Below are 115,343 nucleotides of genomic sequence, written 5' to 3'. Positions count from 1 at the left end.
TAAATTATCGATACTAATCGAACCTAAATTTCTAAAGATCGAAACTAAAATAGCCAATCCAACTGCAACTTCAGCTGCAGCAACTGCCATCGAAAAGAATACAAAGACTTGTCCTTGTGCATCTTGATGATAAGTCGAAAAAGCAACAAATAAAAGGTTAACAGCATTCAACATGATTTCGATAGACATGAAAACGATAATAGCATTTCGTCTGTACAATACACCAAAAATACCAATACAGAAAAGTACAACACTTAAAAAGATGTAGTTTTCAATACCTATTTGATTTAATATATTACCCATTATTTATTTAATTTTTCTTTTTTAGACAATAATACAGTTCCAATCATTGCTACTAAAAGCAAGATCGAAGCAAATTCAAACGGAACCATATATTCGTTCAATAATATTTTACCCAATACCTTGATTGATTGAAAATCTTCACCAGTTGAGTCGTATTCACCAACGATTGGTTTAGAGTTAATGAAAATGGCAATCAATACAACACAAATCAAACAGAAAGAAACAATCGCACCTAAACGTGTAATTCTAGGTCTGTGTACTTGATGGCGTTCGTTAAGATTCATCAACATAATCGTAAACAGAAACAAAATCATAATTGCTCCGGAATAAACTATAAGATGTACGATAGCTAAAAATTGAGCATTTAATAGTAAATAATGACCAGCAATCGAGAAAAAACAGATCACTAGATAAATAGCACTGTGAATTGGATTTCTGCTAAAAATGGTCAAGAAAGCGGTGATTACCGTAATAAACGCTAAGAAACAAAATATAATTTGTACAGTTGTTGCGTGTGCAAAATCAGGAATATGTATCATTTAGTTAGCATTATTAAGTTGAGCATTTTTCATAGCTACGTCAAGAGGCATAACTAATCTGTCTTTTCCAAAAATGAAATCTTCTCTTTCATAGCTGGAAGGAACCAATACTTTTGAAGTAGTCAGATAAATGGCATCTTTCGGGCAAGCTTCTTCGCATAAACCACAAAAAATACAACGTAACATATTGATTTCATATATCGAAGCATATTTTTCTTCTCTGTACAAATGTTTTTCATCTGCTTTACGTTCTGCAGCTTTCATAGTGATTGCTTCAGCAGGACATGATAAAGCACATAATCCGCAAGCTGTACAGTTTTCACGACCTTGTTCATCACGTTTCAACTGGTGTTGACCACGATAAACCGGACTCATTTCACGCACTTGCTCAGGATAGTGAATGGTCACTTTTTTTCTGAATAAGTGTTTAAGTGTGATATATAATCCTTTCACAATCGCCACAAGATACAATCGTTCCCAAAAAGTCATCTCTTTATTAGAGACCATCTTTTTTCTACCCGATAATGATATAGTTTCTATTGACATTTTTTTAATTTTTATTTTGAAGCTTAATCCTGCTATCCGCTATATCTTTTATTTTTTAAACAAAAAAATAAAAGGATACCGCTTCTATTAGGGCTATGGCATTTTTGGTATTAATCAAATTTATTTTTTATAACCAATTTTTGTTCTTTCAATCTTATTTTCTTGTTTGTCCATTAACTCATCAAGATAAGTAAAGACTAATTCAATATTTTTACTCTGATTCGATAATTTTGTTTTTATCTCTTCAATTTCCAATTTCATATTCAAGTTTTCCGAAATCTCCTGACGGATTTTTGTAAAAACACGAATAATTTGAATATTAACTCTAATAGCAGTTGCACTATTCAAAACACTTGATAACATTGCAACTCCTTGTTCAGTAAATACCATCGGAACATATCGTGTGCCTCCCCAACTTGAGGTGCCAATTTGGCTCCTCAAGATTTCGCTTTCAATTTCAGTCAATTCAAACATAAAATCATCTGGGAATCTTTCTATGTTTCTACGAACCTGTCTTTTGAGTTGCTTAGTTTCTACTCCATAAAGTATTGCTAATTCTGAATCAAGCATTACCTTTTGTCCTCGAATAAGCAATATTTTGCTAATTATGAATTCTTCCGTAATAATTAATTCTTCACTCATTCATTATTTTATGCGGTGGGTGTAATTCACATCCTCTTTTTTGTTTTGTGTCGCAAATTGCGATACCTAAGATTAGACGCAATTTTATTTTAAAATCCAAAATATGCTGCGATATCATGTCTTAAAATAACAACTCCGGTAATCATGATATTAATGATTGAAAGCGGAATTAAAATTCTCCATCCTAAATTCATTAATTGGTCATATCTAAATCTCGGAATTGTCCAACGTACCCACATATAGAAAAATATGAAGAAACATAATTTTGCAAACAATGCTGCAATTCCTAATAGATTGGCGATATTTACTCCTGCATGTTCTACCATCCAGCTCATTCCAGGGTAGTTATATCCTCCAAAGAATAAAACAGAAATAATAGTAGCCGAGATAAACATACTTGCATATTCAGCAAATAAATAAAATCCCATTTTCATGGATGAATATTCTGTATGGTAACCTCCAATTAACTCTGATTCACATTCCGCTAAATCGAAAGGAGTTCTGTTAGTTTCTGCAAACGAACAAATAAGGAAAATCAAGAATGATAAAGGCTGGTAAAATACGTTCCAGTTCATTCCTTGTTGTTGCAGTGAGATTTCTCTTAAGCTTAAAGTTCCTGTCATCATCAACAAAGCAATCATTGATAATCCCATTGCAACTTCATAAGAAACCATTTGCGAAGCTGCACGAACAGCTCCCATCAAAGAGAATTTATTATTAGAAGCCCATCCACCAATCATGATGCCATAAACTCCGATAGAAAGCACTCCAAAAATGTATAAAATACCGATATTAATATCTGTTGCCTGTAAATAAACATCGCGACCAAAAATATGTAATTTGTCTCCCCAAGGAATTACTGCACTTGTCATTAAAGCCGTACTCATTGCAATTGCCGGTCCTACAACGAATAAAAATTTGTTAGGTGTATTTGGGAAAAATTCTTCTTTTGAGAATAATTTCATACCATCTGCAAGAGGTTGCAATAATCCTCCCCATCCGGCACGGTTTGGTCCTACACGATCCTGAAGATAAGCTGCAACTTTACGTTCAGCCCAAGTAGAATACATCGCCATAATCATTGTGATAGCGAAAACTACAACAATTACAACACTCTTTTCTATAATAAATGTACTATCTACCATCATTAAGAATTTTTGTTGTTAGTGTTTAATGGAATTTCGGCCATACTAATTTTTTTACGGTCAATATCTCTACCCATAAGGATAGTTTTCTCAGTATCGATTTCTACTTTCTCTAATTTTTGAGTGTAGTTATTTTGGTTGATAACAGAATCTTTTTCAAATTCTCTCGGTCCTTCGATAACCCAGTCAGTTACATTTTTGTGTTCAAAACGACAGCTGTTGCAGATAAATTCCTCGACTTCATGATACTCATCTTTACGACCAGTCACACGTTGAATTTCACCACCAAACATCCAAACGGTAGTTTTTCCACAACATCCCGGAGTTGTACACTCTCTGTGTGCGTTGTATGGTTTGTTGAACCAAACTCTCGATTTGAAACGGAAAGTTTTATCAGTCAATGCTCCAACTGGACAAACATCGATCATGTTTCCTGAGAATTCATTGTCGATAGCTTTTGAGATTCCGGTTGAAATATTTGCGTGATCACCACGATCTAATACTCCGTGAACTCTGTTGTCTGTCAATTGATCTGCAACTTGCACACATCTTTGACATAAGATACAACGGTTCATATGTAGTTGAATATTTGGACCAATATCTTCTGGTTCAAATGTTCTTTTTTCTTCAATAAAACGTGATTTTGGATTTCCGTGCTCGAAACTTAAGTTTTGAAGATCACATTCTCCAGCCTGATCACAAATAGGGCAATCTAACGGGTGATTGATCAATAAAAATTCTGTTACAGATTTACGAGCTTCTGTTACACGATCAGAAGATTTACTGTTTACTTCCATTCCGTCCATACAGCCTGTTACACAAGATGCCATCAATTTTGGCATTGGTCTTGGGTCAGCTTCACTTCCTTTTGCAACTTCAACTAAACAACAACGACATTTTCCGCCGCTGCCTTTTAATTTTGAGTAATAGCACATGGCTGGCGGCACCAAATCTCCACCAATCATACGTGCAGCCTGCAGGATCGTTGTTCCTGGCTCTACGTCTATACTTTGACCGTCTATGGTTACTTTCATCTCTTATTTTTGTTTTTTTAGTTTCAGGTTTAAAGTTTCAGGTTGTAGGACTTGAAACTAAAAAAAACTTGAAACTTGAAACTATTTTTAACTTTTATACGATTACTTTACCGCCTACTAAATGTTTCACTTGCGAGAAAGGTTCGGCTACAAAGTGATCTCTGTTTTTTATTTTTTCCGGGAAACGAACGTGGTATTCAAACTCATCTCTAAAATGGCGAATCGCTGCTGCTACTGGCCAAGAAGCTGCGTCTCCAAGCGGGCAAATTGTGTTTCCCTCGATTTTACTTTGAATACTCCACAACAATTCGATATCCTCTTCACGGCCCTGACCGTTTTCGATTCTCCACAATATTTTTTCTAACCAACCGGTTCCTTCACGACAAGGTGTACATTGTCCGCAAGATTCGTGGTGATAGAAACGAGCAAAATTCCAAGTGTTTCTTACTACACATGCAGTATCGTTGTAAACAATAAATCCTCCTGAACCTAACATCGATCCGGTAGCAAAACCACCATCACTTAAAGATTCGTAAGTCATTAAACGATCTTCGCCATTTGCTGTTTTAAAAATTAATTCAGCAGGTAAAATTGGCACTGAAGATCCTCCCGGTACAAATGCTTTCAAAGGTCTGCTAGAAGACATTCCCCCTAAATATTCGTCAGAATTCATGAATTCATCAACGCTTAAACCTAATTCAATTTCGTAAACTCCAGGATTTTTAATGTGTCCGGAAGCAGAAATCAATTTAGTTCCTGTTGAACGACCTACACCAATTTTAGCATAATCATCACCAGAATTGTTGATGATCCAAGGCACAGTTGCGATAGTTTCAACATTGTTCACTACTGTTGGATTTGCCCAAAGACCTGAAACCGCTGGAAAAGGTGGTTTGATACGAGGATTTCCTCTTTTACCTTCCAATGATTCAATAAGTGCAGTTTCTTCTCCGCAGATATAAGCTCCGGCTCCACAGTGAACGTATAATTCTAAATCGTAACCTGTTCCTAATATATTTTTTCCTAACCAACCGGCAGCTTTAGCTTCGGCGATTGCTCTTTCTAATATTTTATAAACCCACATATATTCTCCACGAATGTAGATATATGATAGATTAGCGCCTAAGGCAAAACTAGAAGTAATCATTCCTTCGATCAATAAGTGAGGGATAAATTCCATCAAATAACGATCTTTGAAAGTTCCTGGTTCAGACTCGTCGGCGTTGCAAACTAAGTGTCTTGGTTTTCCTGATTTTTTATCAATAAAACTCCATTTCATTCCTGCAGGGAAACCTGCACCACCACGACCACGAAGTCCTGATTTTTTTACTTCTTCAACAACTTCGTCTGGCGTAAGTGTTTTCAAAGCTTTTTCTACAGAAGCATAACCACCATTTTGGCGATATACTTCGTAGGTTTTGATACCCGGAACATTTATTTTATCTAATAATATTTTCTGTGACATCTTATTTATCGTGTAATATTATTTTATCATCTCTACAATCAGCGATTAATTGATCGATTTTTTCTTCTGTCAATTTTTCTTTGTAGAAATCGCCTAACTGCAACATCGGAGCATATCCGCAAGCACCTAAACATTCTACGCCGGCAATGGTAAACATTCCGTCAGGAGTTGTTTCTCCCATTTTTATGCCTAATTTTTCAGAAGTATAATCCATTAAATTTTCGGCACCATTTAAACAACAACAAGAAGTCTGGCAGAATTCGAACATGTATTTTCCAATTGGTTTTTGGTTGTACATGGTATAAAAAGTAACCACTTCGTAAACCTCAATTGGTTTGATGTGTAAAATTTCAGCAACTTTATCCTGCAACTCACTACTTAACCAGTTGTCATGAGCATCCTGCACTTCGTGCAAAACCGGTAACAAAGCTGATTTTCTTTTGTCTTCAGGATAATGACTAATCAATTCATTGATGCGAGTCATCAATGCTTCAGTCATGTTTATTTCTTGTTTGTAATGTTTTCTTTCCATTCTTAATTTTAGATTTTAGATTTCTGATTTTAGATTTTTCAATCTGCAATCTATAATCTACATTCTGCAATCTTTATTTTTATTTTAGATTTCTGATTTTAGATCTTAGATTTTTCAATCTGCAATCTATCCCGAGGCTTCGGGACTAAAATCTGCAATTTTTTAGGCGTCTAATTCTCCGGCAATAACATTTAAACTTGATAGAATAACAATTGCATCAGATAATAAAGAACCTTTGATCATTTCAGGATATGCTTGATAATAAATGAAACAAGGTCTTCTGAAATGTAATCTATAAGGAGTTCTGCTTCCGTCTGTAACTAAATAGAATCCTAGTTCTCCATTTCCTCCTTCAACCGGGTGATAAATTTCTGCAACTGGTACAGGAACTTCTCCCATTACAATCTTAAAGTGATAAATTAAAGATTCCATCGAAGTGTAAACATCTTCTTTTGGAGGAAGGTAATAATCTGGAACTTCAGCATGATATTCGTTTCCTGCCGGCATTTTTGCCAATGCCTGACGAATAATGCTTAAACTTTCCCAAACTTCAGCATTACGAACACAGAAACGATCGTATGTATCACCTGATTTCCCAACTGGTACTATAAAATCGAAATCTTCGTAAGAAGAATATGGTTGTGCAACACGAACGTCGTAATCAACACCAGCTGCACGCAAGTTTGGACCTGTAAAACCGTAAGCCATTGCTTGCTCTGCTGTGATTGCACCAACATCTACAGTTCTGTCAAGGAAAATTCTGTTTCTTTCGAATAGGTTTACAAATTCTTGCCAAGCGGCAGGAAAATCTTGTAAAAACACATCAAGTTTGCGGAAAGCTTCTGGTGACCAATCTCTTTCGAAACCACCAATTCTTCCCATATTTGTTGTTAAACGAGCACCACAAATTTCTTCGTAGATCTCGTAAACTTTTTCTCTAAATTGAAATACATATAAGAAACCGGTATATGCACCCGTGTCAACACCAAGGATTGAATTACAAATCAAGTGATCTGTAATACGAGCCAATTCCATTACAATAACTCTTAAATATTGAGCACGTTTAGGAACTTCGATATTTAGTAATTTCTCTAAAGTCATCCACCATCCCATATTGTTAATAGGAGAGGAGCAATAGTTCATACGATCCGTAAGTGGAGTAATTTGATAAAAAGGTCGATTTTCGGCGATTTTTTCGAAAGCTCTGTGAATGTACCCAATTGTTGGTTCAGCCTCAAGAATTCTTTCTCCATCCATCAACAGGATATTTTGGAAAATACCGTGAGTTGCCGGGTGAGTAGGGCCTAAATTAAGTACTGAAAGCTCGCTTCCGTCTTCATTTAGTTTTTCCTTAATTATTTTAGCATATCGATGCTCTGGTGGTAATAATAGTTCTGACATTTTATAATGTTGAATTATTTATTTTTTCTTCAATTTCAGTTTTAAGATTTGGAAGATGTTTTATAACAATACTCCAAATGTTTTCATCAGATATGCTGTCATAAGCATGAATGATTTGGTTTCTTAGACCAATAATTCGACGTGCATTTGTAATTTCAAATTCTGTGTTTTCTTTCAAAATTCTGCTTACTGCTTCGCCTATAATTTCTAAATTTCTTTCAATCCCTCTTTTTAATAAAGTGTTTTTAGTATAAATTAGAAAATGTTTTTTCTTCGTTTAAAAGAAAACTGTCAATCTCTTCTATAGCCAACTTTATATCAAATAATGATTTTAAGATTCTTTCATCCATAGATCATTTGTTTTTCCTGATCTACAACTTTCCTGAAAACAGGATTTTTGATTGCTTGATTTTCGACTAAATCTACAGAGCGCTCGAATAACAATTCAAGCTTTTCTTTAAAATCCATATAATTATCAAAATAGTCTTCCAATTTAATAGTTGAAAATTGAATTAACATGTCAATGTCACTTTCGTCATTAAATTGATCTGTCAAAATAGAACCAAACAAATATAACTGCTGTACATGGTGATTCACGCAAAGCTGGTTGAGTTCTTGTTTATTTTGTTCTATTAATTTCATTTTGATTTAGCAATTTGTTGTTGTTCTTCCAAAGAATCTGTCGTCTTTATCTGTTCTTCCGCTGTCTTCCATTGGGAATTCTTTTCGCATTGGGAACGATACCATTTCATCCATATTCAAAATACGTTTCAATTGCGGATGTCCAATAAAGTTTATCCCGTAGAAATCGTATGTTTCTCTTTCCATCCAGTTTGAACTTAAGAAAATATTTGAAATGGTTTTTATCTCTGGTTTTTCACCGTTTAAGAATACTTTGATTCTAATACGTTTGTTTTCGTACCAGTTGTGTAAATGGTAGACGATTGCAAACTGACGCTCTGATTCGTTGTCCGGATAATGTACACCGCATAAATCGGTTAAAAAATGGAAACGTAAATCAGAATCGTTTTTCAAAAAAAGAATCAGGGCTGTAATTTTATCAGCAGAAGTTTCTAGTGAAAAAATATCTCTTTCTTGTTGAAAGTTGAAAACATTTGTGTCAAATGTTTCTGTAAGTTTATCTTGAATCAGGGTATTTTCTAAAGCCATCTTATGAAATGTTATATGAAGCTAGTAATTCTTGGTATTCTGGTGAGCTTCTGCGTCTAACAGATTCGCTTCTTACCAATTCCTGAAGTTTCATTACTCCATCTACTATTTGCTCTGGTCTTGGCGGACATCCAGGAACGTAAACGTCAACCGGAATTACTTTGTCAATTCCTTGTAAAACTGAATAAGTATCGAAGATTCCACCTGATGAAGCACAAGCTCCAACTGCAATTACCCAGCGAGGTTCAGACATTTGTTCGTAAACTTGTCTTAAAATAGGTGCCATTTTTTTAGAAATTGTTCCCATAACCATTAACATATCCGCCTGACGAGGAGAGAAACTCACACGCTCAGAACCAAATCGTGCTAAATCGTAATGTGAAGCCATTGTAGCCATGAATTCGATACCACAACATGAAGTTGCAAAAGGCAATGGCCATAATGAATTGGCTCTTGCTAAACCTACAACATCATTTAGTTTTGTAGCGAAGAAACCTTCTCCTACAACTCCTTCCGGCGGCGCAACCATATTTACATTTGAATCGCTCATTTTATTTTAGATTTCTGATTTTAGATTTTAGATTTGGGAAATCATAAAAGTTAAAATCAATTTTTTTAAATCAGTATATTAATTTGAAGAAATCAAGTTTTAAATTGTTGTTTTAGATAAATTCTTAAATCTAAAATCACCAATCTAAAGTCTAAAATCTTTTTATTCCCACTCTAATGCTTTTTTCTTGATGATGTAGAAAAAGCCAACTAAAAGAAGTGACATAAACACGATCATCTTAAGCATTCCTTCAATTCCTAGTTCTTTGAAGTTTACTGCCCATGGATAAAGGAAAATTACCTCTACATCAAACAATACAAATAAAATGGCTACTAAAAAGTATTTTACTGAAAAAGGAATACGTGCATTACCAACAGATTCGATACCACACTCAAAGTTTTTATCTTTGACTTCAGAGGTTCTTTTTGGACCTAATTTTCCAGAAATAATAATAGTTCCTACTACAAAACCAATTGCTAAAATTGCTTGCATTAAAATAGGAATGTAACTGTATTGATCAGATTGCATAAACTTAGGGTTTTTACTTAAAGAATAAGCCACAAAGATAACTTTCAACTCTGTAAATCACAAGCTAAAAAAGGATTTAAGTGTATCACTAAAGGGTCAATAATTGTAATTTTTATTCATTATAAATAATAACTTCCCTTTTTAAGTTTTTTTTAAGATTTGAGCAAAAAAAAACGTTTCGAAATTAATCGAAACGTTTTCAAAACCATTCAGAGGCAAAAAAAATAAATTGCTATATTTTTCTTAGATTACTGCTACTTTAGCAGCAACTTTCCCTTTTCTTCCTTCTTCTTCTTCGTAGCTTACACGGTCACCTTCGCGTAATTCTTCCGCGTTAATTCCTGAAGCGTGAACGAAGATATCTTTTCCTGTTTCTTCGTCTGTAATGAATCCATAACCTTTAGATTCATTGAAAAATTTTACTGTACCTGTACGCATTGTAATTGTAATAATAATTTATAATGAAGCAAATGTAATATATAAATTCATACAAAAGACAATAAGGTGTTAATTTTTTGTAAAAATTATTGATTCACAGTGTTTTCGCTATTTATATTGCATCAATTTTGATATGGAAGTATTTTATTTAAGAATTGGTAATAGTTAAAATAAATGTTAAAAAAGTAGCTTATAGTTTACAAAAATTTTGTACATTATGCAAAAACGTTTTAGGTATTTTGCATTTCTATAGGAGAATACTTGTGTTTATTAGTTTAGTAATTTTTAATTTGGATTTTTTTAACGTTAAGGCTAGAAGAAAAGGTATAAAAAAACGACAACTAAAGATTTAGCTGCCGTTTTTATATTTTAAATTCTGATGAATTTATATTGTATCAAGTTTAATATGTAATTCTTTTAATTGAGCATCGTCAATTTTTGCAGGTGCATCGATCATAACATCACGTCCTGAATTGTTTTTAGGAAATGCAATAAAATCTCTAATGGTTTCCTGACCTCCCAAAATTGCAACTAATCTGTCAAGACCAAATGCTAATCCTCCGTGAGGTGGTGCTCCAAATTGAAAAGCATCCATTAAAAAGCCAAATTGTGCTTTCGCTTCTTCTTCAGTAAAGCCTAGATATTTGAACATTAATTGTTGAGTCGCTTTATCGTGAATACGAATCGATCCTCCGCCAATTTCATTTCCGTTTAAGACCATATCATATGCATTAGCGCGAACCTTTCCAGGATCCGTTTCCAATAATTGCATATCTTCCGGTTTTGGAGATGTAAACGGGTGGTGCATTGCATGGTAACGGCCACTTTCTTCGTCAAGTTCCAATAATGGGAAATCAACTACCCAAAGAGGTGCAAATTCTTCCGGTTTACGCAATCCTAAACGAGTTGCCAATTCCATGCGAAGTGCCGAAAGTTGTGTACGCGTTTTATTAGCCGGTCCTGAAAGTACAAAAATCATATCGCCAGGTTTTGCTCCTGTAATTTTTGCCCATTTTCCTAAATCATCCTGATCGTAAAATTTATCTACAGATGATTTAAAAGTTCCGTCGTCATTACATTTAGCATACACCATTCCTGATGCTCCAACTTGTGGACGTTTTACCCAGTCAATTAATCCGTCAATTTCTTTACGAGTGTAGTTTCCTGCTCCCGGAACTGCAATTCCAACTACTAATTCGGCAGCATTGAATACTGGGAAATCTTTGTGTTGTGCAAATTCGTTCAATTCACCAAACTCCATTCCAAAACGAATGTCCGGTTTGTCGTTTCCGTATGTTTTCATGGCATAGTCGTAAGTAATTCTTGGGAATTTGTCTACTTCAATACCTTTTATTTCTTTTAGTAAATGTCTTGTCAAACCTTCAAAAACATTTAGAATGTCTTCTTGTTCCACAAATGCCATTTCGCAATCGATTTGTGTAAACTCAGGCTGACGGTCTGCACGCAAATCTTCGTCACGGAAACATTTCACGATTTGGAAATATTTATCCATTCCACCCACCATCAATAATTGTTTGAAAGTTTGCGGCGATTGTGGCAATGCATAAAACTGTCCTTCGTTCATACGGCTTGGTACAACGAAATCTCTCGCACCTTCCGGAGTCGATTTGATTAAATAAGGAGTTTCAACTTCGCAGAAGTCTAAATCAGATAAATATTTACGAACTTCCATCGCTACTTTGTGACGGAATAATAAACTGTTTTTTACAGGATTTCTTCTAATATCTAAATAACGATATTTCATTCTGATATCTTCTCCACCATCAGTTTCATCTTCAATAGTAAATGGAGGTGTTAAAGCAGCATTCAGAATCGTTAATTCAGTAACTAAAATTTCGATTTCACCAGTTGGGATATTTTTGTTTTTAGCTTCACGTTCAATTACAGTTCCTTTTACCTGAATAACAAATTCTCTACCAAGAGTTTTTGCCAATTCAAAAACAGTTTTATCGCTACGACTTTCGTCGAAAATTAATTGAGTAATTCCGTAACGGTCGCGTAAATCAACCCAATTCATAAATCCTTTATCGCGTGATTTTTGAACCCAACCTGCAAGTGTAACTTCAGTATTAATGTTTGAGGCATTTAACTCGCCACAATTATGACTTCTATACATGATCAAAATTTTAGACTGCAAAAGTAAACAACAAAATTCAAATTAATATAGTAAAGTGACAACTTGATGCTCATTTAATTTGAAATATTTTGTTAATTCTTAAATTTTGCCGCCGTAATTTCTTTAGATTTGAATCACTAAAAACAAACTTTAATACATATGAACAAGCTTTTTGTAACTGGTCTGTTGATTTTTAGCGCTTTGAATGTTATCGGTCAAGCCAAAAATCAAGTTAAATTTACGGCTAAAATTGAGAATAGAAATAGTGACACTCTTGTCATTAAAGGAAAAAATAACTTTAAACAAGTAATTCCTATCGATAAAAAACAGCTTTTTGTGGCTTCTTTTGATGCTCCAAAAGGTTTTTATGTGTTTTCTGATGGTACAGAATCTTCCCGTTTGTATTTGAAGCCAAGTTCAGATGTGAGTTTAACAATGAATGCGAAAGAATTTGATGAAACGATTGTTTATAAAGGTAAAGGTGTGAAWGAAAGTAATTTTCTGGCACAACAAGCTTTAAAAGATGAAAAATTTCAGAATGAGGCTTTTTCAAAAGAAGCAGTAGAATTTGCTAATTTATTGGAGCAAAAGAAAAAAACAGATTTAGAAAATCTGGAAAAAGGAGATTTTGATCCTGAATTTAAAGAAGCTTTAAAACATAATTTCGAAAGCTTTAATCAATATGCTTCTGAAGAATACGAAAGAGCTTTGAAGGCAAAGAAATTAATTGGTAAGGAATCACCTGGTTTTGATTATGAGAATTTTAAAGGAGGAAAAACAAAACTTTCTGATTTAAAAGGAAAGTATGTTTATATCGATCTTTGGGCAACCTGGTGTGCGCCATGTAGAGCTGAGATTCCATATTTGCAAAAAATCGAAGAGAAATACCACGGAAAGAATATTGAGTTCGTGAGCGTTTCTATTGATAAAGCAAAAGATAATGAAAAATGGAAAAAATTTGTAACAGATAAACAATTAGGAGGAACTCAATTATTTGCAGATAAAGATTGGGAATCTGAGTTTGTAACAAATTATGGTGTGACTGGAATTCCAAGATTTATTTTGATAGATCCAAAAGGAAATATCGTAACTCCAGATGCAGAACGACCATCGTCTCCAGAGCTTCAAACGCAGTTAGACGCATTATTGAAGTAATTTATTTATCAAATTTATAACGTTATAGTACGTTTGTATTTTTACTAAAATACCAGTAAAACCAATGCATCGGCATTGGTTTTTTTATTTTATGGAATTCCCCAATGTTAAGTTTTTATTCAATGTTACCAAATTGTTAAGTAAAAGTTTGTTTAATGTAAACATTTAACTATATTTGATAACGATTTGATAACATTAAATACCAAAGATATGAAAAAGTGTGTAATTTTAGTTGCAATATTGTTCTCTGGAATTCTAGTTGCACAAGAGGTAAAACCTGAATTAGAAGTTGTTGGGAATAAAGTAAAAGCTACTTATTATTATGAAAATGGTAATGTACAACAAGAAGGCTTCTTTAAAGATGGTAAATTAGACGGCGTTTGGGTATCGTATGATGAAAAGGGAAATAAATTGGCTGTAGGAGAGTACACAGACGGAATGAAAACTGGAAAATGGATTTTCTTCAATGAAAAAAGTCTTTGCGAAGTTGCTTACGAAAATAGTCAGGTAAGCTCAGTTAAGAATTTACAAAAAAATGCTTTGGCAAATAGAAATTAATAAGATTTCAAAAACATAAAAAAAACCGCTCATTCAGCGGTTTTTTTTTGATCAAGATATATTGTGTTGTAAAGTATTTTGTATTAGCTAGTTATTTTAACCACAGAGAATACAAAGTTTTTTTATCTCTTGTTACACATAGAAAACACAAAGTCCACAAAGCTTTGTGGACTTTGTGTTTTCTATGTGTAAAGTAAAATTAAATCTTAGCGGCCTTTGCGGTTAAAAGTTTTTATGCCTTGATTTTTTTACAAGATTTATTTTTTCTTCCATACCAAATTACAAAACCTGTAACTGGCAGAGCCGCCGCAATTAAACTAATTATAAAAGCGATAATTTTTCCGGGTAAATCTAGAATTTGACCAGTGTGAATTCCATAATTCATTTCGACAACCTGCAGACCCAAGCTTTTTTTGTGGTAAGGATCACTCTGAATTAATTTTCCATCGCCAGGATGAAAATAATAGTTGCTTTGATGATCATATCTCAAAGTATGCGGATATGCTCCTGTGCCAATAATGTCTCCTTTTTGCTGTGGAAAAGCAACAAAACACATTTCGGCTTTTGGCTGAAGTTTCATGGTTTCAATAAAAGCACGATCGATTGCAATAGTCGTATTGCTATTAAATTTGGTAGTATCGATTACGGGAGTTTTTGTTTCGGCAGCTTTGTCTCCACCAAAATTGAAAGTTTTGTAAATTCCGTCACCAACCCATTCATACGTAAAAGTTAAACCGGTTATGGCGATAATCGCAGCGATAATTGCAATATAAAATCCGGATGTGTTGTGCCAGTCATAATTTACTCTTCGCCATTTTGCAGACCATTTAACCTTAAAACTTCGTTTAAGATCGCTTCTTCGTTTTGGCCACCATTGAATTATTCCTGAAATCAGTAATAAAATAAAGAGGATTGTTGCACCACCAATAATGTGTTTACCAATATAATCGGGCAAAAGTAAATACAAGTGAATGTATTCGACAATTATAAAAAAGTCTGTTTTAGGATTTTCGGTTTTAAGATATTTCCCCGTGTATGGATTAAAATAAAGATATCGATTTTCAGTATCAGAATACGTGTAGACAATTGCAGCTCTATTTTTTCCATAATATGAAACCATTGATTGTTTATAATTCGGAAGAATTTCTTTTGCCTTTTCCTGTAAAACAGATGGTAATAAGAACGGTTTGTTTTCTGGTTCAACAAATCGCCATTCTTTTCTGGTAATGTCTTTTATTTCATCATGAAAACAAAAAATGCAACCCGTAATACTTATAATAAAAACAATAAGCCCGGAAATTAATCCGAGCCATTTATGTAGAAAACGTATTTGTTTTTTGAACCCYATTTCTTGAATAAAAACGTAAAAATAGACGCTAAATCTATAAGGGGCAAGTTATTTAGATTATTTTAAGTTATTGCTTTATAAGTAAAGGAGAGTTAGCTACTAACTTCACGAATTTCCACGAATTTAACTCGTGAGATTTGTGAAATTCGTGGTGGAAAAATTTTAGGCTCTTTTTTGTGCGACAACTTCTTTTTTCGGTTTTAAATGATAAGCAACATAAAGTGTTATCGAAGCTAAACCAATCCAGAAAACATCAATAAAGAAAACCTGAACTTTATTTTGCATGAACGAATTCCAAAACCAGTTTCCGGAAACTATTCCGTTTGTAATTGGGATTAGAAAACCTAAAATACTTCCTGAAATCAGGCAAAATTTATTTGTAAATGCATCGTTCTTTTTAAGAATAAAAAAGACGATAAGTATTAACCATATTCCAAAATAAACAAGGTACAGATTGTCCTGAGTCAAAGGATAAAATATTTTAACAGCAATAAAAGCAAGTGCTGTAACTGGGTACATGCTTAAACAAATGGCCAAATAAATACGAACAACAGTGGCGTTAAAACGTCTTTTCTTTTCGGGTAAATTATTTTTTTGTCTTGCCACCAACCAAATCATTACACCCGAAATAATCACAAAACAAGTGATAATTCCTAAAATGAAACTCACTATTTTTAAGGCATAACCTCCATAATCGCCAAAATGGATTCGGTATAAAACATTTTTTACAACATCTAAATAGTTGTTTTGTGTGATTGGATTTTTCCTGGCAATTTCTTTCCCGTCAGAGATTCGGTAAACGACTTTTCCAATTCCTGTAAATTTTTTGTCACTTAACATTTCGCCTTCAACCAAAACGTGCATGTTTGAATCTCCATAATTTTGAATAAAAACACGGGTGATTTCAAAATCTTTCCAGTTGCTTTTTGCTTTTGCAACTAATTGATCAATGTTAAAAGGTGTGGCTAATTTTTTATTGTCAAATTTATAATCGGGATCATTGTATTCTAATTCTTTGTACAATTTGTCCTGATCGCCTTTGTACAATGCCATTACAGCCGGCGCAACGATTAGAAGTTTAATCATAAAAAAAGCTCCTGTTACTGCATAAACAAACTGAAAAGGCAAACCAATCATTCCTAATGCCGTGTGAGCATCTGTCCACAATGTTTTTAATTTTTCTTTTGGACGGAAAATGTAAAAGTTAGAAACAATTTTTTTCCAATGCAGCAAAAGCCCGGTTACAATAGCAAATAGAAAAAATAACGCCGTAAAACCAGAAAGATAATATCCAACCGGATAAGGTATCTGAGCTAAGAAATGTAAACGATATAAAAATTCCCCTAATGAATAGGATTCTTCATAAGTAAAAGATTTATAGGTTTTTGTGTCCAGATAAAAAAACGAACCTTCTTTTTGTTTGGCTGGAGCCAAAGTATCTTTTGTGCCTTCTAAATAAACAGCAACTCTTCTTTCATTACCGGGTTTAGAAATAGTAATATTTCTTCCGTGTAAAACATATTCTTTGTCTAGCTTTTTTAAAGTAGTGTTGTAATCTAATTGAATTTCTTTTGTAATTGCAGTAGATTCATTTCTTTCCCAATTGATGATTTCATCTCTAAAAAAAGAAAATGATCCTGCAAAAAAGATCACAAATAGTACGACACTGATCACGATTCCGCTAACGGTATGTGTATGAAAATAGATATTATAATTACGGTTATTCATAAGTTAGCTGGCTATCGGATTGCAGGTTTGACCCAAGTAAATGAAAAGACAAAAAAGTAACGTTAGAAGGAGATAAATGCCCCAGATTCTCCATCCGCTTTTGGCTAAAAAAGCAATTATCATTAAGGCAACCCAAAGAATAAATCCGGTAAAAGCCATTGTCATTAAGATATTAGCGCGGTTAAACCAAGATGCTAAAGCCAAATGAAAAGTGACTGAAACAAAATAGCCGCCTAAAATGGCAGCAGTTATTTTGGCAAATCGTTGCCATTTTGATTGGGTTAAATATTTTGGATTTGCTGGCATACTTTGGTTAGAAATGGTTTAGTTGTAATAGAATTCTAAAAAAGCAATTAGTATAAAAAGTGCTAAGAGAACTTTAATATTGATTTTTTTTAATGGTTTTAAAATGATAATTAAGCTTCCAATAGTCATTAACTGAATAAAAAACATCAATGTGCCACAACCCAATGATTGTGTAAAAAGCCATAACGAGTATGCTAAAAGCAAAAGTGTTAATCCGGTAATTTTGGTTTGTTTAGGATTTTTTTTCATCCATTTTTCAAAACCTAAATCATAAGACAGAACTGCTCTTTTTGAGGTATAGTACAAAGTATAAAATGCTAAAAAAACGATAAGGCTAGCTATTGTTATCATAATTTAATAGAATTTAAAAAACACCTTTCTCCTAAAAGAAAGGTGTTTGGAATGTTTTTTATTAAAATCTGTATGAGAAATTCGCAGAAACAGCTCTCATGTTTTTTGGGTGAATTGTAGACCAACCATCGTAAGTATCAACATTAGCAATATTGTCTAATTTTAATGTCAATGTAAATTTCTCTGTTCCGTAGAAAATAGAAGAATTTAAAACAGTATAAGAAGGGATTGCAAACTGACCTACAACATTTCTATTCATAATTAAGTTTTTGTCAGCATAATTTCCACCAAAACCTAAACCAAAACCTTGTAAATCTCCTTGAGGAAACTTGTAGCTTGCCCAAAAGTTTGCTGTGTTTCTTGGTCCTGAACTCTCAGGTCTGTTTCCTACGAACGAAGGATCTCCAGCATTTAAGACAGCATCTACATAGCTGTAACCAGCAACAATGTTTAAACCAGCAACTGGATTTGCAACGATTTCTGCTTCAAAACCTTTGTTTCTTTGTTCTCCATCTTGAAAAGAAGTTTGAGTTGGTACTCCGCCTGTAGAACCATAAACAGTATAAACCTGATCTGTTACTTTGATGTCATAATAGCTAAATGTTGCGTAAAGTTTGTCTTTAAAAACATTTAATTTCGTTCCGATTTCAAATTGGTTAGCGTGTTCTGGTTTGAAAGTTCTTGGAATAGATGCGCCGCTTAAACCAATATCACTTGTTGGAGCTGTGTTAGTAAAACCATCCATATAGTTGGCAAAAATCGAAACTTTGTCAATAATTGGCTGATAAACTAAACCAAATTTAGGTGAAAAAGAAGTTTGATTAAAATCATCAGCATTTGTAGTTACATCACCGGCAGTCATAAAACGGTCTACACGTAAACTTGCCATTGCAGATAATGCAGGAGTAATATTGATTACATCTGATGCATAAGCACTAATAACTTCTTGTTTTGTTTTGTTATTGTTTGCAGTAGTTTCTGCTATAAGTTTATCAGAACCAGCTTTTGTTAGGTTACCACTGTCACCATTTGTAATATATTTTGCAGGATCTGTAATGCCGAATACATATTGGTTTACAGTTGCTAAATCTAAATTTCCAATATAAACCCTTCCATTAGATACGTATCCAGAACCATTATCAATTTGACCTCTGTTAAAGTAATCTAAACCAACAACAATTCTATTTCTTAAATTTCCAAGTTTGAAATCGCCAATAAAGTTTTGTTGAATATCTGTTGTTAAAGTTGTTGTATTTTGATAATTCATTGAACGCCCCAAAACAATTCCTTGATTTACCTGTGCAGGGAAAAATTGTGTGCTTTCATATAAATAAGTATAATATCCTTCAGATTGAGATGATCCTCTAGATAGAACCGTTTGAGAAGTCCATTCATCGGAGATTTTGTAATTCATTTGTCCTTGAAGAGAGTAAGAAGGAGTTTCAATCGCAAGTTCGTTACTTGTATAAGAGCGTTTGTTATCATAACCCAATTCATCCATATTATGAACTCTTAACGGTGCACCTCTGTCTAAAAATAACATAGTAGGATTCGTCTGTTTATTGTTCATGAATTCTGTATTAATAAAGAACGAAAGTCTGTCGCTAACTTGGTAAGATAAAGATGGAGCAAAGAAAAATGATTTTCTAAATCCAGCATCTTGAAAGCTGTTTTCTGTATGATATGCAGTATTAACTCTGAAATTAATTTTGTGTTCATCGTCTACTGGAGTATTAATGTCTGCAGTTACACGGTTTAATCCATAGCTTCCTGCGGTATAGCTTACCTCTCCGCCAAAGTGATCGTACGGTTTTTTAGTAGTTAAGTTGATTAAGCCTCCGTAAGAAATTAAACTACTTCCGAATAAAGTTCCAGAAGGTCCTTTAATAACTTCAATTTTATCAATATTTGCTGGATCTATACTTCCGTTATTCAACGCAGGTAATCCATTTGTCATTGTTGGCTGCACAGCAAATCCTCTTAGAGAGAAATATCCGGCACCGTCACCACCACGTCCAGTAGAAGCCCAAAGCGGAGATAATCCCGGAGCATTTTTAAGTGCATCATCAATATTGCTAACTACTTGCTCTTTTAATAATTCGCTTGTGATAGTAGTGTAAACTTGTGGATTTTCAAGATTTTTAAGTGGTAATCTTGAAACTTGTTGAGTTTCTTTACGAGCTAATGGATTTTTTCTACCACTTCCGTTAATTACAATTTCGTCTAATTGTTCAGAATTTGAACTAATTGTGAAATCTTCTATTATTTCATCGCCGGCATTTAGTGAAATACTTTTTTCTTTTGATGAATGTCCAACAGAAGAAACTTTAATTACATAGCTTCCCGGTTTAAGGTTTTTAATTTCGTAAAAACCGTTACTATCTGTATTTGTTCCTATTTTAGTTCCTTTTAGAACAACAGAAACATTGTCTGCAGCCTGATTGTTTGATAAACTAATTTGTCCTTTAACGCTCGCCTTTTCTTGTGCAGAAACAAATGTACTTGCTAATAGAAAAAAACAAAAGCTTAAGAAAGAAATTGTGAATTTATATTTCATTTTTATTTAGAATTGATTTTAATAGTGCAAATCTAAGCGTTGAACGCCAATCATACAAGCTATTCTTATTTATTCTAAATAAAATAATTTTTAAAGGGTAAAATTTACGTTTGTTTAAAAAATTAACAACTTAAGCAATATTTAAGCTAATCTTAAGAAAAAAAGCCTGCTTCAGTTAAGAAGCAGGCTTTTTGTTATTGTTGAAAATTACTACAATTACAATTCTAAAGCACGTTTAGCATCGCCATTCATTAATAATTCTACCGGATTTTCTAAAGCTTCTTTTACAGCAACCAAGAAACCAACAGACTCACGTCCGTCGATAATTCTGTGATCATAAGAAAGAGCCACATACATCATAGGGTGAATTTCAACTTTACCATTTACAGCAATTGGGCGCTCAATAATATTGTGCATTCCTAAAATTCCTGATTGAGGAGGATTGATAATTGGGGTACTTAACATACTTCCAAAAACACCACCATTAGTAATTGTAAAAGTTCCACCAGTCATATCGTCAACAGTAATTTGACCGTCACGTGCTCTAAGTGCTAATCTTTTGATTTCAGCTTCGATTCCACGGAAAGTTAATAATTCAGCATTACGAACAACAGGAACCATTAAACCTTTTGGTCCTGAAACTGCGATAGAGATATCAGCAAAATCGTAAGCAATTTTATAATCACCATCCATCATTGAGTTAACATCAGGATATAATTGTAAAGCTCTTGTAACTGCTTTTGTAAAGAATGACATAAAACCTAATCCTAAACCACCATGCTTTGCTTTGAAAGCATCTTTGTATTCATTACGGATTTGGTTAATTGGAGTCATGTTAACTTCGTTGAAAGTCGTTAACATTGCAGTTTCGTTTTTAGCAGCAACTAATCTCTCCGCTACTTTACGACGCAACATTGATAATTTTGAACGCTCAGATCCACGGCTTCCACCAGTTGGAGTTCCCATAGAAGGTACTGCATTTACAGCATCATCTTTAGTAATTCTTCCACCTTTACCAGTTCCTGAAACTGTTGCTGGTGCTATATTTTTTTCGTCTAATATTTTTCTTGCTGCAGGAGATGGAGTTCCAGAGGCGTAAGTTGTTGGCGCTGCTGCCGGAGCAGGTGTTGCCTTCGGTGCTTCAGCTTTTACTTCAGCTTTAGGTGCCTCGGCTTTTGGAGCTTCTGCCGCTGGTGCTGCCGGAGCATCTCCTGCTGGTTTTACACCGTCAGTATCAATTAAACAAACTACAGCTCCTACAGCAACTGCATCACCTTCTTCTGCTTTTAGCGTAATAATTCCGCTCATTTCAGCCGGTAATTCAAGAGTTGCTTTGTCTGAATCAACTTCAGCAATAGCTTGATCTTTTTCTACATAATCTCCGTCTTTTACTAACCAAGTTGCAATTTCAACTTCTTTTATTGATTCCCCTGGTGATGGGACTTTCATTTCTAAAATCATCTTACTTTTTGTTTAAGGTTTTTATGGTTTCAGTCCCGATAGCTATCGGGATTGAAACTTGAAACATTCTTTTTATCTAATTTGTGTATGACATATAAGGAAGTAATTTTAAAAACACTTCTCCTTTTGCTGTTAATTTATTGTATTTTTCTATCGAATTTTTAATGATGCTTTCATATTCTTGGGCACCTTCTTTCAAATCGACATCCGTAGCAATGTATTCTTTATTTTCTGAAATTGATTTAAGGATCGCAGCCTTCTTTTTTTCAAATTTCTTGGGTGTTTTATAACTCCCTGGATGAGGACTAAACGGAACTAATACTACTCCTGCTTTTATAAAGCCCATTTGACCTTCAGAATCAATTATGTAAATTTTCCCGGGATCAAGTTCTGCATTAATAAAGTCTGTGTTTTCAGAGCGCGACCAAAAAATATGCTTACCTGGTTCGCATTCGTAAACTAAATATTTACCGTAGTTGAATTTACCTAAGTATTTTTCTCCATCAAAATATTTAAAATTTATTAAAGCTCCAGCTCCTGAAGATCTTACGAAATAAACGATTGATTTCCCTTCAGCCGGTTTTCTTAATTCCTGTGAATAACCTGTAATCGATAGTATTGCAAAAAACAGAATTAGTATTTTTTTCATACTATCTGAATAAATTTTTATCGAATACCATTCTAATTGCATCTGCATGACGACGTTTTGCACGTGTGTAACTTCCTGATGCTGGTGCAGCGTAAGCTTTTAATGATGCTAATCTCCATTTTACAAGATCAAAGTTCATTAGCATAAAGCTGTAAGCTCCCATGTTTTTAGGCTCTTCTTGTGCCCAAACATAATCATCTGCATTTGGATATTGTGCAATAATTGCTTTAAGCTGCTCAACAGGTAATGGGAACAATTGCTCAATACGAACTACTGCTACATCATTTCTTCCGTTGTTTTCTCTCTCAGCAACAATGTCATAATAGAATTTACCGGTAACGAAAACTAACGTTTTTACTGCTTTTTTATCTACTGCATTATCATCAATAGTTTCCTGGAAACTTCCTTTTGCTAATTCCTCAACTGTAGATACACATCTTGGATCACGCAATAAACTTTTTGGAGAGAAAACTACCAAAGGTTTACGGAAATTCGTTTTCATTTGTCTTCTCAACAAGTGGAAGAAATTGGCTGGAGTTGTACAATCTGCTACATACATATTTTGTCTTGCACAAAGTTGTAAGTAACGCTCCATTCTTGCAGAAGAGTGTTCTGCACCTTGTCCTTCATATCCGTGAGGCAATAATAAAACGATACCATTTTGGTTGTTCCATTTATCTTCACCACATGAAATATACTGGTCAATCATAATTTGAGCTCCATTAGAGAAATCTCCAAATTGTGCTTCCCAAATCGTTAAGGCATTTGGATTTGCCAATGCATATCCGTAATCAAAACCAAGAACTCCATACTCAGATAAAAGAGAATTGAATACACCAAATTTTCCTTTTTTGTTTTCGATAGCATCCAATAGAATTACTTCTTCTTCAGAATCTTCTACTTTAACTACAGCGTGACGGTGAGAGAATGTACCACGCTCTACGTCCTGACCTGAAATACGAACATCAAATCCTTCTGTCAAAAGAGAACCGTAAGCCAGAGATTCTGCTGTTCCCCAATCGATAGTATTATTGTCGTATCCAGTTTTTCTATCCGTTACAATTTTAGATATTTTACTGATGAATTTTTTGTCAGCTGGTAAAGTCGAGATTGTGCTTATGATAGAATCCAATCCTTTTTTGTCAAAAGCAGTATCTACTTTTTGAAGCATTTGTGTATCAGTTACCTGAACAAATCCGTCCCATTCGTTTTTCATGAATGGAGTGATAATTGTCAAATCTTTTTTACGGGAAGCTTCTAAGTTCTCCTCCATATTAGATTTGTACTCTTTTTCTAAAGCGTTTACATATAAAGCATCAATTACGCCGTCAGACAATAATTTCTCTGCATAAATATCTCTTGGATTTTTATGTTTTGCGATGATTTTATATAAAACCGGTTGTGTAAAACGAGGTTCGTCACCTTCGTTATGACCGTATTTTCTGTATCCTAATAAATCGATAAATACGTCACGTCCAAATTGCATTCTGTAATCTAATGCAAAAGATACTGCATGTACCACAGCTTCAGCATCATCAGCATTTACGTGTAATACTGGTGAAAGTGTTACTTTGGCAACATCGGTACAATAAGTTGAAGAACGAGCGTCTAAATAATTGGTTGTAAATCCAACCTGATTGTTGATTACGATATGGATTGTACCTCCGGTTTTGTAACCGTCAAGCTGAGCCATTTGAATGATTTCGTACAAGATACCCTGACCTGCAATTGCAGCATCTCCGTGAACGGCGATAGGTAATACTTTAGAGAAATCGTCAGCATAATATTTATCTTGCTTAGCTCTTGTAATTCCTTCAATTACAGCTCCAACCGTTTCTAAGTGAGAAGGGTTTGGTGCTAAATTGATATTGATATTTTTTCCTGTTCTTGTTTTTTTGTCAGCCGTAAGACCTAAATGGTATTTTACGTCACCATCAAAGTATTCCTGATCGTAATCTTTACCGTCAAACTCACCAAAGATATCTTGAGTTGATTTTCCGAAGATGTTTGCCAAAACGTTCAAACGACCACGGTGAGCCATTCCCATTACGAATTGTTCAACACCTTTTTCAGCAGCTTGTTCGATCAAAGCGTCTAAAGCCGGAATGATAGATTCACCACCTTCTAGTGAGAATCTTTTTTGACCAACATATTTAGTATGTAAGAAGTTCTCGAAAGAAACGGCTTGATTTAATTTATCTAAGATAATTTTCTTTTCTTCAGAAGAGAAATTAGGCTGATTAACATTTACAGCTAATTTATCCTGAATCCATTTTACAACGCCAGGATTTCTGATGTACATGTATTCAATACCAATATGCTGGCAGTAAATAGATTTAAGACGTGTTACAATGTCTTGTAATGTCGAAGGTCCTACTCCGATAGTCTGAGCAGCATCAAAAACTGTTGAAAGATCAGCAGTTGTTAATCCAAAATTTTCGATATCCAAAGTTGGAGACGATGTTCTACGGTCACGAACCGGATTTGTTTTTGTAAACAAATGTCCTCTGGTGCGGTATCCATCGATTAATTTTAGTACATTGAATTCTTTTTGTAGTTTTTCTGAAACAAGACTACAATCTGTGTTGTCGCTAGTCACATATTCAACGATTCGTTGAACTGGATTTTCGTCATTATAAGTCGTTTGTCCAAAGTCGAAACCTTGAAAGAAACTTCTCCAGCTTGGCTCAACGCTATCTGGATTTACTAAATACTGATCATATAATTGTGCGAAAAACTCTGTATGCGCTGCATTTAAAAATGAAAACCTATCCATAATATTAGTGAATATACTTTTTGTTAAATAGAATGGCAAAAGTACAACAATCGCATTTATTTAAATCTTTTTTTTACGTACTTTTACGTAAAAATTTGTTAAAAATAGATCCAACTATGAATATAAATCAAATTTCAATCGTTTTCAAAACATTTTTTGTGATTTTGATAGTCTTCTTTTCAAGTTCGGCAATTGCACAGCAAAAGTACGTTATCGATAACAGCAATCATTTTTGGGATAAAGTTCAGTTTGGTGGTGGTCTTGGTTTAGGAATAGGTTCCGGTTATACGGATATCTCGGTTATGCCAAGCGCAATCTACAATGTAAATGAAATTTTGGCGGTTGGAGTTGGTCTTCAATTTGGTTATTTATCTTCAAAAAACTATTATGACTCCTTTGTTTACGGCGGAAGTTTGGTTACACTTGTAAATCCAATTCCTGAAATTCAATTGTCGGCAGAGTTAGAACAAGTGCGTGTAAATACAAGTTATGATTCGACGCCATATCGACCAAGTTACTCTGATAATTATTGGAATACTGCCTTATATCTTGGTGCAGGTTACAGAACCGGAAGTGTGACTATTGGTGCACGTTATGATGTTTTGTACAATGCACAAACAAGTCTTTACGGGTCTGGGTTTATGCCTTTTGTGAGAGTATATTTCTAAAAGGTTCAGAGGTTTTTGAAAGGTTCAAAGTTACAGAGTGGCAAAGGTTCAAAGGTTGAAAAAGGACTGTGCAAAAAAAAGTTTATAGAGAGTTTTTCTTTTGGAAAATACAGATTATACGAAACAGTAAACCCGACAGGTTTTTTAAAACCTGTCGGGTTTGTCGTTTATTGTTTTATCCACCCAATTTGTCATTCTGAGGAACGAAGAATCTCCACAAGTACCTCCGCAAAGATTTGAAAATAGGTGGTCGAGTTTCTTACGGAGATTTTTCGTTCCTCAGAAAGACAAGATTGCGGTTATGGTTATAAATGTGATTATGATTGCGTAGAATGGATTAAAATCCATCCCTACAATATCTTTTGTTCCTTCGGAACTGCTTTAAAAAATTCCTTCGGAATGATTTGTTTTGTAGAAATGTCCTCAAGAAAAAAGCCTCTGTCCCTTTGCAACTTTGAACCTTTGTCCCTTTTTTACTTAAAATTCTTCCTAAACCAAACCTTCTGCCATTCTCTTTTCAATACTAAAAAAGAAACTTGTTCAGCCAGAATTACCAAATCAGAACCATCTAGTTTTTTTATTTCACTTTCCGATACATCGATAATATAAAGCAGGTTTAGATATTCAGCAAATTTGTACTGAATCATTCGATAAATTTTTTCGTGAAGTTGAATTTTTAATTCATCGGGAGAAATACTTAATGGAAAATCTATGCCTTCGTTTGCCAAATTAAAGTCTTTATTAATTTGTTCAATTAAGCTTAGATATAAGTTTTCTTTTTCGGCATCAGCCAATAAAAAATCGGTATTTTCAGGAATTGGAAACATTGATGCTTTTTAAGAATTGAGGCAAAGTTAAAACTAAAAAATCATTTAACTGTCGATTCTCGTTCAATGATTCTTGTAGGAAGTTCAATAATTTGATGTGTTACCGGACGATGTTCTTTTATATCCATAATTTCATCGATCAAAAGGGAAACTGCCTGATGTCCCATTTCGAATCCGGGCTGATCAATAGTCGTTAATTTAGGTGAAATAACAGTACTCATAAACCAATTACTAAAGCCAAAAACGGCAACCTGCTCAGGAGTTTTTATTCCGGCTTCATTAAAATATTTAATAATTCCGATAGCGACTAAATCTGTAATCGCAAAAATGGCGTCTATATCCGGATTTTCGGTCATTATCTTTTGAGCATTTTCGTAGCCGTCTTCAAAATCGGTATTGTTATCACAAACGTAAACCAGTTTTGAATCATACTCAATTCCGTGTGCTTCAAGAGCTCTTTTATAGCCAAGAAAGCGATCAATCGAGTTTTGCGGAACATAAGAACCTCTAAAATGAGCGATTTTTTTATATCCTTTATTAATAAGGTAGGTAACGGCATCATAAGCCGCTTTTGCATCATTAATAACTACTTTGGAGCAATCAACTCTTTTGGCAATTTTATCAAACAAAACAACAGGAGTATTTTTTCGGATGGCTTCATTAATATGAGTAAAATCATCTGTCTCGTTTGAAAGTGACATTAAAACGCCGTCAACCCGTTTTTGAATTAATAAAGCAAGTTGTTTTTTCTCGAGTTCGTATTTTTCATTCGATTGTAATATAATGACAAGATATCCTCTTTTTTCCGCTTCTTCTAAAATTCCATTTAAGACACTGGAAAAAAAATGATGCACGGTAGCGGGAATAATGACACCAATAGTTTTGGTTTCATTAGTCCTAAGATTTACCGCGACAGAGTTTGGGATGTAGTTCATTGTTTCAGCCATTTCAATAACTCTGGCGCGCGTAGCTTTACTAATATCGGTATAACCTTTTAGTGCTTTTGAAACCGTTGTAACCGAAATTCCTAACGCGGAGGCTATATCTATTAATTTTGTGTCATTCATGAAATAAAAGTACTAAAAATAAACTGCATTGATAAAATTTTAAGTTCCGAAAACGTTTTAGGTCTTTTCGAAAACGTTTTCGATTTTAAATTGCTATATTCCTTATTATTAGTTGTTAAGTTTGACAGTGATAACCATAATTACTAACTAACCGAACAAAAAAATGAAAAAGCTACACCAGTATTTAGGTACATTACTTTTAATGTTTTGCCTATTTTTTTTACCAAATAATGGGTTTGCCCAAAATACCAATACAATTTCAGGAAAAGTACTCGACGATAGCGGAGTAACGGTTCCCGGAGCCAATGTATCTCTTAAGGAAACAGGAAAAAGTACGATTACGGATGAAAACGGAGGGTATTCATTCTCTAATATCGAAGCCGGAACTTATACCATTATTGCAACAAATGTGGGTTATAAAACCTTCGAGAAAAAAATTGCAATAAAGGAAGGAGAATCTTTAGAGGTAAATTTACTTCTGGAAGGAGAATCACAAAGTTTGAAAGAAGTTGTGGTTACAGGATCATCAGCTCCAAGATCTAAATTGGAATCCAGCGTTGCGATTACTACAATGGGAGCAAAAGCAATCGAAGACAGAGCACCATCAAGCACGGCGGCTTTATTGCAGACAATTCCCGGATTTGTAGTTGAGGCATCTGGAGGAGAAATTGGAAATAACCTTTTCGCAAGAGGAATTCCATCTGCGGGAGCTTATGAATATGTACAAATTCAGGAAGACGGATTAGCAGTTTTTGAAGATGGAGCATTGCAATTTGCTAACGCTGATACATTTTACAGACTTGATGAAACCGTGAGTAAAATGGAAGCAGTTCGTGGAGGTTCGGCATCTATTTTTGCCAACAATGCTCCTGGAGGGATCATCAATTTTATTTCAAAAACGGGTCAGAATGAATTTATGGGAAGAGCAAAATTCACGACTTCAGATTACGGAATGTTCAGAACGGATCTTAATTTATCAGGTGCTTTAATTAAGGATAAATTATTTTTTAATGTTGGAGGTTTTTACAGAGCTGATAATGGCGTAAGAAATACTGGATTTACAGCAAATAAAGGAGGTCAGATAAAAGGAAATATTACCTATAAATTTGATGATGACGATTATTTAAGAGTGAATTTTAAACACCTTGATGACAGAAATACATTCTATTTACCAATTCCTTTAAAAAGCAATAACGGAAAAATTGAAGGAATCCCAGGATTTAATCCAAATTATGGAACATTGACTTCAGTAAACTTCAGTCATTTGAATGTTCCTCAATATGGCGGCGGAACTTTTAGCGCAGATTTAGAAGATGGTTCTCATCCGGTTATCAACTCCATTGGAGCTGAATTCAAAAAGAAAATATCGGAGAAAGTAACTTTCAAAAATGCTTTCAAAAACACGAATATTGATTTGAATTATAACGCGATCTTTCCAAATGGAGGTCCGTGGACACAAGATGCTTATGCGACAAGCGTTCAAAATACAACAGCCAGCAATCTGACTTATTCTTATGTAGATAACGGACAAAAATTGGATCCAAATGCTTTAATTATGAGAGCTGACCTTTGGCATATTGACAAAAAGATGAACAATTTTGCGAATAATTTCTCTTTTAATTTTGATTTAGATCCTGTAAAATTGACTGCGGGTTACTACTATTCAAACTGGAAATCGAATCAATACTGGAACTGGAATTCTTATTTGGTAAATGTTTCGGACAATCCAAGATTATTAAATGTAAAAGACAATACAACCGGAGTTGATCATACCTGGAATGGCGTAGAAAGAATCACATGGTTAGAGAGAGACGCGCAAACCAAAGGAGTTTTGAATGATGTTTACGCTGACGCAGAAATTAAAGCGACAGATAATCTGACTTTCAACGCTGGTTTAAGATACAATAAAGACAAATACTCAGGTTACAGAGACAACGCGAGATTCTTCTCTGAAAACTTAGGAATTCTGGATAATAATACGGCTGATGATGCAGTAACAACGGTAAAAGGGAATCCATACACGTATTGGAGATATGATGTGAGCGAATGGTCCTATACGGGTGCTGCAAATTACAAATTCAATGATAACATGGCTACTTATGCTCGTTACAGTCATGGATTTAGATCTCCAATCGAAGAGTCATTTTATGACAATGCTGCAAACTTAAGCAAACTGGAGAATACAGAAGTAAATCAAATAGAATTGGGTTACAAATATTCTAATTCATTCTTTAACGTGAATGCCAATTTATTCCACATGGGATTAAAAAATGTTGCCTTTACTGATATCTTATCTGACGGAAGTTCTGAGAATAAATTTGCTGACGTAAACAATATTGGTCTTGAGGTAGAAACCAATGCAAGATATGAAATCGTAAAATTGAATTTTACGTTTACGGTTCAAAAACCGGAATACGATAATTTTACAGGTACAAATGCTGATGGTTCTACGTTTGATTTTAACGGAAATACTGCTAGAAGAATCCCTAAATTTTTCTGTAATCTAAGACCTGAAGTAGATATTACAAAAGATCTTACCGCTTATGTTCAGTTCTCTTATTTTGATAAAAAATTCACGAATCAGGATAACAAACAAGTTTTACCAGCTTATAAAGAAGTAGGAGCAGGGTTGAATTATACGTATAATAATCTTCGTTTTGCAGTTGATGCTTCGAACTTATTCAACGAAATTGGTTTAACAGAAGGAGATCCAAGACAAACAACCTCTGCGGCAAGCGATGTGTTTATGGCAAGACCTATTTTAGGACGTGCCTTTAGATTTTCGGTAGCGATTAATTTTTAATAAATTCAATATATAATATAGATACGGTATTGTAGAGGCGCACAGCAGTGCGTCTCCGCACCGTAACCACAACGAAAATCACATCCAAAAAATGAAAAACATAGGAATTAAAATCTCTCTTTACCTCAATTATTTTGTCTTCGCAATTCTATTGAATAGCGTAGGTATTGTGATTTTAAAATCGCAAAGAAATTATGGAGTAGATGAAGTTCAGGCTAGTATTCTGGAAGCTTTCAAAGACATGCCAATTGCTATTGTATCCTTTTTTATAGCCTCTTTTTTACCAAGAATAGGCTATAGAAAATCGATGCTTATAGGTTTGGGTTTGGTGACTTTGGCTTGTATTTCTATGTATTTTGGAAACTCTTTTGACAATGCTAAAATTCTTTTTGCAACTGTTGGAGTTTCATTTGCCCTGATAAAAGTTTCTGTTTATTCGTTAATAGGAACAGTGACCGAAACCAAAAAAGAACACAATGCTTTAATGAGCAGTATCGAAGGTTTTTTTATGGTTGGGATTGCGTTGGCTTACTTTTTATTTCCGGCTTTTAATAATGAAGAAGATTCTAATTCATGGTTGAATGTTTATTGGTTTTTAGCGGGATTATCGTTTCTGTCATTTTTGTTTTTATTTTTTGTAAAATTCAAAGAACCGGAAGTTTCAGCAGGAGCCAATCTCAAAGACGATTTCATGCAAATGTTCAAATTAATGGCAAAATTGCTTACCGTTATTTTTGTAATTAGCGTCTTTTTGTTTGTAATGATCGAACAGGGAATCCTTTCCTGGTTGCCTACATTCAATACAAAAGTGCTTCATTTACCCGAGAATATCAGCATTATGATGGCGAGTATTCTGGCTATTTCATTAGCGATAGGGAGAATGATTGCGGGAATTGTAACTAAAAAAGTCAATTGGATCTGGGTTTTAAGTTTCTGCATTTTTTCGGCGATGTTGATAGTCATTTTTGTACTTCCAAAAACAGTTGGATTAGAAGTTAAGAATATTAATACGCTTTCAGATATTCCCTTAATTGGTTTCGCATTTCCTTTGATCGGATTATTTATTGCACCAATTTATCCATTATTAAATTCGATTGTGTTAAGTGCTTTGCCTAAAAATCTACAAAGTTCAATGACGGGATTAATCGTGATTTTTTCTGCTCTTGGTGGAACATTAGGTTCCAGAATAACAGGTTGGCTGTTTAAAAATGAAGGACCGGAAAACGCATTTTATTTTACTTTAATTCCAATGTCTTTATTATTAATATCCTTTTTTATTCTTAAAAAAATAACTGCAAAAGATGAAATTTAAATTACATATAATCCAAACCATCGAAAAATTATTGGCTCAGGAAGATACTGATGGCGATAAAAAAATAACGATTGATGACAATGGTCCAAAGAAATTTCTGTTGTACGATCAAGATGGGAATCCGGCAGTTATTGAAGGAACTTATCAGCTTTCGAACTTATTGCAGGAACTTGCTTTGGCTAAAAAAAACAACACTGAATTTGCCGAAATCAATCTGAGTGAAATTACCGAAGATCCCGTAAAACGAATTTCAAGAAAAATAAAAAACCTGTATTGGAAAGGTTTAACAAGAACAATTGATGCAAATGGCGTAAAAAAAATTCTGGAAGACAATAAGATCGAAAATGCTATTTCGTATTTATATGTTCCTTTTGGAGACGAAATTGTTTTTGATTATTTCAAGAAATTAGAAGCTACAACTCCAAAGTTAAAAGTGGTACAAATGCCTAAAAACATTTCACCTGAGTATGTTTTGTCACTTAATAAGCAGCCGGGAATTTTAGCTTTGGCACTTCAAATTAAAAACAATGAAATTTCAGGAGTTCCGTTTGTAGTTCCGGGCGGAAGATTCAATGAAATGTACGGTTGGGACAGTTATTTTATTGCCAAAGGACTTTTGATAGATGATAAAATTGAACTTGCTTTAGGGATTGCGGAGAACTTTAAATATCAAATTGATCATTACGGAAAAATTCTAAACGCAAACAGAAGTTATTATTTAACGCGAACGCAACCACCGCTTTATACTTCGCTTATTATAGATGTTTTGGAAAAGTCAAATCCTAATATTTTCTGGATAGAACGACATTTAAAAACCGCTATAAAAGAATACAAAACCGTTTGGATGGAAGAAGGTAAACGACTTACCGCAAATGGATTAAATCGCTATAAAGCCGAAGGAATCGGACTTCCGTTTGAAGTTGAAGAAGGGCATTTTGATGATATTCTGGAGCAATACGCGCCAAAGTACAATTTGTCAACACGTGAATTCGAAAAGAAATATCTCGAAAGAGAAGTGGTTGACGAAGAACTTGATAAGTATTTTATTCACGATCGCAGCATGCGCGAAAGTGGTCATGACACGACCAATAGATTGGTCGGAATTTGTGCCAATTTAAATACGGTGGCAATTAATAGTTTACTTTATAAATACGAAACAGACATTGCTTTTTTGATTAAAAAGTACTTTAAAAATGAATTTCAGTATTTTGAAGATAAATCGTATTCAAGTGAATATTGGATTTCGAAAGCTGATTCCAGAAAAGAAAAAATCAATCAAATGTGCTGGAATCGTGAATACGGATGTTATATGGATTACAATTTTGTGACAGAAGAACAGCATTTCTTTGAAGCTGCTCCAACGTTTTATCCGCTTTGGGCAAAAATAAGTACGCAGGAACAAGCAGAAATTTTGGTAAAAAAGACATTGCCAAGATTTAAAATGAAAGGTGGAATTGCAGGATGTACCAAAGAATCAATTGCTGATGTAGATGAAAATGCACCAATAAGGCAATGGGATTACCCGTTTGGATGGGCGCCGCATCAAATGCTTTTATGGGAAGGTTTGCTCAATTATAATTTTAATGAAGAAGCTCAGGAAATGGTATATCGCTGGCTTTGGCTGATTACCAGAAATGCGGTCGATTATAACGGGACTATTCCAGAGAAGTTTGATTTGTCTATCAGTTCGCACAAAATCTTTGCAGAATATGGAAACGTAGGAACTGAGTTTGATTATATAACCGAAGAAGGTTTCGGTTGGATGAACGCCTCTTATCAATACGGATTGACAATTTTAGAAGATGATTTAAAACAAAAATTATCAGATATAGTCGATCCGGATGAATTATTTTAAAACCTGTTAGATTTACTATCCATAAAGGAAAAATCTTTTGCCACGAATTACACGAATCTCCGCGAATTCTTTTTTATAATTAAATTAGTGCAATTAGTGTAATTCGTGGCGAAAAAACTAAACTTTTCTGCCCATTAAGTTCTCACCAAATGTTCTCAGGATATTTTTCTTTTCAGCGTTAATATTCATTTTTTCTAAAGTATCAAAAGCTTTAAAAGTGTACATTTCTATTGCTTCTTGCGTGGCGCTTGAGGCACCGGATTCGTTGAAAATTGCTTTTGCAGTTTCTATTTTCGCTGTATTATTTTCTAATTGCAAATTGAATAACTCTTCTAATTCAGAAGTTTTTTCAGCAGATGAAAATTCTCGGGCTTTCAGGTATAAATAGGTTTTTTTGTTTTCGATAATGTCTCCGCCAACTTGTTTTCCGAAAGTTTCAGGATCACCAAAAGCATCTAGAAAATCATCTTGAAGTTGAAAAGCCAAACCTAAATTTAATCCAAAATCATAAATTAAATCAGCCTCTTTTTCAGTAGTTTTAGCAACAATTGCCCCCATTTTCATGGCAGCGGCAACTAATACTGCCGTTTTATATTCGATCATTTTAAGATATTCCGGAATTGTGACATCACTTCTCTTTTCAAAATCAACATCCCACTGCTGTCCTTCGCAAACTTCAAGAGCAGTTTTGCTAAATAACTTCGCCAAATCTCTAAAAACGATTGGTTCGTATTGTTCAAAATATTGATATGCCAAAATAAGCATTGCATCTCCCGAAAGAATTCCGGTATTAAGATTCCATTTTTCATGTACAGTTTCTTGCCCTCTGCGCAAAGGAGCATCATCCATAATATCATCGTGAACCAGTGAGAAATTATGAAAAACTTCGACAGCCATTGCTGCCGGAAGAGCCACTTTATAATCAGTATCAAAAACTTCTGAAGTCATTAAAGTTAGCACAGGACGCATTCTTTTTCCACCAAGGCCCAAAATATATTCAATGGGTGCGTAAAGGTTTTTAGGCTCTTTGCTGATGCTTTGTTTTTCTAAATAATTTATAAAAAAATCCTGGTATTGGCTAATATCGTGCATAAAATATAATCTGAATTGCGAGCCTCAAAGATACAATTCATTATTAATTATTTCTTTTTTAAAATTTAAATGATGAGTTTCCATTAAAATTGACCGCAAATCCCCTCATTTTAAAGGAATTGAAATTATTTTTAAAAAAACTCGGAAACTTTTTTGGTGTTTAGAGTTTCCTGTCTATATTTGCATCGTTATTTGGAAACTTTAAACACTGTAAAAGTTTCCGTAACGAGTTTTAATAATTTTTAAACTCACTTAAATCAGATATTTATGAAAACAACATGGACCTTAGATTCTAGCCAATCAGATGTTTTAATTAAAATGAGACATTCGATAATTGCTTATATGGGAGGAACGACTAATAAATTTGATGGCTACGTGAATATTGAAGACAATGAAATTGAAGATGCATCTGTAGAGTTTTCATTAGATATCAATAACAAAAAAGATAGTTTTCAGCAAATCGATACTTATTTACAGCTTCAGGATTTTTTTGATGTAAATGAACATCCGATTATTAGTTTTAAATCGACTTCATTTCAAAAGATAAACAATAACATCAATTTTTTTAAAGGTGATCTTACTATAAAAGATGTTACCAGAGTGGTTGAGCTTGATGCTGAGTTTATTGGAATCAACACATACAATGGAGAAAGAAAAGTTGCTTTTGAAATTAAAGGAGACATCAAACGTCAGGATTTTGGCTTAGATTATAACTCATTTAATCATAATGGAGGTTTAGCTTTAGGAAAAGATATTAAGCTTATCGCTAATCTTGAATTTAGTATATAAATCTTACATGAAGAATAAATTAATGTAAAATTATTACAAATATCGCAGAAACTATTTTTTTGGTTTTAGTTTCCTAAGTATATTTGTAATGCAATTTGAAAGTTAAAATGAAAGAAAAAATCATATCAAAAGCAAGTGAGTTATTTTTAAAACTTGGTTTTAAAAGCGTTACGATGGACGATATCGCAGGCGAAATGTGTATTTCTAAAAAAACGATTTACAAATATTTCTGTAACAAAGAAGTTTTAATTGAAGAAAGTACATCTACAGTTCATAAACAGGTTCATGAAGTTATCGATACCATTGTAGCAAAAGATTATAATGCAATTCACGAAAATTTTGAAATCAGAGAAACGTTTCGTGATATGTTTAAAAACGCCACAGATACCTCACCGCTTTATCAGTTAAAAAAGCATTATCCTGAAATCTATCACAACGTAATGACACATGAAATAGAGCAATGCAATCATTATTTTAAAGATAATATCCTAAAAGGAATCCGTGACGGTTTGTATCGTAAGGACTTAAATATAGATATCTATGTCAAGTTTTATTACACATTGATTTTTCATATCAACGAAACTACTGTTTCAGAGAGAGAAGCACAAAAAATAGAATTAGAAGCGCTGGAATATCACACCAGAGCAATGGCAACCGAAAAAGGAATAATTGAACTAGAAAAGCAACTTAAAAAAATTACTATTTAATCATCAATCTATGAAAAGAATAATTCTTATATTTTTGTGTACAATTGGCTTGTCTGCCAACGCACAAGTCAAAACGTTAACTCTAAAAGATGCTCTTATCTATGCGCTTGAGAATAAAGCCGATGCTAAGAAAGCAAAATTAGAGATAGAAAATAGTGAGTACCAAATTCAGGAAATACGCTCCAGAGCCTTACCACAAATTACCGGAAACGGAAATTTAACGTACAATCCAATTTTACAGACAAGTGTAATTGACGGAGCAAGTTTTGGACAACCGGGAACTTCTATTCAGGCAACTTTTGGTCAAAAATGGACATCAGGAGCCGGAATCTCTTTAACTCAGGCTTTGTTTGATCAGGCAGTATTTACCGGATTAAGAGCTGCAAAATCTACTCGTGAATTTTATCAGATAAACAGTCAATTAACGGAAGAACAAGTAATTGAAAGAGTTGCAAATAACTATTACTCGGTTTATGTACAACGCGAGAGATTAATTTTATTAGATAGTAATTATGTTAACACGAGTAAAGTTCGTGATATCGTAAAAGGACAATTTGACAATGGTCTGGCTAAAAAAATTGACTTAGACCGTATTGTTGTAAAAATGTCAAACATAGATACAGAACGTCAACAAATTAAAAATCAGATTACTTTACAGGAAAATGCTTTGAAGTTTTATATGGGTATGCCAATTGAAACTCAAATTATATTGCCAAAAGAAGAATTTGAAGTTGTTCCTGCTGCATTAACAGAAGTTCCAAATGTTGAAAACAGAACAGAATATTTGCTTTTGAAAAAACAAGAAGAATTGTTAGTGTTCAAAAAGAAATCTGTTCAGGCAGAATATTATCCTACACTTTCTTTGACTGCAGGTTACAATTATATTGGTCAGGGTCCGGAATTTCCTTGGTTCGAAAAACCATCTTCAGGTGTTTATTGGTCTGATTATTCAGGAATTGGATTGAACTTAAAAGTGCCGATTTTTACAGGTTTTGGAACTCGTTCAAGAGTAAGACAAGCTGATGTAAGTATCAGATCGCTTCAGGAAGATATCAAAGACACCAAACTTTCACTTGATTTAGATTATAGAAATGCAATGGCTGATATTGATAATAACCTTGTAACAATCAATAATCAAAGAGAAAATATGCATTTGGCTAAGGAAATCTTAAGCGATACAAAAAATAATTATCTCCAGGGATTAGCATCATTAACAGATTTATTGGATGCTGAAGACGAATCACTTTCAGCTCAAAATAATTATACAAGAGCAGTTTTAAATTATAAAATAGCGGAAGTATCATTAATCAAATCAAAAGGCGAACTAAAAACTCTTATTAAATAACTAAAATAAAATGAAGAAAACTATTATAACAATCGTAATCATAATCGCAGCTTTAGCTCTGATTGGATTTGTCTTAAATAATAATAAGAAAAAAAACAAAGCTAAAACGGATATCGTAGCAGTGAAAAATGCTGCAGTTTCAGTTAAAGTAACTCCCGTAAAAACAGAAGAAATTTCATTGGATTTCGTTGCAAATGGAAACTTTCAACCTATTCAACAATTGACTTTCTCCGCTGAAAAATCAGGAAAAGTAATTAGTGTTTTGGCTAAAGAAGGTGATTACGTAAGAGTAGGTCAGACTTTATTGACAATGAGAGGTGACATTATCAATGTAAATGCTCAACAAGCTCAGGCAGTTTATCAAAATGCAAAATCTGATTACAGCAGATATGAAAATGCATTTAAAACAGGAGGAGTTACAAAACAACAATTAGATCAGGCAAAATTAGCCTTAACAAATGCTCAGTCTAGTTTAACACAAGCTAACATTAATGTTGGTGATACTAAAGTAAAAGCACCAATTAACGGATTCATCAATAAAAAATACATTGAGCCGGGATCTATCCTAACAGGAATGCCTGCAACTGCTTTGTTTGATATTGTAAATGTTTCTAAGTTAAAATTAGTAGTTACAGTAAACGAAAATCAAGTAGCTAGTTTGAAAGTAGGAAACCATATTAATGTATCGGCAAGTGTTTATCCTGATAAAACTTTCTCTGGAAAAATTACTTTTATTGCTGCAAAAGCAGACGAATCTTTGAATTTCCCAGTTGAAATTGAAATCACAAACAATACAAACAATGACTTAAAAGCGGGTATGTATGGAACTGCAAATTTTGCATCAAACCAACAAAAACAACATTTAATGGTTGTGCCTAGAAATGCTTTCGTAGGAAGTGTGAGCAGTAACGAAATCTTTGTTGTAAAAGGCGGTGTTGCAAAATTAAGAAAAGTAACAGCTGGAAGAATTTTAGGAGATCAGGTAGAAATCATCAATGGATTGTCTGACGGAGAAACTGTAGTTATTACAGGTCAAATTAACTTACAAGACGGTAATACAGTAGAAATTATTAAATAATTTAAAGCATTAAGCTATACGCCATAAGCATTAAGCTTATTGCCTAAAGCCTACAGCCTAAAGCAAAATATATGAAATTAGCCGAAATATCCATAAAACGTCCGTCGTTAGTAATTGTACTGTTTACAATTCTAATACTTGGTGGATTGTTCAGCTACAGCCAGTTAGGTTACGAGCTGATCCCGAAATTTGAACAAAACGTTATTACAATTTCTACAGTTTATCCGGGAGCTTCTCCAAGTGAGGTAGAAAATACCGTAACCAAGAAAATTGAAGATGCGATTGCATCCTTAGAAAATGTCAAGAAAATTGACTCAAAATCGTACGAAAGTTTATCGATCGTTTCGATTACATTAACATCAAATGCAAAAGTCGATTTTTCATTGAATGATGCACAGCGTAAAATAAATGCCATAATTAGTGATTTACCGGATGATGTAAAAACCCCGGCATTGACTAAATTCTCGCTGAGTGATTTACCAATTATGACACTTGGTGCCAACGGAAAAATGGATGAAGCCGAATTTTATGACTTAATTGACAAAAAAATAGCACCTATTTTATCTCGTGTACAAGGTGTGGCCCAGGTAAATATTATTGGTGGTTCTGAGCGTGAAATTCAAGTGAATCTTGATGCTCTAAAAATGCAGGGTTACGGATTATCTGTTCCTCAGGTACAACAAAATATTTTGACTTCGAACTTAGATTTCCCAACAGGAAACATCCAGACCCGTAATCAAAAAATATTAATTCGTTTAGCGGGTAAATATAAAAGTGTTGAAGAATTAAGAAATTTAGTAGTTTCTTCTCAAAACGGAATTCAGGTTCGTTTAAGTGATATTGCCGATGTTCAGGATACTCAAAAAATTGCTGAAAAAATATCACGTGTAGATCAAAAAAGTGCAATCGTTTTGCAAATCGTAAAACAATCTGATGCGAATGCAGTTGCGGTAAGTGAGCAATTATTAAAAACGATTAAGACTCTTGAAGCTGATTATAAAATAAATCATTTAAAACTTGAAGTAGCAAAAGATAGTACAGTCTTTACATTAGAAGCTGCAGATTCTGTGGTTCACGATTTATTGATTGCGGTAGTTCTGGTAGCATTAGTAATGTTATTCTTCTTGCATAGTATTAGAAACTCATTGATTGTAATGGTGTCTATTCCGGCGTCGTTGATCGCTACGTTTATTGGTATTTATTTAATGGGATATACCTTAAACTTAATGAGTTTATTAGGATTATCTCTTGTTGTAGGTATTCTGGTCGATGATGCGATTGTGGTCCTCGAGAATATTTATCGACATATGGAGATGGGTAAAAATAAAATTCGTGCCTCTTATGACGGTACTGCCGAAATTGGTGGAACAGTAACTTCGATCACATTAGTAATTGTGGTAGTGTTCTTGCCTATTGCAATGAGTTCTGGTTTGGTTTCTAATATCATTACACAGTTTTGTGTTACCGTAATTATATCAACTTTACTATCACTTTTAGCTTCATTTACTATTATTCCTTGGTTATCATCTCGTTATGGTAAATTAGAGCACATTGAAGGAAAAAATTTCTTTGGAAGAGTTATACTTGGTTTCGAAAGTTATTTAACACGTTTTACCAACTGGATTTCTGAGTTGTTAACCTGGTGTTTGGATAATTACGGAAAAACAATTGTTCTTGTATTAATATTGTTCTTTGGATCAATTTTTGGACTTGGAGGTTTTATTGGAGGAGAGTTTTTCGCATCTTCTGATAGTGGTGAGTTCTTAGTACAAATCGAAATGCCAAAAGATGCTTCGTTAGAACAAACGAACTTCATGACTCAAAAAGCCGAAGCTTACTTAAAAGCACAAGAATATGTTCACAGTCAAATTACAACAGTAGGACAAACGAGTGAAGGTTTTGGAGCATCGCAAGCAACAGCTTACAAAGCAGAGATTGACGTAAAAATGATCGAACAAAAAGATCGTACTGATGATGCTAACGTTTACGCAGCAAAAATCAAACGTAAATTAGAAAAAGTATTAGTTGGTGCAAAAGTAAAAACCGTTCCTGTAGGTATCTTAGGAACTGCCGAAGATGCTACATTAGGATTGATCGTAACAGGTCCATCTACAGAAAGCGCTATGGCATTTGCAAAATTAGCTGAAGCTGAATTGCGCACAATTCCTGGAACAACAGAGATTAAATTAACAGTTGAAGACGGAAACCCTGAGATTAACGTTAAGGTAGATCGTGATAAAATGGCCGCTTTAGGATTAACACTTCAAACAGTTGGTTTAACCATGCAAACTGCTTTTAGTGGAAACACAGATGGTAAATACAGAGCTGGAGAATACGAGTACGATATCAACATCAGATACAATGCATTCGACAGAAAAAGTATTACTGATGTAAGTAATTTGATTTTCATAAATGCAGCAGGACAACAAATTAAGTTATCTCAATTTGCTGATATTACAGAAGGTTCAGGACCTAGCCAGTTAGAGCGTAGAGACAAATCTGCTTCTGTAACTGTAAAAGGACAAAACGTTGGAGTTCCTTCAGGAACAATTGTTACACAATGGCAGGCGAAGTTAGACAAGCTTAAAAAACCAGCAGGAGTAAACTATATTTGGGGTGGAGATCAAGAGAACCAATCGGAAGGATTTGGTACTTTAGGAATCGCTTTATTAGCCGCTATTATTTTAGTTTACCTTGTAATGGTGAGTTTGTATGACAGTTTCGTTCACCCGTTTGTTGTATTATTTGCTATTCCATTATCGTTTATTGGTGCTTTATTAGCATTAGCATTAACAAACAACTCATTAAATATCTTTACCATTTTAGGTATCATCATGTTAATTGGTCTGGTGTGTAAGAATGCGATCATGTTGGTCGATTATACGAACCAAAGAAGGGCTGCCGGAGAATCAATCAGAACAGCATTAATTCAGGCAAATCACGCTCGTTTACGTCCGATTTTGATGACTACAATTGCGATGGTATTTGGTATGTTCCCAATTGCATTAGCATCTGGAGCCGGAGCTGAATGGAAAAACGGATTGGCTTGGGTAATTATTGGAGGATTAATTTCTTCGTTATTCCTAACCTTGATTGTAGTTCCTGTGATCTACCAAATAATGGAAGGTATTATTCGAAGATTATCTAAAGGAGAAAAAATCGATTACGAAGCTGAAATGGTTGCGGATTATACGCCAGCCGAAGTAAGTGAGGACGGTTTTAATCCTAAACATACCCATTAATTGATTTAATTTTAGATTGAAAAATCCCAAAATCCTTAATTGGAATTTGGGATTTTTTTTTGACTAGTATTTAAGCCATAATTAAGGTCTAGGAACTAGAATTTAGATTAAGTGTGAACGAGCTGGAGAAGAAATTAAAATTTATAAAGTTTAGAAGCAATACAATTCGCTTTTTAAATAAACATTGTTCCTGCTTTCGGCTTTATCTTTTTTTGCGACGAATAAAAATCGCCAAAAAAGGATACCACCTTAAACGAAGTTCACTGAGCTCCTATGAAAATAAATGTTAAGTGAAGTAATCAGGGCTAGCCTCAAACATTTGGCTTCTTTTAAACAGCCAATAAAAAATCCAAACTCCTACCGATAGTTCGGCATTGGAATTTGGATTTTTATTGATTCTTCTCAATTCCGTCCCGAAGTTTCAGGACGGGAAAGATTGGAATTTGGAGTTTCTTTATTGGAATTTAATTTTCGTTATTTCTTCACAAGTTTCACAATTTTTACCTGTCCTTCTGATTTTACTTTTAAGAAATACAATCCTGCAGAAACATTTGATAAATCAATTTCAGCATGATCACTATCGATTCTTTTAGATAAAATACTTTGTCCGGAAACAGCATATATTTCGATTTCATCAATCACAGCAGTATTGTTTATTGTCAATAGATGTTTCACAGGATTTGGATAATACTTGAAATTTGGAAGTACAAAATCCGGTGTCGAAAGCGATCCGTTTGATTTAGCCGTAACAGCAAGGCGTTCTTTACTTTCAACTCCGTTGATCGTTTGAGAAGCATAATAAGTGATTCCATCCACAAGAGCTGTTGTTAAAGGCAGTGGAGTTTCATTTGCTTTGTTGTTCTTGCCACCAGAAGGATTTTGACTGCTATACCATTGAATATTTTCTCCTTCAACTATTAAATCTGCTAAAGTTTGTCCCGGCTTAAATTCAAAAGTTGTTGCATTTTTTCCTTCGGACAAAGGAGCAGGAGGTTCGATAACAAAACTGAATATCATATAACAGCCATATTTATTCTGAACAATTGCACTGTAATTACCAACTGCTAAATTGGTGAACGTATTATTTCCTGTAAATACAGCCAGATTTGGCGAAATAGCATAGTAATAAGGACCAGAACCACCGGCAACAGTAATTGTTGCAGTATGATCTTCTACATTCAAAGAAGCAACTAGAGGTTCCGGTTGTTTTAATTCAACAACTATCATCACAATACACCCACTAGTGTCTCTGGCAGATATAGTATAAAAACCTGCTGGGACATTAAAAGTGTTACTGGTTTGAAATACCCCGCCATTTAAGGAGTATTCATAAGGAGCACGACCACCAAAAACAGTACATTCTATTATTCCGTTTTGAGAACAAGTTACTGATGACACAACGTTTGCTATTATACTTAAAGGATCTAACGGCGATAAGACAGCAACAAGCGAAGTGATATTGTTTTGGGCATCACGTACTTTTATATCATAATTTCCAGGTGTGAAAGTAGAAAATATGTTCGAAGCTGAATAGGTATTTCCATTGTCAAAAGAATATGTATAAGGAGCAGTTCCTCCAGCGACAATTACCATTATCATCGCCGGATTATCACAACTTATAGGAATTACAGTATAGGTTGCCACAAGAGGTGATGGTGATGAAATATTAATTCCCGATTGTAAAATTATACATTCACGTGAATCAGTCACTTTTACGGAATACGATCCTGGTGTTAAATCGGTAAAAATATTAGAAGTTTGTGACGGCATTACAACGCTTCCATTATTGTTTTGAAGCGAATAAGTATAAGGAAGATTTCCTCCCGAAGCAGTAACTGTAATTTTTCCGCCGTTAGTAGTCGTTGCATTTACAATGCTTGTTGATATTGCTAAAAGAGTAGGTTGTGTTATTGTTACGCTGGAAATAGTTGTACATCCTGTAGCATCTTTAACAGTTACATTATATGATCCGGCAGGTAAATTACTAAAAATTTTAGAAGATGTAAATACAGCTCCTAAAGAATAAGTATAAGGAGAAGTTCCTCCCGCTACATTCGCTACTATTGTCCCATCTTGAGCTCCGTTGCAATTTACATCGCTTTTAGTCAGATCAAGCGTTAACGGAACGTATGTTTTTACTTTATAAGTAATTCTACTTGTATTACCAATAGCATCTTTTGCATAAAAAATATAATTCGAGCCTGATTGTAAATTTGCAACGCTATTAATTGTTCTATAGGTCACACCTGCATTAAACGAATAAAGATATGGTGCTGTACCTCCCGATGCGTTAAGAGTTAAACTCTCCCCAGGGTTTTGACAAGTAATAGGATTAATATTGCTTATACTTATCGAAATTGGACCAGGAAGCACAAGCGTCGCGTCGACACTTTGAGACTCGCAACCGTTAGCATCTTTAGCAGTTATAGAATAAGTTCCTTCCGGTAATCCGACATAACCTACTGAAAGCGAATTGTCAAATATTACTTTACCTGTAGCACTATCTTTAACTTTATAAGTATAAGGAGCAACACCGTTACTGGAACTCATTTTTATTACTCCATCGACATAACCGTCAGCAGTTTCATATGAAACTGTGGCAGTTGTTTTAACAGGAACATAGGGTTTTACAATAATATAAGATTGGGCTTCGTTACCAATAGCATCTTTTAATAACATAGAATAAGTGCCAGGAGTCAAATTGGTTCGTCCGGGATTATTACTTGTGTATGTGACACCGCTATCATAAGAATAAAGATATGGAGCAACGCCTCCGGAAGCATTTACAACCAAAGAAGCATTTTTTATACAGCTAATAGGGGTTTTAACAGCATTCAGTACAATTGGATTTGTTATTGCAACAATTACATTAGTCTTAGTTATTTTACATCCATTCGCATCTGTAACGCTAATGGTGTAAGAACCTTCAAACATGCCACTATATAATCTGATGTTTTGATTTAAGGATACTTGCGTGCCTTGCGTGTCGTTTCGTACAGAATAAAGATAAGGAGCTTTCCCTCCGGAAGCATTTAGTTTTATAAGTCCGCCAATTGCTCCATCATTATTTAAAGATTTAACATCAATATCGAGCGCTAAAGCATCAGGTTGAGTAATTGTTGCCGAAAATGAAGCAATACATCCTCTGTTATCTTTAACGTATAAATTATAAACTTTGGCTGCTAAATAAGTGAAAGTATTATTCTGCGAATAAACATTACCATCTATAGAATAAGTATAGGGATATGTACCACCGGAAGCATTTATTGTAATTTCTCCAGTTGTCGAATCATAACAGGTTGCATTGGTAATATCTGCTGTAATAGTAATAGCTGCAGGTTGAATAATTTTTATGGATCTCAAAAGAACACATCCTAGTTTGTCTTTTACTAAAACCACATAATTACCGGCAACTAAATTATTAAATATATTGCTGGCTTGAAATCCAGATCCAATCGAATAAGTATAAGGTGAAACCCCGCCACTTGCCGAAATCACGATAGAACCATCATTACCACCAGGACATTTGACATTTGCAATTGCTATGGTTGAAAATAAAGAAACATATGGTGCCACAGTTACAGTACTTGAAACAATACATCCGGCTGCATCTTTAATATTTACAGTATAAGTACCTGCATTTTTGTTAAAGGTCTTACTGGAACCATATGGACCATTATCTATTGAATACAAATATGGAGCAGTTCCGCCAATTTCAATAGCGCTAATTATCGCACTCGTATTACAATCTAGTGGTTTTGATACAGCAACAAATGCGGCTAACTTTGGAGGTTGATTTATTGCAATCGTATTTGTGTTTGAAATTGTATTTGCAGCATCTTTTACAATTACATTATACGTTCCCGCAACGAGATTAATAAAAATATTACCAGATTGGTAAGTTGCTCCTCCATCTACAGAATAGGTATAAGGAGATTGCCCTCCGGTTGCAGTTGCTGTTATTGTTGCATTACTAATACAATCTAACTTTTTTGTAATAACGGCTTTTGCAGTTAAAGGGCTAGGGCTTTCAACGGTTATAGTAACTGAATTAAACTCGCATCCATTTGCATCTCTTACTTTAACAATATATGATCCGGCTTTTAGTCCTGTAAAAACATTAGATACTTGAAAAGGACCAACTGGTAATCCAGTATTGTCGGCAATTGAATAAACGTATGGAGCAACGCCACCGAAAGGAGTAACCGTTATTTCTCCGTCATTAGTATTAGCAGAAGTGCCTTTCACTGTGGTTGAAGCTGATAAAGCATCTGGTTGTGATATTGTTACCATGGATGTAAACAGACATCCATTAGCATCTTTTACATTTATAGTATAATTTGAAGCCGCTAAATTACTGGTTATATTACTTGAACTATAAGGATTATTATCTAAGGAGTAAACATAAGGAGCTTTTCCGCCTGTTGCCGTTATTTCTACAGATCCATCATTAGAACCTATACATCTTACGTTTGTATAACTAAAAGTGCTTATTAGAGGAGAATATGGAGGAATTATAAAAGTGTTTATTTTTGTATTGTTAGCAGCATCTTTCACTACGATAGTGTAAGTTCCTGCAACAAGATTATTAAAAATACTATTGGTTTGGTAAGTTGTCCCGCCATCTATTGAATAGGTATAAGGTACCTGACCTCCCGCTGCAGCAATACTAATTACCGCATTACTCATACAATCTATTGATTTGGTAATAGTCATTGTAGAAGTTAATGGATTTAGATCTTCAATTATAAAACTAATTGCATACGTTGATTCACAACCTGTTGAGTCTTTTATTTTTATCAGATGTGTTCCAGGCGTTAAATTTGTAAAAACAGGATTAATTTGAAAACTTCCGTTATCTAGAGAATACATATAAGACCCGCTTCCTCCAATAACATTAGTTACAGTTACAGTTTGATTTACAATATTTATAGCACCAATGATATTTTGTGGTGGTACAACGTTATATACGAATGTGTATAAACAATTATTAGCATCTTTTACTTTAATATTATAAGTTCCGGGGCTAATGTTTGTATAAACGTTACTAGTTGTATAAGGATTATCGTTTATTGAGTATTGATATGGAAGCTGACCACCATTAGCATTGACCGTTAATGCAGCACTATCCTGAGCACATACTAGTTGAGTATTTGAAGCAGTTCCGCTTACAGGTATAAACGGATTTATTGTAACATTAAAGATTGAAGAAACACAATTTTTTTGATCTTTTACAACTACACGATAAGTGCCGGCAAGAAGATTAGAAAAAGTATTATTAGAGCTATAATTTATTCCACCATCGAGAGAATAAAAAAATGGCCCGTATGCTCCGGTCGGTATAACAGTTATAATTGCATTACTAGTACAGCTTATAGGTGAAACAATAGTATTTACACCAATTGGAAAAGGCGGATATAGTACAATTGGAGTTCCATTTGAGACTGTATTTACAGCATCTTTGACTACTATATTATAAGTTTTTCCAGGCAGATTACCAAAAACATTGTATGTCTGAAATGTTGCTCCTCCATCTATAGAATATTGATAAGGAAGTTGCCCTCCGGATGCAGTAACAGTAAGTATAGCACCGCTATTACAATCAATTTCTTTAGTAACAGCAACTGTAGCATTTAAAGGTGGCAGAACAGTTACTGGTACCATTACCATACAACCATTAGAATCTCGCACCCTGGGAGTATAATTTCCGGGAGTGATAACCTGGAAAACATCGCTAATTTGATAATTCATTCCATCCAAAGAATATTGGTACGGCACAGTTCCCCCTGTAGCGGTAACAATTACATTTTGATTAGAAACCGCAGTAGTTGCAATTAAAGCAGTTGGTTCTGTTATTTGAACAATTTGTCTCATCGATGGACACCCCAAAGCATCTTTTAATATTATATTGTGAGTACCCGCTGATAAATTAGTAAAATTGCCAATTGGATTACCGATATAAACGGTAAAAGGACCGCCGTCCAAACTATAAGCATAAGGAGTTTTACCTCCAGACGGAACTACAGTTAAAGAACCGTCATTTTGTCCATTACAATGAACCGATGATGTAAGAGTTGTAAAAGTTAACTCTTGATATACTTTTATATTAAAAAACTTTGTTGTAACAGTTCCTTGATTATCTATTCTGGCATAAATAGTTTTAGACAATGCTGAACTACTATAAGCTGTTGGCTGCACAATTGCATTTATGTTGGCAGTTGCATCTTCAGAACTTAAGTGATAACTAATTGTTGTTTCTGCAGGGTTTAAATTACCCAGTAAAAGTGACTGGTTAACGGTTAAATCAAATTGGGTATTTTGATAACAATGCTCTATATCATTGACCTGAGCATAAAAATAATTAGTAAACAGTAAAAGAAAAAAAAGTAAAGTTTTTTTCATACGTATAGGATTGTTAAAATGTTTTAACAAATATATAGAAAAAAACCAATGTCAATAAATATAAAGTTATTATTGTTAAAAATCAAAGAATTTAGTTCTATGACCCTTAATCTCTTAATTTGAAGATGGTATTTACAATTATATTTTAAGATACAAACAATGATTGTAATAATCTATAATTGCCTTTCCTTGTAGCAAAACATCTGCACCAATAATACCATGAACAGGTTTTGCCTTAAAAGATTCCAAAGCTTCATTGACATGCGAAAGATCAAAAATTACAATACCAAAGTTCGTGTTTTTCCAACTTCCAAGTTCTAACTTATTATGTGCTGAAATCTGTGTTTTCATTCCGGTTCCTCCAGCGCCCGAAGCTTTGGTTTTTGACTTTTTTGCTGTCAATTCAAAGCGTTCGATGCTTTCAAATCCAATGCAGGAATTCGACGCTCCCGTATCTAAAATAAAGTTCCCTGAAACGCCATTGATTTTGGCTTTTACTAAAAGGTGTTGCGTCTTGGTAACTTTGAATTTTATTTTTTTGTATTTCTCTTTTTTGAGAACCTCGTGAAGATTTTCCATTTTCGATAGGGATTGAAAATCAAAAATAAACCAATTACAGTCAATAAACTAATGATGTAAAAGATATAATTTGTTGATTTCTCTTCTGATGAAATTGAACCGTAATAAACGAAAGAACTCCAATAGTAAGGCGATTTTTTAGCATTTGAAATAGATTTGTCGTTTAAAAAATCAAGTTTAGCATTTGTATTAGCTTCAAAATAAGGAACATCATTTTTAATGTTTTTATAAAAATCAGCCATAAAAACCGATGTTGTATAATCGTTTACTTTCCATAAAGAAAACAATAAATTCTGAGCTCCTGCAAACTGAAAACCTCTTGCAACACTCATTGCGCCTTCGGCTTTGTAGAGTTTTCCAATTCCGGTTTCGCAGGCACTTAAAACCACTAAATCAGGATTGATATTTAAATTGTACAATTCCGAATATAAGATTTCCTGATCGTAAAATTTAATACTTGCCGGTGTTTCAATATCTCCCGAAGAAGCGTGTGTACTTAAATGTAAAATAGAATATTTATCTGCACTCTTCTTGAAATTGCTAAAAGTTGCATTTGAATTTTCTAAATATTTCCCTTTAAAATTACTTTTAATAGCTTCCAGTTCATTCTTAGAATAACCCAATTCAAACGGTGTTTTTTCGAAAATAGGAAAAACGCCCAAAACTGTTTTTTCAGATTTTGAATTAGGTTTAGAATTCAGATAAATATTCGCCGAAGTATTATATCCAATCTTGAAATCATTCAATAAATAATGCATTTTTGCAAAATTTGTTGTAGAAGATTCCTGAGTAATCAAAGCTTCGAAAGGCAGGAAATTCAAAATTCCATCAGGAACAATGATGAGGTTTTGATAAACAGAATTACCAGGCATTTTTAATAAATTATAAACGTCGTTTCCGTAATGATTATAACCTGAGATGTCATTTATAATAGCATCGGGGCTATTAAAATAATCTATAAACTGTACAATTCTAGGAATTGCAAGATGAGTGATGTTGATATGATTTAAAGCAATTTGGTTATTTTGTAAAATGAAAAAATACAGATTTTCAGATCCCATTAGGTAATAAAGCATCATGGCTTTATCTTTTTCTAGTTTTGATAATAGCATTTTAAAATCACAATTTTCAGGAATGTAATTTGGATTTTCAGATTGAATTTTCTTCAGCGAAAGCATCAATTCATTTTGCTTTTTTATGGCTTTATTGATGTTCGAAATGTTAGCAGAATTTCCTTTTTGTTGCTCTTTTAAAATGTTATTATTTAAAGTTTGAAGTTCATGTAAAAGCTTTTTCTCTTCTGCGGAAGCGTTTTTAATATTCGAGCGGTAACTTTTTAAAATCCCTGATTTTGTTCTTTCTGCTAATTGAAAAGCTTGTTCCAGATATTCGGTTTTATTTTCTTCATGATACAAACGATCATAAATAGAAATACATTTTTCAGTACGATTTCTGGCGCGGACTTGAGATATGATTTTGGAATTTTCATAAATCAATCCGTTCATCAATAAATCTTCGATATAAAAGGAAAGTTTATAAGCTTCAAGTGTTTTTTTGGGTTGATTTTGTTTAGAGAAGATTTCTGCCTGTAAATCCAGAATATCAATTAAAACAGTTTCAGCGTATAATTCATTTTGATTAGGAAGCTTATTTTTTGAATTATAATTCGGAATCAGAATTTTAAAAATAGTCAGAATCAGCTTTTCGCTTTCCTCATATTTTTGTTCATCAAAAAACAATAAAGCTTTTTCGTAATACAGTTTTGCTATTTTTCTCGGTTGTTTATTCGTTTCTAAAAATAACCTTTCTGCTTTTTCTAAATAAGAATTGGCAATTTCAAAGTTTTGCCTTTGGCGGTTAAGAACGGAGAGATTTCGATAAGAATTGGATAAAGTTTCTGTTTGATTTTTTTCGTTTTTGAGATATGAAACAGCCGATATAAATGCTTTTTGGGCATTTTGATGTGTTTCAGGTCTCATTAAATTTCCTGTAGCACTCAACAAATAACTATTTCCCAAATTATTCCATAAAATTCCTTTTTGCGCATTCGATAGTTTCTCTGTTTTCAGAGTATTTTCTAATAATTCGATTGCCAAAGAAATCTTGCCGGAACTCTGATACACATTTGACAAATTAAGAATCGCAGCAAATTTTTGCTTTGGAGCATCAGGATAATTTTTGGAAGTATTTATAATATAAAAGTATTGCTTGATCGTGTTTTCAGCGCTATCATAATCGCCCAAAACTGTATATAAATTACCTAAAGGTTTCAGGCAAAATTCGATAATATCATAATTTGCGAGTTTATTTTTCTGATAAATTTGCCATGCTTTTTCATAACTCGCAATGGCTTTTTCGGTTTGCCCGAATTGATTCTCATAATACGCTTTATTGCAGTTTAAAACCACAATGGCAAGAAGTTCGTCTTTGGTTTTAGATTTTGAATTTCTCCAAAAATCAGATTCAATATTGCTCAGGTTTTCTATGGCTTTCGCCGAAGGATTCGACACAAAAGCATCAACCGCATTATAGAGTTTATCTTCTTCCGAAGCAGATCGCTGCCCGAATGAAATTAGAGTTGAAAAGAATAAAATATAGCAATATAGTTTTATCATATTAAAGTTTTTTCGCCACGAATTTCACAAATTTTCACGAATTATTTTTTAGTTTGATTTGCGCTTTATTTAGCCGCCTGTATTTGTGAAAATTTGTGAAATTCGTGGCGAACTTTTGTCTTTGTATAATTCTTAAAACTTCCAGATTCCGTAAAGCTGGAAATAGTTGAAATTCTGTTCGAAATTAATCACATAACGAGCGCCTAAACTTGGACCAATTCGGGCAAAACCAGCGGTTAAATCAAACAAAAGACCTGTTTTTAAATTGCCAAAGGAGTTTTTAACCGAGTTTGATTTTGTCTGGGTATCCATTAAAAATTGATCCGTTCCGCCTTCAAAACTTTCGATCTTTTTAGTTTTTGTTTGTTCAGATGAAACATCAAAATTCGCCTGAATTCCCGCGCCAATTCCAATATAGGTATTAATATTATATCGCAGTAAAAGCGGAATTTCCCAGTTTACATTTTTGTTTTCGATTGTCGTTGTGGTGCGTTGAAATTGTTTTACGCCATTTGGGTTTACCACATTCTGACTAACTATAGTGGTGCCACTGTCGTATTTATTCAACGCATTTAACCATTCGGCTTGCCAGTAAAAGCGATATGATTTAAAAGGCGAAATGGTTGCACCCACAAAATAACTCGTTGATTTTTCTAAATTAGGATATAGATTATAACCCGCTTTTGCACCAATCGAAATTCCGGGTAAAAATCGGGTAGTGGCATAATTGGTAATTATAGGTTCGTTTTTATCAAAAATAATGGAGGTACGGCTTCTGGTTTTTACTTTATGAAAGTCTTCAGTAAATTTCATGGAGTATTTGACAAAACCTTTTGTGCTGTCTTTTTCGTGTACATTTTTTTGTTCGCTTCCGGGCAAATAAATGTTTTTGAACGTAAAGAAAATCTGTTTTTGTTTGATAATGGTATCAAGACAACTTACGGTTGGTTCTTCGCCTTTTGGACAAATTGGACATTTGGGATACATATCTTCTACCTGAAATGTTTTTTTGTCAAACATATCCGGAATATCTGTTTCAAGCCGGATCATTCTCGCCGGACCTTCGCCGTTGTTCTGAAAACGGGTTTTAAAATTCACTCGTTTAAAACGAACTAATCTATAATTGATAAAACTTCCGTTAGAACCCATTTTGTTGGGATCGTGAGAAGTTACAATTTCCATTTCGAGATTTTTTATTTTGTGGTTTTTATAACTTCTGTTTGGGACAAAAATTCCGCGCATGGTAACTGTTGCGCTGGTATCTTTAATCATTTCGGGAGTAGTTTTAAAAGTATAAAATACATTTCGGGTTTCGCTTGGGTTTGCATCGTCAAATTCCAGAACCGACACATTATGATATAATTTATTGGCTTCTAATAAGGAAGCGTCAAGATCTTCTTCGGTAGTTGTATTTCTGTATTTTTTGGTTTTGAAATTGTTTTCGGCTGAAGCCAAATAGGAATTTTTATCGTCTAAATCGTCTACAGAAGCGACGGTTTTTTCTTGTACTTCACGTTCATTTGCATAGGTTCGAAAATCGACTAATTCGAAGTTGTTAGTTTTGAATTGTTTTTCATTGTAAAAAAGATAAAGCTTTCCGCTTGAAACATAGTTTTCGAGATTTTGATAACTTACTACAACTATCATTTCCTGATCCGGAATTGGATCGCAGTTTTTTAGGATTGCAAATCCGTTTTGATCTTCGATCGATGCAATGTCTTTATAATTAGTATCCGTAATGTCGTTTATGGCAACTTTTTTTGGTCGCGTTGCAGGAGGTTTTCCGTTGTCGTAATTATTGGTTACGGCAAGTCTTGTGGTGTATGTTCCTTTGTTTTTATAGACATGTTTCGGTTCGGCTTCTTTGCTGTAATGTCCGTCACCAAGTTCCCATAAATAAGAATAACTTGGTTTTGGCGCGCCCGCAATTGGAATTAATGGCGGAGTTTCCGGCTTATAAGTAACAACGTTTCCGTTTTGGATAAAACCAATATTGGCTCTTCGGGTTATGGTGTCTTTTACTTTGGTTTGTCCTATTGCGAGAATAGAGAATAGAATAAAGAAAATAGACGATAGTGGTTTCATAACTAGAGGTTTTTTAGCCCTGATAGTAGTGGAAATCCTTTTGTGCCGGGGTTCGGCATAAAAGATTGCAACGAATAGCAGGATTAGCTTCTGAAAATCATCAGAATTAATTTGAAAACTGGATTAAATGTAAAAAAAAGTGATGAGCAAATCATCACTTTTTCTTAAAAGTATTTTGTAAGTTACTGAATAGCATTGATCGCTGCTACCAGTTGAGCTTCTGTGCCAACTGTTGTTTCGGCAAGAGTAAAGGTGTAAACATCGTTGGCAGCAACGGTTACAGCTTTGATTGCATAGCGCCATTGTCCATTAGATTCGGTAACGAAAATCACATGACACGCTAAACCAATTGGGATTTGACCGTAGTGTTCGCTAAATAATCCAGCAGGCGTATAAGTGTCCAGTTTAGCAAGTGCATTTGTTCCTTCGCCATCGTATGATAAGTAAATTGCGCTATTGTTGTTGTCGTAACCTTCAGGAGCGTCTGCAAGAAGAGTTGTTTTTGGTCTTGGATCACTGTAAAAACGGTCTACGTTTGTCCATCCAAAGTTTCCAAAAGTTACATAATAATTAGATCCTTCGCCTTGAACGCCTCCTTTTCCTCCAGCTCCGTCAGCGTTTGGTTTAGGCTGTTCCCAGGCCAATTCTCCTCTATCATCAACTTTACCATTCCATAAAGTCATTGTATTGTCTACACCATCTGTTAAAGCTGCCGGAACAACCATGGTCATGTAACAAGTAGTTTTAAGTTCAACTCCGCCTTGCGTGGCTTTGATAAAGAATTCTCCGCCCGAAATCAGTAAGTTTTTCTTTCCGTCAGCCGTGATTCCCATTGTTGGTTTGTTGGTGATCAACATATTTCCTTTGTCAAAAAGTTCGATGTATTCAATATCAACAGCTCCGGTTACGGCAATTCCGTTTTTAGTTAAACAGTCTCCCGGAATGTTTAGTTTTACCCCTTTTGCAGATGTTATGGTTACAACACCTGTTCCGGCTGTAATGGTAAAGTTTTGCGTGTTTTTCTTAATTCCCTTTTCGGTAATTCCTTTAAACGCCGCTCCAGATGGAGGAAGAACAAGATTGTTATCGTCGCCGTCGCTTGTACTGCAACTTGCAAAAGTGATTACTAATAAAGATAAAACTCCTAATTTTTTGAAATTTGTGTTCATGATTTCTAGTTTTTATAAATCTGTCCTGATTACTATCAGGCGGTTTTTCAGATTTGGTTGTTAATTGTATTTATGTTGTTATATCAATTTGGGTTTGATATTGTTACCCTTGTTTTTGAAATTATTTTTTGAACGTGTTTTATATTGCTATATCAACTGGTGTGTAAAATTGTTACCCCGGTTTTTTATTTTTTTTTAATTTATTCCGAAAGGCATTTGTCTTCAAACAAGTTTCCGTCTTCGTCTACAGCAACAAGAATGTTTTTTTTCTGCGAAAGCGTAACAATCAAATACAGCCAGACAATTGTCCAAAGTCCAAATGTGATGCAGGTAAGAAAGAGGTGAAAGAAATGATTAATAGTCTTTTTTTCTTTGGATAAAACCACGTAGGGTAATTTTTCGTTATGTTCAATGATTACAAAACCATTGCGTTTTTTGGCTGCAATCATTTCGTTAAATTTATTTAAGGTTTTTTCGTTTGTAAATTGATACGTTTCCATTTCTTTTAATTTTTGATTGTTTGTCAAAAGGTTTTTTTCGCCACGAATTCACGAATGAGCACGAATTATTAAATCAAGAAATCCGTGTGCCATTTCTTTTTTGCCACAAATTCCACAAATTAGCGCAAATTTTAAATTAGAAAACTAATGAAACACGGTGTGAATCTGTTCAATCTGTTTAATCTGTGTGCCATTTCTTTTGCCACAAATTGCACGAATGAGCACGAATTAATAAATAAAGAATCAGTGTAAATCGGTTCAATCCGTCTAATCCGTGTGCCATCTCTTATATTGCATTTTATTAATGCTAAAAGACTTTTGTTACGTTATATCAACTTGATTTGTTAATTGTTACCCTATTATGTAAGATTTATTTACAATTGTTTTTTAAATTAGCTAACAAAAAGTTTTTTATGGGAAAAAGTAAAATTCATCCTGACCAAATGTATATTGAAGGACTTGCCGCAAATGACTCGGCAATCATTCAGACGATTTACAAAAAGTTTGTTCCTAAGGTCGTTATGTTCATTATGAATAATTCCGGCGATAAAGAGCATGCACAGGATGTGGTTCAGGAAGTCATGATATTGCTTTTTAATCAGGCCAAAGCCAATACACTACAACTGACTTGTCCGTTTGATGCTTACTTTTTTTTATTGTGTAAAAGAAAATGGCTCAACGAATTGAAAAAAACATCAAATAAAGGGGTAACAATAAATGAAGATGCGGTATCTATGAATGAATCTGCACTGGAATTAATTGGGCAAACAGAAGAATTTGACGAAAAACAACAGCTTTTTGACACCATGTTCCAGAAACTGGGCGAAAAATGTCAGGAATTGTTGAAGTTGAGTTTTACCATTAAATCAATGGAAGAAGTTGCCGAGAAACTAAACGTAACGTACGGTTATGTCCGCAAGAAAAAATCGTTATGCGTTGGTCAATTAACACAGTGGATTCAAGAAGCCAAAAATTTTAAATCTCTAAAAAATAATTAGTCATGAACGAAGAACGCTATATATTATTCGATCAATATCTTCAAGGCGAACTAACGGTTGATGAAAGAAATGGTTTTGAAAATCAATTATCTCAAGATCCCGAAATGGCAGCTGAATTTGAGACTTTCAAAAATCTGCATGTCCAACTGGAAGATAAATTTGGATATGAAGAAGAAAGAGAAGCGTTTAAAGCCAATTTGAAAACCATTTCAGACAAACACTTCAACACCAGTAAACCAAAAGTTATAGGATTAAATGCCTGGTATTTTGCGGCAGCGGCATCTGTGCTGATTTTATTTGGATTGTTCTTCTTTAATTACAATCAGAATCCGGTTTTTGAAGATTATAACCATCCGGAACAAGCTTCTTTTACGGAGAGAGGAGAAACACAGGAAACAATGCAACAAGCACAAACTGCTTTTAATGAGCGACAATATGCAGAAGCAATTCCGCTTTTTGAGTCCATTTTAAAAGAAAAGAAAACTCCTGAAGTTCAGTATTTTTATGGTATTTCTTTATTAGAAGAAAGTCATTACAAAAAAGCCGAAACGGTTTTTAATGAATTAATTTCCGGAACTTCTGTCTATAAAGATAAAGCTAAATGGAATCTTGCCTTATCCAAATTAAAACAAAAAGATTATAAAGGATGCAAAGAAACCCTTCAGACAATTTCTCAGGATTATGAAAATTACGATGATGTTCAGAATCTTCTGGACGACTTAGATTAGATATGAATCTGCACAATGCATAAAGAATTACACAGAGATTCGCAAAGTTTTAAAAGCTTTGCGAATTTTTTTTGCGTCCAAACTTTTGTCAAGTTTTAAATTTTGACAAAAGATTGTTTAAAATAACAATAAAAAAAATCCGTTTTTAATCTGCGTTTTCACGAAGTGAATCCGTTAAATCCGTGTGCCATTTACCTGCAAAATTCTCTTTTACGTAAACCCGTAATTAAATTTGAAATTTTAGTTCTAAATTCGATTTCAATTTTATAAAAACTAACCAAAACCAATCTACAATTCTAACCATTATTGAATGAAAAAAATTACCCTCTTTTTTCTCTTAGTTCTTACACAAATTGCCTTTGGCCAAGCCAAAATTAACGAAACCGAAAAGCTTGCCGCAACCTGCAAAGTTTGGGGTTTCCTAAAATATTATCATCCAAAAGTAGCCAATGGCGATTTTAATTGGGATCAAAAGCTTCTTGATATTTTACCTAAAATTGAAAAAGAACAAACCCAAAAAGAATTCTCATTGATTCTCGAAGACTGGATAGACAGTCTTGGTACAATAAAAGAAATAGCGCCAATTGCTCAACCAAAAGACACGGAATATTTTGATAAAAACTTTGATTTAAGTTGGTTTAACAATAAGCTGTTCTCGAAAAAACTTTCTAAGAAATTGAAATTTATAGAAGACAATAGATTTCAAGGGGAACAATTTTATATTTATGCTGCAGAAAGTGTTGGGAATGTTGGTCTCAAAAACGAAAGCAATGATAATCCTGATTTTACAGATAAAAATTCAAAACTTCGAATGATATTTATGTTATGGAATTTAGTAGAATATTATTTTCCGTACAAATATCAAATGGATCAGAAATGGGATACGACCTTAGAAAAAACAATTCCTCTAGTTATTGCGTCTAAGAATTCAGCTGAATTTTCTTTGGTGATAAGAAAATTGATGTCCAAAATTGATGACAGCCACACGGAAGTTTATGTATATCCAACTTCAGCTGTAGTAGTGCCTAATAAATATTTTCCTGCCGATGGAAAGATAATCGATGATAAAATAGTTGTGACCGAAATTTTAGGCGATAGTCTGGCGCAGGCAGATGATATAAAAATTGGCGACGTAATTACGAAAGTAAATGATAAAACAATAAAAGAAATTATTGCAGAAAACAGAGAATTTTATTGTGCTTCTAATAATTCTAAATATTTAGACAAGCTGGTTGGGCAAATGTTAGTAAGCAAATCGGATACTGTTAAAGTTGAGTTTCTTAAAGAGGGTAAATACAGTACAAGAACAATGACATGGTTTGATTATCATGATTCTCATAGAAATGAATTTAAGAAAGGAGCAAAGAAAAAGAAAGAGAGATTTAAATTATTAGAGAATAACATTGGCTATGTTGATATGGGAATTATAACGGAGAAAAACATTCCTGATATGATCGAAGCATTAAAAGACACTAAAGCAATTGTTTTTGATATAAGAAATTATCCGAAAGGAACTTGTAGGGAAATATCAAATTTTTTAAATTCTCAGGAAAGAAAATTTGCCATTTATACGATTCCGGATTTGAATTATCCCGGAAGATTTACTTGGGGCAACGGAACTTCAAGCGGGTTTGATAACAAGGATAATTACAAAGGAAAAGTAATTGTTTTACTTAACGAGAAGACTCAAAGTCATGCAGAATGGACAGCGATGAGTTTTCAGGCTTCAGGTAAAACTACTGTTATTGGAAGTCAGACCTCGGGAGCAGATGGAAATGTCTCTGTATTTGATTTCAAAGGATTTCGCACATTATTCTCCGGAATTGGCGTTTTTTATCCGGACAAACGAGAAACACAAAGAATAGGAATCGTTCCGGATATTGAAGTAAAACAAACTATAAAAGGAATTCAGGAAGGAAAAGACGAGGTTATGGATCGTGCTTTACTATTTATTGAAACAGGAAAATAATATTTTAGTTTTTTTGTCTTTCCGAGGAACGAGGAATCTTCGCGAGTAGCTCGACTATTTTGGGGAATACGTTGTGTTAGTTTCTTGTGGAGATTCCTTGTTCCTCGGAATGATAAGTTTGAGTTCAAACCTTTGTCAAAGTTTTTAAACTTCGACAAAGGTTTCCGTTTTTAATAGACTTAACACGAAGAAAAAAAATCCGCATAAATCCGCGTTTTCATGAAGTGCATCCGTGTCATCCGCGAGCCATTTTACACAAATTGGGAAAGTTTTTATTATTGTCGTAATTTTGAGCCTTTAAAAATTACAAAAATTGAATTCAACACCCATAATTACCGATACGCACACCCATTTATATTCAGAAGAATTTGATCAGGATCGCGACGAAATGATGCAAAGAGCAATAAATGCCGGAGTAACACGTTTTTTTATCCCTGCAATTGATGCCGCTGCAACGCAATCTATGTATGATTTAGAAAAAAATTATCCAGATTATGTGTTTTTAATGATGGGTTTGCATCCCACTTACGTGAAAGATAATTACGAAGAAGAGTTGAAACATGTAGAAACTGAACTGGCAAAAAGAAAATTTTATGCCGTTGGCGAAATCGGAATCGATTTGTACTGGGATAAAACGCATCTTAAAGAACAGCAAATAGCTTTTAAGAGACAAATTCAGTTAGCAAAACAATACAAATTGCCAATCGTGATTCATTGTCGTGAAGCTTTTGATGAAATTTTTGAAGTCCTGGAAGAAGAGAAATCAGATGATTTGTTTGGAATTTTTCATTGTTTTTCGGGAACGCACGAACAAGCGCTTCAGGCGATATCTTACAATATGAAACTGGGAATTGGAGGAGTTGTGACGTTTAAAAACGGAAAAATCGATCAGTTTTTAAATCAAATCGATCTAAAACATATCGTTTTAGAGACAGATTCGCCATATTTAGCGCCAATTCCGTATCGTGGTAAACGTAATGAAAGCAGTTATTTGGTGAATGTTATTAGCAAATTAGCCGATATATATGACGTTTCCGAAGAAGAAATAGCAGAAAAAACAACACAAAATTCTAAAGACGTTTTTGGGATTTAATTTTTACCTTACAATAGTTTAATTTTTTTTTTGTTCTTTTGCCCACTTAAAACCAATATTAATAATGCAGAAATTTGATGCCATTCGACCGTTTTATGATTCTGAAATAAATGAAGCACTTCATGATGTTGTCAATCACCCGATGATGAAAACCATGATGAACTTTACTTTTCCGGAAGTAGAAGATGAGGTTTGGAAAGAGCAACTTAAGAAAACACATTCGATTCGTGATTTTCAATGCAACTTTATTTATAATACGATACAAAGGGTTTTGGAGAAAAGTTCTGAAGGACTTACGACTTCAGGATTTGAGAAATTGGAGAAAAACACTTCTTATTTGTTTATTTCTAATCACAGAGATATTCTTTTAGATACAACCTTATTAAATGTTTGTCTTTTTGAGCACGGATTAGTCATGACAGCATCTGCAATTGGTGATAATTTGGTTAAAAAAGCATTCTTAAGCACATTGGCAAAACTAAACAGAAACTTTTTGGTTCTTAGAGGTTTAACGCCAAGAGAAATGTTGCAAAGTTCGAAATTGCTGGCCGAATATATGGGGCAATTATTGCTTCGCGAAAATCGTTCGGTTTGGATTGCACAAAGAGAAGGACGTACCAAAGACGGAAATGACGAAACTAATCCAGGTGTTTTAAAAATGATTGGAATGGGTTCTGATGAAGCTAATTTAATGGATTATTTCAAAAAATTAAAGATTGTTCCGGTTTCGATTTCATATGAATATGATCCTACAGATGTTCTGAAAATGCCACAGTTAATGGCAGAAGCAAACAATGAGGTTTACGTTAAAGATAAAAACGAAGATTTCATGACCATTTTAAGTGGTATCATGGGAACTAAAAAAAGAATACACATTTCTGTTGGAGATGTTCTTGATACTGAAATTGATCAGATTGTGGCTGAAAATGACAACACAAACAAACAAATTCAGGCTTTGGCACAAGTTATTGACGATTCGATTTTGAGGAATTATCAATTATGGCCAACTAATTTTATCGCTTACGACATCTTAAACCAAACAGATAAATTTGCTCATTTATACAAAGAAAATGAGAAATCATTATTTGAGCGTCGTTTAGAAATGCGTATCGGAAGTGATAATCCAGTTACAAGACAAGGATTCCTTTGCATGTATGCAAATCCTGTTGTCAATAAATTAAAATACCAAGATGTCATCTAAAGCTAAAATATTGCTGATTTATACCGGCGGAACAATCGGTATGAGTAAAGATTTTGAAACTGGCGCTCTCAAAGCGTTCAATTTTGGTAAATTATTACAAAAAATTCCGGAAATCAAGCAATTGGATTGTGAAATTGAATCAGTTTCATTTGAAAACCCCATAGATTCATCGAACATGAATCCTGCAATGTGGACAAAAATTGCGGAGATAATTGAAGAAAACTACATTGCTTATGACGGATTTGTAGTGCTTCATGGTTCTGATACCATGTCGTATTCTGCATCTGCATTGAGTTTTATGTTAGAGAATTTGACAAAACCGGTTGTGTTTACAGGTTCACAATTGCCAATTGGTGATTTGCGTACCGATGCTAAAGAAAACCTGATTACGGCAATTCAGATTGCTTCACTTCAGGAAAACGGAAAGCCGGTAATCACCGAAGTTTGTTTGTATTTTGAATATAAATTATACCGAGGAAATAGAACTTCGAAAGTAAATGCAGAACATTTTAAAGCCTTTACAGCACCAAATTACCCTGAATTGGTAGAATCTGGAGTTCATCTTAAATTAAACAGACATTTATTTCTTCCTGTAAAAACAGATGCAAACTTGATTGTTCATAGAAACTTAGACAGTCATGTTGCCATAATAAAAATGTTTCCGGGAATGAGCGAAATTGTTCTATCGTCAATTCTTGCCATTAAAGATTTAAAAGGAATAGTATTAGAAACTTACGGTTCCGGAAATGCACCAACAGAAGATTGGTTTTTGAATTTAATTCAGAAAGCGATTCAGTCCGGTTTACACATCGTGAACGTTACGCAATGTTCTGGCGGAAGCGTTAATATGGGGCAATACGAAACCAGCACTGCTTTAAAATCTCTGGGAGTTATCTCAGGAAAAGATATTACAACCGAAGCCGCAATTACAAAACTAATGTATTTGTTGGGACATAATATTCCTCAAAATGAGTTTAAAAACGTCTTCGAAACGTCTTTGCGTGGAGAGATTTCACTTTAAAATTTTTTACCATATAAGTGGTTTTTCTTTATCTTATAAAGTGATATAAGTTCATATTAGTTTGAGTTTAAAAATGAATTTGAGGTAGTTTTGTTATTTCTATGATAAAAATTATTTGTTCGTTTAATGGATTAATCCTGAAGCTTCGGAACGTTGTTACAATATAAATTATTCCTCTGGATTTTTTTTAGAGTTCCGTAGGAACAATATATTGTAGGATGGATTTTAATCCATCATTCGCAATGTGAACCCAATCTTGTCATTTCGACCGAAGGGAGAAATCACACTCGTAATTCGACAAAGATTTGCTTTTAGGAACGGAGTTTCTAGTGTGATTTCTCCTCTGTCGAAATGACAAGTTTGTGCACAATGCTGAGTTTTTTAAGCTTGACTTATAATTTCTTATATCACTTATATGGTGGAAAAGATCAATCTTTATAACGAACCTGACAAGTTTCCAAATCTTCCTGAGAACTACGATTTTTATAATACACATACACAATTACCGAAATAATACAGATAATACCCTGAATTGCAACCGTATTTCTTGTTCCTATAATGTGAGAAACATAACCAATAATCAAACTTCCCACAGGAATCATTCCCTGATAGGCCATTAAATAATAACTAATACTTCTGGATCGCATATTTACAGTACTTTGCGTCTGAACATAAATGTTTATCGATGAGGTTTGTGCCATCATTCCTACGCCGCTCAAAGCCATGCAAATAAGCGCAACAGTTAAGCTATTTGAGTAAGCAAGTATGATAATGCTAAAGCCCATTAATAAGCTCGCAGAAATCATTATTTTGCCCATATTATCGGCTTTTTTAAGATTGGCAAGATAAATAGCGGAAAGTATAGAACCAATTCCGGCAGCGCTTTCGAACCAACTGAAAGTCTGCGCATTTCCGCTAAAGATATCTTTGGCAAAAACGGGCATTAAAGTATTAAAAGAAATAACGAACAAACTGCTGCACATAAGCATTAAAAGCATTTTTGCCATTTCGGTTTCTTTTTTCACATAATCCAAACCTTCAATAAAATCATCCAGCATTTTCATTTTATTTGTTGCTTTAATATGCGGTGTAATTTTCATCATAAATAAAGAAATCAAAACCGGGATATAGCTTAAGAAGTTTCCAATAAAACAAATGTCTTCACCGTAATTGTGCAAAATAATTCCCGCCAAAGCAGGACCTGCAATACGGGCAAAATTATTTAAGGTTGAGTTTAAAGCAACGGCGTTTGGTAAATCTTCTTTATCATCGACAATATCAATCATCATCGTTTGGCGACAAGTCATATCAAAAGAGTTTATGATTCCCTGAAAAAGACTTAAGGCAAGAATAAAGTTGATGTTGTAAATTTTTAAGTAAATCAATAAGGCCAAAGCACCGGCTTGAAGCATTGCCAAAGATTGTAATAAAATCATGGCTTTGTGTCGGTCATAACGTCCAATAATACTTCCGGCGAGAGGCGCCAGAAATAAAGACGGAATCATACTTAAAAAGGTGGTTAAGCCAAGTAAAAAAACAGAACCCGTAACGCTGTAAACCATCCAACTTACTGCTGTTTTTTGAAGCCAGGTTCCAATTACAGAAACAGATTGTCCATAAAAGAATAATTTGAAGTTTTTTGATTTTAACGCTTTAAACATGATGCCTGATATTTTTTTACAAAGTTCGGGATTATGATTTCATTAGAAAAATTAATAATTTTACTGATAATAAGTAGTAAAACTTATCAATATGGAAATTTATCAATTAGAATATTTCATTAAAACGGCTGAGGTTCTTCATTTTACTAAAGCTGCCGAATTGTGTTTTGTAACGCAATCCGGACTTTCGCAACAAATAAAAAAACTGGAAGAAGAACTCGGAATGCCTTTGTTTATAAGGATTGGCAAGAAAGTTCAGCTTACAGAAGCGGGATCTGTTTTCCTGATTCATGCCAAACAAGTCATCGAAAATGTTCAAAGTGGTAAACAAGCTATTGATGATTTGAACGAAATGATTGGCGGAGAATTGCGAATTGGCGTGACGTATATTTTTGGACTTTTGGTTTTGCCAATTGTCAATTTGTTCGCAAAAAAGTATCCGAATTTAAAAATCGTCGTAGAATATGGCTCAACAGAACCGTTAGAACACAAATTATTGAATAATGAATTAGACTTGGTTTTGGTAATTTCGTCTAAAGAAATAAAAGAAACCATTCAGAAGATTCCATTGTTTACTTCAAATCTGGTTATGGCAGTTGCAAAAACACATCCATTGGCGGTTTTGGATAAAATTTCGTTTAAAAAAATAGGAGATCATCCGCTTGTTTTGCCCGTAAGAGGATTTAGTTCGAGGGAATTTCTGGACGAATTGTTTTTGAAAAATAATATGAAGCCAAAAGTTTCAATAGAATTAAACGCCGTTCATGCACTTTTGCAATTGGTAGAAGAAAGTGATTGGGTTACAATTGTAACCGAGAAAGCCCTAAAAGGCTGGGATAATCTAAAAGCAATTGCGATTACGGGAGTTCCTACCCAAAGAGAATCCTTCATGTTGACGATTGAAGGAGCTTATCAAAAAAAGGCAGTAAAACTGTTTATGGAAGAATTTAGAAAAAGTATGTAAAAGACCAAAGGTTGCCACGAATTTGCTTCGCCTGTTCGCTATCGCTCGGGTCACGAATTTACTCGAATTTCTTAGCTTGAACATATAAAAATTAGTGTAAATTCGTGGAATTGCTTCGCCTGTTCGCTATCGCTCGGGTCGTGGCAAAAAAACAGAAATTCGTGGCGAAAAATAAAATCAAAAGTCTTCTAAACTAATGTTGATTTTGTTTTTCTACCTCAGTTTTTTTTATGTTATTTGCAAACCTAATTAGAGAGGTGTCCGAGTGGTTTAAGGAGCTAGCCTGGAAAGCTAGTATATGGGTAACTGTATCGAGGGTTCGAATCCCTTCCTCTCTGCCAAAACTCCGTTAACGTCAATAATATATGGCGTTAACGAGTTTTTTTTTAAAAGTACGTGTCAAATTTGTGTCAAATTGTTATAGTTTAAAAAGCGAGAGTTTTTTAAGCCATAAAAAAAAATGCCAAATTCAAAAAAAAACCTTCCCACACGTAATAAAAGCATTGCTTTTATAGATTATAAACCCGCAGAACTTCGAACTAATAAAGATTGGGTGATTGTGTATTACGCAAAGAACCCAGTAAACGGAAAATTGGAATTGCAACGCTTGCGAGTTCCGGTAATTAGTAATAAGACCGAGAGACTTAAACACGGTAAAAAAATAACTCTTGAAATAAACAATAAGTTGTCGGCCGGGTGGTCGCCATTTTTTGAACAAACTGGAAAGAATTATAAAACTTTTCAGGATGTAATCAATGCGTTTTTGAAACAATTAAAAAAGCAGCTAAAAGATAATGTGATAAGGGAAGACACTGTGAGAACCTACAGTTCTAATCTAAATTTATTTCAACAGTTTTTTATTGAAAAACATATTAAAATTACTTTTGCGATAGAGATAAATAAAAAAATATGCGTGCAGTATTTGGACTGGGGATATGTTGATAGAAATAATTCTCCACGCACAAGAAACAATCATCTGAATTTTATAAAGCTATTTTGTGAGTTTTTGGTCAGTAGAGGCGTTTTAAGTGAAAATCCAACGGCAGGTATTCAGCCTATGAAATCACCGCCTAAAAAGAGGAATATTTTACCCGTACAAATCAAAAATGCCGTTCAGGAAAAACTACAGTCTTACGACAACAGTTTTTACACTTTATGCATGACAACCTATTTTTGTCTAATAAGAAATACAGAATTAAGAAAAATTAAAGTAAGTGCCATTAATCTGGAAGATAGTTCAATTTTTTTATCGGAGGAAATCTCTAAAAATAAAAAAGACGAAACAATAACAATACCTTCTCAGTTTTTGCCTCTTTTAATAAAACACCTTGAAAAATCAAAGCCTAATGATTACCTTTTTTCTAGCGACAATTTTAAATCTGGTTCGGTGCAAATGCCAGTAAGAAAAATTGCAACGGCTTGGGAAAAATTAAGACAGGATTTGAGTCTTGAAAGTAAGTATCAATTTTATTCTTTAAAAGATACAGGAATTACAGATTTATTAAACAGCGGGATTCCGGCAATAAAAGTTCGTGACCAAGCCCGGCATTATGATATTAAAATAACTGAATTATACACGCCAAGGAATAACGGATGTGATGCAACAATCAAAGACGCAAAAGTGAAATTTTAAATTAATTAGTAACACGCCAAGGTACGGTATACAAAAAAAATGTAAACATTGTAAACAATTGAATTTATTTACACAAATGGCTGTTAGTCAATGTTTTAATCTGTTTACAAAACGTTTACAAACTAATTTTTGACTGTTTTTGTTTATAAACATTGGCTAAAAAATTTATAAACATTGGGGGATAGGGGGGTAAAAATAAGGGTCTTAAAATTAACAAAATGTAGACTTTTAATCAAGATATCAGCTCCGGATCTTTTTCCAGGTTCACAAAAAAATCTACATTTAAATAATTACCAAGCAAACGTAATGTAGATTTTTTTCGCTCAGATCCGTGCCGGCGCTTTTTCCAGAAACGAATAAAAATCTACATTTAATTAGTTACCTATTAAATGCAATGTAGACTTTTTTTAACGAGCTTCGTTTCTGCAGATCTTTTGGCCAAGCAAAAAAATCTACTTTTCACTTATTTTTTAAACAAAAAAAATCGCATTACATTTCTGTAACACGATTTTCTAACTAAAAACAAAAAACTATGAAACCTGCGAAGGAGATTCAAACATTATAGTCAAATAATATTCGGGGAGATTTATTTCTATTCCGTTCTCTGCGGGACTTGCTACATCTTGCTTTAATTTTGGCATTTCAAAATTTGGGGCTTGAAGTGGAGGTAAATTAGTATGATGATGCGCTATAAAAAACTCATTAGTCCTTACATCTAAAAAAATTTCAACTGTGATCCTTTTTCCAGTTCCTACTATTGCTAAATTATTAGGGCGTGGAGCAAACTTTATATACATATCCATGAATCTGAAAAAGGTATAAAAATCATACGTTCGTGTGGCTGGATAACTCAAATTACTGAATTGATGCATACTTCGATTGTTAAAAGAATCATTATTAATTACCTTGTAACTATCTGCATTAATTGACGTGTCAAAAATCATAGAAAGCCTAACAATAAAAGGATTGTAGGTTGGTTCATAGTAGCTTGCGTCGCATAAATAAGGATTTTTATATTTATGCAAATAAGGGTCGAAATTAATTACATTTACAGCCAGTGGAGAAGGAATTGAACTAGAAGAACCTTCAGAAGTGTAAAAGAATTTATCGGCTAATTCAATTAGAAACTCATTAAAATTCTCAGCGTAAATTTCAGGCTCACATAATGATTTGCTAATTTCTAAGTAACTTAAAACAAAAGGATTTTCCCCGTTTTCATTCTGAATTATAAAGAAATCTTTTTGGGATCGATCTTTAATAATATTTGAGGCAGGATTTAATGAAGCTAATAACGTATTATCCGCTATTTTGTAAACCCTAACGCTTCCCTGATCGTCTTTTATAAATTTTAAAATATTTACACTCATTTTTGTTTATTTTTATTAATTACCAAGTTGCTAAAGCACATCTTACCCATGTATTGGTTGCTGTACATATATAAATAAAAGTTGCTGTGATTCTGATTTCGCCCAGTACTCCTGTGGCTATTGCGCTTGCAGGAGCAGTATTCAAAGCGCTTATCTTGATTACTCCCGTAAATGTTGGATCAGCTACAGGCGCTTTAAGATTATTGGCTGTAGTAACAAATGCAGTCGTAGCCAAAGCCGTTGTGTTATTTCCTGCTGTTTGGGTAACACCAATTGTTCCCGTTGGCAATGTTGGCGCTCCTGTGAAAGCGGGAGAAGCCAAAGGAGCTTTTAAAGCATCATTACCATTTAGTTTATTTACAGCCTGCAAAATCGTATCGGTTGACGCAACAACGCCCGCACCCGAAACATAACCTGTCAATAATTTCGAGGTCACTACTGAACTGGCTAATGAAGTCGTATTACCAACACTGGTAACATCACCCGTTAAGTTAGCGTTTGTAGTTACTGTTCCCGCATTTCCTGTGATTCCGATCGCCCAAGTTCCTGACGCTCCCGAACCTGTTTTAGTTGGGGTATTATTCGCAATTTCCGTACTAACAAATGCTGTTGTCGCTAAAGCCGTTGTGTTATTTCCTGCGGTTTGGGTAGTGCCTATTGTTCCCGTTGGCAATGTTGGCGATCCTGTGAAAGCGGGAGAAGCCAAAGGAGCTTTTAAAGCATCATTACCATTTAGTTTATTTACAGCCTGCAAAATCGTATCGGTTGACGCAACAACGCCCGCACCCGAAACATAACCTGTCAATAATTTCGAGGTCACTACTGAACTGGCTAATGAAGTCGTATTACCAACACTGGTAACATCACCCGTTAAGTTAGCGTTTGTAGTTACTGTTCCCGCATTTCCAGTAATCCCAATTCCCCAAGTTCCTGACGCTCCCGAACCCGTTTTAGTTGGAGTATTATTAGCAATTTCCGTACTAACAAATGCTGTTGTCGCTAAAGCCGTTGTGTTGTTCCCTGCTGTTTGGGTAACGCCAATTGTTCCCGTTGGCAATGTTGGTGCTCCTGTAAAAACGGGAGAAGCTAAAGGCGCTTTTAACGCATCATTACCGTTTAATTTATTTACAGCCTGCAAAATCGTATCGGTTGGTGCAACAACGCCCGCACCTGAAACATAACCCGTCAATAATTTTGAGGTAACAATTGAACTGGCGAGTGAAGTCGTATTGCCAACACTGGTAACATCACCCGTTAAGTTAGCGTTTGTAGTTACCGTTCCCGAATTTCCCGTGATTCCGATCGCCCAAGTTCCTGACGCTCCCGAACCTGTTTTACTTGGTGCGTCGTTGGCTATTTCAGCATTAACAAATGCCGTTGTCGCCAAAGCCGTTGTATTATTTCCTGTTGCTTGGGTAACGCCAATTGTTCCTGTTGGCAATGTTGGCGCTCCTGTGAAAGCGGGAGAAGCTAAAGGTGCTTTTAAAGCATCATTACCGTTTAATTTATTTACAGCCTGTAAAATCGTATCGGTTGATGCAATTACGCCCGCACCCGAAACATAACCCGTCAACAATTTCGAGGTAACAACCGAACTCGCTAAAGAGGTGGTATTGCCAACACTGGTAACATCACCCGTTAAGTTAGCGTTTGTAGTTACCGTTCCCGCATTTCCTGTGATTCCGATCGCCCAAGTTCCTGACGCTCCCGCACCTGTTTTACTTGGCGTGTCATTGGCTATTTCAGCATTAACAAATGCAGTTGTCGCCAAAGCCGTTGTGTTATTTCCAGTTGCTTGGGTAACGCCTGTTGTTCCCGTTGGCAATGTTGGTGATCCTGTAAAAGCGGGAGAAGCTAAAGGCGCTTTTAAAGCATCATTGCCGTTTAACTTATTTATCGCCAGTAAAATGGTATCGTTTGGTGTTATTGTACCCGCACTTGAAAGATAACCTGTCAATAATTTTGCGGTAACATTAGTACTGGGCAATGAAACAACATTGCCAACACTGCTAACATCTCCTGTTAAGTTAGCGTTTGTAGTTACTGTTTCTGCATTTCCTGTAATGCTAATTGGCAAAGTTCCTGATAAATCATTTTGTCTCAAGAAAGGATTGACCGACAAATTAGAATAATCGCTTAAATCATTTTTTAAAATAATTTCATGGATTGCATTAGCTATTGCGTTACGATCAGAAATCCATTTTACACCATCCCAAGAGTACCAACCTTCGGGGTAATATGTACCGCCTAAAGAACTTGGCAACCAAGAAGTACCTTGCGATTGTCTAACATAGGATATGTCGCCTACATTTTCGCCTAAGATCAATTCGGAAAATGTTTCTACTTTTTGAAAGATAGGAACGCCCTGAAAGCTTTGCCCATTCTCGCTTATTTCAAAAAAAAAAGTTTCTTGATAGCTCTATCAAAAAATCATTAAAGTTTGTTGCGACAATAGGAGGCTCACACAATAAGCAATCTACCTCTTTGTATTTTAAAACAAAAGGATTCCTGCCAAAAGAAGCGTCAGACTGAATCTTAAACGTTTCTTTATTAGATGGGTCTTTTACCACATTTTGCGCAGGGTTTATTGACCACAAAAGGGAATTGTCTTGGGTTTTATACACCAAGACATTTCCCTTTTCATCCTTTATGAATTTTACTATAGCAGACATTTATCTTTTTTTAGTTTTTCTAACGGTCTTTTTCTTTGCTACTGGTTTCTTTTTCGCAACTGGTTTCGGGGTTACTTTTACAATTTTTCCTCCTGCTATGTATTTGTAACCTTTTTTGAGTGTGCCATCTGCTTTTAATCCAGTGGCTTTAACAACACCACTGCAAATTTTCTTTAAGCCTCTAACAGTTGGCTTTTTTGCAGTTGTTCTTTTAGCTGTCGTTTTTCTTTTCGTTGTTCTCATGTTTTTTGATTGATTTAGTTGATGATTATTTTTGAATTGTAGATTTTTTATTGAAATTAACATGGAGAAATGAGCATCCGGATTAAAAAAAAATCTACTTTTTACTTTATTAATTTACCGTGAACGATAATTTCTTCTTTGTTTTTGATTCTGTGCGATTCTCAGCCTGAATCGAGACAAGTTTTTTATTGAAAATATTAAACTTTAAGGTGTCAAGCGGTTTGCTTTGGTAACGGTTTTTATCCGCAAAAATGTAATTCTCTCTATAGTCTGATTTCTTTTCCGTAAATAAAACAACATCTGCATCAAATTGACTTTTAGAACCTCCACGCATTTTACCGTCTGTTGTTTGCTGAAAAATGACAATGAATAACTTCCCGTTGTATTTCTTTCTTAAATCCTTGTCAACTTCAAAACCTTTTTGCATTTCCTGCATTTTAGAGAAACTGTCAATTACAATGACATCATTATTTCTAATCAGTTTATCTAAATCTGCAACGCTTTTTATTACAGGTGCTTCGGTATCAATCAAAGCCTGATTGTTCAGGTACTCATTTGCTTTGTCATAATACAATGTACTTTCGGGATGCTCTTCGATACTGGCATGACCCACCTTGTAATTTTGAGCAAAAGTATTAATGAACTGAAAACACATTCTCGTTTTCATTGATCCCTGACCGCCTGTTAATGTGATTACAACGCTTTCTTTTTCCTGAATTTCAATTTTTCCTAAAAAGTCTGATATATCTTTATTATCAATCTTGAAATAGTTAACGTTTTTAGGTTTGTTAGCCATTTTATAGGCTAAGGAATTTTTATTAAGATTTGGCTTTGCAACAACTATTTTTTCCTTTGCAATGGGCTTTGCAATACTTTTTACAACTGTATTCTTTTTTATCATGGGCTTTGTAACAGCTTTGGTCACTGGCGCTTTTTTTATGACTTTAGTACGTTTTTTGTTTTTATTTGTATAAACCTCAAACAGATTTGTGATCGGGATTTTAAGGGGTGTTTTCTTAGTGACTTTCTTAACACCATTTAAACCGTATGGCTCAACAAGATTGTTTATTTCAATCAAAAAAGTATCATCTTTAAATGCCTGAAGTACCTTAATTACTCTTTTTGATATGATCGTGTTTTTTTCCTTTTCAGCCTTAATAAGTAAATCTTCTAAGGTTTTGCGAGAAACGATCAAACCATTTAAACTATTAAATTCTTGGGCTAGGGTCATGGAATTAAATTTTATGTTCAGTGCCTAAAATGCTTACGACGCTTTCAATTCTAATGTCTTTTAAATTAAAACTGTTTTGAATTGCTGATATAATTGTACTGGCAATCGTTTTAAGTTCTAACTGAATTGGAATATCGAAAAGCGTTGTGCTTCCATTGGCGGGAATAGTTATAGCATCCGTGTTTACCGTTGCAGTACCTAAAAGAATATTGTTTTTATCGTAAAATATAATTCTCTTGAGTTTAACAGCTACAATCTTAGCCGAGAAAACCTCCGATGTTGGATTGACTAATTTTATATCCAAATTAAACGTCACAAAAGGAGATCCTTCATTCCATTTGATATTGAATTTCTTTATCGCAGTTGGATAAATTTTTACAAATTGAAATCTTTCAATGATCTTCTGTACTTTGTATTCAATAAAAAAATAACCTGCAATTGCAACTATTCCCGCTCCGATAATTATTTTTTTAACGCTCATTTTCTAATTTTTTAAATGAAAATTCTACCAATTCTCCAACCCAAAAACAGGATTGCTAAACCTCCGATAAAAGCAAATATTTTAACCCATGCAGGGATGTACTTTTCCCTTATAATAATGGGTTCTACTTCCTTTTCTTTTTCCTTTTCTACTTTATTTACAGAGGTGATTTGCGCTTTTGTCTCAGCTTGTTTAAGAAGCACTACAATTTGTTTTAGGGCTTCATCGTACCGAACACTTGCTTCGTTGCTTCCTGATTTTTTATAACTGTTGAGTTGCCTTAAAACCTGATCGAGTGTTGCCTGAGTAATACTGTCACATTCGGGTTTTGCTGTTTTGACCTTTGCCACTTTTACAATAAGGCTGTCTAAAATTGCCCGATTTATTTCAGTAGTTTTTACACTGTCAGTTTTATGTTCTACACTGCGTTCGATGGTATGCACCGGATTAGGTTTTTTTGAACTACAGCGGGAAAATACAAACGCCAGTGACCAAGAAAGTAAGAGTATGAACAGGATTCTTAAAAATCCTTTAAATGGGTCATGATGATATAGATTTGTTTTCATTATTTTAGTTTTGTTTTGATTAAAATTTTTAGTCCGTTGAAAAAACTACTTATTAATTGCTCGACTTCACTATGGATTAAAGTACTAAGCGAACCGCCCCACGCACAAAGCACGAAAGTCAAAAATTTGCTAAGATTTAAAAACTCACTTGTGATAACATAAACTGAAATAGCAACAAAAACACTAACAATCCCCTCGGCTAAAATGTAACTAAGTGTTGCCTTTTTTCCTTTTTGTGTGGCATTGTAGATTTTGGTAAATATTCCCATTAGGATAACTATCCCCAGTAAAATGTAATCTCTCCAAATTTTCAACTCAAATAATAGTTCTCTCATGATTGTTTCGTGTTGTTAAAAGGTGATAGCCAATTAAAAGCGTAAGTGCGGATACTGTTAAAATTAGGTAAGGGTTTCGCTTTTTTTTTTAATAACTCAATGGTGATGTTTTGAGCTTTGTAAAATTTAAACTTGCTTATTCTGTCGGCTAATCCATTGGTTTTGCCGTTGATCTTCTGTGTGATCTTGGTAATTAAATTGGCATCTGCCAAAGAATTAAGGTCTTTATAAACAGAAAAAAACCAAGCTGCACAATCAATGGCAATACCGACCTGCAAAAGCAGATCAGGATTAGTAACAACATCATATCCCGAGTACTTTTTGTAGGCTTCGTAATTGGCTCTTCCTGTAAGCTGAATCAAACCACGTCCTCTAAATCTCCAACCGTCACCACTGGCAACATTTCCGTTACCGTTTGAATTGGCATACCCAATATTGGCGATCATTATTTGATTGGCGGGATGTGAAGCCGTACGCCCGTAAAGATTCCTTTGTACAACGGTCATACGGCTATTAAATGGACTTGTACTTGCAAGTCCCTCAGGGGTGTAATTCAGGTTTTCTACAAGCCTTGTAAAATTCCCCGATTCGTGGGAAAGTTGTGCTAAATAATGCGCAATTCTCAGCGGATTATTGATGTTATATTTTAAAAATGCTTTTAAAAATACATTGCTATTGTCTAAAATGAAACTCATTATAATATCACTTTTTTAGGTTCAGATTTCGGCAATAACAGTACAATTGCCAGTACTGCTAGTGCGCTTATCATTAAGGTTGATTGTGTCGTTGTTGGCATTTTAATACGCTTTTACCGCATTTGCGTTTACGAAATAGTAAACATTGTCACGTTTGATTAAATATTGCCCGCCTAATTTAGAAGCTACAAAAGTTCCGATGTACTGACCATAATTAAGGGAGTTTTTAAAAAAGGGTTTTGTACCGTCATTGAAATAAACCCCGCTTGCGGTTCTCTTGGCATTGAAAAGACTAACCTTATCCATGTTTGCCATTAATTTCTGACCGACTTTAGGAACAACAAGCGCCGTCGGAATAGCATTGATTACTTTGTTTACAACGGGTTTAGTAGTAATGTAACTGGCTAAACTAATCTTTACAACTCCTTTTTTACTTTGCAAAGCCTTTAGGGTGTTTGCTCCAAAATCTCCGTCAACGTTAACCCCTAAAAGCCTTTGCAATTCTCTTACTTCAAGACCTTTGCTACCTTTTGACAACACTTTGTTTCTGTCTAAAGATGCCCCTGCTTGTGGGGTAGGATTATCTATAACATTTGGCGGTTCGGGAATATCATCTAAGAGCAGATCATTGTCTTTTTCTTTTTTCTTTTTTTGCCAGTATAGAAATCCAATTGTTCCTAACGCAACTATTCCGCCTCCTATCAATAACTTATCTTCATTTTTCAATTTCATACTTTCCTGTTTTAAATTGTAGATTTTTTTTGCTCAGATCCGCAGCTGCAGTTTTTCCAGGCACGCAAAAAAATCTACATTTGAGTTTATAAATAGAGCGGGAATTTTTTTCTAAGAAGGCTGTATTCCGAATCGTTAAGTTCTTCTTTTAGCCAAGTTTTCAAAGGTAATTTTGTGCCTCCGATGGTATTATAACCTAATAAACGATTGTAATTTTTTAGCCCGAATGCCTTATTAATAAGTCCAAATTGTGCCTGTGTTACTCCTGTTAGAGTTTCAAAAATCAAGGTTTCATCTGTACCATTGTAGCGATTCATGGCATCGTACAATAAGGCTACTTTTTGACTGGCAGAAAAAGCAGGAACCGTATTAATGTCACCTTCATCGATATACTTTTTATTGCCACCTAAAACAGATTTTCCGTTTGAATTGGTTCTGGTCAAAAAGTAAACTCCCAAACCTAAAATAACCACTGAGGCGGTTACTATAACTATCTTTTTCTTTGTTGTCATCATTAGAAAAATCCTTTTATTAAAAATCTTAATTTGGCTATATCATCCTCTTTGAACTGATCCTGTAGCCATTCCACCAAATTCATTTTACTGAGTGTTGCACTTCGACGCTCTCCAAACTCATTGTACACCCGAATAAATCCGTTGTGATTAAGTCCTGTTAGGTTGTTTTCAACAGCGCTGTAATTTGCTCCAAATCCCAGTAAAGCAGTGTAGATGGCTTCGGCTCTCGCTCTTGCTTGGGTAACATTAATATTACTTGGTTTGTAGCGGGTATCTTCTTTTATCTTGGTAAATCCTTTTAAGAATTTAAAATAGATCACTGCAACGATTCCACCCACAAGCAAAACCTTTAAAAATGTAAATCCTGTACTGATTGCTTTTTCGGTTTTTTCTTGTGATTTTCCGATCATCTTTTGCCCCTGTGGACTTGTTAAAACACTGGCAATAACTGCGGGATTTCTTAGACCTTTTTGCTTCATTGTGTAAGGTTTTTAATTAGACAAAAAACCTTTAATCATGGGAAAATTGGTTTTTAACTGCTCAATGGCTTTTGGACTTTTTGAGAGTTCCGCCAGTTTTAAAAGCACATCATTATCAAGCTGTGCTAAATCTGTCAAAGCTTTTGTTTTGGCTTCTCTTGCAAAAAGATTTGCCGTTTTTACTTCAATTTGAATTGGGGTGTTTACGCTTCCCATAAATGGTATTTTTTTAATAGTTGTGCTAATTCTTCCGAAAACTCATTATTGTTGTTAAGCCCTTTGTTAATGCTGTTCAGAACTCCTACAACAGTATCGTCAAGGTGTTGCAAAGTCATTGCAAAATGTTGTTTTACTTCGCTTTCAAAGGTTTCAACTGGTGCGGAAAGCCCGACAGCAGGAACGCCTTTCACAAAACTGATCAGGGTTGGTAATTGTTGAATTGCCCCCATTAACATTTCCTGAGTGCCTTTACTTTTATTGACATCATATTTAGAAGCCAATTGTTCTTCCCTGATATCTTCATACTTTTTTTTGATTTCCTTATTCTCGGATTTCAAAAACTCGTTTTCTGTGTGTAGTCGGGATGCATCATTTTTGGCAACCATTAAATTCATAACATCAAGAGTGCCAAGACCAAATGAATTAGAGAAAATATCGGGTGTCTGAACTGGTTTTGCCTGCTGAACTTCCACAACCTGCGGTTTGTTCTGAGTTGAAAAATTCACATCGAAAGGCTCACCGTCAATTTTATAAGTGCTTCCGTTTTTACGCTTCAAAGTCAGGTTTAAATTTCGATGTCCTTTTGCAAAAATATCTTCAAAGAAATCTTCGGCACTTTCAAAATCATTCTTAATTTCCTGATGTGATTTATTTCTAAAAATCCATCTGTCTGCTTTTAAATCAAAAACCGAAACAGCCGAATATTTATCGGTATTTAATTTCTCTATCAGGTTGTCTAATTCTTGCATCTCAATGTCTTTTTATAAATAATATCTAACTCTCTTTTATTCCAACTTGAATTTTGAAAATCTCCTGATTCCGTATCGCCAAACCGAATGCTTAAATCGATTTTGGATTGCGACCCATCGGGAGTAACCAGAACAAAAGTTTCTTTGCTTGCGATTTCGAATTCATTGACAAAGACACTAACAACACCGTTATTTCTAACTTGCAGAGTAGTCACATTATCGACCGATATTTCTTTATCTTCTTTTAGTTTTAAAAAAACAACTCCTGTAATTTTAGTAATAATGCCTTGTGTCATTTGATCGTGATTTATTTACATTCAGGTTTAATTTTGTACATCAAAATCAAAGCGAAATAGGTTTCTTTTATAACAGGTACTTTGGTTTTTACTTTGAATTGAAAAGTTTTGTGTTCCGTTTCAAATAACAACGGTTTGTAACTATCGGCAAAACCTGAACCCTCTCTACGTTTCCAATGATCGATTGGTGTCGGTTTTGAAAAGGCTACACCACTATCATCAAAAATTCCAAATTCAGCGTAGTTATCTACATTTATATGATTGGTGTGTAATTCTGCGCCAAGGATAAAACCTGAATCCAGTGCGGTTGTGAAATCGACTTCTGTTTGTCCGACTGCTAACACCAAATTGATTACTTTTTCTCTTACTGCCATTTTATTGATTATTTAAAAAAAGCCGTAACCTTTACGTTTTACGGCTTTTTTAGATTTAGAAAAAATTTTGTTTGATTATAGTTTGGCTTGCGTTGCTCTGAATTCAAAACGAACGTTATGAGCTGTTACATTGTCAACTGGAACACCTTTAGGGTATTCAATTTCCATTTCAAACTCTAAGTTTGAACGCAAAAGCGGAGAAGTTGAAATTGCTCTGAACAAATTGTGAATATCACCTTCTCCTGAAAGATCAGTAATTGGCATATCAATAAGCACATTTCCTTCTTGTTTTAATCTGAATTCTGCATTTAAAAATGCCGGATCAAGATTTGTTCCATTGGCAGGAACCCATGTTGACGTTTTAATGTCTGCTTTTGAAGCTGAATCAACCAAAACTCTAACGCCATCAATAACATAATCACGTCCAGAGTTTAATTTGTTACCGTCTAAATTGGTAATTCCTACCTCACGTTTTGTATTCACGTCGATAATATCGACAGTTCCACCTTGTCCTTTGATTGCAACGTTTAAATAAAGCGTTTTATCGGTCAGGGCTACATTTCCTATTCTTGGGATTCCTGCGGTTGCTTTGGCTTTAATTGTTGCAGTTGCAGAAGCTAATTGTTGATTTCTCATTTTAATTGTTTTTTGATTGATGATTGATTTTTAATACAAGTTCTGAGCCTTGCTGATTTTTATTGTTGGTACAGTTCGTTGTAGATTTCTGTTTCAGGAGCATTTAATCCATTTTCTTCTCCGTAAACTTGTTCCGCTCCATTTAATCCGTTTTCTAAATAAAGGTCTTCCTCGGCTCCATGTAAACCATCGTCTACCAATTCGAAAACATTTCCTGCTTCGTCCATAAACTGACCGTTTAAACCTTGCTCGTCATACTGATAAAGTTGCCCGTCTGCCCCAACAAATTGACCGTTTAAGCCTTGCTCGTCAAATTGATAAAGTTGACCGTCTGCCCCAACAAACTGACCGTTTAAACCACTTTCATCAGGACAACCCAAACCAACAGCACCTTTTGCGAATTGTGAAAATTTGCTTGTACCTGAAAGGGATGTGCCTAAACTTTTGGCTGAAACTTTTTTAACTGCCAATAAGATTTGCACAACAGCGCTTCCCATCAATGCACCTTTAAGCAAGTTTGCTTTGGTTGTTGTTCCGCTTACTTTTGTTGCCCCAAACACGGAAACACCCGCTAAGGCAATATTCATAATCGGGCTGTCAGATGCAGGTAATAACGTACTTGCTCCATTTGATACCATACCGCCTAGTACCCCTCCTCCAATAATTACTACTTCTTTATTCATTTTTGATTAATTTAATTACTAACTATTTTTTGTTGCTAAATAAATCCCTCCCAATACAGCAACCGCACCAACAGCATATAAAGCAGTATTATCTTTTTTAGGGCTTTGCAAAAGTTCCGAAGCCATTGCAGGGGTAACTGGTGTTAAATCACCTACAGGCTGATCGTTTTGATCTGTATTAGATGTTGGGTTTACTACAACTGGCGCAGGTTTCAAGCTACTTACGGCTTGCACTTGTGGTCGTGCATTGCTTTTAATCGTATTTACAATTGCTTTTCCTACTGTGCTTTTTGAAAGTGTTGTCGCATTGTTGGCAATTCGACCTACAAAACTTGCCGAACCATTTGAATTTTTCAGGACTTTAGACAAAAGACCTGATCCCGCATTACCCACAACAGGTATAAGACTTGTAGCAATTGGTAAAACACCTTTAGTAACCTTAACCACATTTTTTAAGCTCACATCTTTGATTCTTATTTTTTTCCAAAAAGGCTTTCCAAGCCCACTATTTACAAGTACATACTCCATTTGCCTGTCTTTTAATTGTTGTTGATTTTGCTCGGTTTGATCTTACCAAACGTTTGTTTTTATTTTTAAGCAACAAATGCGGTGCAAATGCTGTCTTTGCAATTGTACCTTGCGCTTTTTTAGAAAGAAGCAAATGCGGTGCAAGTGTTGCTTTAGTAACGTTTTTTAAATTGACATCTCTAATTCTGATCTTTTTCCAAAAGGGTTTTCCTAGTCCCCCATCATTTACATTAATATGTATCATATTTCATTATTTAATTAGATTTCCCAAATAGAAATAAACCCGTTAAAAATGCTCCTATCCCTAGAAGTACTGGTTTATTAGATTCCTTTGCAACGGTTGTAGTTTTTGTTGCAATAGTTTTGCGCTTACCCTTTGCAATAGGAGCATTAAGCCCGTAATGCGGTAAATTAACATCGGTGTCATGTGCCATAGTATATATTGGTTCTCGGTTATTACTTGTTGTACCGTCTATAATAAAATAGCCGTCTTTTATATCGCCTGTTTCTTGGTTAAGAGGCACAATTACGTAAACGTGAGTATATAGATCTGGGCGAAAACTCGGTTGTTTAATCTGCCTGATATAGTGGCGAATACCCATATTAGCAAGTAAGCAACTGGCAAAAATGGAATAGGTTTTACAATCAACACCCGATACTCTTTGCTTGAAAGCGCAAGCAGGACTTCTAAGATTTTGTTCTATTCCATCGGCTTTGTACTGAATGAGATTGTACAAAAACCAATAAATCTTATCACACGTTTCTTTCAATGAACTTTGTTGCAAAACCTTTGCAACTTCCTTTGTCTGATAGTTGTATTTCACAACCATTTGCTTAATCATTCTGACAGTATCAAAAGTATTACCGTTGCCCAGTTTAGTCTTATCACAGCTAACACGTGGAAACAACGGTTCGTACTCTTGACCGCCTAAGATGTTCCTTTGTAACAAGTTATCAATATCCATTTATTTCATTTTCGTTCTTGTATTAGGTTGTTAGGCTTTTCGATTACAAATATGAAACAGAAGAAAGTAACCGTTTAAAGCTTGCGAAGATTCGCAGAAGATGTATTACGATCTTTTACAATTGCAAAGGTTTCGCAAAGCTTTTGCAACGGCTTTGCAAAAAAAAACGCTTCTTTGTTGAAGTGGGTAGGCTATAACTAACTTTGTCTACTTTTTAAAAAAAATTTGTAAGAAATACCCAAATAATTGTTTTTGAATACTTAAAATGTATACTTTTGGTTTTCGAAAGAAAAAACTGAAATATAACCATGAGAAACCACAAACCAGAGAAATTAAAACTTACAAAAAGAATATTTCTTTTTACCTTGGCATTGGTACTAACCAATTGTCAGGACAATGAAAACCTAACAAAGCAGGAACAAAGCACAATTAAGACCGTAAGCATCAATGATGCTAAAGCATTCTTAGCAAGGTCAGCTAATAATCCTACGGCTAAATTATCAGGCAGTGAAATAGGTGAGCTTGAATTTGATAAAGCAACACTGGAAAAATTAAACGGTAGTGATCAGTTATTGACCGTAATTCCTTTTGCGACAAACAGCGAAGTTCGAAATGATCGTGTTTTGGTAGTGAAGATAGACGATGAGATTAGAAGCGTCATTTTTAGTATGCAACCTGACGAGAATTCTACCCAAGGTAGTTTTTCTGGAAAACTGCTTATTTATTCACTCGAAGGTGATTTTATTAACGGATACAAAGCAAAAGATGGAATTATTGAAATTCAATATGTAAAGAGTAACTCTACAACATCTTCAACTTCTAAAACAATAGATGGTGGAGAATTGAAAGAAGTAGTTATTGGTCCTAAGCCTAAACTGACTAATGCTGTTAGTTTTGATATGATTTGGGGAAGTGGCGGTTCAAGTATAGGTTATGCTCCTGTGGGTGGCGCATCAGGAGTGACTTGGGATTCTACAGGTGGCGGAGGTAGCGGTAGTCCCAGTACTCCTCCTGCTGTAAATGACCCTTGTAAAAGTATTAGTGACCAAGCTGTAAATCCTGCATTCAAAGCAAAAATGGATGCTTTAAAAGCAAAAACAAGTTTGAAAAAAGAAAGTGGATATGCACAAAAGAAAGATGGATCATTTAAAGAATTACAAAACGGCAGTGGAGGAACTAATATAAACTCATTAGAATTTATTATTGAACCTGACATGGTTGGATTTATGCATGTGCATATAGATCCCTATGAAAGTGATGAATTGGATGAAGATGGCAATCCTAAAGAAAGTGCACCTATAAAAATGTTTTCTCCTGCAGATGTAAAACAATTTCTATTGTTATTAATTAATGCAAAAACCAACGGAATTCCTGTCGAGAATGTTTTTGGTACTATGGTTTCAAGTTCGGGAGATTATAGTCTACGTTTTACAGGTAATATTGCAGATGTAAAAACAGATCAGAATTGGGGTTCATTTGATCAGATCTATAAAGCTGCTATCAAAAAAGATGGAAAAGAATTAGGCTTTCTAAAATTCTTAAAAGATAATATAGGCATCAATGGAATATCTTTGTATAAAATTAAAAAAGATGGGAAGAGTGAAAACAAAACATTAAATGCAAATAACAAATTAAATTCGACACCTTGTCAATAAACTCAATAGTAAATAACATGAAAAAAATAATAATACTAAGTCTTATCATTATAGCAAACTTATCTTGCAAAGCACAACAAATTATTCCTGTTGAAAAAGCTATAGATTACCGATTAGCAGAAAATGGAATTCCTGATAATACTTACTTTAAAGATATTAATAATTTATTGGATAAATTTGTTGGCACTTGGATAGGTACTTATAACAATAAAACTTATAAATTTAAAATTGATAAATTTGTAAACAACTATTCGGGGGGTACTAAAGAAGATGTTTTATTAATGCGTTACATTATCACAAATGCTAATGGAACACAGATTGAAAATACAACAACACTATCCGATGATAATTATTTGGTAATTATAGGAGATTATATTCAGAGATCAACCTATCATTTAAATTATTCTGGGAGAGAAAGTACATGTGGACAGCTAGGAACGATATATATAGAGGTTTTAAAAAGCAGTAATAATACTAAAATGAAACTGTTCTTATTACCTGATAAAATAATGATTTCGCCTAGTTCTTGCCCTCAAGGTGTCTCCCAACAAATTATGCCTATAGATCAAATTGTTTTAACCAAGCAATAAATTGTTAATTGCAAAAATAGTTAACGATAATTTTTGCTATAATTAAAGAGTAAGCACCATTGTATGACTAGTAGTGGTGCTACTTTGTTTTTTTAATGCATCCTTTTTAGATGAATATTATACAGGATTATGAAATACTTTATTGACGCACTTTTAATTTTAGGAATAGGATTATTGATTTATGGTTACATCTATCCAACTAAATATTGTTTGGATATCAATATTAAAGATACTTATTATGCATTTACTTATAAACCTGTTGCTACATTTGTATTATTATTTTCTTTAGTCCTCTACATTGCTAGTCGCTTATACGAATTAGTTAGATGATATTAGTTTTCAAGGAATATATTTAGGACATTTCAAAATGTGTAATGCTTTTTTTAATAATGAAAATTTTAACAATGAAAACATTAACTAGAAATTATTTGATTTTTGTGACAATCTGCATTATGTTGTTTGTCTTTTTTTACTTTAATCAATATTTTTTTACGATCAATTTTTACGACACTTATTATGTAATAAGTTATTTCTTTTTTGCTTTGCCTATATTTATTATCGGTACGATCGTTTATTTAGTGAAAATTTTAATAGAAAAATTAAAAACTAGGGTAGAGCAATCTAAAGATAGATATTTAAGATATTTATTGTTTTTTTTACAGCCTAATTTATATTTCAAGTTAAAAAAAAGAACTAGAAATTATTTAGTTTTTGTGACAATCTGTCTTTTATCGTTTAGCTATCTTTACTTTACTGAATCTTTTTATTTAGTTATTGATAATGGCAATTATCATTTTGTGAGATATTATTATTTTGTTTTACCAATTCTGATTGTTGGTACTATTTTTTATTTAGCAAAAAATAGACAGAGCAGAAACACATTATAAAGTTTACTTTCAGTAAGAAAGTATATTACATTCATGACTAAAACAAAAAAGCAACATCACTATATTTTGTGATGTTGCTTTTTTGTTTTAGTTATTTTGACTGAAAATCGATTTTAAGCCTACTTCTTATCAGGAAAGTATATTTGTCCTTACCACCGTCTAATATCTTGTTAAATAGCTTTATTTTGATTTCTTCGTCATCTAAGTAGTTCGAAAGTTTGTTTGCAGAAGTTAATTTGGTGTTTTTGACATGGTTTTCTTTTGGAAATTCTAAAACACGGATAATAAAATTTCGATTTATTAATGCGTTTGTCGGATTGTTTGATTTCTTTGCCATTAGTTTTAAAGTTGATTTTGAAGTTTTCTAATTTTAAATTCATCTTCTCTGTGATCTTGAAGCATAATTTTTAATTCATCTGATAATATATAACCGTCAGGTTTTCCATTTCTATCCAAGAAGATAATTAGCTCTTTTGTAGAAATGTTTTTTGCAAAAAGCCTAGCGCCTTCAGTTGCATTTTTTCGGGTCTCTTTTAAAATTTCGTGTATTTCTTTTCGAATATAATCGGCTGTATATTGGCTGATAAATAAGTCTTGTAACTGAGCTTTGTTTCTTATATAATTTAAAGTTTTGAGATTCATAAATATTTAGGTTTTGAAAAGTTGCTAGATTTGATTTACTGCTCGTTTTTTGATTGATGATTTTATTTTTTTTCCTTTTTCAGAAACTCACTTAATTCATGTATTTTTTTTGAAGCTGATTTAAAAAAATCAATTTTTAAATTGAGTTGAAAAATTTCGTCCTTTTTTGTACTAATGATTCCATTCAATTTTTCGATTTCTTTTTTCTGCTCGAAATATTTATCAAGTGCAAAAAATAATATTTCAGGAGTAGTTTTAAAATCCTGCTCTTTTCCAACCTTTTCAAGTTGCTTTTGTTGTAATGGTGTAAAACTTCGGATATAAGTACTTTTCTTTATCATGTTGTTGAATTGTAGATTTTTTTTAAATAGATCCGCAGCTGCAGCTTTTCCAGGTTCACAAAAAAATCTACTTTTTTAAGGGTTAGTTTATATTTTAATAGCCAATTATTAGACCGCCTCCGATATATGTAATTGGAATCCCGTCTTGTTTTTCTTGCGATGTTCTTGTAATGGATACGCTAAAATCATGATCGTTTGTGTTGTCGTCTCCATAATCCCAAGTGGTTAAACTTGTGTATTTTTTACCATTTCCTGCAATTGTTATTTTTTCAGGCGGTATGTTTTCTAAATCGGTTATGCAAATAGATAACCTGCGTAATCGTGATGTTTTCATAGTTGCAACTTTTATTGTGTTAGTTCTTGTTTTTCTTCTACTACTTCGATTTCATCAAAAAGCCCTAACGGCACGTATATTTGATTATGTGTGTATAACTCCTTGAATTTCCCCAAATCTGTTTCCTCTGTAAAATAAAAAGGCTGTGTACAAATAGCACCTGTTACCGATTGTTCGAAATAAATTGCCCCTATTTTTTTTCGCCCCCATTGGTCTGCAAAATCATCTTTATTGGCTATTCGAATTTTCATAAATATGTATCGTTTCATAGCTTTATGAGTTTTGTTCTAATCACAGAGCGTAAAAACTTTTTTGTTAGTTTTTTACCTTTACGCTTTCCGTGCAATTCTTCATAATCATGTCTTATCGAACGAATTAAATCAGAAGCAATTAATTTGTTTGCTTCTAAAATATTTAACGTCGTGTTTTCTTGTAACATTAAAGAACTTGACAAAAAAGCGTCATTATCAAATTCAAAAGAAAATTCAGATACTTCCATATTGATAGGTTTTAAGATTTTAAAATAACAAGTATAAAATTGTCGGTATTCCTTAAAATTTCCACCATTGGAAATTTTCCCTTTTGCCAATTATTTATAATTCCTATGACATTAAAAACGGAGTGAGTTAAGTCTGTTCCAGTGATAAGTACTGTAAATACAATTCCTGCGTTCATTACTTCTACGTTTCCAAATTTGGATAGGTCTTGGTATAATTTGTTGCAGTCTATTTTTTCCATAATGTTGGTTTTAAAATGGCAAATCGTCAGGACGTTCGCCTAATTGCAATTCTTTTTGCTCTGGTATTGTAACTTCAATTTCATTAGTTCGCACGTAGAAAAATTCCAGAATGTTACGGTTTCCTTTTTCATTGGTGTGCGGTTTTTTGATTGTTTTTTTATCAGCACTTAAATACTCAACAGGGTTGAAAGTCCAACCTTTCATTTTGCAATATTCTCCCAAACTCTTTTTAAAGTTCGTGGCTGTCTTTTTGTATTTTTCTCCGGCATGTGAGGTGTACGCTTTTTGAACTTCATCACGCAATAAAAATCGGTTTAACGTCCCGTGTACAATTTCTTTTGTTGCGCTGTCTTCATCAATCATGGAAAGGGTGAAATAACTATCACACCAATTCATAAAATTTTCACCCATAGAAGCCTGTATATTGGTCAAATGAATATTAGTTTGCGGGGCTTGCAATTCGTTGTCTCTATTTGATAAATACAACTGGCAACACTCCATTAAGAAATAATAAAACTTATTCCATTGCTTTTCATCCCAATAGCTTGAAAACAAATCCTTATTATTAAAATCATGAGAGATTTTGCGCTCTTCGTTGTATTTATCTGTTTTTACGTGATAGTAATCAGAAAAGGAAATAAAGAACAAACGCCCTAATGTGGATTGATTTATTTTACCGATACCAAAATTTGAAGTTGCAGCCATTTTTCCCGCATCGTGAAACTCAACATTATAAGGCTTCTTTGTTTTTGGATTTACAGAAATCGGACCCGTTACCCAGTTATAGAAAAATTCAACTCCTAAATATTGGTCAATATCTTCGATTCTCAAATAATCGTTTTCTTTTGTAAAACCGTCCAGTAAATGCGAATTTGTGGTAATGTTTTTAGATTTACCATTGATGTAATAATGATTGTTCAATAGTTTATCTATGCCATTTAATAGAACTGATTTACCGGAACGCCCGTTGCTATCCTCTTCACTTTCTTTGGGCGCATCATCCATTATATAGATGAATTTTGCGAATGATTCAATTTTGTAACGATGCAATAAATAGCCAATTCCAAAACATTTATTTAAGAAATGTTTTTCCTGTATTAATCGCTCACTCTCTGTCAAACATTCAGCAGAAAGATTAAAGCGGTTTTCATTGTGATATTTTTGTTTGGCTTCTTTTAGCTCCTTATTATTTGAAAAATCCCCGAAAGGTTCTTCTAACTCTTTTCTCCAAGACATGCGAGAGCCATTTATTAGATAATTCATAAAGTCGCAATCCTTTTGCAAAATTTCTACCCGATCGTTGCAATTGTCGTCTTTGTAGTGTCTAAAGCTTTGTTTTTCTGCAAAAATGTTTTTATTTACTATTCTGTAATCCCAAACATAATTTTTCAAATCTTTGTACGGTTTCAATTCGATACCGTCTTTTGAAATGGTAGCAAACTGATTTTTATAAAAGAATGTTTGTGTTTCTTCTGTGAAATTTTTGAAATCCAAAACTATTTTATCCATTGATAAAAGCTTAGGTTCATTGAATTGTTCGGTATTTTTAACAAGGTCAATAACGTCAATGGGTTGCCCTTTTTCAATCAGGTACATTTCTGAAAATTTACGTATATCATTAGGAAAATATTGCTCTACAATATGCTCGTTGATTCTGATAAAAATAAATTCCTGAACTCCTGTTTTTTCAGTGTACTTTTTTTCAGGGTAATACAAGTGAAATCCTTTTATCTTAAGGAAATAATGCAGATAAGACGTTTTTATAGACCAGCGTTTTGATTTTTCATTTTTTTCGAAAAATTTCATTTTTAGTGCACCTGTTAGAAGGTTTCCAAACTGGAATTTTACAGCACTTAAATCAGCTTTTTTGTAGAATTTCATCCAGTCCCTGAAATCTTTTCCGTTTGTACCGAGTTTTTCTTTTGGCAACCAAATACTTTTCATATTCCAAAATTTCTCAGCAACTTCATAGCCGTACTTAATTCCCTGTTCGTCAATGTCAGGAAGATTATATATGTTTTTACAAATTTCCTTCAACTGGCTGTATTCTGCATAGTTGATTTGTTCACTTTCTGAATTATACCAAATCAAATCATATTCTAAACTTGCGACGTTTAAGCCATCAGTACCGCCCGAGGCAACAATACAATTTGGTATTTTGTAAGCGTCACGTTCGTCAATTAATCTATTGGTAGTTTTATCGTCTTTTGATTTTTTTATTTGCTTGTTGAAATCATCAATTTTAGAATTGTATTTATTGATAATTTTTTGCAATCCGTACACGTGTCGAACTGGCTTTTTGCCTAAATAACCATGTTTGAAACTTTTATCTTTTGAAAATGGGGCATAGGTTTTACACCATGTTTTTTCAGGCATATAACAAAATATCGGAAAACTTTCAGTTGCCGAAACTTTGATATGATTTTTTTGGTTTGTCTTTTTATTGATGAAGATTTTTTCATAATATTCTACGCTGAAAAAATCGTATTCCTTGGCTAATTCAGGTGTTATATAAGTACCAATTATATCAAGCTGTGTATGTTCTTTTGTCACAACGTTAAACCAGTCTAACGGGCGTTTGTCTTTGTCGTCAATGGTTGTTATTTCAACTGTAGCAGTAAAAAAAGTGTTGTTCCCATCAAGATTAAACCATTCGTACAACATTTTTAAACAAGGGTAAAAATCTAAACCGCTTTGCTCCATTGCAATTCCTATAGGCGTGAAAAAATCACCTCCAAAATCCTTAACACGCCAATAATTAACCCCGATGCTACCTTTAAGACCTTTATCATTTTTTACTAAATAGCAGGATGCAGATTTATCTGTATCTCTGTATCTAAAAGCGTTTTTGTCATTTTCTAACGCTTTACTGAAACCGTCGCAATTGTCAAGATATTTTTTTATAATATCAAGACCGTTATCCGTTTTTTCGTAAAGTGTTTCTACGTTAAATTTATAGTTAGCCATTATACGGTTTGTAGGTTTGGTGTAGTTTGTTAGTCGTAATTATTTACCGAAATCATTGTAAAATGATAGGTTCAATTACTTCTTTTTCCTTAATGACTGATGTGTAACAGATTTCTAATATTTTATCGTAGAGGCTGTCTAATTCTGTTTTTTGGTCTGAGGTAAAAATTGGGGAAAGTGGCAAAAGATCTTTTTGTAATTCAACTCTTTCGACGTAGGTTTTCAATTGTAGTGGGGTGAATATTGCCATTATTTTAGAAGTTTATTTAGAGTTTCTTTTTGCTTTTTAACCTTTGTAACAAGCTTTGCAATTTCTAATTCGACAGTGTCGTTTGGTTGCTTTCCTGAGACAATTTTTTGAATAGAACTTGTAGAGTAAATATGCCCGTCCGAGTTATATATATTCTTATTTGATAAATGAGAAATTATTTTTGGAGAATATTGTTTTCCAAGTATTTCTATTATGGTCTTTTTTTGATCGCAGGTTATCATTTATGATGGTATTTCAAATTGAATTGAATAGTTGTGATTTTCGTATAATTCCCGTAAATATTTGTTCGTAAGATCATCTGTGGACGGAACGTAAATAATTTTTGTTTTGGATTCATAGCGATAAATCCCTTTTATTTTAGACTGGAGTCTGTATATTTTGGATTTATTTTTATCTGAAATCATAATTAAACTGTCATGTAAATAGTTCTATTCAGTGGTTAACCCTTCATTTCAGCATCCGAAGCATTTTCAATTCTTTTAATGTAAGCTTGAATAGCACTAACCGTATTTTGATTTCGAGGATGATCATATTTATTTTTCAAATTTTTGTCTAATTCATGATTATATCCTTCGCGAATCGCCCAGCGATAACGAAGTATTAGTTCAGCCGTTAATAAATGTCTGTTTTGGGTCACTTTGTCCACCTTTTCTAAGGCTACAGACATGTACCAGTCGTAATCCTCTTTTTCGTAGATCATATTATTTGGTTGCTTTAACGTGATTGTTTCTTTCAGGGTAAATTGTGTTTCACGCTCACGTATGTAGACAGCGTTTTCTTTTACTAAATACATATCAATTGCTTTTGGTTAATTATGATTATTGTGATCCTTTAATTATTTGTAGACTTTTTTTGCATGCGCTTCTTTCTGCAGAAACTACCGGTTACTAAAAAAATCTACTTTTTGAAAAAAGAAACCCTTATATTCGTTTTGATTGGCGTTAAGCGAATCAATCTTAACGCCATGAATGAACATGGAAATACAAATACCACTTTGTGTGAATGTTAAGAATGTTACAGTTTTACCGATAGTAAAACGGTCAGTAGAATATAGATTGGGTGAAGCTTTTGCCAAACTCTTTATTTATCTAATTACCAAGTAACAAAACTAGGCGGGGCTATGCTCCGCCTTTGTTTTATAAGGGTTCCAGTATTTCAATGAACTATACCAATTTTGCTAAAACATGGCATTCGTTTTGCATTACGTTTTAATTAGAGTACTGTACTCTATTAATTTGTATATTGCAGGTTGCTTTCGATCCGTTTTTAAGTGGTTTTTAATCCGCTTTCGAGAACAAATATCGAAACTTATTTCGAATAATAATACTAAAATCGAAACTTATTTCGATTTAATTTAATTTTTAAAATTTTATGAATCCTATTTCGTTGAGAATCAATGAATTGATTGAAAAGCTTTTTGATGGCAATAATTCAAAATTCGCCCAGAAGTTGGGAGTAAATGAGGCAAATGTTAGAAATTATAGGAAAGGAACGCTTCCTAAAATTGATTTCATCATTAAAATTTACGAAAATATCGAATTTAATTTCGACTGGCTTTTAACTGGAAAAGGCGAAATATTGCTCAATAAAGAAGACACTATCGCCACACCATCGCAAAAAGAATTAAACGAGTTGAAAGATTTTAAAATTAGGACACTGGAAAAAGAGTTGGAGCGATGCGAAGAGGAAAAGAAGACTTTGGAAAATAGTAAATCTAACGTATAATATGAATTGACAGTTTGCAAAAAAACATAACCGTTTTCCCGATAAGGCCAAAATTTAGTTTTTGGCTTATTTTTTTGCCTTTTTTAAATGTTTACATTTTTTTTGTAAACAAAAAAATATGTAAACAAATTTATAAACAGCCTTAAAGCCTTTATTTTGTTGCTTATTTTACAATTGTTTATAATGTTTATATTTTTTTTATAAAAGAAAGAATATAGGATATAAAGGAAAAAAGTAAAAGGACGAAAAATCGGTAGTTATAAGGAAAAAAAGGGGGCGGGGGTAAAAAAATCACCGTACGAGTGCGGACAGACAATTTGCTGAACGATCTTTTTTCCAAGCTATTAAAATAAAGCTTTTGAATAATAATTACCGTCCGAGGGTGTAAAATAGGAATGTTGAATAATTACAGTACAAGGGTGTTGAATAAGGGGTCAGATAAAATAAAGAGGGCTTCTTGTTCCTTTGTTTGCTGATCGCAAACCAACTCACAAAAAGCCCTCTTTATTTTATCTGACGAGTTTTTATACAACCGCTTCGCTATTGTTAATCGTATGTTAAGCACTGTAATATATAATGTTTTTCAGGTTTTATCCTGTGTTAAATTTGTGTCAAACAACGTCAAAAATTAGCGTTTTTTAGATTTGTAACTATTTGAAATACTGACAATTAACTTTTGATTTTTGGGAAAATAAAATCCCTTCCTCTCTGCAAATTTTTAACAAATAATACCAAACCCCGAAATCTGTATTTCGGGGTTTTTTATTAACTTTCTCTAAGACCCAATTTGCACAAAGTAATTCATGAACGGTTAACTAAAATATACTTTTTTTTATAAAATATAAAAATACTCTAAGATAAAGGATGAATATATTTTCTTAACTGACATAAAATGTGGTAATTACAAGATATTGTAACTGAAAAATGATTAAAAGTATAAACTTCATCTTTAATTATACCGAATTCGGTATAATTAAAGATGAAGTTGGTAAAACTGTATTGAGGGTTGGAATCCTTCTTTTTAATAAAATTCAGTAAGAAATACCTAAACAATTGTTTTTAAATAGCTAAAATGTATACTTTTGGTTTTCGAAAGAAAAAACTGAAGTATAACTATGGCAACCAACAAACCAGAGAAATTAAACCTTACAAAAAGAATATTTCTTTTTGTTTTAACATTGGCATTAACCAATTGTCAAGATAGTGAAAGTCCAATAAAAGAAGAACAAAGCAGGATTAAGACCGTAAGTATAGATGATGCTACAGCATTCTTAACAAGGTCAAGTAATAGTCCTTCTGCTAAATTAGCGAGTAGTGAAATAGGCGACCTTGAATTTGATAAAGCAACACAGGAAAAATTAAACGGTAGCGATCAGCTATTGACTGCAATTCCTCTTGCAACAAATAACGAAGTTCGAAACGATCGTGTTTTGGTAATGAAGATAGACGATGAAATTAGAAGTGTTATTTTTAGTATGCAACCTGACGAGAATTCTACTCAAGATCGATTTTCTGGAAAAGTGTTTATTTACTCCCTCCAGGGTGATTTTATTACTGGGTACGGAGCAAAAGATGGTATTTATATAGGTCAATATCTAAAGGAAAAGAGTAATTCAAAAACAAGTAAAAATCCTCAGGACGGAGAAGGAGGAGTACTTATTATATATTATTACAAAAAACCCGTAAATGCCGTAAACGCTACTGATTTTGACGCGATATGGGGAAGTGCGGGGTCAAGTATGGGTTGGGCTCCTGTGGGCGGTGCGTCAGGAGTGACTTGGGATGCTACAGGTGGTGGCGGTGGTGGCAGTGGTATTACAGCCCCAACAAATGAGCAAATTGCAGCAGCACTAGAAAAGAAAATCGATGGTACTAATCTTGATCCATGTACGCAAGGAGTTTTAGATAAACTTAAAAATTTAAAACAAGGAGATATTGCTGCAATGATTAATCGTTTTAATGCGGGGGGATCTATTTTCACTATTCATATGTCAACAGGCGCGGTAACTATTACAACTGATTTAGCACAAACCAAACCTATGTCAGGCTCTAGCACTGATATAAATATGGTTTTTAGTAATGATTATATTTCTGGAAAAGGTAATTTGGCTCCGCCTACAGATCTATCGGTTGCCACCACAATGACGCATGAAATTATCCATGCATATTTAATTAGTCAGCTTGAAGAGTATAAATCAGGAGGATGCGCTGGTATATGTGATTTCGCAACAATTTATGATGCATATGTTAAGCAACAAATCGATAAAGACAAAAATAAGAATTTAACAGTACAACAACATCATGAGGTAATTGCTAATGATTATGTCAATGCAATTGCGTCAACAATTGAGGAGTTTCATACTGGACAGCCAGTTACCTCAGGTTTTCCCAAACAGGTCTATCTCGATATGGCTTGGGGGGGACTTGATAAAACTTACATTTTCAATAAAAACTATCCTGATGATCCAAATAACAAAAACTATAAAGATCGCCAAAGAATTTTAGCGAGAATTAATACAGAAAGATTAGGATCTCAATATGGAGTAAATACACCAATAGGAACACCGTGTAAAAAGTAAAAACATGAAGAAATTAAAAAACACACTTATAATAATTCCTTTTTTTACTTTGTCTTGTGCTAGTGCACAATATGTAGAAAGTTATGACCCGATCAATGTATTTCTTGAGACACAAAAATTAGAAAAAGGAAAAGAGTATATTTTGCAACGTGAAAAAATAAATAATACAGAAGCTTTAAGACTGTTTAATGGTGGAGAGGGCGCTGAGCATATTATTGATTCAACAGATCCAATAGACTACACAGACGGTTTATTCGTCGAAAAACATTGGAAAAAAATGTATAAACAATATGCGCAGGATACAATATCTAAATATTGGAAGAAACAGGATTTTCCTGCTTATAATTTCATTTTGGAAGATAAGAATGGTTTACTAAAATTAGATTTTATGAATCGCTATCTAAATTCCAGAATAGAAACAATTGTAATGCTTTCCGAACCGATGTATTATATGGATAAGAAGTATATTATGTTTTATTTTAATAAAGTTTCTTTTTTTGGAGATACAAAACCGCAACTTGTTATTATGAAAAAAGAAAAAGGAATATGGAGCATTGTTCGGATAATGGGAGATTATATTTATTATTAAGTCTTAGAAGAACCTTCTATATTAAAACAAGCAACATCACTATATTTTGTGATGTTGCTTTTCTGTTTTTTTAGTTATTTTGACTGAAAACCGATTTTAAGCCTACTTCTTATTAGAAAGGTGTATTTGTCTTTTCCTTCATCTAATATCTTCTTAAAAAGCTTTATTTAAATCAAGTAACATGAAAATTATATTAAAAACATTTGCAATTCTATTCTTATTTATAAACAGCAGTTGTAAAGCCCAACAAATGGTGCAAACGCCAAGTGATATTTATAAATTAAAAGCTAATGAACACCAATTTCTGAATAAACCATTGAAAAATCTTCTTAAAGAAATAAAACCTGAGATTAAAATTGCTTATGGAACATTAGATTATCCATCTTATTTTTCTTTTAGGTTCATTAGTCGAGAAGAAATGAGTCGTAAGACATTAGACGGGAATGTTTTAGGACTCTATGTTTATGTAAAAGAAGATATTAAAGAATGGAGTCATGGTACAAGACCCAAAGAAAAAGAGTTTATATGGACGAAAGAGGATGCGGAGAAATACGGTAACTTTACTGTAATCAGAATTAGGGTTAGTGGTAAAGAATAATAAAGAATAGAAAGCAAAAAAAATGATAAAATAAAAGCATCATTACAAAATTTGTAATGATGCTTTTATGAAAAAAAGAGAACAATAAATGGATTGTCGTTAAAATAGTTGGAGATTATATTTATAACTAATTATCTAAACAACAAAAGCCTGCTAATTTTATTTAGCAGGCTTTTGTTGTTATAGGACTAAACTATAATAACTTATATCTTATAAAAGGTTTATTTCCCTTTCAACAATTTCTCCAAATATTCATTTTTATCCTTTTCAGCCTGAACTAAACGTTCGTAAAGTTCAACAACTTTATCTAAAGGATTGAATGTGCAATCATAATTAGTAGCGTTAACGACTCCGTTTCCACTACTACTGTCATAAAAACTATTAAAATAATTAATCATATTTTCTTCCGTAAAGTTTTTAATTGCTTCAACAGAAACTCCAAGAGCTTTTGCTACTTCTTTAAGTTTTTCTTCGTCTATGTTTTCGCTGTTTTCTATAGCCGAGATTGCTTGCTGATTTGTTCCCAAAGCCTGTGCAAGTGCTTCTTGTTTCATGTCTTTAAGTTCACGAATACGGCTTATTTTTCGCCCTATATGATATGGTTTGATTGTTGCGCTCATACATCAAAGGTATTTAAAATTTTTAGAGAAAAATACATTTTAGTAAAAAACAGACTTGTTTTTGTAAGATACGGTTTTCATTATTTTGATACCGGAATATAAATATCAAATTTTGCTCCGTGATCTAATTTGCCTGTTGCGGTAATAAATCCTTTATGGTTTTCTACAATCTTTTTTACAATTGTTAAACCAATTCCGGTTCCTTTATATTCTGTTTTACTGTGAAGCTGCTGAAACATTTCGAAAACACGATTTTCAAATTGCGAATCAAATCCTATCCCATTATCGCTAATTGTAATATGGCAATAATCGTTGTCTAAAGGAATGTTTTTAGAATTGGGTTTGGTATAATAACTTTCGATCTTAATATGTGGCGCTATTTCCGGTTTCGAAAACTTAAGAGAATTACTGATTAGATTGCTTATAAGCTGCTCGAACTGAAACGGAATTATATAAGCTTTACAGTTCCCGGATAATATTATAGTTGCTTTTTTTAGTGTTATTTCATCTTTTAAATCTTCCAGAACTTTATTTATGAGATCGTTAAGGCTAATTTTTTCAAATTTCTTTTCGGTTACACTTGTACGGGAATAATTCAATAAATCATTTATAAGCGCTTGCATATGCGAGGCCGCAACTTCAATTCGGTCGAAGTAATATTTTCCTTTCTCTGTTAAATTTTGATGTTCATCTGTTGAAATTCGGTCCGAAAAAACCTGTATTTTTCGCAATGGTTCCTGAAGATGATGACTTGAAATATACGTAAAAGCTTCAAGTTCGTTGTTTGCGAGAATTAATTCGGTAGCGCGTTTTTCTTTTTCATTGTTCTGAAAAGTAAGTTCCGTATTTGCAATAACAAGTTCCGCAGCACGATCTTCTTTCTCCTGATTTTGATAAGCGAGTTCTGTGTTGGCTATAAGAAGTTCAGCAGCACGTTTCTCTTTTTCTTTATTTTGAAACGTTAATTCTTTATTAGCAATAACAAGTTCGGCAGCACGATCTTCTTTTTCCTGATTCTGATAGGCGAGTTCTGTGTTGGCTATAAGAAGTTCAGCAGCACGTTTCTCTTTTTCTTTATTTTGAAACGTTAATTCTTTATTAGCAATAACAAGTTCGGCAGCACGATCTTCTTTTTCCTGATTCTGATAGGCGAGTTCTGTATTGGCAATAAGGAGTTCAGCGGCACGTTTCTCTTTTTCATTATTTTGAAACGTTAATTCTTTATTAGCAATAACAAGTTCGGCAGCACGATCTTCTTTTTCCTGATTCTGATARGCGAGTTCTGTATTGGCTATAAAAAGTTCAGCGGCACGTTTCTCCTTTTCTTTATTCTGGAAGGTCAATTCTTTATTAGCGATTACAAGTTCCGCAGCACGATCTTCTTTTTCCTGATTCTGATAGGCGAGTTCTGTGTTTGCAACTACTAATTCAGCAGCACGTTTCTCTTTTTCTTTATTCTGAAAGGTTAATTCTTTATTGGCAATAACAAGTTCGGCAGCACGATCTTCTTTTTCCTGATTCTGATAGGCGAGTTCTGTATTGGCTATAAGAAGTTCAGCAGCACGTTTTTCTTTTTCTTCGTTCTGAAAGGTTAATTCTTTATTGGCAATCACAAGTTCGGCAGCACGATCTTCTTTTTCCTGATTCTGATAGGCGAGTTCTGTGTTGGCAATTACAAGTTCGGCAGCACGTTTTTCCTTTTCTTCGTTTTGATAAGCCAGTTCCGCATTGGCAATAATTAATTCTGCGGCACGCTTTTTTCGCTCTTCTATTTGTTGTGCCAGCCTTTTGTTTACCAGCAGCAATTCATCATTATGATTTGTCTTATTCCGTTCTGGAAAAGTGGTATTTTCAGGTAGAATAATCTTTTTTTTGGTCATGATTTCCAGCGCATTTATCCAAATATAATCTAACTGAATTTAATTGCTTTGTTTTGAATATAATATCTGGAAATATAATCTATGAAATAACGTTAATGCTCAGAATCTGTATTTCTTAAATTTAAGTTTTTTCTTATTTTTTAAATTAGTTTTAGATTTTTATTAAAATTTATTTTAAGAAAAAAAGGGGAATTAATACCATTTTTACTGGGATTACATAATTTTATATGATTTAAGTCCCGAAAATAATTTCGAAACAATGTAGCATTTTTAGTTTACCATCGTCTTGATTTAAAATGCTCGAATTGTCTGATTTACAAAAAGGACCAAAAAGTAAAAAGACCCGGCATTCAATCATCAATCAAAAAACGTCAATCATAATCATGAGAAATTTATTTTCTAAATCAGTAATAATGCTCCTTTTAATGAGCTCAGTGAGTTTTACAGTTAGTTCGCAAAATCAACCAATTAACGATAGTATAGATCTTTTTTTGAAAGAGAAAATGCAAAAACTTCATATTCCGGCGCTTCAGCTTGCCGTTGTTCGACACGGAAAAATAATTAAAAGCAGCAATTACGGAATTGCTAATATCGAAAATTCGGTTAGTGCAACAAACGAAAGTATGTTCTCTATTAATTCTTGTACAAAAGCATTTGTTGGTGTTGCTATAATGCAGCTTCAGGAAGAGGGAAAACTGAATATTAATGATCCTATTTCAAAATATCTAGATGATTTGCCTTCTGCGTGGCAAGAACTAACCATGAAACAATTATTTTCTAATATTTCAGGACTTCCAAATATTATTGATGAATACGAAAACTTATTAGGAAATACGGAAGCCGCTTCTTGGGAAAAAGTTAAAACATTGCCTATGGAGTTTAATACAGGAGATCATTTTCGTTACAATCAAACCGGTTATGTTATTATTGGTCGAATTATCAATAAAGTGAGCGGAATGCATTTTACTAAATTCATAGAAGAGCGTCAGTTTAAAGCTGTAGGAATGAAACACACTCGTTTTGGAGATTCTTATGATGTTATTCCAAATTCAGCCGGAGCTTATACAACTCAGGATAATATAAACGGAGATTGGATTACCACAAATGAGGTAAAAAATTGTTTTGTGAAGTTTCCGGAATTTTTTAGAACAGCTACAGGAATTATTTCAACATCTGATGAAATTGCAAAATGGATTATTGCAGTGCAAAATGGTACATTATTAAAACAAAAATCAAGTTTAGATTTGCTTTGGCAGCCTGCAATTTTAAATAACGGACGTGTAGGAGGTTTTAATAAACTGGTAAACGGATATGCATTGGGTTGGCCAACGGTAAGCAGGGAAGAACATCCTGCGGCAGGACCAATTGGAGGAATGAGATCGGCATTTTTTGTTTATCCAAACGATGATCTTTCAATAGTTGTTCTAACGAATCTTCAAGGAGCAAATCCGGAATGGTTTATAGATGAAATTGCGGGTTATTATATTCCTGATATGAAAGAATCAAACGGTTTTGGATTATCTCCTTCATTAAAAAAATTAAGAAAAGAGTTAATGAAGCAAGAATATAATAATGCTTTGAAAACGGCAGAAAGTCTAAAAAAATCTGATTCTAAATTTAATTTGGGAGAGAATGAATTAAACGATTTTGGATACAAATTATTGGGAGAAAAGAAACAACCAGAAGCTTTAAAAATCTTCAAATTGAATGTAGATCTTTATCCACAAAGCGGAAACACATATGATAGTTATGCAGAAACACTGGCTAGTTTGGGGAATAAAAAAGAAGCTATAAAAAATTATAAAAAAGCATTTCAATTAAATCCAAAAAATAAAAATGCTCAGGAACAAATAAAGAAACTGGAGAGTATTTAAAGAATGTTTTTTTCGACTTAAAACTTGAAATAGAGTGATTTTACCGCAGAGGACGCAAAGTTTTTTAGACATACTTGGTTTATAAAAACACAAAGTTCACAAAGCTTTGATTTCTAACTTTGCGAACTTTGTGTTTTCTGAAGATGCTTTAGATGAAATCTTTGCGTTCTCTGCGGTAAAAAAAAACTTAATTAACTTATGACTCAGTCTATAATTTAATCTCAAACAAACTAAAAGAACCTTCTTTGTAATGTTCCGGTAATTCGCTTGTCCATTCGATCGTGCTAATGCCTTTATATTCAAAACCACAGCTTGTGTAGTATTTATTTATTCTTTCGTTTCCGCTGTGCGTATCAAGTCTAATGTATGATTTGTTGTTTTCTTTGGCGTATATTTTAACCCATTCAATGATTTTTTTAACATACGATTGTCCTCTGAATTTTGGATTTGTCGCAATACGATGTAAATAAACAGCGGGATCGTTACTGGCTTCTTTCCAGATAATTAAATCATTAAAAGTAAGTACAAATGTACAAGCAACTTCATCTCCTTCTTTGATTATAAAGTGACGATTTTCGGCAATTTCTGTTTCTATAAGAGTTCTTTCAAAACCTCTCCAGCTTTTATTGTTGACTGTTTTTTGATAAGAAGTTGCTTCATTATAAATATCGAAAACGGCATCGATATCTTCATTTGTAGTTTTAAAAAATTCCATTCTTGGGATGTATTCTGTTGATTAATCAATCCTGTAAAGATAAATTTTCAGAGGATTAAAGTGGGACGAATTATATTAGTTTTAACTTTTTTCATTAGAGTTTAGCCAAACCACATTTTGTTCTGATTGGTGGTTTTGTCCAATAATATCGCGGTATAATTCTGGTCTTCTTGCTTTTATATAGCGATTTCCTCCAGCCTGAATACATTTTTCAGGGGTAATTATTGCTGTTGCAAAAGAATCATCAAAAGAACGACATTCGGCTAAAACATCTCCAAAAGGATCGATAATCATCGAACATCCATTTTTTAATTGATCGTCGTCCATACCAATAGGGTTGGAGAAAACGGCATAAATAGCATTGTCATAAGCTCTTGCAGGCAGCCATTTCATTAACCAATCACGGCCTTTCATTCCGTCAAATTCCAGTCTTAAAGAAGTTGGGTCTGCTTCGCGGTTTTCCCAAAGCTGAGGTGCAACGAAACCAGCGCCTGGTCGGGTAGAAGGCGTGCACATTGTTACGTGTGGCATAAAAATAATATCGGCGCCCAAAAGTTTTGTGGCGCGTACATTTTCTATAATATTATTGTCGTAGCAAATTAGAATTCCGCATTTCCAGCCTTTAATTTCAAAAATGCAATATTGATCTCCCGGAATTAAATATGGATTTATAAACGGATGCAGTTTTCGATATTTTGCAACCAAACCATTTTTGTCGACACAAACATAAGCTTTGAAAAGATTGTTGTTTTCATCCTTTTCAAAAAGTCCGGCAAGAATTACAATGTTATTATTTTTGGCAATTTCAGTAAGTTTTAAAACACTTTCTCCACTCGGGATACTTTCTGCCAAGTCCAGCATTTGTTCCTTTGATAAATGTCTCGCAAAAGTATATCCGGTTATAGAACATTCATGAAACGAAATTACATCGCAACCTTCATTGGCAGCTTTTCGCGAAAGCGTTTCGATTACAGATAAATTGTACTTTTTATCACCACTTTTATTCTCAAACTGAGCAGTGGCTATTTTTAGATTTTCCATTTTTAATGCTATTAATTGAAATCAAAAGTAGCATTCAGAACAATCTATAAATTGTACAAAACCGACATTTAAGGAATCAATYCTAAAAGTTGTGGAGAAACGTTAAAAAATTATATTCCTTAATTATTTTTTAACGCAGAGAACACAAAGGTTTTTCGCAGAGTTCACTAAGATTTAAGTTGTGTTTACAAAATTTAAGTCCGCAAAGCTTTGTGAACTTTGTGTTTTACTAAATTTAGCATATTTAAAAAACTTTGCGTTCTCCGTGGTAATTTTTTTTCTCCCTCCAAAGTTTTTCCTATTGATTCCATTTAAGATATAGTAGCAGGAAACGTTTTGATAAGATTATTGGCTAATTTCCCGCTATTGTACAAATATTCTTTGGGAGAAATTCCGGTATGTTTTCTAAAATCTTTGATCAAATGCGATTGATCTGAAAATCCTGCGTCATAACAAATGCTTGTAAAATTTGCATTGGCAGGTTTGTTTTTTAGTAATTTTAAAAAATGATGTAGCCGTACAACGTTGCCAAACTTCTTCGGGTTTAACCCAATAGATTCTTTAAACTTTCTTYCCAAATGTCTTTCGGTATAACCGGTGTATTTAACCAATTGTGAGACGGAAAAAAGCCCTTTGTTTGAAATTATAAAATCTAACGAACTGTTTACAATCAATTGATTGGATTGGGATTTTTTAGAGATCTGATTGCTGAAAAAGTAATTTAAAAGCGCAATCCTTCTTTGATTGTCATATTGTTCAGATAATTTTTCCTGAAAAATTAATCCGTTTTCTCCAAAAACATCCTCAATAGAAACGATAGCATCCAGAAATTCATTGGCAGGAATTCCCAACAATTGATGAATTCCGTTAGGCTGAAAAACTACAATTATTAAAGTGATTTCATCGTTAGAATAAATGTCTTTAAAACCATTGAGCTGTCCGTATAAAAAAGAATTTGGCAAATAGTTTTTCGCGTCATAATTGCTGATTCCCGAAATAAGTTTGCTCTTAAAAGAAAATACAATGCCAGTATTTCCATCAGAAAACAATCGAAGTTTTTGAATATCAGTTGCATCATTATCTAAAAAAAGATAATGTTTAATATAAGGCGATAATTCTTTTGATGGTGAAACTTGCATTGTTTAAATATTGAAAACCCAGCTTTTGACAAAATTAAGGATATTTTTCCGATTATGGTTTTTCATACTCTTTGTAAATATTTCTTTCTATTGTAATGTTTAATCTGGTAAACATTTCGGCAATATCAAATCCTTCTTTTTTATACGAAGCCTGAACTGCTTCTTTTGCTTTTTTTAAAACTGCCTCGTTTTCCCAAACGGCAATAGTCATAAAAATTAAATTTCCTTGTTCATCGATGCGTTCATAAGCTTCGTCTTTTACGAATCCATTTAATTTTTTAATAAAGTTTCTGTTGATGTTTACTCTTGCTAAAAATTCTTGCTTTGATTTTTCCGGAACGATAAATTTATCGATAAAAATTTGTTTCATGTTTTCTGATTTTTTGGTTTCTATTTGGGAATTAATTATTGGTGATTGCGCATTTGTTTTAGAAGTAAACAATGTCAAAAAGATAATTCCGATTAAAAGATTTGTTTTCATAATGCTTGATTTTTTGTTGATGTAAAATTCAAGATTATAGAAACCAATAAATTGTAAAAAATCATTGATTTACCAGAAAGAGGGAAATTTAAAAAATTCGGACGGAGTTTGTCCTGTAAACAATTTGAAGTCTTTGTTGAAGTGGGATTGATCAAAATATCCCGCATCAAACGCAAGTTCGATAAGATTTTGATTGTTTTGTTTTTGATCGATAATCGATTTTATTCTGACTACATAACAAAACTGTTTGGGTGATGAACCAATTGTTTTTCGGAATCTTTTCTCGAAAGCATCCTGGCTGATATAAAGCATATCCGCTAGTTCTTTTATTTTGATGATCCCTTTTTTAGCTTGAATTATAGCTATTGCGGTCGAGATTAATTCATCGGGTTTGTAATCGTGTAATCTTGGTAAAAGAAATTGTTCTATTACGGCAATTCTTTGATTATTGGTTTTTGCTTCGGCTAAAAGTTCTTCGATAATGGCTATTTTTTGCTTCGGAAAAAAGTTGTCCAGAGAAACACTTTCTTCAAATAATTCATGAAGTGGTTCTTTAAAAAAGGCTTTGGTTCCAACTTCTTTAAAGTGAACAACAACTGTAGTCGTATTTTTGGAGTAATTGATTAAACGTGCCGATTTTCGAATACCCGAAATTGTAGAAACAGGTAAATTATCCTGATTGTTTTCTTTGATATAATTGACATTTCCCTGGCATCGAAAAGCAATCGTAAGTGATGTACCCGGCAAAACACGATTGACCAATTCTTCCTGACTTTCGATAATTCTATACGTCCTGATAAATGGTTTTAATTGTTCTGTTGGAATAAAATCTACAATTTTCATTTCGGCTGCAGTTTACTACTAGTAAAGATAAGAAAAACTGCTTTTAAAGTAAAAGTGCTGTATTTGAATGATTTTTTAGAAATAATAAAAAACTTAATCCTGAAGAATCATTTTTATTTTATAAAAAATGCGATCAACAAACAGTTTGTAAGCCAACTCGGACGGATGTAAACCATCTGAAGCAACCAAATTAGGTTTGCTCAAACCCTGTTGTGTAATATCAGTAATAGAAATAAAGCTAATGCCTTTACTAATGCACATGCTTTCTGCGAAATTATTATATCGGGTTATTTCACCTGAAATTCTATTTTGGTTTTCGCTTGTGTAATTTGAAGCAAACGGAGTGTAGGTGTAATCAGGAATCGAAAGAACAAGTACATTGTTTTTATCGCCTTTTGCCAGTGCAATTGCTTTGTTTAGTAATTGTGGAAATTCTTTTTCGTACACAGAAAAATTCATGTGCTGATACTGATTATTCACACCAATTAAAAGTGTTACCAAATCATAATTAGAATCAGGATTTACAGTATTTATTGCCGAGATCAGGTCAGAAGTTGTCCAGCCAGTTTGGGCAATTATGTTTAATGAAAAATTAGTGTCAGGATAAGTTTTTTTTAAAACTGCTTTTAGCTGTTCCGGATACCGGCAAGTTTCACAAACACTTTGACCAATGGTATAACTGTCGCCTAAGGCAAGATAATTTACAGAACCTGAAATAGGTTTAGTCGGAACTTCTGATGTTGGAGGAGTAGCCGGAGATGGCGTTTCAGAGGATGATCCGTCACTACTGCAGCTTAACAGAAATATAGAGAGAACAGCAGTAACTATTTGTTTGAAATGTGATTTCATAATTTAGGAAAATTAAGTTTCGGGTCATTTTAAACAAATAGTTACGTTAAATAACTTGCTTTGGTTTTTACACCATTTCTGCTTTCATCACAATTTCTTCTTCAATTGCATTCCAAAGTCCGATTCGTTTTTCTAATGCCAGAATTGAAATTTCTTCAACTTCTTTCCATTTTTGGGCATCTTCTTCACATAAATCGGTAATCATTTGCATTGCCATTGGTCCATGTTCATCGGCATCCAATTCGATATGTCTTTCAAAATAATAAAGAAGTTTGCTTAAATCAGTATCAGGAAGATTTTTTTGAAAGTTTTTCAAGATTGCAGTAAACATACTCGGAATCAAATCTTCTCTTCCAAAAGTAAATGCGGCAGCAATTTCGTGTGGTTTTCCTTCTTCGATAACTCTAAAAGTAAAATCTAAAAATGCTTTTGTATTTGGATGTAATGAACTTTGTTTAATGGCAACAAAAATATTGTGCAATGAATTTACCTCAGATAAAAAGCTGTTAATTCCGTTTATATCTGCACCGCAATCTACCATTGCTTCAAGATACATTTCATAATGACTTTGTCTTCTTCCGTCAATACTCAAATCTGTTTCTTCGGCGAGAACAATTTCATTGATTAAATATCTGGTTTCAGGATTTTTAGTCGCAAACCAAGGTGTTGTTGTGCAAGTAAGTTTGGTTTGTAAAGCTTTTAATAATGACATAAAATCCCAAACCGCAAAAACGTGGGTTTCCAGGAAACTATGTAAGTCATCAATACTTTGAATTTTATTGTATAAAGAATGTTGTAAAAGTTGTTCTTTTTGAGGTTGAATGCTATTGTTTATAGTTTCAATATTCATTTGCGTAATTTTTTTGCAAATATAAAAAGCTTCTCGGTTAGAAGAAGCTTTTTGTATTGTTTTTGTATATATTTTAATAGTTCTTTCTTATTTAAATGCCGAAATTCCAGTTACATCCATTCCGGTAATTAATAAATGAATGTCGTGAGTTCCTTCATAAGTTATCACACTTTCAAGATTCATCATGTGGCGCATAATCGAATATTCGCCTGTAATTCCCATTCCGCCCAGCATTTGTCTGGCTTCACGTGCGATATGAATTGCCATATCGACATTGTTGCGTTTTGCCATCGAAATTTGTGCCGTTGTTGCTTTTCCTTCATTTCTCAAAACACCCAGACGCCAGGTTAATAATTGGGCTTTAGTAATTTCGGTAATCATTTCTGCCAGTTTTTTCTGCTGCAATTGAGTTCCGCCAATTGGTTTTCCAAACTGAATTCTTTCTTTTGCATAGCGCAAAGCAGTATCATAACAATCCATTGCTGCTCCAATTGCTCCCCACGCAATTCCGTAACGAGCAGAATCTAAGCAGCCAAGTGGTGCGCCTAATCCGGATTTATTTGGTAAAAGATTTTCTTTTGGAACTTTTACGTTATCAAAAATTAATTCTCCGGTTGATGATGCACGAAGTGACCATTTATTATGAGTTTCAGGAGTTGTAAAACCTTCCATTCCGCGTTCTACAATTAATCCGTGGATTCTTCCTGTTTCATCTTTTGCCCAAACTACAGCAATATCTGCAAATGGAGCGTTCGAAATCCACATTTTGGCACCGTTTAAAAGATAATGATCTCCCTTATCTTTAAAATTGGTAATCATGCTTCCGGGATCAGAACCGTGATCTGGTTCGGTCAAACCAAAACAACCCATGAACTCTCCTGTTGCCAGTTTGGGTAAATACTTCATTCTTTGTTCTTCGTTTCCGTATTTCCAGATAGGATACATGACTAATGAAGATTGAACTGATGAAGTTGATCTTACACCAGAATCTCCTCTTTCAATTTCCTGCATTATTAAACCGTAGGAAATTTGATCCAAACCTGCACCTCCATATTCAACAGGAATATAAGGACCAAAACCGCCAATTTCTCCAAGTCCTTTTATGATTTGTTTTGGAAATTCTGCCTTTTGAGCATACTCTTCAATAATAGGAGAAACCTCCCTTTTGACCCATGCACGTGCAGATTCGCGAACCAGTTTGTGTTCGTCTGTCAATAAATCGTCAAGGTTGTAATAATCCGGGGCTTGAAATAAATCTGGCTTCATTTTTTGATAGTTTAGCAAAAACAAATTTACGCAATATAAATATAACAAAACGCGTATAAATTGTTATATTTTTTAAAACAAAAAGAAGAAAATTAGTAATAAGACAAATTAATTATAGTTTATTGATAATTTATAAGCTATTTTTGAGTTTCCAAAAACAAAATAAATGAGGCTGATCATCTCTTTTTTACTCTTTTTTGTTCTGAATACCGCATTTGCTCAAAAAAGTGCTTTGACAGAAAAGGAGTATTTGATATTGCAGGATAAAATTCGACTTAATTTTAATGCAAATGTCGATAGTGCTGTTGTATATGCTAACCAAATGGCTAAATCTAATGATTTTAGACATAAGGCATTTGCTAACGGATCATTAGCTTTTTCTTTGCAATTAAAGGGAAAAACAAAAGAGTCTAAWGAAAATTATAAACTAGCGATTGTTTATTTAAGTAAAATTCCAGCATCAAGGGATAAAACCCAATTAGAATCATATATTCTAAATTTTGGAGGATTGGCAGAATGGAAAAGAGGTAATTTTAGTGAAGCCATTGAGCAATATCAGAAAGGAATGAAGCTTTCTTCGCAAATAGGTGATGTAATGCAAATTATCAAATTCAAAATGAATACTTCCGTAATTAATGAGGCAGTTGGGAACTATCAATTGGCCATTAAAAACATGAGACAACTAGATATATTTATTGATAAAAATGAAAATTTATTCAGCAAAGAAGATTTTTTAAATAGAAAAAGTAATATTAGTGTCAATTTAGGTAGTTCTTACGAAAGTTATTTTGTAAAAAATCAAAAAAAAAGATTTTTGCTTGATTCAGCAGAATATTTTTACAAAAAAGCGATTACATATTCTAAAAATAATCCATATAATAAAATCAGTTCAAAATTAAGCTTAGGCAATGTTTACAATTGGAAAAAGGATTATGTAAATGCTGAAAAAACCTATTATGATGTTGTTTTTTTATCGCAGCAGAATGATCAGAAGGATTTATTGTGTGTGGCAAATTATAATTTGGCAGATATATATTACACCATTAAAAAATATGATAAAGCACTTGTATTTTTTAAAAAAAGCGATTCAATTGCCACTATAACAAACATAAATCAATTAGATTACTTAAAGTCTAATTACTATCAGGCCAAAATTTATAATATACTCAAGCGACCAGAATTAGCTTATAAACATTCCAAAATCTATCTGGATAATTATGAGGAATTCGAAACAAAATTAAATGATCAGGCATTAGAAGTAAACTATAAACAAGGAGTTGGCAATCTAACGGATGAAATGGTTACGATTGAGAAGAAATATAAAAATGATGTCTTCCTAAATAGAGGATTGAAAGTCTTTTATGTACTTATTTTTGTTGTAATTGTATTTTTACTCATAAAAAATATCAGGGATAAAAATAAAGCCCATAAAAAAATGAATGCTTTAATTGAGGAATTCAAAGCAAATATAGAGAAGAGAAATAATCCTGATTTTGAGCAAGAAGAGGTACAAACGATAGAAGAACTTGTGCTTGAACCGGAAGAAGTTCATCTCAAAAAAGAAAATGTCAATTTAAGTATCGATGAAGCTAAAGAAAATAAAATAGTCGAGAAATTGCTGGCTTTGGAAAGCAAGTTAGAATACTTAAATGCTGATTTTACGTTACAATATGTAGCCAAAAAAATCAAAACAAATACCACTTATTTGTCTTATGTTGTCAATAAGCGATTTGGAAAATCATTTGGAGAATACTCCAATGAACTTAAAATTAATTACGTGATCAACGAGATGATTACCAATCATATGTATAGAAAATATTCTACACAAGCTATTGCAGAGAGTGTAGGTTTTAAAAATGCGGTTTCTTTTGCAAAATCATTTCGCAAAAGAACTGGAGTTTCTCCAGCTCAGTTTGCAAGTAATATTTAATTTGGTACTATTGGTGAACTACTTTGATTTTCGAATTATAGGAGGTTTATTATCTGCTTTTTAGCCTTTTTTGTTTTTAATACTACAGTTGCTCAAGATAAAAAAAGCAATGTCAGAAGATGAATATACAATTTTGAAATATAAAATCTATCAAAATTTTGGTGAAAGTCTTGACAATCTGTTATATAATATCTAGTTTAGAAATAATGAATAAGTTATTTTTGAAATTCCAAAAACAAACTCAATGAGGTCGATTGCCTTTTTTCTGCTCTTCTTTATTTTCAATACTACATTTGCTCAACATGCAAATACGATGACTGACGAAGAGTATGCTATTTTGAGACATAAAATCAGGCAAAATTTTAATGCAAATACGGACAGTTCTCTTGTATATGCGAATCAAATGGCAAAGTCAAATAATAATAAACACTTGGCTTTTGCAAATGCGGCATTATCTGTTTTATGGCAGAATAAAGGAAAAACAGAATTATCTAGAGAAAAATATAAAAAAGCACTTTATTATCTGGATAAGGTACCTGACTCTCAGGATAAGATACAATTGAAATCCTACATCTATAATTACGGAGGATTAGCAGAATTTGACCGAAGAAATTTTAGTGCTGCACTTGAAAAGTTTCATCAGGGAATCAAACTTTCACAACAAATTGGAGATATTAACCAAATGGTAAACTTCAAGGCGAATATTGTTTTGGCTAACGAAGTAATTGGGAACTATCAATTAGCGATTAAAAACGGAAGAGAACTGGATCGTTTTCTTCATGAGAATAAAGATTTATTCGATAAAGAAAGTTTTCTAAATAAAAAAAGTAACATCAATCTAAGTTTAGGAGGCTCTTATGAGGATTACTTTAAGGCAAATAAAAACAAGAAATATTTGTTAGATTCGGCAGCGTATTTTTATAAGAAGACCATTGATTACTCGGATAATTATCTTTTTAATAAAATTACAGCAAAATTAAACTTAGGCAATGTTTACAATTGGAAAGGCAATATAAAAGATGCTGAAAAAATATACTATCAGGTTGTACTTCTTTGCGAGGAAAATGATCAAAAAGAGTTATTGTGTACTGCTAATTTTAATTTAGGAGATATTTATTATACACTCAAAAAGTATGATAAAGCATTGTTTTTTTATAAAAATACAGATTCGCTTGCACTTTTAAGTAATTCAAACGAGTTAGATTATCTAAAATCTAATTATTATCAATCAAAAGTTTATGCTCTTCTTAAAAAACCGGAACTAGCTTACAGGCATTCAGTAATTTACCTGAATAGTAAACGAAAATATGATGCAAAATTAAAGAAGGAAAAATTAGCAGTAAATGAATTGCAAGGGATAGGGAATCTAACGAAAGAAATGGTTTCGGTTGAACGAAATTATAAAAAAGACATGCTTTTAAATAAGAGCCTGAAAGGTTTTTATATATTTTTAATTATAGGGATTATTACGCTATTGGTAAAAAGTAACAGAGATAAAAACAAGGCTAATAAAAATATGAGTGCCTTAATACAAGAACTTAAAGCGAATATAGAAAAGGAAAATAACGCTTTTGCTAAAGTGAAATTACTTGAATCTGAAAAAGTTGAATTAAAAACGGAAAGTTCCAGTTTATCTATTGATCTGGCTAAAGAAAATGAAATAGTTGAAAAGCTTTTGGACCTTGAAAACAACTTAGAATACCTTAATAAAGACTTTACATTGGCTTATGTCGCCAAAAAAATCAAAACAAATACAACGTATTTATCTTATGTAGTCAATAAACGATTTGGAAAATCATTTGGAGAATATACCAATGAACTAAAAATTAATTATGCAATTAATAAGATGATCACCAGTGAGACATATCGAAAAAAATCTACACAGGCTACTGCAGAAAGTGTAGGATTTAAAAACGCAGGTTCTTTTGCAAAATCATTTCGCAAAAGAACCGGAGTATCTCCGGCTCAGTTTGCGAATAATATTTAATTTTTAATTAAAAAAACTTTTTTCTATTTAGATAAGGTAAAAATCATCCTGTACCAGCTCCGCTACCTTTTCCAGGTTCTGTTTCTTGCGCTGGTGGAATTGGATTAGTAACTGGATTACCATCTCCTCCACGAACGATTTTTTGTTGATTTTTTGATAATTTTTGTGCTCCGAAATCTTCTAATTTTGATGCTTGATTTGCCATGTTTTTATGTGTTAGGGTTATTACTTTGTCAAAACTAGACAAAAAGCAAAACCCTTAATCGAGAATGACCTTTTACGGGTTTTAGTAAAACTTTAATCAGTGTAATTATTTGATTTACAATATTTTAAATAGATTATTGTGGCTTATATAATTTATAAATTGTATGTAGTATAATTGATAAAATGTCTGCTTTTGTGATTATTTTTCGAATAAAAACAGCAATATTTGTATTGTAATTATGATTTTAAACAGCCGAAAAGATGTTAAAACTTGTCCAAAAATTTCTCCAAATAAATAGATACTCGGAAATTAAAAATGAGTTTAAAGATCTGTTCCTTTCTCATCCTAATTACCCAAGTTTATTTGCAATAACAGATTCTTTTGATTTACTGTCTATAGAGAATGCTGCAGTGCGAGTTTCAAAAGAGCAGATTGTTGATTTGCCTTCAAATTTTTTAGCTTATTTTAAAGAAGAACTTATATTGGTAGAAAAGGCTAAAAATTTTGTCCTTATTAATAGTCAGAAAAAAAGAAACTATAAAATGGCTTATGAAAAATTCCTTTTAGACTGGAATGGAGTAATAGTGGCAATAGAGCCAAATAATATTGTAGAGAGAGAAAATTTGAAATTAGAATACAATTGGTTAAAATATTTTTTTCCTCTTTTACTTTTAACAGGATTATCATTTTTTTATAATACATATAATTGGTTTAGTCTTATTTTTTTAGCAACATCAATTTTAGGATTGGTTGTGAGTGTTTTTATAGTTCAGGAAAAGTTGGGTTTTAAAAATAGTATAATTTCAAAAATTTGCAATCTAAGTTCTAACTCTTCTTGTGATTCAGTTATAAATGCTAATGAAGGAAGTGAAAATAAATGGATTAATTTTTCAGATTTGCCACTACTTTTTTTTAGTGCAAGTTATATAGCAATTTTAATTCAACCTTTAAATTCAGCAATATTTATTGGCTTTTTAAGCTTATTGGCGATTCCTGTTATAGTTTCTTCCATTTGGATTCAAAAATTTGAAATTCAAAAATGGTGTGTAATGTGTTTGATCGTTTCATTTTTGATCTTTTCACAAAGCATTGTTTGGTTCTCATCAGATTTATTTACGTTGAGTTTTAGTTTTGAAAATGTTTTTCCTTTCTTTTTCTCATTGTTGCTTCTTGTACCAATTTGGTATGTGATTAAATCAACGGTAAAGAATATACTGGACAATGAAAACTCGCTAAAAGAATTGAAGAAATTCAAAAGAAATTATTCTTTACTAAATTTTTTAGCTAAGAAAGTGCCTAATCCTAAAGGGTTTGAAGATTTAAGAGGATTAAATTTTGGAAATAGAAATGCCGTTGTAAAGCTGTCAATAATAATAAGTCCAAGTTGCGGACATTGTCATAAAACGTTTCAGGAAGCATTTGATTTGGTTTTAAGATTTCCTGACAAGATATTTTTGAATGTCCTGTTCAATATCAATCCGGAAAATACAGATAATCAATATAAAGTTATTGTAGAACGACTTTTGTCAATAAACAGATCAACCCCGGGAAAAACGGTTGAAGCGATTTCAGACTGGCATATTAAAAAAATGAGCCTAAAGAAATGGATGAAAAAATGGCACGTTGATTCTGTTAGCATGATGATAACACAGGAAATAAACAAACAATACGAGTGGTGTTCTAAGAATAATTTTAATTATACACCAGTTAAAATTGTAAATGACAAATTGTTTCCAAACGAATATGAATTAAGCGAACTGAAATACTTTTTGAACGATTTTGTTGAAGAAGTTGAAGTTTTGGAAAAAATAGCTTAGCGGCACCAATAAATTCCTGCGCAGGGATAGACATAAGCTTCAAGTGTCTTAAAATGATTGAAGGTCTATTATTAAGAAACAAAAAACACAAATCATGTTAGAAAAATTTTTAAAAACAGAAGGTACTAAAAAATTATCAAAAGAAGAACAAAAAAATACTGCAGGCGGAACCTTCCCTGAAGTTGGAATGTGTTGGAATGTTGATAGAGGATATTATAAATGCGCGTAAAAAGAAAACCGTGTGGAGAAGTTTAAAAGCTTCTCTGCATTTCACAAGAATGAAAGAATAAAAATAAGTTGTTGTTTTGAATAAATGAAGGAGAACTAAAAATTGAAGATTATGTTAAAAAACATTTTAAACTTAGAAGGAGCTCAGGAATTAAGCATTTTTGAGAAAAAAAGTATTAATGGTGGTTCTTATCCAGTCGAGCCAATTTGTGGAAACGTTACATGGAGTGCAAGTGAAGTGGTTTGTTTGAACTACGACCCTTATTACAGACCAGTATATTTAGGGAATAATAAATGCTCAATTGTAGGTGATGCTTGCTAGAATTAGATAAATAACATTAAATAAAGTATAAGATGTTAAAGAAAATTTTAAATCTGGAAAATGCTCAGAGAATCACCAAAAATGAGCAAAAGACAATGCAGGGAGGAATTCCTGAATGTTGGATTTACGCGATTGAAGCAGGATGTGTTTTAATACCAACAGGAGGCACTTGTCCTTTGGATACGTTGCCGGGTATTTGTGATTCGCTTCGTCTTTGTTGTTAATTTTTAACTTTTTTAGAAGTAATTACAATATAGCCTTTTTTAGAATTTAGTCATGTTTTTTTTAATTTGTAGGCGCTCGATCGTGGAACATTGAGCAAATTCCCCACATTGATGATTGGTGTTGGGATTCTTAGGAAAATTGGTCACTGAGTTGATTTTATTTGGTTAGGGTTAACCAGTGCCATGTCCTACAGAAATTGGATTACTGATAATAACGTTTTTAAATACCTAACAGAAAGGAAAATTATGGATCAGGTGCAAAAGTTGGGGATTAGGCAAAAAGATTAGATAATCTGAACAAGAAGAAATCTACTTTACGCACTCCTCTAAATTGACTTCTAAACGCTTTTACTTTAGCATTGAATGATTCTGCAGAAGCATTAGTACTTCTATTGCCAAAATAGTTTAAGATTGATTGGTAATTAACCGTTATAGTATTTAAAAGGATATTAAAATTTTTAAACCCTGAATCTTCTACATTCTTGTACCAATGTGCCAGTTTGGTCATCGCAATGTGTTTATTGTTATGATTGTTGTAAATACCTNGGATCAGGTGCAAAAGTTGGGGATTAGGCAAAAAGATTAGATAATCTGAACAAGAAGAAATCTACTTTACGCACTCCTCTAAATTGACTTCTAAACGCTTTTACTTTAGCATTGAATGATTCTGCAGAAGCATTAGTACTTCTATTGCCAAAATAGTTTAAGATTGATTGGTAATTAACCGTTATAGTATTTAAAAGGATATTAAAATTTTTAAACCCTGAATCTTCTACATTCTTGTACCAATGTGCCAGTTTGGTCATCGCAATGTGTTTATTGTTATGATTGTTGTAAATACCTCGTAGTTGTTGGGTTAAACTGTAGGCTTTTTTAATATCTGGATATAAGCCAAATAATAATTGGGCTCGTTCGTTTTGTTTCTCGGTCCATTTATCGCGGGATTTATAAAGAACATATCTACTTCTGGCTAACAACTGTTTTACAGAGTCTCCATTAGGTAAAAGCTCTGGGACATAGGTTTTGTTTTCTCTTTTCGCTTGTAATATCAATCGATTCTCCATATCCATCGCTTCCCAACGATATTTTATTCTAATCTCCTGTAATGCTTCTAGAGCTAATTTTTGAACATGAAATCTATCGGTAACCTGTACCGCTCTTGGAAAACATCTTTTGGAGATCAACTTCATGGAATTAGCCATGTCAAGTGTTATTTCTTGGACATAACTTCTTTTTTTGTAATCAATTTTACAGATATGTTCAATGACCTGATCTGCCTTTGTCCCTGCAACTATAGCAACTAAGCAACCTTTTTTACCTCTAGCTTCCTTATTGGTTACAATAGTAAAAAGCTCACCCTGAGACAAAGCTACTTCATCAATTGACAAGTGGGTACCTATATTTTCAGGATAAATAATCCACTGGTGCGCATGTTCTCTTGGAGCCCACGTACTAAAGGAGCTTAGATGTTTTTTGTATTGTCTTTGTAATTTTTTCCCATTGACTCCGAAGAAACCTCCAATAGTTCGACAATCGATAGCGGTTTTATCTATTAATTTCTTTTAAAAAAGCCGCAAACTCTTGAGTCATGCGGGTTCCTTTAGCAACTAAATTCCAATCTCTTTTAACGATCTCACCTGTATCTTTATTTGTCCAGCGACGTCTTTTGATATGTAAATACACCAACTTGCCTCTCAGAGGAAAGTCCTGAATTGTAATCTCATCTTGAAAACCCTTTGATACTAATTGAAGATTATTAAACTCTTCTGGAGGTTTAGAATTCTCTTCAAAATAGAGGTGTAATATTTCTTCGCTATTAGTAGATGAAACTACTTCAAAATGTTCTACTAAAAAATCAGGAAGCATAAACTTCAAAAGTTCTATAGGGGTCATATAAAATTCTTAGATTACAAAGTTCTTATTTTATTTTGACATTTCCTCCCCAGGTTTTGAGATTGATCCNTTGATATGTAAATACACCAACTTGCCTCTCAGAGGAAAGTCCTGAATTGTAATCTCATCTTGAAAACCCTTTGATACTAATTGAAGATTATTAAACTCTTCTGGAGGTTTAGAATTCTCTTCAAAATAGAGGTGTAATATTTCTTCGCTATTAGTAGATGAAACTACTTCAAAATGTTCTACTAAAAAATCAGGAAGCATAAACTTCAAAAGTTCTATAGGGGTCATATAAAATTCTTAGATTACAAAGTTCTTATTTTATTTTGACATTTCCTCCCCAGGTTTTGAGATTGATCCAATATAAGTTCATTTAAAGAAAAAAGGGATCAAGACGAAAACCTGTGGAGTAGCAAAAATTAAGCATAAATATTAGTTAGTCTAAAAAGGAAGTATTCTATATTTCTAATGCCCCTGAATTTTGACCTAAATGCTTTTATTTTTGCGTTGAAAGATTCTGCCGAAGCGTTGGTGCTTCTGTTGTCAAAATAATTCAATATGGTTTGATAATGATTTATAATTGTGCGAGAGATTGTACCAAAAGATTTAAATCCAGATTGATTTACTTTTTCGTGCCATTTGGCTAGTTTAGCAAAGCCTATGATTTTATCTTTTGTGTTCTCAAAGATTCCGCGGAGCTCTTGAGTTAGATTATATCCTTTTTGAATATCAGGATACAATTCAAATAGTATTGCAGCACGTTCTGTT

The 115,343-nt window shown here is 33.5% G+C and carries 113 protein-coding genes and 1 tRNA gene (1 of these 114 running past the window's edge); 34 read left to right on the top strand and 80 right to left on the bottom strand.

Translation table 11 applies throughout. From position 1 onward, the window contains the following. The 16 genes from nuoK to aspS form a co-directional block, all read right to left on the bottom strand. Window positions 1-303, bottom strand: the 5' portion of a protein-coding gene (nuoK, locus tag EAH81_RS02840) for an NADH-quinone oxidoreductase subunit NuoK (RefSeq protein WP_017494599.1). Its footprint begins 18 nt before the window's first position; the window shows 303 of its 321 coding nt (coding positions 1-303); it begins with the start codon at window positions 301-303; its stop codon lies off the left edge, out of view. Then, window positions 303-842 carry an NADH-quinone oxidoreductase subunit J gene (locus EAH81_RS02835; RefSeq protein ID WP_140503541.1) on the bottom strand — a complete coding sequence of 180 codons (540 nt, stop codon included), beginning with the start codon at window positions 840-842 and terminating at the stop codon, window positions 303-305. Before EAH81_RS02835 ends, nuoK begins: the two co-directional genes overlap by 1 nt. Next, complete coding sequence (locus EAH81_RS02830; RefSeq protein ID WP_140503539.1) at window positions 843-1,388, bottom strand: NuoI/complex I 23 kDa subunit family protein; 546 nt, start codon at window positions 1,386-1,388, stop codon at window positions 843-845. 120 nt (window positions 1,389-1,508) lie between these two features. Beyond that, entirely contained in the window at window positions 1,509-2,030 is a 522-nt protein-coding gene (locus EAH81_RS02825) for an ORF6N domain-containing protein (protein ID WP_140503537.1), read from the bottom strand. Between the two features lie 89 nt (window positions 2,031-2,119). Next, entirely contained in the window at window positions 2,120-3,178 is a 1,059-nt protein-coding gene (nuoH, locus tag EAH81_RS02820) for an NADH-quinone oxidoreductase subunit NuoH (protein WP_194150811.1), read from the bottom strand. Continuing rightward, complete coding sequence (locus tag EAH81_RS02815; protein ID WP_140503535.1) at window positions 3,178-4,209, bottom strand: 2Fe-2S iron-sulfur cluster-binding protein; 1,032 nt, start codon at window positions 4,207-4,209, stop codon at window positions 3,178-3,180. The genes nuoH and EAH81_RS02815 overlap by 1 nt, the downstream gene beginning before the upstream one ends. A gap of 94 nt (window positions 4,210-4,303) precedes the next feature. Next, complete coding sequence (nuoF, locus tag EAH81_RS02810) at window positions 4,304-5,674, bottom strand: NADH-quinone oxidoreductase subunit NuoF (RefSeq protein ID WP_140503533.1); 1,371 nt, start codon at window positions 5,672-5,674, stop codon at window positions 4,304-4,306. A 1-nt stretch (window position 5,675) separates the two neighbouring features. Continuing rightward, window positions 5,676-6,206 carry a complex I 24 kDa subunit family protein gene (locus EAH81_RS02805; protein WP_140503531.1) on the bottom strand — a complete coding sequence of 177 codons (531 nt, stop codon included), beginning with the start codon at window positions 6,204-6,206 and terminating at the stop codon, window positions 5,676-5,678. A gap of 162 nt (window positions 6,207-6,368) precedes the next feature. Continuing rightward, window positions 6,369-7,607, bottom strand: coding sequence for an NADH-quinone oxidoreductase subunit D (locus EAH81_RS02800; protein WP_140503529.1), 1,239 nt, complete (start codon window positions 7,605-7,607; stop codon window positions 6,369-6,371). A 1-nt stretch (window position 7,608) separates the two neighbouring features. Beyond that, window positions 7,609-7,809, bottom strand: coding sequence for a DUF86 domain-containing protein (locus EAH81_RS27800; RefSeq protein WP_241676507.1), 201 nt, complete (start codon window positions 7,807-7,809; stop codon window positions 7,609-7,611). Window positions 7,810-7,949: 140 nt separating this feature from the next. Further along, window positions 7,950-8,249, bottom strand: a complete 300-nt coding sequence (locus EAH81_RS02790; RefSeq protein ID WP_140503525.1) for a nucleotidyltransferase family protein — start codon at window positions 8,247-8,249, stop codon at window positions 7,950-7,952. 6 nt (window positions 8,250-8,255) lie between these two features. Beyond that, window positions 8,256-8,777, bottom strand: coding sequence for an NADH-quinone oxidoreductase subunit C (locus EAH81_RS02785; protein ID WP_140503523.1), 522 nt, complete (start codon window positions 8,775-8,777; stop codon window positions 8,256-8,258). Between the two features lies 1 nt (window position 8,778). Further along, on the bottom strand, window positions 8,779-9,327 hold the full coding sequence (locus tag EAH81_RS02780; RefSeq protein WP_029271568.1) for an NADH-quinone oxidoreductase subunit B: 549 nt from the start codon (window positions 9,325-9,327) through the stop codon (window positions 8,779-8,781). Between the two features lie 162 nt (window positions 9,328-9,489). Beyond that, window positions 9,490-9,855 (bottom strand): NADH-quinone oxidoreductase subunit A, encoded by a 366-nt coding sequence (locus tag EAH81_RS02775; protein ID WP_140503521.1) that lies wholly within the window; start codon window positions 9,853-9,855, stop codon window positions 9,490-9,492. A gap of 243 nt (window positions 9,856-10,098) precedes the next feature. Next, window positions 10,099-10,293 (bottom strand): cold-shock protein, encoded by a 195-nt coding sequence (locus EAH81_RS02770; protein WP_007137066.1) that lies wholly within the window; start codon window positions 10,291-10,293, stop codon window positions 10,099-10,101. A 385-nt stretch (window positions 10,294-10,678) separates the two neighbouring features. After that, window positions 10,679-12,430 (bottom strand): aspartate--tRNA ligase, encoded by a 1,752-nt coding sequence (gene aspS / locus EAH81_RS02765; RefSeq protein ID WP_140503519.1) that lies wholly within the window; start codon window positions 12,428-12,430, stop codon window positions 10,679-10,681. Window positions 12,431-12,589: 159 nt separating this feature from the next. Here aspS and EAH81_RS02760 point away from each other — a divergent pair, with 159 nt between their 5' ends. Continuing rightward, entirely contained in the window at window positions 12,590-13,585 is a 996-nt protein-coding gene (locus EAH81_RS02760; RefSeq protein ID WP_140503517.1) for a TlpA family protein disulfide reductase, read from the top strand. A gap of 210 nt (window positions 13,586-13,795) precedes the next feature. After that, a complete protein-coding gene (locus tag EAH81_RS02755; RefSeq protein ID WP_140503515.1) occupies window positions 13,796-14,143 on the top strand; it encodes a toxin-antitoxin system YwqK family antitoxin in 348 nt (115 codons plus the stop codon). 232 nt (window positions 14,144-14,375) lie between these two features. Here EAH81_RS02755 and EAH81_RS02750 read toward each other — a convergent pair whose 3' ends face one another. From EAH81_RS02750 to EAH81_RS02715, 8 genes are all read right to left on the bottom strand, one after another. Next, window positions 14,376-15,473 (bottom strand): PepSY-associated TM helix domain-containing protein, encoded by a 1,098-nt coding sequence (locus EAH81_RS02750; RefSeq protein WP_262711751.1) that lies wholly within the window; start codon window positions 15,471-15,473, stop codon window positions 14,376-14,378. Between the two features lie 180 nt (window positions 15,474-15,653). Continuing rightward, complete coding sequence (locus tag EAH81_RS02745) at window positions 15,654-17,219, bottom strand: PepSY-associated TM helix domain-containing protein (protein WP_140503510.1); 1,566 nt, start codon at window positions 17,217-17,219, stop codon at window positions 15,654-15,656. Between the two features lie 3 nt (window positions 17,220-17,222). Continuing rightward, window positions 17,223-17,525 carry a hypothetical protein gene (locus EAH81_RS02740; RefSeq protein WP_140503507.1) on the bottom strand — a complete coding sequence of 101 codons (303 nt, stop codon included), beginning with the start codon at window positions 17,523-17,525 and terminating at the stop codon, window positions 17,223-17,225. Between the two features lie 18 nt (window positions 17,526-17,543). Beyond that, window positions 17,544-17,876 (bottom strand): hypothetical protein, encoded by a 333-nt coding sequence (locus EAH81_RS02735; protein WP_140503505.1) that lies wholly within the window; start codon window positions 17,874-17,876, stop codon window positions 17,544-17,546. Between the two features lie 61 nt (window positions 17,877-17,937). Next, window positions 17,938-20,433 carry a TonB-dependent receptor gene (locus EAH81_RS02730; RefSeq protein ID WP_140503503.1) on the bottom strand — a complete coding sequence of 832 codons (2,496 nt, stop codon included), beginning with the start codon at window positions 20,431-20,433 and terminating at the stop codon, window positions 17,938-17,940. A gap of 216 nt (window positions 20,434-20,649) precedes the next feature. Beyond that, window positions 20,650-21,894 carry a 2-oxoglutarate dehydrogenase complex dihydrolipoyllysine-residue succinyltransferase gene (odhB, locus tag EAH81_RS02725; RefSeq protein ID WP_140503500.1) on the bottom strand — a complete coding sequence of 415 codons (1,245 nt, stop codon included), beginning with the start codon at window positions 21,892-21,894 and terminating at the stop codon, window positions 20,650-20,652. Window positions 21,895-21,970: 76 nt separating this feature from the next. After that, window positions 21,971-22,543 carry a hypothetical protein gene (locus EAH81_RS02720; RefSeq protein ID WP_140503498.1) on the bottom strand — a complete coding sequence of 191 codons (573 nt, stop codon included), beginning with the start codon at window positions 22,541-22,543 and terminating at the stop codon, window positions 21,971-21,973. Between the two features lies 1 nt (window position 22,544). Further along, window positions 22,545-25,319, bottom strand: coding sequence for a 2-oxoglutarate dehydrogenase E1 component (locus tag EAH81_RS02715; protein WP_140503495.1), 2,775 nt, complete (start codon window positions 25,317-25,319; stop codon window positions 22,545-22,547). Window positions 25,320-25,435: 116 nt separating this feature from the next. On the opposite strand from EAH81_RS02715, the gene EAH81_RS02710 reads away from it, so the two are divergent. Continuing rightward, window positions 25,436-25,987, top strand: a complete 552-nt coding sequence (locus tag EAH81_RS02710; RefSeq protein WP_140503493.1) for a hypothetical protein — start codon at window positions 25,436-25,438, stop codon at window positions 25,985-25,987. 473 nt (window positions 25,988-26,460) lie between these two features. Here the strand turns inward: EAH81_RS02710 and EAH81_RS02705 are convergent, their stop codons facing one another. Then, on the bottom strand, window positions 26,461-26,814 hold the full coding sequence (locus tag EAH81_RS02705; protein WP_140503491.1) for a hypothetical protein: 354 nt from the start codon (window positions 26,812-26,814) through the stop codon (window positions 26,461-26,463). Window positions 26,815-26,855: 41 nt separating this feature from the next. Then, window positions 26,856-27,881, bottom strand: a complete 1,026-nt coding sequence (locus EAH81_RS02700) for a LacI family DNA-binding transcriptional regulator (protein ID WP_140503489.1) — start codon at window positions 27,879-27,881, stop codon at window positions 26,856-26,858. Window positions 27,882-28,044: 163 nt separating this feature from the next. Here EAH81_RS02700 and EAH81_RS02695 point away from each other — a divergent pair, with 163 nt between their 5' ends. From EAH81_RS02695 to EAH81_RS02685, 3 genes are all read left to right on the top strand, one after another. Next, a complete protein-coding gene (locus EAH81_RS02695) occupies window positions 28,045-30,684 on the top strand; it encodes a TonB-dependent receptor (protein ID WP_140503487.1) in 2,640 nt (879 codons plus the stop codon). A gap of 91 nt (window positions 30,685-30,775) precedes the next feature. Next, window positions 30,776-31,996, top strand: a complete 1,221-nt coding sequence (locus tag EAH81_RS02690; RefSeq protein WP_140503485.1) for an MFS transporter — start codon at window positions 30,776-30,778, stop codon at window positions 31,994-31,996. Next, complete coding sequence (locus EAH81_RS02685) at window positions 31,986-33,851, top strand: alpha,alpha-trehalase (protein ID WP_140503483.1); 1,866 nt, start codon at window positions 31,986-31,988, stop codon at window positions 33,849-33,851. Before EAH81_RS02690 ends, EAH81_RS02685 begins: the two co-directional genes overlap by 11 nt. A 117-nt stretch (window positions 33,852-33,968) precedes the next feature. Here the strand turns inward: EAH81_RS02685 and EAH81_RS02680 are convergent, their stop codons facing one another. Continuing rightward, a complete protein-coding gene (locus tag EAH81_RS02680; RefSeq protein ID WP_140503481.1) occupies window positions 33,969-34,943 on the bottom strand; it encodes a polyprenyl synthetase family protein in 975 nt (324 codons plus the stop codon). A 267-nt stretch (window positions 34,944-35,210) separates the two neighbouring features. On the opposite strand from EAH81_RS02680, the gene EAH81_RS02675 reads away from it, so the two are divergent. From EAH81_RS02675 to EAH81_RS02655, 5 genes are all read left to right on the top strand, one after another. After that, the gene (locus EAH81_RS02675; protein WP_140503479.1) at window positions 35,211-35,732 is read left to right on the top strand and encodes a YceI family protein; all 522 of its coding nucleotides are present in this window, start codon (window positions 35,211-35,213) and stop codon (window positions 35,730-35,732) included. A 107-nt stretch (window positions 35,733-35,839) separates the two neighbouring features. After that, window positions 35,840-36,439 carry a TetR/AcrR family transcriptional regulator gene (locus EAH81_RS02670; protein WP_140503477.1) on the top strand — a complete coding sequence of 200 codons (600 nt, stop codon included), beginning with the start codon at window positions 35,840-35,842 and terminating at the stop codon, window positions 36,437-36,439. Between the two features lie 10 nt (window positions 36,440-36,449). Next, window positions 36,450-37,784, top strand: a complete 1,335-nt coding sequence (locus tag EAH81_RS02665) for a TolC family protein (RefSeq protein WP_140503476.1) — start codon at window positions 36,450-36,452, stop codon at window positions 37,782-37,784. Window positions 37,785-37,794: 10 nt separating this feature from the next. Next, the gene (locus tag EAH81_RS02660) at window positions 37,795-38,862 is read left to right on the top strand and encodes an efflux RND transporter periplasmic adaptor subunit (protein WP_140503475.1); all 1,068 of its coding nucleotides are present in this window, start codon (window positions 37,795-37,797) and stop codon (window positions 38,860-38,862) included. Window positions 38,863-38,933: 71 nt separating this feature from the next. Continuing rightward, on the top strand, window positions 38,934-42,104 hold the full coding sequence (locus EAH81_RS02655) for an efflux RND transporter permease subunit (RefSeq protein WP_140503472.1): 3,171 nt from the start codon (window positions 38,934-38,936) through the stop codon (window positions 42,102-42,104). Window positions 42,105-42,578: 474 nt separating this feature from the next. Here EAH81_RS02655 and EAH81_RS02650 read toward each other — a convergent pair whose 3' ends face one another. The 6 genes from EAH81_RS02650 to EAH81_RS02625 form a co-directional block, all read right to left on the bottom strand. After that, window positions 42,579-48,506 carry a T9SS type A sorting domain-containing protein gene (locus EAH81_RS02650; protein ID WP_140503469.1) on the bottom strand — a complete coding sequence of 1,976 codons (5,928 nt, stop codon included), beginning with the start codon at window positions 48,504-48,506 and terminating at the stop codon, window positions 42,579-42,581. Between the two features lie 138 nt (window positions 48,507-48,644). Further along, window positions 48,645-49,085 carry a retropepsin-like aspartic protease gene (locus EAH81_RS02645; protein WP_140503466.1) on the bottom strand — a complete coding sequence of 147 codons (441 nt, stop codon included), beginning with the start codon at window positions 49,083-49,085 and terminating at the stop codon, window positions 48,645-48,647. Further along, on the bottom strand, window positions 49,037-51,700 hold the full coding sequence (locus EAH81_RS02640) for a CHAT domain-containing protein (RefSeq protein ID WP_140503464.1): 2,664 nt from the start codon (window positions 51,698-51,700) through the stop codon (window positions 49,037-49,039). The genes EAH81_RS02645 and EAH81_RS02640 overlap by 49 nt, the downstream gene beginning before the upstream one ends. Before the next feature lie 132 nt (window positions 51,701-51,832). After that, a complete protein-coding gene (locus tag EAH81_RS02635) occupies window positions 51,833-53,785 on the bottom strand; it encodes a PKD domain-containing protein (protein WP_140503462.1) in 1,953 nt (650 codons plus the stop codon). A gap of 182 nt (window positions 53,786-53,967) precedes the next feature. Further along, entirely contained in the window at window positions 53,968-54,954 is a 987-nt protein-coding gene (locus EAH81_RS02630) for a hypothetical protein (RefSeq protein WP_140503459.1), read from the bottom strand. 200 nt (window positions 54,955-55,154) lie between these two features. Further along, window positions 55,155-55,454, bottom strand: coding sequence for a hypothetical protein (locus tag EAH81_RS02625; RefSeq protein WP_140503457.1), 300 nt, complete (start codon window positions 55,452-55,454; stop codon window positions 55,155-55,157). A 413-nt stretch (window positions 55,455-55,867) separates the two neighbouring features. Here EAH81_RS02625 and EAH81_RS02620 point away from each other — a divergent pair, with 413 nt between their 5' ends. The 6 genes from EAH81_RS02620 to EAH81_RS02595 all read left to right on the top strand — a co-directional run bounded on the left by EAH81_RS02620 (window position 55,868) and on the right by EAH81_RS02595 (window position 62,464). Next, window positions 55,868-56,452 (top strand): RNA polymerase sigma factor, encoded by a 585-nt coding sequence (locus EAH81_RS02620; protein WP_140503454.1) that lies wholly within the window; start codon window positions 55,868-55,870, stop codon window positions 56,450-56,452. A 2-nt stretch (window positions 56,453-56,454) separates the two neighbouring features. Further along, on the top strand, window positions 56,455-57,180 hold the full coding sequence (locus tag EAH81_RS02615) for a tetratricopeptide repeat protein (protein ID WP_140503452.1): 726 nt from the start codon (window positions 56,455-56,457) through the stop codon (window positions 57,178-57,180). A 310-nt stretch (window positions 57,181-57,490) separates the two neighbouring features. Then, window positions 57,491-59,149, top strand: a complete 1,659-nt coding sequence (locus EAH81_RS02610) for a S41 family peptidase (RefSeq protein WP_140503449.1) — start codon at window positions 57,491-57,493, stop codon at window positions 59,147-59,149. 313 nt (window positions 59,150-59,462) lie between these two features. Next, window positions 59,463-60,242 carry a TatD family hydrolase gene (locus EAH81_RS02605; RefSeq protein ID WP_140503446.1) on the top strand — a complete coding sequence of 260 codons (780 nt, stop codon included), beginning with the start codon at window positions 59,463-59,465 and terminating at the stop codon, window positions 60,240-60,242. Window positions 60,243-60,306: 64 nt separating this feature from the next. After that, window positions 60,307-61,443, top strand: a complete 1,137-nt coding sequence (locus tag EAH81_RS02600; RefSeq protein ID WP_140503444.1) for a 1-acyl-sn-glycerol-3-phosphate acyltransferase — start codon at window positions 60,307-60,309, stop codon at window positions 61,441-61,443. Further along, window positions 61,433-62,464, top strand: a complete 1,032-nt coding sequence (locus EAH81_RS02595) for an asparaginase (RefSeq protein ID WP_140503441.1) — start codon at window positions 61,433-61,435, stop codon at window positions 62,462-62,464. Before EAH81_RS02600 ends, EAH81_RS02595 begins: the two co-directional genes overlap by 11 nt. Window positions 62,465-62,892: 428 nt before the next feature. On the opposite strand, the gene EAH81_RS02590 is transcribed toward EAH81_RS02595, so the two are convergent. Beyond that, the gene (locus EAH81_RS02590) at window positions 62,893-64,125 is read right to left on the bottom strand and encodes an MFS transporter (RefSeq protein WP_140503439.1); all 1,233 of its coding nucleotides are present in this window, start codon (window positions 64,123-64,125) and stop codon (window positions 62,893-62,895) included. 91 nt (window positions 64,126-64,216) lie between these two features. Between EAH81_RS02590 and EAH81_RS02585 the strand changes: the two genes are divergently transcribed. The 3 genes from EAH81_RS02585 (at window position 64,217) to EAH81_RS02575 (ending at window position 66,722) form a co-directional block, all read left to right on the top strand. Beyond that, window positions 64,217-65,089, top strand: a complete 873-nt coding sequence (locus EAH81_RS02585) for a LysR substrate-binding domain-containing protein (RefSeq protein ID WP_140503436.1) — start codon at window positions 64,217-64,219, stop codon at window positions 65,087-65,089. Between the two features lie 251 nt (window positions 65,090-65,340). Beyond that, a tRNA-Ser gene (locus EAH81_RS02580) sits at window positions 65,341-65,430 on the top strand. Window positions 65,431-65,549: 119 nt separating this feature from the next. Then, window positions 65,550-66,722: a tyrosine-type recombinase/integrase gene (locus tag EAH81_RS02575; protein WP_140503434.1), complete on the top strand. Its 1,173-nt coding sequence runs from the start codon at window positions 65,550-65,552 to the stop codon at window positions 66,720-66,722. Window positions 66,723-67,252: 530 nt separating this feature from the next. Here the strand turns inward: EAH81_RS02575 and EAH81_RS02570 are convergent. From EAH81_RS02570 to EAH81_RS02470, 21 genes are all read right to left on the bottom strand, one after another. Then, complete coding sequence (locus EAH81_RS02570; protein WP_140503432.1) at window positions 67,253-68,089, bottom strand: hypothetical protein; 837 nt, start codon at window positions 68,087-68,089, stop codon at window positions 67,253-67,255. Window positions 68,090-68,108: 19 nt separating this feature from the next. Continuing rightward, window positions 68,109-70,415: a beta strand repeat-containing protein gene (locus tag EAH81_RS02565; protein WP_140503429.1), complete on the bottom strand. Its 2,307-nt coding sequence runs from the start codon at window positions 70,413-70,415 to the stop codon at window positions 68,109-68,111. 67 nt (window positions 70,416-70,482) lie between these two features. Then, a complete protein-coding gene (locus EAH81_RS02560) occupies window positions 70,483-70,761 on the bottom strand; it encodes a hypothetical protein (protein WP_140503427.1) in 279 nt (92 codons plus the stop codon). Then, on the bottom strand, window positions 70,762-71,004 hold the full coding sequence (locus EAH81_RS02555; RefSeq protein WP_140503425.1) for a hypothetical protein: 243 nt from the start codon (window positions 71,002-71,004) through the stop codon (window positions 70,762-70,764). It abuts the gene before it with no gap. A gap of 109 nt (window positions 71,005-71,113) precedes the next feature. Further along, complete coding sequence (locus tag EAH81_RS02550; RefSeq protein ID WP_140503423.1) at window positions 71,114-72,235, bottom strand: hypothetical protein; 1,122 nt, start codon at window positions 72,233-72,235, stop codon at window positions 71,114-71,116. A 4-nt stretch (window positions 72,236-72,239) separates the two neighbouring features. After that, window positions 72,240-72,716 carry a hypothetical protein gene (locus EAH81_RS02545; protein WP_140503420.1) on the bottom strand — a complete coding sequence of 159 codons (477 nt, stop codon included), beginning with the start codon at window positions 72,714-72,716 and terminating at the stop codon, window positions 72,240-72,242. Between the two features lie 11 nt (window positions 72,717-72,727). Then, entirely contained in the window at window positions 72,728-73,282 is a 555-nt protein-coding gene (locus EAH81_RS02540; protein ID WP_140503418.1) for a hypothetical protein, read from the bottom strand. Further along, window positions 73,282-73,617 carry a hypothetical protein gene (locus EAH81_RS02535; protein ID WP_140503415.1) on the bottom strand — a complete coding sequence of 112 codons (336 nt, stop codon included), beginning with the start codon at window positions 73,615-73,617 and terminating at the stop codon, window positions 73,282-73,284. Before EAH81_RS02535 ends, EAH81_RS02540 begins: the two co-directional genes overlap by 1 nt. After that, window positions 73,614-74,312, bottom strand: a complete 699-nt coding sequence (locus tag EAH81_RS02530; protein WP_140503413.1) for a glycoside hydrolase family 19 protein — start codon at window positions 74,310-74,312, stop codon at window positions 73,614-73,616. Before EAH81_RS02530 ends, EAH81_RS02535 begins: the two co-directional genes overlap by 4 nt. Before the next feature lie 102 nt (window positions 74,313-74,414). Then, window positions 74,415-75,044, bottom strand: a complete 630-nt coding sequence (locus EAH81_RS02525) for a peptidoglycan-binding domain-containing protein (protein ID WP_140503411.1) — start codon at window positions 75,042-75,044, stop codon at window positions 74,415-74,417. 86 nt (window positions 75,045-75,130) lie between these two features. Next, the gene (locus EAH81_RS02520) at window positions 75,131-75,559 is read right to left on the bottom strand and encodes a hypothetical protein (RefSeq protein ID WP_140503409.1); all 429 of its coding nucleotides are present in this window, start codon (window positions 75,557-75,559) and stop codon (window positions 75,131-75,133) included. Continuing rightward, the gene (locus tag EAH81_RS02515) at window positions 75,559-76,038 is read right to left on the bottom strand and encodes a hypothetical protein (RefSeq protein WP_140503407.1); all 480 of its coding nucleotides are present in this window, start codon (window positions 76,036-76,038) and stop codon (window positions 75,559-75,561) included. Before EAH81_RS02515 ends, EAH81_RS02520 begins: the two co-directional genes overlap by 1 nt. 12 nt (window positions 76,039-76,050) lie before the next feature. Next, the gene (locus EAH81_RS02510) at window positions 76,051-76,254 is read right to left on the bottom strand and encodes a hypothetical protein (protein ID WP_140503405.1); all 204 of its coding nucleotides are present in this window, start codon (window positions 76,252-76,254) and stop codon (window positions 76,051-76,053) included. Next, window positions 76,242-77,006 carry a hypothetical protein gene (locus EAH81_RS02505; protein WP_140503403.1) on the bottom strand — a complete coding sequence of 255 codons (765 nt, stop codon included), beginning with the start codon at window positions 77,004-77,006 and terminating at the stop codon, window positions 76,242-76,244. Before EAH81_RS02505 ends, EAH81_RS02510 begins: the two co-directional genes overlap by 13 nt. After that, window positions 76,994-77,302, bottom strand: a complete 309-nt coding sequence (locus EAH81_RS02500; RefSeq protein WP_140503401.1) for a hypothetical protein — start codon at window positions 77,300-77,302, stop codon at window positions 76,994-76,996. Before EAH81_RS02500 ends, EAH81_RS02505 begins: the two co-directional genes overlap by 13 nt. 11 nt (window positions 77,303-77,313) lie before the next feature. After that, window positions 77,314-77,676, bottom strand: a complete 363-nt coding sequence (locus EAH81_RS02495) for a hypothetical protein (protein ID WP_140503399.1) — start codon at window positions 77,674-77,676, stop codon at window positions 77,314-77,316. 75 nt (window positions 77,677-77,751) lie between these two features. After that, window positions 77,752-78,312, bottom strand: a complete 561-nt coding sequence (locus EAH81_RS02490) for a hypothetical protein (protein ID WP_140503397.1) — start codon at window positions 78,310-78,312, stop codon at window positions 77,752-77,754. 59 nt (window positions 78,313-78,371) lie between these two features. Then, window positions 78,372-78,995, bottom strand: a complete 624-nt coding sequence (locus EAH81_RS02485) for a hypothetical protein (RefSeq protein ID WP_140503395.1) — start codon at window positions 78,993-78,995, stop codon at window positions 78,372-78,374. Between the two features lie 18 nt (window positions 78,996-79,013). Then, complete coding sequence (locus tag EAH81_RS02480; RefSeq protein ID WP_140503393.1) at window positions 79,014-79,523, bottom strand: hypothetical protein; 510 nt, start codon at window positions 79,521-79,523, stop codon at window positions 79,014-79,016. Further along, the gene (locus tag EAH81_RS02475; protein WP_140503391.1) at window positions 79,501-79,767 is read right to left on the bottom strand and encodes a hypothetical protein; all 267 of its coding nucleotides are present in this window, start codon (window positions 79,765-79,767) and stop codon (window positions 79,501-79,503) included. Before EAH81_RS02475 ends, EAH81_RS02480 begins: the two co-directional genes overlap by 23 nt. A gap of 10 nt (window positions 79,768-79,777) precedes the next feature. Further along, window positions 79,778-80,488, bottom strand: a complete 711-nt coding sequence (locus EAH81_RS02470) for a hypothetical protein (protein WP_140503389.1) — start codon at window positions 80,486-80,488, stop codon at window positions 79,778-79,780. 308 nt (window positions 80,489-80,796) lie between these two features. Here EAH81_RS02470 and EAH81_RS02465 point away from each other — a divergent pair, with 308 nt between their 5' ends. From EAH81_RS02465 to EAH81_RS02455, 3 genes are all read left to right on the top strand, one after another. Continuing rightward, a complete protein-coding gene (locus EAH81_RS02465; RefSeq protein WP_140503386.1) occupies window positions 80,797-82,143 on the top strand; it encodes a hypothetical protein in 1,347 nt (448 codons plus the stop codon). A 17-nt stretch (window positions 82,144-82,160) separates the two neighbouring features. Further along, window positions 82,161-82,733: a DUF6705 family protein gene (locus EAH81_RS02460; RefSeq protein ID WP_140503384.1), complete on the top strand. Its 573-nt coding sequence runs from the start codon at window positions 82,161-82,163 to the stop codon at window positions 82,731-82,733. 404 nt (window positions 82,734-83,137) lie between these two features. Further along, a complete protein-coding gene (locus tag EAH81_RS02455; RefSeq protein WP_140503381.1) occupies window positions 83,138-83,620 on the top strand; it encodes a hypothetical protein in 483 nt (160 codons plus the stop codon). A 91-nt stretch (window positions 83,621-83,711) separates the two neighbouring features. On the opposite strand, the gene EAH81_RS02450 is transcribed toward EAH81_RS02455, so the two are convergent. The 10 genes from EAH81_RS02450 to EAH81_RS02405 form a co-directional block, all read right to left on the bottom strand. Further along, complete coding sequence (locus EAH81_RS02450) at window positions 83,712-83,957, bottom strand: hypothetical protein (protein ID WP_140503379.1); 246 nt, start codon at window positions 83,955-83,957, stop codon at window positions 83,712-83,714. A gap of 5 nt (window positions 83,958-83,962) precedes the next feature. Beyond that, window positions 83,963-84,262, bottom strand: coding sequence for a hypothetical protein (locus EAH81_RS02445; RefSeq protein WP_140503377.1), 300 nt, complete (start codon window positions 84,260-84,262; stop codon window positions 83,963-83,965). Between the two features lie 62 nt (window positions 84,263-84,324). Further along, entirely contained in the window at window positions 84,325-84,603 is a 279-nt protein-coding gene (locus tag EAH81_RS02440; RefSeq protein ID WP_140503375.1) for a hypothetical protein, read from the bottom strand. A gap of 94 nt (window positions 84,604-84,697) precedes the next feature. Beyond that, a complete protein-coding gene (locus tag EAH81_RS02435; RefSeq protein WP_140503373.1) occupies window positions 84,698-84,937 on the bottom strand; it encodes a hypothetical protein in 240 nt (79 codons plus the stop codon). A gap of 11 nt (window positions 84,938-84,948) precedes the next feature. Further along, window positions 84,949-85,206: a hypothetical protein gene (locus EAH81_RS02430; protein WP_140503371.1), complete on the bottom strand. Its 258-nt coding sequence runs from the start codon at window positions 85,204-85,206 to the stop codon at window positions 84,949-84,951. After that, window positions 85,203-85,436, bottom strand: coding sequence for a hypothetical protein (locus EAH81_RS02425; protein ID WP_140503369.1), 234 nt, complete (start codon window positions 85,434-85,436; stop codon window positions 85,203-85,205). The genes EAH81_RS02430 and EAH81_RS02425 overlap by 4 nt, the downstream gene beginning before the upstream one ends. 11 nt (window positions 85,437-85,447) lie before the next feature. Continuing rightward, window positions 85,448-85,675 (bottom strand): hypothetical protein, encoded by a 228-nt coding sequence (locus tag EAH81_RS02420; RefSeq protein WP_140503367.1) that lies wholly within the window; start codon window positions 85,673-85,675, stop codon window positions 85,448-85,450. 10 nt (window positions 85,676-85,685) lie between these two features. Then, a complete protein-coding gene (locus tag EAH81_RS02415; RefSeq protein ID WP_140503365.1) occupies window positions 85,686-88,643 on the bottom strand; it encodes a primase-helicase family protein in 2,958 nt (985 codons plus the stop codon). A 52-nt stretch (window positions 88,644-88,695) separates the two neighbouring features. Beyond that, entirely contained in the window at window positions 88,696-88,893 is a 198-nt protein-coding gene (locus tag EAH81_RS02410) for a hypothetical protein (RefSeq protein WP_140503363.1), read from the bottom strand. A 460-nt stretch (window positions 88,894-89,353) separates the two neighbouring features. Next, window positions 89,354-89,707, bottom strand: coding sequence for a hypothetical protein (locus tag EAH81_RS02405; RefSeq protein WP_140503361.1), 354 nt, complete (start codon window positions 89,705-89,707; stop codon window positions 89,354-89,356). Window positions 89,708-90,285: 578 nt separating this feature from the next. Here EAH81_RS02405 and EAH81_RS02400 point away from each other — a divergent pair. From EAH81_RS02400 to EAH81_RS02385, 4 genes are all read left to right on the top strand, one after another. After that, the gene (locus EAH81_RS02400; protein ID WP_140503359.1) at window positions 90,286-90,639 is read left to right on the top strand and encodes a bacteriophage CI repressor; all 354 of its coding nucleotides are present in this window, start codon (window positions 90,286-90,288) and stop codon (window positions 90,637-90,639) included. 1,115 nt (window positions 90,640-91,754) lie between these two features. Further along, on the top strand, window positions 91,755-93,218 hold the full coding sequence (locus tag EAH81_RS02395; protein WP_140503357.1) for a hypothetical protein: 1,464 nt from the start codon (window positions 91,755-91,757) through the stop codon (window positions 93,216-93,218). A gap of 4 nt (window positions 93,219-93,222) precedes the next feature. Further along, the gene (locus tag EAH81_RS02390) at window positions 93,223-93,807 is read left to right on the top strand and encodes a hypothetical protein (RefSeq protein WP_140503355.1); all 585 of its coding nucleotides are present in this window, start codon (window positions 93,223-93,225) and stop codon (window positions 93,805-93,807) included. Window positions 93,808-93,988: 181 nt separating this feature from the next. Continuing rightward, on the top strand, window positions 93,989-94,405 hold the full coding sequence (locus EAH81_RS02385; protein ID WP_140503353.1) for a hypothetical protein: 417 nt from the start codon (window positions 93,989-93,991) through the stop codon (window positions 94,403-94,405). Window positions 94,406-94,626: 221 nt separating this feature from the next. On the opposite strand, the gene EAH81_RS02380 is transcribed toward EAH81_RS02385, so the two are convergent. Together EAH81_RS02380 and EAH81_RS02375 are read right to left on the bottom strand one after the other, a co-directional pair. Then, complete coding sequence (locus EAH81_RS02380) at window positions 94,627-95,025, bottom strand: helix-turn-helix domain-containing protein (RefSeq protein WP_140503351.1); 399 nt, start codon at window positions 95,023-95,025, stop codon at window positions 94,627-94,629. An 80-nt stretch (window positions 95,026-95,105) separates the two neighbouring features. Beyond that, window positions 95,106-96,905, bottom strand: a complete 1,800-nt coding sequence (locus tag EAH81_RS02375) for a sensor histidine kinase (protein ID WP_140503349.1) — start codon at window positions 96,903-96,905, stop codon at window positions 95,106-95,108. Between the two features lie 383 nt (window positions 96,906-97,288). On the opposite strand from EAH81_RS02375, the gene EAH81_RS02370 reads away from it, so the two are divergent. Further along, complete coding sequence (locus EAH81_RS02370; RefSeq protein WP_206669071.1) at window positions 97,289-98,779, top strand: serine hydrolase; 1,491 nt, start codon at window positions 97,289-97,291, stop codon at window positions 98,777-98,779. A 208-nt stretch (window positions 98,780-98,987) separates the two neighbouring features. Here the strand turns inward: EAH81_RS02370 and EAH81_RS02365 are convergent, their stop codons facing one another. The 8 genes from EAH81_RS02365 to EAH81_RS02330 form a co-directional block, all read right to left on the bottom strand. Continuing rightward, window positions 98,988-99,494 (bottom strand): GNAT family N-acetyltransferase, encoded by a 507-nt coding sequence (locus EAH81_RS02365; RefSeq protein ID WP_140503347.1) that lies wholly within the window; start codon window positions 99,492-99,494, stop codon window positions 98,988-98,990. 81 nt (window positions 99,495-99,575) lie between these two features. Then, complete coding sequence (locus tag EAH81_RS02360; RefSeq protein WP_140503345.1) at window positions 99,576-100,535, bottom strand: nitrilase family protein; 960 nt, start codon at window positions 100,533-100,535, stop codon at window positions 99,576-99,578. 311 nt (window positions 100,536-100,846) lie between these two features. Beyond that, on the bottom strand, window positions 100,847-101,674 hold the full coding sequence (locus tag EAH81_RS02355) for a helix-turn-helix domain-containing protein (RefSeq protein ID WP_140503343.1): 828 nt from the start codon (window positions 101,672-101,674) through the stop codon (window positions 100,847-100,849). Window positions 101,675-101,726: 52 nt separating this feature from the next. Next, window positions 101,727-102,155, bottom strand: coding sequence for a hypothetical protein (locus EAH81_RS02350; RefSeq protein WP_140503341.1), 429 nt, complete (start codon window positions 102,153-102,155; stop codon window positions 101,727-101,729). A 69-nt stretch (window positions 102,156-102,224) separates the two neighbouring features. Next, the gene (locus tag EAH81_RS02345; protein WP_140503339.1) at window positions 102,225-102,998 is read right to left on the bottom strand and encodes a helix-turn-helix domain-containing protein; all 774 of its coding nucleotides are present in this window, start codon (window positions 102,996-102,998) and stop codon (window positions 102,225-102,227) included. Window positions 102,999-103,091: 93 nt separating this feature from the next. Further along, window positions 103,092-103,847 (bottom strand): SGNH/GDSL hydrolase family protein, encoded by a 756-nt coding sequence (locus EAH81_RS02340; RefSeq protein WP_140503337.1) that lies wholly within the window; start codon window positions 103,845-103,847, stop codon window positions 103,092-103,094. Between the two features lie 67 nt (window positions 103,848-103,914). After that, window positions 103,915-104,697 (bottom strand): DUF3050 domain-containing protein, encoded by a 783-nt coding sequence (locus EAH81_RS02335; protein WP_140503334.1) that lies wholly within the window; start codon window positions 104,695-104,697, stop codon window positions 103,915-103,917. Between the two features lie 87 nt (window positions 104,698-104,784). Continuing rightward, complete coding sequence (locus EAH81_RS02330) at window positions 104,785-105,963, bottom strand: acyl-CoA dehydrogenase family protein (protein ID WP_140503332.1); 1,179 nt, start codon at window positions 105,961-105,963, stop codon at window positions 104,785-104,787. A 166-nt stretch (window positions 105,964-106,129) separates the two neighbouring features. Here EAH81_RS02330 and EAH81_RS02325 point away from each other — a divergent pair, with 166 nt between their 5' ends. Both EAH81_RS02325 and EAH81_RS02320 read left to right on the top strand, forming a co-directional pair. Next, window positions 106,130-107,893, top strand: a complete 1,764-nt coding sequence (locus EAH81_RS02325) for an AraC family transcriptional regulator (RefSeq protein ID WP_140503330.1) — start codon at window positions 106,130-106,132, stop codon at window positions 107,891-107,893. 244 nt (window positions 107,894-108,137) lie between these two features. Beyond that, the gene (locus tag EAH81_RS02320; RefSeq protein WP_140503327.1) at window positions 108,138-109,880 is read left to right on the top strand and encodes an AraC family transcriptional regulator; all 1,743 of its coding nucleotides are present in this window, start codon (window positions 108,138-108,140) and stop codon (window positions 109,878-109,880) included. Window positions 109,881-109,923: 43 nt separating this feature from the next. Here the strand turns inward: EAH81_RS02320 and EAH81_RS27345 are convergent, their stop codons facing one another. Beyond that, window positions 109,924-110,085 (bottom strand): hypothetical protein, encoded by a 162-nt coding sequence (locus EAH81_RS27345; RefSeq protein ID WP_161595778.1) that lies wholly within the window; start codon window positions 110,083-110,085, stop codon window positions 109,924-109,926. A gap of 260 nt (window positions 110,086-110,345) precedes the next feature. Between EAH81_RS27345 and EAH81_RS02315 the strand changes: the two genes are divergently transcribed. From EAH81_RS02315 to EAH81_RS02305, 4 genes are all read left to right on the top strand, one after another. Then, complete coding sequence (locus EAH81_RS02315; RefSeq protein ID WP_140503325.1) at window positions 110,346-111,902, top strand: vitamin K epoxide reductase family protein; 1,557 nt, start codon at window positions 110,346-110,348, stop codon at window positions 111,900-111,902. Window positions 111,903-111,996: 94 nt separating this feature from the next. Next, window positions 111,997-112,131 carry a hypothetical protein gene (locus tag EAH81_RS28010; RefSeq protein WP_262711746.1) on the top strand — a complete coding sequence of 45 codons (135 nt, stop codon included), beginning with the start codon at window positions 111,997-111,999 and terminating at the stop codon, window positions 112,129-112,131. Between the two features lie 111 nt (window positions 112,132-112,242). Next, window positions 112,243-112,452, top strand: coding sequence for a hypothetical protein (locus tag EAH81_RS02310; RefSeq protein WP_140503322.1), 210 nt, complete (start codon window positions 112,243-112,245; stop codon window positions 112,450-112,452). A 32-nt stretch (window positions 112,453-112,484) separates the two neighbouring features. Then, window positions 112,485-112,676: a hypothetical protein gene (locus tag EAH81_RS02305; RefSeq protein ID WP_140503319.1), complete on the top strand. Its 192-nt coding sequence runs from the start codon at window positions 112,485-112,487 to the stop codon at window positions 112,674-112,676. 271 nt (window positions 112,677-112,947) lie between these two features. Here the strand turns inward: EAH81_RS02305 and EAH81_RS02300 are convergent, their stop codons facing one another. From EAH81_RS02300 to EAH81_RS02280, 4 genes are all read right to left on the bottom strand, one after another. Continuing rightward, window positions 112,948-113,235 carry a transposase gene (locus EAH81_RS02300; protein ID WP_262711745.1) on the bottom strand — a complete coding sequence of 96 codons (288 nt, stop codon included), beginning with the start codon at window positions 113,233-113,235 and terminating at the stop codon, window positions 112,948-112,950. 10 nt (window positions 113,236-113,245) lie between these two features. Continuing rightward, the gene (locus EAH81_RS02295) at window positions 113,246-114,199 is read right to left on the bottom strand and encodes a transposase (RefSeq protein ID WP_206669072.1); all 954 of its coding nucleotides are present in this window, start codon (window positions 114,197-114,199) and stop codon (window positions 113,246-113,248) included. Between the two features lie 22 nt (window positions 114,200-114,221). Then, window positions 114,222-114,569 carry a transposase family protein gene (locus EAH81_RS02290; RefSeq protein WP_140503311.1) on the bottom strand — a complete coding sequence of 116 codons (348 nt, stop codon included), beginning with the start codon at window positions 114,567-114,569 and terminating at the stop codon, window positions 114,222-114,224. Window positions 114,570-114,994: 425 nt separating this feature from the next. Further along, window positions 114,995-115,343, bottom strand: a 349-nt coding sequence (locus EAH81_RS02280; RefSeq protein WP_140503305.1) for a transposase, incomplete at its 5' end; no start/stop codon positions are given.

This window comes from Flavobacterium pectinovorum, from assembly GCF_006438875.1.
Lineage (GTDB): Bacteria > Bacteroidota > Bacteroidia > Flavobacteriales > Flavobacteriaceae > Flavobacterium > Flavobacterium pectinovorum_A.
The sequence above is the reverse complement of the archived record's forward strand: the minus strand, read 5'-3'. Positions and strand labels throughout refer to the sequence as shown.

Bases quoted from the DNA above. Each gene is read 5' to 3' on its own strand.
- EAH81_RS02835 (WP_140503541.1), bottom strand. From the start codon at position 842: ATGATACATATTCCTGATTTTGCACACGCAACAACTGTACAAATTATA.
- EAH81_RS02830 (WP_140503539.1), bottom strand. From the start codon at position 1,388: ATGTCAATAGAAACTATATCATTATCGGGTAGAAAAAAGATGGTCTCT.
- EAH81_RS02825 (WP_140503537.1), bottom strand. From the start codon at position 2,030: ATGAGTGAAGAATTAATTATTACGGAAGAATTCATAATTAGCAAAATA.
- nuoH (WP_194150811.1), bottom strand. From the start codon at position 3,178: ATGATGGTAGATAGTACATTTATTATAGAAAAGAGTGTTGTAATTGTT.
- EAH81_RS02815 (WP_140503535.1), bottom strand. From the start codon at position 4,209: ATGAAAGTAACCATAGACGGTCAAAGTATAGACGTAGAGCCAGGAACA.
- nuoF (WP_140503533.1), bottom strand. From the start codon at position 5,674: ATGTCACAGAAAATATTATTAGATAAAATAAATGTTCCGGGTATCAAA.
- EAH81_RS02805 (WP_140503531.1), bottom strand. From the start codon at position 6,206: ATGGAAAGAAAACATTACAAACAAGAAATAAACATGACTGAAGCATTG.
- EAH81_RS02800 (WP_140503529.1), bottom strand. From the start codon at position 7,607: ATGTCAGAACTATTATTACCACCAGAGCATCGATATGCTAAAATAATT.
- EAH81_RS02790 (WP_140503525.1), bottom strand. From the start codon at position 8,249: ATGAAATTAATAGAACAAAATAAACAAGAACTCAACCAGCTTTGCGTG.
- EAH81_RS02785 (WP_140503523.1), bottom strand. From the start codon at position 8,777: ATGGCTTTAGAAAATACCCTGATTCAAGATAAACTTACAGAAACATTT.
- EAH81_RS02780 (WP_029271568.1), bottom strand. From the start codon at position 9,327: ATGAGCGATTCAAATGTAAATATGGTTGCGCCGCCGGAAGGAGTTGTA.
- EAH81_RS02775 (WP_140503521.1), bottom strand. From the start codon at position 9,855: ATGCAATCTGATCAATACAGTTACATTCCTATTTTAATGCAAGCAATT.
- EAH81_RS02770 (WP_007137066.1), bottom strand. From the start codon at position 10,293: ATGCGTACAGGTACAGTAAAATTTTTCAATGAATCTAAAGGTTATGGA.
- aspS (WP_140503519.1), bottom strand. From the start codon at position 12,430: ATGTATAGAAGTCATAATTGTGGCGAGTTAAATGCCTCAAACATTAAT.
- EAH81_RS02755 (WP_140503515.1), top strand. From the start codon at position 13,796: ATGAAAAAGTGTGTAATTTTAGTTGCAATATTGTTCTCTGGAATTCTA.
- EAH81_RS02745 (WP_140503510.1), bottom strand. From the start codon at position 17,219: ATGAATAACCGTAATTATAATATCTATTTTCATACACATACCGTTAGC.
- EAH81_RS02740 (WP_140503507.1), bottom strand. From the start codon at position 17,525: ATGCCAGCAAATCCAAAATATTTAACCCAATCAAAATGGCAACGATTT.
- EAH81_RS02735 (WP_140503505.1), bottom strand. From the start codon at position 17,876: ATGATAACAATAGCTAGCCTTATCGTTTTTTTAGCATTTTATACTTTG.
- EAH81_RS02730 (WP_140503503.1), bottom strand. From the start codon at position 20,433: ATGAAATATAAATTCACAATTTCTTTCTTAAGCTTTTGTTTTTTTCTA.
- odhB (WP_140503500.1), bottom strand. From the start codon at position 21,894: ATGATTTTAGAAATGAAAGTCCCATCACCAGGGGAATCAATAAAAGAA.
- EAH81_RS02720 (WP_140503498.1), bottom strand. From the start codon at position 22,543: ATGAAAAAAATACTAATTCTGTTTTTTGCAATACTATCGATTACAGGT.
- EAH81_RS02715 (WP_140503495.1), bottom strand. From the start codon at position 25,319: ATGGATAGGTTTTCATTTTTAAATGCAGCGCATACAGAGTTTTTCGCA.
- EAH81_RS02710 (WP_140503493.1), top strand. From the start codon at position 25,436: ATGAATATAAATCAAATTTCAATCGTTTTCAAAACATTTTTTGTGATT.
- EAH81_RS02705 (WP_140503491.1), bottom strand. From the start codon at position 26,814: ATGTTTCCAATTCCTGAAAATACCGATTTTTTATTGGCTGATGCCGAA.
- EAH81_RS02700 (WP_140503489.1), bottom strand. From the start codon at position 27,881: ATGAATGACACAAAATTAATAGATATAGCCTCCGCGTTAGGAATTTCG.
- EAH81_RS02695 (WP_140503487.1), top strand. From the start codon at position 28,045: ATGAAAAAGCTACACCAGTATTTAGGTACATTACTTTTAATGTTTTGC.
- EAH81_RS02690 (WP_140503485.1), top strand. From the start codon at position 30,776: ATGAAAAACATAGGAATTAAAATCTCTCTTTACCTCAATTATTTTGTC.
- EAH81_RS02685 (WP_140503483.1), top strand. From the start codon at position 31,986: ATGAAATTTAAATTACATATAATCCAAACCATCGAAAAATTATTGGCT.
- EAH81_RS02680 (WP_140503481.1), bottom strand. From the start codon at position 34,943: ATGCACGATATTAGCCAATACCAGGATTTTTTTATAAATTATTTAGAA.
- EAH81_RS02675 (WP_140503479.1), top strand. From the start codon at position 35,211: ATGAAAACAACATGGACCTTAGATTCTAGCCAATCAGATGTTTTAATT.
- EAH81_RS02670 (WP_140503477.1), top strand. From the start codon at position 35,840: ATGAAAGAAAAAATCATATCAAAAGCAAGTGAGTTATTTTTAAAACTT.
- EAH81_RS02665 (WP_140503476.1), top strand. From the start codon at position 36,450: ATGAAAAGAATAATTCTTATATTTTTGTGTACAATTGGCTTGTCTGCC.
- EAH81_RS02660 (WP_140503475.1), top strand. From the start codon at position 37,795: ATGAAGAAAACTATTATAACAATCGTAATCATAATCGCAGCTTTAGCT.
- EAH81_RS02655 (WP_140503472.1), top strand. From the start codon at position 38,934: ATGAAATTAGCCGAAATATCCATAAAACGTCCGTCGTTAGTAATTGTA.
- EAH81_RS02650 (WP_140503469.1), bottom strand. From the start codon at position 48,506: ATGAAAAAAACTTTACTTTTTTTTCTTTTACTGTTTACTAATTATTTT.
- EAH81_RS02645 (WP_140503466.1), bottom strand. From the start codon at position 49,085: ATGGAAAATCTTCACGAGGTTCTCAAAAAAGAGAAATACAAAAAAATA.
- EAH81_RS02640 (WP_140503464.1), bottom strand. From the start codon at position 51,700: ATGATAAAACTATATTGCTATATTTTATTCTTTTCAACTCTAATTTCA.
- EAH81_RS02635 (WP_140503462.1), bottom strand. From the start codon at position 53,785: ATGAAACCACTATCGTCTATTTTCTTTATTCTATTCTCTATTCTCGCA.
- EAH81_RS02630 (WP_140503459.1), bottom strand. From the start codon at position 54,954: ATGAACACAAATTTCAAAAAATTAGGAGTTTTATCTTTATTAGTAATC.
- EAH81_RS02625 (WP_140503457.1), bottom strand. From the start codon at position 55,454: ATGGAAACGTATCAATTTACAAACGAAAAAACCTTAAATAAATTTAAC.
- EAH81_RS02620 (WP_140503454.1), top strand. From the start codon at position 55,868: ATGGGAAAAAGTAAAATTCATCCTGACCAAATGTATATTGAAGGACTT.
- EAH81_RS02615 (WP_140503452.1), top strand. From the start codon at position 56,455: ATGAACGAAGAACGCTATATATTATTCGATCAATATCTTCAAGGCGAA.
- EAH81_RS02610 (WP_140503449.1), top strand. From the start codon at position 57,491: ATGAAAAAAATTACCCTCTTTTTTCTCTTAGTTCTTACACAAATTGCC.
- EAH81_RS02600 (WP_140503444.1), top strand. From the start codon at position 60,307: ATGCAGAAATTTGATGCCATTCGACCGTTTTATGATTCTGAAATAAAT.
- EAH81_RS02595 (WP_140503441.1), top strand. From the start codon at position 61,433: ATGTCATCTAAAGCTAAAATATTGCTGATTTATACCGGCGGAACAATC.
- EAH81_RS02590 (WP_140503439.1), bottom strand. From the start codon at position 64,125: ATGTTTAAAGCGTTAAAATCAAAAAACTTCAAATTATTCTTTTATGGA.
- EAH81_RS02585 (WP_140503436.1), top strand. From the start codon at position 64,217: ATGGAAATTTATCAATTAGAATATTTCATTAAAACGGCTGAGGTTCTT.
- EAH81_RS02575 (WP_140503434.1), top strand. From the start codon at position 65,550: ATGCCAAATTCAAAAAAAAACCTTCCCACACGTAATAAAAGCATTGCT.
- EAH81_RS02570 (WP_140503432.1), bottom strand. From the start codon at position 68,089: ATGAGTGTAAATATTTTAAAATTTATAAAAGACGATCAGGGAAGCGTT.
- EAH81_RS02560 (WP_140503427.1), bottom strand. From the start codon at position 70,761: ATGTCTGCTATAGTAAAATTCATAAAGGATGAAAAGGGAAATGTCTTG.
- EAH81_RS02555 (WP_140503425.1), bottom strand. From the start codon at position 71,004: ATGAGAACAACGAAAAGAAAAACGACAGCTAAAAGAACAACTGCAAAA.
- EAH81_RS02550 (WP_140503423.1), bottom strand. From the start codon at position 72,235: ATGACCCTAGCCCAAGAATTTAATAGTTTAAATGGTTTGATCGTTTCT.
- EAH81_RS02545 (WP_140503420.1), bottom strand. From the start codon at position 72,716: ATGAGCGTTAAAAAAATAATTATCGGAGCGGGAATAGTTGCAATTGCA.
- EAH81_RS02540 (WP_140503418.1), bottom strand. From the start codon at position 73,282: ATGAAAACAAATCTATATCATCATGACCCATTTAAAGGATTTTTAAGA.
- EAH81_RS02535 (WP_140503415.1), bottom strand. From the start codon at position 73,617: ATGAGAGAACTATTATTTGAGTTGAAAATTTGGAGAGATTACATTTTA.
- EAH81_RS02530 (WP_140503413.1), bottom strand. From the start codon at position 74,312: ATGAGTTTCATTTTAGACAATAGCAATGTATTTTTAAAAGCATTTTTA.
- EAH81_RS02525 (WP_140503411.1), bottom strand. From the start codon at position 75,044: ATGAAATTGAAAAATGAAGATAAGTTATTGATAGGAGGCGGAATAGTT.
- EAH81_RS02520 (WP_140503409.1), bottom strand. From the start codon at position 75,559: ATGATGACAACAAAGAAAAAGATAGTTATAGTAACCGCCTCAGTGGTT.
- EAH81_RS02515 (WP_140503407.1), bottom strand. From the start codon at position 76,038: ATGAAGCAAAAAGGTCTAAGAAATCCCGCAGTTATTGCCAGTGTTTTA.
- EAH81_RS02510 (WP_140503405.1), bottom strand. From the start codon at position 76,254: ATGGGAAGCGTAAACACCCCAATTCAAATTGAAGTAAAAACGGCAAAT.
- EAH81_RS02505 (WP_140503403.1), bottom strand. From the start codon at position 77,006: ATGCAAGAATTAGACAACCTGATAGAGAAATTAAATACCGATAAATAT.
- EAH81_RS02500 (WP_140503401.1), bottom strand. From the start codon at position 77,302: ATGACACAAGGCATTATTACTAAAATTACAGGAGTTGTTTTTTTAAAA.
- EAH81_RS02495 (WP_140503399.1), bottom strand. From the start codon at position 77,676: ATGGCAGTAAGAGAAAAAGTAATCAATTTGGTGTTAGCAGTCGGACAA.
- EAH81_RS02490 (WP_140503397.1), bottom strand. From the start codon at position 78,312: ATGAGAAATCAACAATTAGCTTCTGCAACTGCAACAATTAAAGCCAAA.
- EAH81_RS02485 (WP_140503395.1), bottom strand. From the start codon at position 78,995: ATGAATAAAGAAGTAGTAATTATTGGAGGAGGGGTACTAGGCGGTATG.
- EAH81_RS02480 (WP_140503393.1), bottom strand. From the start codon at position 79,523: ATGGAGTATGTACTTGTAAATAGTGGGCTTGGAAAGCCTTTTTGGAAA.
- EAH81_RS02475 (WP_140503391.1), bottom strand. From the start codon at position 79,767: ATGATACATATTAATGTAAATGATGGGGGACTAGGAAAACCCTTTTGG.
- EAH81_RS02470 (WP_140503389.1), bottom strand. From the start codon at position 80,488: ATGGATATTGATAACTTGTTACAAAGGAACATCTTAGGCGGTCAAGAG.
- EAH81_RS02465 (WP_140503386.1), top strand. From the start codon at position 80,797: ATGAGAAACCACAAACCAGAGAAATTAAAACTTACAAAAAGAATATTT.
- EAH81_RS02460 (WP_140503384.1), top strand. From the start codon at position 82,161: ATGAAAAAAATAATAATACTAAGTCTTATCATTATAGCAAACTTATCT.
- EAH81_RS02455 (WP_140503381.1), top strand. From the start codon at position 83,138: ATGAAAACATTAACTAGAAATTATTTGATTTTTGTGACAATCTGCATT.
- EAH81_RS02450 (WP_140503379.1), bottom strand. From the start codon at position 83,957: ATGGCAAAGAAATCAAACAATCCGACAAACGCATTAATAAATCGAAAT.
- EAH81_RS02445 (WP_140503377.1), bottom strand. From the start codon at position 84,262: ATGAATCTCAAAACTTTAAATTATATAAGAAACAAAGCTCAGTTACAA.
- EAH81_RS02440 (WP_140503375.1), bottom strand. From the start codon at position 84,603: ATGATAAAGAAAAGTACTTATATCCGAAGTTTTACACCATTACAACAA.
- EAH81_RS02435 (WP_140503373.1), bottom strand. From the start codon at position 84,937: ATGAAAACATCACGATTACGCAGGTTATCTATTTGCATAACCGATTTA.
- EAH81_RS02430 (WP_140503371.1), bottom strand. From the start codon at position 85,206: ATGAAACGATACATATTTATGAAAATTCGAATAGCCAATAAAGATGAT.
- EAH81_RS02425 (WP_140503369.1), bottom strand. From the start codon at position 85,436: ATGGAAGTATCTGAATTTTCTTTTGAATTTGATAATGACGCTTTTTTG.
- EAH81_RS02420 (WP_140503367.1), bottom strand. From the start codon at position 85,675: ATGGAAAAAATAGACTGCAACAAATTATACCAAGACCTATCCAAATTT.
- EAH81_RS02415 (WP_140503365.1), bottom strand. From the start codon at position 88,643: ATGGCTAACTATAAATTTAACGTAGAAACACTTTACGAAAAAACGGAT.
- EAH81_RS02410 (WP_140503363.1), bottom strand. From the start codon at position 88,893: ATGGCAATATTCACCCCACTACAATTGAAAACCTACGTCGAAAGAGTT.
- EAH81_RS02405 (WP_140503361.1), bottom strand. From the start codon at position 89,707: ATGTATTTAGTAAAAGAAAACGCTGTCTACATACGTGAGCGTGAAACA.
- EAH81_RS02400 (WP_140503359.1), top strand. From the start codon at position 90,286: ATGAATCCTATTTCGTTGAGAATCAATGAATTGATTGAAAAGCTTTTT.
- EAH81_RS02395 (WP_140503357.1), top strand. From the start codon at position 91,755: ATGGCAACCAACAAACCAGAGAAATTAAACCTTACAAAAAGAATATTT.
- EAH81_RS02390 (WP_140503355.1), top strand. From the start codon at position 93,223: ATGAAGAAATTAAAAAACACACTTATAATAATTCCTTTTTTTACTTTG.
- EAH81_RS02385 (WP_140503353.1), top strand. From the start codon at position 93,989: ATGAAAATTATATTAAAAACATTTGCAATTCTATTCTTATTTATAAAC.
- EAH81_RS02380 (WP_140503351.1), bottom strand. From the start codon at position 95,025: ATGAGCGCAACAATCAAACCATATCATATAGGGCGAAAAATAAGCCGT.
- EAH81_RS02370 (WP_206669071.1), top strand. From the start codon at position 97,289: ATGAGAAATTTATTTTCTAAATCAGTAATAATGCTCCTTTTAATGAGC.
- EAH81_RS02365 (WP_140503347.1), bottom strand. From the start codon at position 99,494: ATGGAATTTTTTAAAACTACAAATGAAGATATCGATGCCGTTTTCGAT.
- EAH81_RS02360 (WP_140503345.1), bottom strand. From the start codon at position 100,535: ATGGAAAATCTAAAAATAGCCACTGCTCAGTTTGAGAATAAAAGTGGT.
- EAH81_RS02350 (WP_140503341.1), bottom strand. From the start codon at position 102,155: ATGAAAACAAATCTTTTAATCGGAATTATCTTTTTGACATTGTTTACT.
- EAH81_RS02345 (WP_140503339.1), bottom strand. From the start codon at position 102,998: ATGAAAATTGTAGATTTTATTCCAACAGAACAATTAAAACCATTTATC.
- EAH81_RS02340 (WP_140503337.1), bottom strand. From the start codon at position 103,847: ATGAAATCACATTTCAAACAAATAGTTACTGCTGTTCTCTCTATATTT.
- EAH81_RS02335 (WP_140503334.1), bottom strand. From the start codon at position 104,697: ATGAATATTGAAACTATAAACAATAGCATTCAACCTCAAAAAGAACAA.
- EAH81_RS02330 (WP_140503332.1), bottom strand. From the start codon at position 105,963: ATGAAGCCAGATTTATTTCAAGCCCCGGATTATTACAACCTTGACGAT.
- EAH81_RS02320 (WP_140503327.1), top strand. From the start codon at position 108,138: ATGAGGTCGATTGCCTTTTTTCTGCTCTTCTTTATTTTCAATACTACA.
- EAH81_RS27345 (WP_161595778.1), bottom strand. From the start codon at position 110,085: ATGGCAAATCAAGCATCAAAATTAGAAGATTTCGGAGCACAAAAATTA.
- EAH81_RS02315 (WP_140503325.1), top strand. From the start codon at position 110,346: ATGTTAAAACTTGTCCAAAAATTTCTCCAAATAAATAGATACTCGGAA.
- EAH81_RS28010 (WP_262711746.1), top strand. From the start codon at position 111,997: ATGTTAGAAAAATTTTTAAAAACAGAAGGTACTAAAAAATTATCAAAA.
- EAH81_RS02310 (WP_140503322.1), top strand. From the start codon at position 112,243: ATGTTAAAAAACATTTTAAACTTAGAAGGAGCTCAGGAATTAAGCATT.
- EAH81_RS02305 (WP_140503319.1), top strand. From the start codon at position 112,485: ATGTTAAAGAAAATTTTAAATCTGGAAAATGCTCAGAGAATCACCAAA.
- EAH81_RS02290 (WP_140503311.1), bottom strand. From the start codon at position 114,569: ATGACCCCTATAGAACTTTTGAAGTTTATGCTTCCTGATTTTTTAGTA.